The following is a 115,343-nucleotide window of genomic DNA, read 5'->3' on the forward strand; positions in this document are numbered from 1 at the left end:
GACTGATCCACTGCGGTTTCAAGCTCAACCTTGCGCTCCAGCTTTCTGGACAATGCGTCAATCAGTTTCTGTTGCTCGTCGCCAGACAGCTCGAATGCGGTATCGATTGTCAGCTTAACGGATCGCTCAAGATCTGCTCGATACAGAGCGAACAAAACAGAAACTTCTGGCAACAGGGCCAGACGCTTGTTTTCAGCAAGAATCAACAGGAAGTTTCTGAGTGCTTCAGGCAGCGGCTCTTCAAAACAGTCTGCGAAGAGTTCCGCCTTGCGTTGCTCAGACAGGCCAGGATTGGCCAGGATGTTCACTACCTCTTGGTCAGCCGCAACCTGAGCTGCGAAAGCCAGAGCCTGATCCCACTGATCAACGGCGTTCTGGTCCTGCGCGGCTTTAAAAACGGCTTTCGCGTAGGGTCGGGCTAACGTAGTTAGTTCTGCCATGATGACCCTCTATTAGAGTTCTGCGGCCAGCTTTTCCAGCATCTCGCTGTGAGCTTTGCCGTCGACAGAGGTTTCCAGAATCTTCTCGGCACCGGCAACAGCCAAAGCTGCTACTTCATTTCTCAGTGCGTCGCGAGCCTGAACACGCTCCTGTTGAATTTCTGCCCTGGCCTGTTCAATAAGCTTTTCGCCTTCTTTACGAGCGTCGTCCTTGGAGGCTTCGACGATCTGGGCGGCACGCTTGTTGGCCTGGTCAATCAGGGCTGCAGCTTCTTCTTTCGCTGTGCGCAGTTCCTTGGCCGCTTTCTCTTGAGCAAGCTCAAGATCGAGGGATGCACGGTCTGCGGCGGAAAGGCCGTCTGCAATTTTCTTCTGGCGCGCTTCCATGGCTGCCGTGATCGGCGGCCATACATACTTGACGCAGAACCAGACGAAAATAGCGAAGGCAATTGATTGCCCTATCAACGTAAGGTTTATATTCACGGCAATATACCTCTTGCTATTCGTTGCGTCCTGGTTTCCGGAAATAGGGCGCGGTGACTCACACCAACGCCCTCAATTCGCGGTCTTATTAACCAGCAACAACGAAGATCAGGTACATCGCGATACCAACACCGATCATGGGAACGGCGTCAAGCAGACCGGCCATGATGAAGGCTTTAGTTTGCAGCTGGTTAGCCATTTCTGGCTGACGAGCAGTAGACTCGAGCAGTTTGCCGCCCAGCAGACCGAAACCGATACCGGCGCCCAAAGCACCCAGACCGATGATCAACGCAGCTGCGATAAATACCATTTCCATTGAGAACTCCTCAGTTTTTTCAGATAGTTAAGGGTTTGTTTATTTAAGGGTAAATCAGTGATCTTCGTGCGCTGCACTGAGGTAAACCACAGTAAGCACAGTAAAAATAAAGGCCTGAAGCGGGATAACCAGAATGTGGAAAATAGCCCAAGGTACGTTCAGTGTCCACTGGGCCCACAACGGCAACAAAGCGATCAGGATAAATACAACTTCACCGGCGTACATGTTACCGAACAGACGCAGTGCCAGACTGATTGGCTTGATGATCAGAGCCAAAATTTCAAGCATCAGGTTGACCGGAACCATAGACCAATGGTTGAACGGATTAAAGGCCAGTTCCTTGGTGAAGCCACTCACGCCTTTGACCTTGAAGCTGTAGAACAAGATGAGCAGGAACACGCCCAGCGACAAACCAAATGTCGCGTTCGGATCGGTGGTCGGCACGATCTTGAAGAATTCCAAGCCCATGGCGTGGGCCACGTACGGAATGAAATCCACAGGAATCAGCTTCAGGACGTTCATCAGGAAGATCCAGACGAAAATCGTCAGCGCCAGCGGCGCAATCAGAGGGTTTTTGCCGTGGAAGACGTCACGCACAAGACCCTGGATAAACTCGAAGCACACCTCTACCAGGTTTTGCAGACCGCTCGGCACACCTTCGGTTACCCGAGAAGCGGCAAAACGGAACAAACCCAAAAATAGAAGGCCCATTGCGAGGGACCAACCCATGGTATCCACGTGAATCGCCATGAAACCCATGTCGGCGGCTTCCTGCGCGGTGCTTGCAAATGACCAACTGGTCTCTTGCACGACACTGCCGTCAGCCCGCTCATAGCCAGCCGGAAGCTTGCCATAGGTAAGGTTGGTTAGGTGGTGTTTTATATACTCTACTGGGGTATCAGCTGCCATACTGCTCTCGTCCAGTCATCGCTGTGGTTGCGGCCGGATGAGCCAGCGTAAAGCCGTACCCAACACAACCATCACAGCAAAAGTGAATAACAGAGCCGGTACATGTACTGGCTCCATTAAAGTGAAAACGGCCGCAAAAAAAATTGCGGTTAGGGCGAGCTTGATGCTCTCAGCCCTGAACATATTACCTACCGCCACATCAATTTGGCGGGCGCCCTGGTACCGAAAGGTCCGATGAGCAAAGTACGCGTTTGGTATGACAAAAATAAGACCGCCAGTAAACGCGGAATAACCGGCCAAACGACTTTCTGTTAACCATAACAGGCTAAGAATGATGAGTATCGCCACCTCTATGGTGAGCCACTTTGCCAGCGGCACGTACGTGATGGCTTTCCTAAAACGGGTCATATCACCTACTGTCATTCCAAGCGCGCGGAATTATATGTGTTAACCGATAGGTGTTCAACTGAGTCGAACGGAAAATCAGGGTGTTTTTTGATCAAATCGAGCCGTTCAACGTTTCAGCATCACACAAGTTGTGGTCTGCAACCTAATGTGCAACCACATCTGGTGTTTATTATCGAAACTAGGCCTTTAGGATGATTTTGCTAAATTTATTCGAGTTAGCGAATATGGCCTAAAATCCCGTCGAGCTCATCCAGCGATGTGTACTCAATCACAAGCTTGCCCTTGCCGCGCTTGCCATGAGCAATAGAGACCCGGGCACCCAACCGATCGGACAGATCGTCTTGCAAGGCTCGAATGTTCGGATCCAGTGCTTTTTTATCAGCGTCTTTCGCGGCAGGGGTTTCCTGCTGTAGCCGGCGAACCAGTGCTTCCGTTTGACGAACTGAAAGGGATTTGGCGACGACTTGCCGGGCCACCTGCATTTGCTGCTCGGGCGGAAGGGTCAGCATGGCTCGGCCATGGCCCATTTCCAGATCGCCGTGTTCCAACATGGTACGTACGTCTTCGGTTAGCCCGATTAAACGCAAAAGGTTGGTTATGGTGGTGCGGGACTTACCCACAGCTTCGGCGACTTGTGCCTGGGTAAGGCCAAACTCGTCTTGCAACCGCTGAAGGGCAAAGGCTTCTTCAATAGGGTTCAGGTTTTCACGCTGGATGTTTTCAATCAGCGCCATGGCAATGGCGGCTTCATCCGGCACTTCGCGAATTATGGCGGGGATGCTGTCCAGCTCGGCCAGCTGGGTGGCACGCCAACGGCGTTCGCCGGCAATCAGCTCATAGCGACCATCGTCAATGGCGCGCACAACAACCGGCTGCATAACACCCTGCTGGCGAATAGAGTCAGACAGCTCTTGCAACGCGGCAGGATCCATATCGCGGCGGGGTTGATACCGCCCACGCTGAATGAGATCAACAGGAATGTCCTGCATCTCGCCGTCGCGCGTTGTGCTTTCGCTGCTCTGATTGAGGTTCACTTTGGAACCCTGCAACAGGGCCCCTAAACCACGTTCGCCCAAGCCTCGCTTCTTCGCCGCCATGGTAGTTGTCATTCTTCCTAGTGAAATAATGGATGCATGGTTGCCTGACGGCAAACTATGTTACACCGCAACGGCGCTGGATGTCTTTTTTGTTCCGTGACGACGGACCATCTCACCGGCCATAGCCAGATAAGCAATGGCGCCCTTGGAAGCCTTATCGTAATTCAGCGCCGGCATGCCGTAGCTGGGCGCTTCGGCCAGGCGTACGTTACGGGGAATCACCGCTCGATACACTTTGTCGCCGAAATACTCGCGCAACTGACCGGAAACATCGAGCGTCAGACTGTTACGCGGATCGTACATGGTACGCAGGATGCCTTCCATTTCCAGCTGGGGATTCACGGTTTCCTTGATTTGCTCCACGGTGTTCATCAAGGCCGCCAAACCTTCCAAGGCATAGTACTCACACTGCATGGGGATCAATACGGAATCGGCCGCAGACAGCGAGTTCACCGTTAACAAGTTTAATGAAGGTGGGCAGTCGATCAGGATGTAATCGTAATTATCGCGAACATCGCTCAAGGCCAACCGTAACCGGTGCTCACGACCAATTTCGTTCATCAGCTCAACCTCGGCGGCCGTCAGGTCACCATTACCCGGCAACAAGTCGAAACCGGCCGGGTCGGTTTTTACCATGACTTCTTCAGCTGTCGCACGTTTGGTCAGCAAATCGTAGCCAGACAGCTCAAGTGTGTTTTTATCCACACCACTGCCCATGGTGGCATTGCCCTGCGGGTCCATATCGACCAGCAAAACCCGGCGTTTGATCGCAACCAGCGATGCAGCAAGGTTGACGCAGGTGGTGGTTTTGCCCACACCGCCTTTTTGATTGGTCACTGCAATCACGCGCGTCATGATTCGCCTCCTGCTATTGCGGGTTACCGGGATGATGGGTGTCTGGTCACGACCAACAAGTGCCGCTCACCATCGGCACCGGGGACCTTCAGAGAATGGTTGGATTCTACCTGCCAACTGCTTGGAAGGGCAGCTACTTCATCATCCGGATACTGACCTTTCATGGCAAGGAACTCGCCGTCTTCTGCCAAAAGTTGTTCACACCAGCTCACCAGATTCTCCAGCGCGGTAAACGCCCGGCTACTGATCTGACGAAATAGCTGCTCAGGCTGGCAATCTTCAGCACGTCCGTGGATAACTTCTACGTTCTGCAAGCCCAATTCCAATACGCACTGGTTAAGGAACCGGGTTTTCTTGCCGTTGCTGTCCAGAAGCGTAAAACGTTTATCTGGGAACACAATGGCCAGGGGGATGCCGGGCATGCCGCCACCGGCGCCTACGTCGAGCAGGTGATCAGTCGTTACCCAAGACATGATGCTCAGGCTGTCCAGTAACTGGCGCGACACCATGACCCGTTCATCGCGGACTGCGGTGAGGTTGTAGGCCTTGTTCCATTTGTTCAGTAGAGCGAGAAAAGCCAGCAACTGCTGTTGCTGGCCATCACTCAAGGAAACCTTCATCTCAGCCAGCCCATCTTGGAGCTGGCTCTGCCATTGTGGATAAGTCATAGGTTTGGATCAGGCGCTTTGCTTGCGGAGAAGGTCCCGCTTTTTCAGGTGAACCAGAATCTGGCTAATGGCGGCGGGGGTAACCCCTTGGATACGGGATGCCTGAGCGACCGTTTCCGGGCGCACTTCCTGCAGCTTTTGCTTAATTTCATTGGATAAACCGCCGATCACCTCATAATCCAGATCCACCGGCAGCCGGGTGTTCTCGTTTTTACGCAAGCGCTCGATCTCGTCCGCCTGACGGGAAATGTAGCCTTCGTATTTAACTTCGATTTCCACCTGCTCGGCCACGACCGGATCTTCCGCACAATCATCGCCAATGTCGGCAATGTGCTGGTAAACAATTTCCGGGCGACGCAGCAATTCTGCGAGAGACTGGTCTCGGGTCATCGGCTGCTTGAGGAAACCGTTGGCGCGTTCACCGGCCTCGGTGTTGGGGTGAATGCGGGTTTCTTCCAGACGGCGGCGCTCATTAACGATGGCTTCGCTCTTTACACAAAACTTCTGCCAGCGCTCATCATCAACCAGACCCAGCTTGCGGCCGGTTTCGGTCAAACGCAGATCGGCGTTGTCTTCACGCAGGATCAAGCGATATTCAGCACGGCTGGTGAACATCCGGTAGGGCTCACTGGTACCCATGGTGATCAAGTCATCAACCAGAACACCCAGATACGCCTCATCCCGGCGCGGATACCACTCGTCTTTGTCCTGAGCGCGCAACGCGGCATTGATACCCGCCAGCAAGCCTTGCGCACCGGCTTCTTCGTAACCGGTAGTGCCGTTGATCTGACCGGCAAAGTACAGGCCCTGGATAAACTTGGTCTCCAGCGTGTGGCGCAAATCCTGCGGGTTCAGGTAATCGTACTCGATGGCATAGCCCGGGCGCAGGATATGGGCGTTTTCAAAACCGGGAATGGATTGCACGGCTTTGAGCTGAATATCGAATGGCAGACTGGTGGAAATGCCGTTCGGGTAGAGCTCATTCGTGGTCAGGCCTTCCGGCTCAACGAAGATCTGGTGTGAATCTTTGTCCGCGAAACGATTCACCTTGTCTTCGATAGACGGACAATAGCGCGGTCCGACACCTTCGATGCTTCCGGCAAACATGGGCGAGCGGTCGAAGCCGCTGCGAATAATGTCGTGGGTTTCTTCAGTGGTCCGGGTCACGTAGCAGCAGATCTGCTCCGGGTGCTCATCGCGACTGCCAATGAACGACATCACCGGTGTCGGGGTGTCACCCCACTGCTTCTGCATCACCGAGAAATCTACGGTGCGGGCATCAATACGTGGCGGTGTACCGGTTTTCAGTCGGCCCACGTTAAAAGGCAGCTCTCGTAAACGCTTCGCCAGCGCATTGGCGGGCGCATCGCCCGCACGACCACCGGCATGGTTCTGCATGCCGATGTGGATAACTCCGCCCAGGAAGGTGCCCGTGGTGAGTACCACGGTTTTCGCATTGAAACGGATACCGGTCTGGGTGACCACGCCTACCACCTGATCGTTTTCCACAATCAAATCATCGGCGGCTTGCTGGAACAGCGTGAGGTTGGGCTGATTTTCCAAGGTGTGGCGAATCGCCGCTTTGTAAAGAATCCGGTCAGCCTGGGCGCGTGTTGCACGAACCGCTGGGCCTTTGCGGGCATTCAAAACCCGGAACTGGATACCGGATTGATCGGTGGCTCTCGCCATGGCGCCGCCCAACGCATCGATTTCCTTAACCAGATGGCTTTTACCAATACCACCAATGGCCGGGTTGCACGACATCTGCCCCAGCGTCTCAATGTTGTGGGTCAGCAGCAGAGTTGCCGAGCCCATGCGCGCAGCCGCCAAAGCGGCTTCAGTACCGGCATGGCCACCACCAATGACAATGACATCGAAACGGGTTGGAAAATCCACACTACACCTCGGGAATCGGGGGATAAAATCAGGGCGGCGAGTATACCGCTTCGTCGCAGAAATTGCAGTCAGAATGTGCAAATTTTGATCAGATTACGTGTAATCCCAAACCACCCGATCTTCACCCACCCTTAAACACAACACAAAGTCAGGTTTCTGAGCATTACGGAAAATTTGAAAACCGCTACTTTTCATAAGCTTGCGGACAGCTTCTTAAAAGTTCTTAAAGTTTTTATCCACAGAAAAACGCCTCCCAAAGACACCCCGATAATCAACTTAAACAACTGATAAACAACAACTTATTCATTTTTATCCCAAACTCTTCCCAAACTTATCAAATAAGTTATCCACAAATTCGGGTGGGCCACTGTTTATCCACTTTGGTGAGTTTCCTCAGATCGGCTTCTGACCGTCAACGGAGCCGCCCGCAAGGCGCTCCAACTCTTTTTCCACAGCATTAGAGGACTTTGCGAATCGGGCCAACAAGTTATACAGCACAGGAATGATGAACAGCGTCAGCGTGGTCGCAAAAATCAGACCTCCGAGAATCACCACACCAATCGCCGCGCGGCTTTCGGCCCCGGCCCCGGTAGCGATCACCAGAGGTACGGCACCAAATACAGTGGAGATGGTGGTCATCAGAACGGGTCTGAAGCGCAGAATCGCGCCTTCCAGAATGGCATCCCGCACTTCATACCCCTGGTCCCGAAGCTGGTTGGCGAACTCAACGATGAGAATCCCGTTCTTGGCCATCAACCCTAACAGCATGATGATGCCGATCTGACTGTAGATGTTCAGGCTGATGCCCGACCAAGCCAAGGCAACCAATGCCCCGGTAACCGCCAATGGCACAGACAACATAATAATCAGGGGGTGAATCCAGCTTTCAAACTGAGCGGCCAGCACCAAAAAGACAATGACGAAAGCCAGCGCAAAGGTGACAAAAATGGCCGATGACGATTCCTGAAATTCCCGGGACAGCCCTTTGAATGACAACCGGGCTTCCGGTGGCAAGTTATCCACAGCCAGATTGTTCAGGTCATTGAGCGCGGTGCCCAGGTCATAGCCGTCGGCCAGCGAGGCACTGATCACCACCGCCGGTAACCGGTCAATGCGCTTAAGATCCGGGTTGGCACCAATTTCATCCACAGACACCAGGGCTTTCAAGGGAATCAGCTCGCCCCCTGCCCTCGGCCGTAGAAAAATCTGCTCCAAATCGTCTGGGGTCGCACGATCGGCATCTTCGGCTTGAACAATGACATCATACTCCTGACCACGATCCATATAGGTGGTCACTTGTCGCGAAGCCAGCATGGTTTGCAGGGTCAGGCCGATGTCTTCAACGGTGATATCGAGATCGGCCGCGCGCTCCCGGTCGATCTCGACCTGTAATTCAGGTCGGGTCAGCTCAAAATCGCTATCCACGTTCAGTAGATTCGGATTTTCCTTGGCGCGCTCGACAATTTCATCGCTCCAGGCCTGAACGGATTCGTAATCCGGGCCCGCCACTACAAACTCGACAGGCTGGCTGAAACCACGCTGACCTAGCCCGGGAGGGTTAATCACTGCAATTCGGACGCCGGAGATATCCTCAATCTTTTTGCGTATTTCGCTGGTCACCTGCTGCTGCTTGACCGTGCGCTGCTCCCAGGGCACCAACCCCATGATCATAAAGGCGTTGTCTTCTTCGCCGCGAAAACCGACGATCGACAAGAATCGCTCGGCGGTGCCTTCATCCAGGTATTCAAGCAGCTCCTGCTCGGCCTGTTGTACAAAGTGATTGGTGAACTCTACGGTGGACCCTCGCGGCGCCCCGACCGGCATGATGATCACACCGCGATCTTCGGTAGGCGCCAGCTCTTGCGGCAAATTCGGGTATATCACGCCAGCGATCACTATTCCGGCCACACCAATACCCAGCAGCAAACCGGATTGATTCAAGGCAAAGCGCAGAGCTTTCTCATAACCATGGCTCAGGCCATTGAGCACTTTTTCACTGAATGCCCACAGCCGGTGGCCTTCCACTGTTTCCGGACTGTGTCTGAGCCATTTCGAACACAGCATCGGCGCTAACGTAAGTGCCACCAGGCTGGAGACAATCACGGCCGCTGCAAGGGTGAATCCAAACTCCGCAAACAGACGCCCGATGTTACCGCCCATAAACGAAATCGGCACAAACACCGCCACCAAGGTCAAAGTGGTGGCAATTACGGCAAAAGCGACCTGCTTGGCGCCCCGATAGGCTGCCAGCAAAGGGGGTTCACCTTCATCAATGCGGCGCTGAATGTTTTCCAGCATCACGATGGCATCGTCCACCACCAGCCCGATTGCCAGAATTACCGCCAACAGCGTCAGTACGTTGATGGAGAAGCCGAGCAAACCCAAGCCAATAAATGCCCCGATTACCGCCACAGGGATCGTCACTGCGGGTATCAAAGTGGCCCGCCAGGAACGCAGGAACAGGAAGATTACCAGAATAACCAGCGACACAGAGATCGCCAAAGTGATCAGAACTTCCTTGATGGAGGCCCGGATAAAGATGGATTCGTCATAGCTTTCGGCAATCGAGACCTCCGGCGGCAGGGTTTCCCGAATCACATCCAGTTCCGCTTTCACGGCATTGGAAACCGCGACGGTGTTGGCTTTCGACTGTCGAATAATGCCCATGCCAATGGCCGTGCGACCACTGGCTCTAAGCCGGCTAACATCAGATTCCACGCCCAATTGCACGTTGGCGACTTCTCCCAGGCGCAATAAGTCATTGCCATCCCGGCGGACCACCAGATTTCGGAATTCTTCGACGGAGGATAAGCGCCCTTGTGCGCGCACTGTGAAGTTCCGGGTAGACGATTCCACCGAACCGGCCGGTAACTCCACATTATTGGCGCGCAGGGCTTGCTCGACTTCTGCCACCGAGATATTCCGAGCCGCCAGTTTATCCCGATCCAGCCAGACCCGAATGGCGTAACGGCGCTCGCCTCCGATGCTCACATCAGCGACCCCATCGAGCACAGACAAGCGGTCGCTCAAGACCCGATCGGCAAAATCACTGAGTTCAGCGCTGTCCCAAACCTCACTGGTGAGGGTGACCCACATCATCGGCCGTGCGTCGGAATCGGCCTTACGGACCACGGGCGGATCGGCTTCGTCCGGCAACCGGTTCAGCACCCGGGACACTGCGTCGCGCACATCATTCGCGGCCACTTCGATATCACGGGAGGTGTTGAATTCAATGGTGGTTCTGGACTCGCCTTGCTCGGTGGAAGACTCAATCGACCGAATACCCTCAACACCACTGATACTTCCTTCGATCACCTGCGTGATCTGGCTGTCGACGACTTCTGCCGCTGCACCGGTATAGTCGGTGGAAATCGAGACCACCGGCGGATCAATGTCCGGGTATTCGCGCACCGGCAATTCAAACAAAGCCGTCAGGCCAAACACGACAATCAACAGGCTCAGAACGGTGGCAAACACCGGGCGTTTGATGGAAATATCAGAAAGCACCATAAATCAGGACTCCCGAGCAGGTTCGAACCTGTTTTCGGGAATAGAGCGGTCGGATTCAACCACGCGGATGCGTTGTCCAGAACTCAACCGGGCCTGGCCAGTGACCACCACGGAATCCTCCATGCTCACACCTTGCGTCACTTCCACCCACCCCGGCATACGATGTCCAATCTGAACCGATACCCGGCGAGCGAGACCATCTTCGGCAACGAACACATATTTCTCATCACCACGCACCATCACCGCCTGTTCTGGCAATACCAGACCTTCCCGTTCCTGCAAGGTCAGCGAGGCCGACATGAATTGCCCCGGGCGCAAAAGACCCTCGGAATTATCAATCAACGCTCGCACCGCTAGGGTACGGCTCAGTTCGCTGATTCGGGAGGCAAGCTCCACCAACTCACCCTCAAACTGCTGATCCGGAAACGCCGGTGACACGGCTGCCACAGGCTGGCCAATCTTTACCTGACCAACAAACCGTTCCGGTACGGCAAAATTCAGCTCTAACTGACCAGTGGAATCCAGTGTGGTAATACTGGTTCCGGCCTGCAGAAAGGCACCGGTACTGATGTCGGAGAGCCCAACCACTCCGGCGAACGGTGCCTCTATGTGATGGTTTTCCAGGCGGACTTTAGCCGCTTCTCGCTCGGCCACGGCAACCGCTACAGATGTTTGCAGTTCATCAACCTGGGACTGGGATACGCTGTTGTTGGCTCGCAAACTCCTGGCTCTGTCATACTGCCGTCGGGCATCAGAAAGCCGCGCCTCTAACACGGCCAAATCGGCACGAGCCTGTCGATCATCCAGGCGAAGCAGAACATCCCCTTGTTGAACCGGCTTGCCGGGTTCCAGATTTAACGCAACCACCCGACCACTGACTTCCGTCATCAACTCAACGGAGTCAACGGCTCGCAGGTTGGCGACCGAAGAGAGCTGGTCTCTGATCTCGCGCATTTCGGGTGTGGCGATGTTGACTGACGTCACCCTAGCCTGCCTGTTCTGCCCATCGGCGACCGGTTGCTGGTTCAGGTAAACCCCCGCACCCACCAATACCACTACGATTACCACCAACCCTACCAGCCACTGCTTCCACATGAATTTCGACAACCTGTCCGTTATTGGCTTTGCGGGTCAGATCCCGCCCCTTTTTTCTGGATGACCAAAACCACTTCACCCACCTCAACACCCCACTTCGTCATGCGAGTTTGGTTGATCAGGGTATCGGGTGTAATCAGGTACATCCAATCGTCCATCCGCACATCCATCGTGCCGTCACCGTAATCGACTCTGAGCAGATAGTTCATATGTATGGCGTTTCCCTGCCAGCGCATGGTGCCGGGCTCTACTACGTCGCCCGCTTCGGCATGATAGCTGTTGCTGGCCGGTGTCAGTGTCCAGACCCGAGTCTGGATCTCGCCATCGTTAAATCGAAACACTTCATCCAGAGTACCGGTGCCATCGGCCTCCCAGGTAGCCACTATATCGGCATCAAACGTACGAATCACCGCACCGGAGAAGTTCTTGACCACACCTCGGGCTGAAAGTTCGCCGTTAAAAAACTCATGAGGGATCAGCGCGGGTTCAGCGCCCTGGTAATCCTCCAGAGACGGCCCGGCACATCCCCAAAGCGCCAGCACCATGAACAGTATAAGGCCCTGCGGCCCCAATCTACGGGCCTTTCGAGAAACAAAGCGATTTTGCATAACTTTTACACTCCCATCACCAGATAACGAATTAATAACCCACAGATTTACGTGCGTAATTGTCTGTCCGATCAGATTGAACGCCTGAGCGTCATTTCAGCCAATTGTCCAAACTGACAGTAGTCACGGGGGTTTTCGTCAATGGCAGCCTCCGGTGAATGCCGTAAAACTAAAAGCATCAGGGTGTCGAGCCCTCAAATGCACACGAGAAGGATTGGTTATGCCTCAGTACAAAGCACCCCTGCGGGATATGAAGTTTTTAATGAACGACGTGTTCGACTATCCACGTCATTACGCTGGCCTGAATTCTGGCGAGAATGCCACTCCGGACATCGTTGAAGCTATCCTGAATGAGTGCGGCCGATTCTGCGAAGAAGAACTCAGCCCCTTGTATCAGGTGGGTGACGAAGAAGGTTGTAAGCTGGAAAACGGTGAAGTTTCCACACCCAAAGGTTTCAAAGAAGCCTATAACCAGTACGTCATGGGCGGCTGGCAGGGACTGTCTGCCCCCGAAGAATTCGGTGGTCAGGGGCTGCCCGCCTCCATGGGCTTGTTCAAACAGGAAATGATGGGTACCGCCAACTGGTCATTCGCCATGTACCCGGGCTTGTCTCTGGGTGCGATGAATACCATTTTCCTGCACGGCAGCGATGATCAGAAGCAAACCTATCTGGTCCCGCTCACCGAAGGTCGTTGGGGCGGCACCATGTGTTTGACCGAGCCGCAGTGCGGCACGGACCTTGGCCAGGTGAAAACCAAAGCTGAGCCTCAGAAAGACGGCACCTACAAACTAACCGGCACCAAGATCTTCATTTCTTCCGGTGACCACGACCTGACCGAAAACATAGTTCACATCGTTCTGGCTCGCTTGCCAGGCGCCCCGAAAGGCACCCGCGGCATCAGCCTGTTCATCGTTCCCAAGTTCCTGCCCTCAGATGACGGCGGCGTGGGTGAGCGTAACGGCGTGACCTGCGGCAGCCTTGAAAAGAAAATGGGCATCAAAGCATCCGCCACCTGCGTGATGAACTTTGACGATGCCACCGGTTACCTGATTGGCCCCGAAAACGAAGGCCTCGAGTGCATGTTCACCTTTATGAACACGGCCCGTATCGGTACCGCCATCCAGGGCGTTGGCCCCGCAGAACTGTCCTATCAGTGGGCGCTTGAGTACGCCAAAGACCGTCGTTCCATGCGGGCTCTGTCTGGTAAAAAAGAACCTGACCAAGTGGCCGACAGCCTGATCCACCATGCCGACGTTCGCCGCATGTTGCTGACTCAGAAGGCCATCGCTGAAGGCGGTCGTGCCATGCTGTACTACGCAGCCAAGACCGCCGACCACATGGTGGAGGCACACGTCGCCAAAGACGAGCAAGCAACCAAGAAACACGACGACAAACTCGGCTTCCTGACGCCAATTCTAAAAGGCTTCCTGACTGAGCTGGGTAACGAAGCGGCGAACCTGGGCATGCAGGTATTTGGTGGCCACGGCTACATCCGCGAACACGGTATGGAACAGATTGCCCGGGATACCCGGATCGCCACTCTGTATGAGGGCACCACCGGAATTCAGGCGCTGGATCTGCTGGGCCGTAAAGTGTTGTTGATGACCCAAGGTGGCGCGGTACGTGAATTTACCCTGAAGGTCGCGAACTTCGCTCGCAAGAACCTGACCAACAGTAAGCTACGCCCGATGGCTGTTGAGCTTCTGAAACTGACGGCTCAGTGGAACCTGCTGACGGTTCGCGTGATGCTTGCTGCTCGCAAAGACCGCGATGTAGTCAGCGCAGCGGCTTACGACTTCCTGATGTACAGCGGATACGTTTCCATGGCGTATATGTGGCTGCGCCAGGCCGCGGTCGCGTCCGAAAAACTGGAGAAGGGTGGCGAAGAGTCAGAAGCCTTCTATCAGACCAAAATCAGCACTGCCGAGTTCTACTATGAGCGCCTGCTGCCCCGTGCTCAAAGTCATGCCACCAGCATGCTGAGCCCGACGCGTAATCTGATGCAGATCGACGCCGACGATTTGGCCTTTACCGGGTAACACCCCGGTAGTTTCTATCCCGGGTAGCAGCTCTACCCGGGATTTTTTTGGGCCAAGGTTTATAGACCGTATTTGGTCTCAATGGCCTGAAACATGCCGTTGTCCTTGATGGTCTGCAGGCTTTGTTGCAGCTTCTGAATGATGTCGTCAGACGTGCCCGGGTTCATCGCGAGATACAGTTCGGTCTCGTTAAACGAATATACCGGCTCCAACCCCTCCACATCCTGCTGAGACGCAAAGTATGGCCCGGCCAGTCGGTCGGCTATCCACAAATCGACCTGCCCCAGTTCCAGACGCTTGGGATTGATGTCATCACTTTCCATCGCCGAGACTTCGTAACCGCGATCCAACAGATAGTTGGTCATCACGTCGTTGCGGTAACCCCCGTACAACATGCCTCTAGTATCTTCCAACTTGTCGATTTTCAGGTTGGTTCCACCGGCTGCAAAAATTGTCCACAGGTTTTGCGTCAACGGTCCTACCCATTTGAAGTTCGGCGCGCGCTCGTCCGTGTATGTTGTGCAAAAGATGCCGTGATTTGGTTTTTGTAAGGCTCGCTTGTAACCGTAGTCCCAGTTTCGCAACTTGATGACATAGTCCAGGCCGGAGTTCTCCAGAATCGCTTTAACCATTTCGGAACAAATGCCGTCTATTTCGTTACCGTTATGCTCAAAAGCGCGACCGGTAGCACTCATATTGTACGGAGGGAAGTTCTCGGTATAGATGTAGAGCTTGTCGGAAGCAGACACGGAGGCGGCTCCTGCGCCCAATGCCAGAACGCCCGCCAACGCTATAAATCGACCCAATTTACGCACGAATACTCTCCTTTATCATTGATAACCGTCTACCGATCTCAGAAAAATTGAACGAATATAGAAAGTTAGATTAATGAAGAGTACCGAATTGAGACCAAATTTTTAGTAATAAACTGTTAGTTTTCGTAAGGAAGCTGTTTTAAGAAAAAATGCGACCGGTACAGCGACCGGTCGTACCTTAAAGCGACAGATCCATTAACACAGTCGCGTTAGAACGTTAAGTTTGCAGATATCCACAGGCGCCGCCCTTCTTCAGAGTTTGCGTAACGGTTTCCATAACTGGCGCCGTTTTCGTATGCCTGATACTCAATGAAATCTTCATCCAGCAGGTTGTAGATAGTGGCGCTCAACCCAAGGTTCTCTGTTGCCTGAAGTTTGCCGCCCATGTGCACCAAAGTGACCGCCTTGAAGTCCCCAAGATCCGCGTAGGAAGGCGCTCCGCGAACCCGTTCTCTGGCACGATAGCGCTCACTCTCATACTGGGCTTTCAGGTAAGCAGACCAGCGCGCAGAGGGTGCCCAACGCAACTCGACATTGGCCATATGCTCCGGAGTATCGGTAAGCGGCTCGCCCTTACTCTCTCCGGATTTCTGTTCGCTGTCGGTATACGTGTAGTTAGCAGCCAAACGCCAATCCTGCGCAAAGGGCACAGAGCCGTGCAGTTCCACCCCCCGAGTAATGGCTTCATCAATATTCTTATCTTGGCCAAATACGTCCGCCAATGGCCAGTTGCCTTTATCCACACAGCCAGGCCGATTCGGGTCCTGTGCATAACTGCAATTCAACAGATCCGGACCCTCCGCAATTTTGTCCGTAAACTCGTTGTAAAAAACCGTTGCACCGAAACGGTACCCAGCTGGCTTTTCGTACATCACAGCGACTTCTGTAGAGGTCGATGTTTCAGGCTGGAGGTCAGGGCTACCAAACAACGGAATGGTTCCCTGACCGGTAAAACCAACCACACCGGGATCCAGCTGTTCCAGGCCGGGTGTTTTATACCCGCGGCTGACACCACCCTTGATGGTCAGTTCAGGCGTGGAGCTCCAAACCAGATAAGCCCGCGGGCTGAATTGGCCGCCAAATGAGTCATGGTGGTCGTAGCGCCCTCCAAGCGTCAGCGCCAGGTCATCAGCGAGGAACCACTCGTCTTCAACAAACAGCGCCTTGGTTTTTTGTTTGAACTCTTGCTCAGCCACCCCATCAGTCATGCGAGCATCAAACCATTGGCCGCCTACGGTGAGTACATGATTATCCACTGGCATCACCAGCTTGCTGTCGATCACCCGGTTCTCAGCTTTCAATTCCCGATGGGAACCCGGCGCTTTACCTGGTACCCCGTCGGGGATAACGCGCCCACCGGTTTCGGTGACGGTTCTCATGATGCTGGTTTCCAGCGTGCCGAGCGCGAACCTACCGGTATGACCAACGGCAAACTGATCGCGATCAAACTCCAACTCCGGGCCATAACCCGCAGGCCCAAGCGTGCCCAACTGGCCTTCGGAGTTGTCGTAGTCCTGCTTGCTGGTTTCGATATCCAGCCAGAACTCATTGGTCTCGCCCGGCGTTACCGTGAATCGGCCGCCCACGGTGTATTGGTCAGACTCGACAGGGCTGGGGCCACGAGTGCTGACTTCAATCGGATCGCCATTGAGATCCAAAAATTCCAGTTCAGACTCATCCCGCTCAAACCAGCGACCACGAAGTTGCAGACCAAGCAAGTTATCCACAAGGGGACCTGTGGTATACGCACTGTAGACTCGGCTATCACCAAAATCTTGGTCTTGGTTCAGCGTGGTTTCCGCGGTCAGAGATGTGCTCCACTCCGGACTGACCTTACGGGTTATGATGTTGATTACCCCACCCATCGCATCCGAGCCATAAAGCGTAGACATGGGACCTCGCACAACCTCAATGCGCTCGATGGCGGCTGGAGGGGGCAGGAAACTGGTGGCGGTTTGTCCGAAGCCGTTCGGGGTCACGTCGCCCGCGGTATTCTGCCGACGACCATCAATCAAGATCAGTGTGTATTCGGCAGGCATTCCGCGCATGCGGATGTCAAAACCACCCGTTTTACCTGCCGATCCGCTGACATCCACGCCTTCAACATCGTCGAGAATATCGGTCAGACTGAACGCTTGTTTATTGCGAATCTCTTCATGGTTAATCACGGTGATGCTGGCTGGCGCCGCCGACTGGCTCTGTTCAAAACCTGAGGCTGATACCACAATTTCATCCAGCTCGACTGGCTGCGCTGAAACCTGTAATGCGAGACCGGAAGACAACACAGCAACCGCTGTCGAGAGAATGGAAGTCCTGAACTGCATGAGCCACTCCTTGCAAAGTTGATAACAAATAACGAGCGCAAATGATAATTCTTTGCATTTGATGATTGCAATGATTTAATGCCTGGAAGTGGATTTCTGGAAGGAGATGTTTAGAAAAAAAGCCCCGCAAGCATGGCCTGCGGGGCGAAAAGTATTACCGGTTAAGGTGCTTCGCGTGGAAGCGAAGGTGCTCTTCAATATAGCTGGCGATGAAGTAATAGCTGTGGTCGTAGCCTTCATGCCGATTCAGTTCCAACGGGTAACCACTTTGCTTGGCAGCAACTTCCAGCATTTCCGGTTTCAGTTGCTCAGCCAAGAAATTATCGGCTTCGCCTTGATCCACCCTAGCCGGCACGAACTTGCTGGCCTTTTGCATCAGCAGGCTGGCGTCGTACTCGGCCCAGCTGGCGGTATCTTTGCCAAGATAAGCCGCAAATGCTTTTTTGCCCCATGGGCAGTTGACCGGATTGCTGATCGGACTAAACGCCGAGACCGACTGAAACCGCTCCGGGTTACGCATTGCTAACACCAGCGCGCCATGACCACCCATTGAGTGGCCCGATATGGAACGCTGATCACTGACCGGGAACATGCTTTCAATCAACGCCGGGAGTTCGTCCAGCACGTAATCGTACATGCGGTAATGCCGGCTCCAGGGCTCCTGGGTCGCATTCACATAGAACCCGGCGCCCTTACCCAGATCGTAGCCATCATCATCGGCGACATCGTCACCACGGGGGCTGGTATCCGGGGCAATGATGGCCACGCCCAGTTCCGCGGCCAGACGATGAGCACCGGCTTTCTGCATGAAATTTTCATCGGTGCAGGTCAGACCGGACAACCAGTACACAGCGGGTACCTTTTGGCCCTTGGAAGCCTGCGGCGGCAGGTAAATTGCAAAACGCATTGAACAGTTCAGTGTCTCGGAGTAATGACTGTACTGCTTGTGCCAACCACCAAAACTTTTATTACTGCTCAGGTTTTCAATAGACATGGGAACCTCTCAACTAAAAGGCTGCCTGCACCGGGCACAAGCAGCCTTTTCGATTACTTGTCGAAGTGAATAACGCTGCGGATGCTCTTGCCTTCGTGCATCAGATCAAACGCTTCGTTAATGGCTTCCAGGCCCATGGTGTGAGTGATGAAATCATTCAGTTTGAACTCACCCTGCATGTAACGATCAACAATGCCCGGCAGCTCGGAACGGCCCTTCACACCGCCAAACGCAGTACCTTTCCAGACCCGACCCGTCACCAGCTGGAATGGGCGGGTGGAGATTTCCTGGCCGGCACCGGCCACACCGATGATGACCGACTCGCCCCAACCTTTGTGACAACATTCCAGAGCCGAACGCATCACATCCACGTTTCCAATGCACTCGAAGGAGTAGTCGACACCGCCGTCGGTCAGTTCAACGATCACTTCCTGAATCGGTTTGTCGTAATCTTTCGGGTTGATGCAATCGGTCGCGCCCAACTGACGCGCCAGGTCAAACTTGCTCTCGTTGATGTCGATGGCAATGATTCGGCTTGCTTTTGCCATGGTGGCACCAATCACCGCTGACAAGCCGATGCCGCCCATACCGAAGATAGCTACAGTGGCGCCCTCTTCTACCTTGGCGGTGTTCATCACGGCACCCATGCCGGTGGTCACGCCGCAGCCCAGCAGACAGACTTCTTCCAGTGGCGCTTCTTTGTTGACCTTCGCCAAGGCAATCTCAGGCAAGACGGTGTACTCAGAAAACGTCGAGCAACCCATGTAATGGTAAATAGGCTCGCCGTTCAGGGAGAAACGCGTTGTGCCGTCTGGCATCAGGCCTTTGCCCTGGGTTTCACGGATTTTCTGACACAAGTTTGTTTTACCCGAGGTGCAGAATTTGCACTCGCCACACTCAGGGGTATACAGCGGAATCACGTGGTCACCCACCGCTACACTGGTTACGCCTTCGCCAATGGATTCAACAATACCGCCACCTTCATGGCCCAGGATCGTCGGAAAGATGCCTTCTGGGTCTTCACCCGACAGAGTAAACGCATCGGTGTGACAGACACCGCTGGCCATCACACGAATACGAACCTCGCCAGCCTGCGGCGGCATGACATCCACTTCCTCAATAGACAGAGGTTGCTTCGGGCCCCAGGCAATGGCTGCTTTGGATTTAATGGTTTGAGTCATGTGGCTCTCCAAGTTTAGTCGGGCTTCGGCAGAGATGTCTGCCACGTTGATGGGATCATTGTATTGTTATTCATAAAATTGATAATCCATCATTACGTCAATTCACTTTTACCACACAGTAACAATAGAGGTAACAAGGTGAACGCTGTACCTTGTATCTAAACCCACTCAAACCGTTACGCAAGGATCCATACATGTTTATCTGGGAGGGCGTAAGTGAATTTGTCGCGGTCGCCGAAGCCGAGAGCTTTACGGCGGCGGCGAAAAGGCTGGGCATATCCACCGCGCAAGTGAGTCGTCAGGTCAGCGCGTTGGAATCCCGACTTTCCACCAAGTTGCTCTACCGCACTACACGCAAGGTGTCGGTCACCGAAGCCGGGCAGACCTATTATCAATATTGCCGACAGGTACTCGATGGGTTGGAAGAGGCCGAACGCGCGATGACCAATCTGCAACTTATCCCTAAGGGCAAATTACGGCTAACCGCGCCGGTTACCTATGGTGAGAAAGTTATTGGGCCCTTGATAAACGACTTTGTGCTCCGTTATCCGGAACTGGATGTGCAACTGAATCTGACGAATCAGAAGCTGGACCTGGTGGGTGGCGGCTATGATCTCGCGATTCGTCTGGGGAAACTGGAAGACTCCACCATGATGGCCAAACGCTTGTCATCGCGGACCTTGTACGTGTGTGCCTCGCCCGATTACCTGTCCACCTACGGTGTACCGCACTCGTTATCGGAACTGGAGCGACACAACTGCCTGCAAGGGAACCTGGATTACTGGCGGTTTCAGGATCGAGGCAAATCTCACAGCGTCCGAATCAAAGGCAATATGAAGTGCGACAGCGGCTGGACATTGCTGGACGCCGCTCTGAAAGGCATAGGGATCGTGCAGCTGCCGGACTACTACGTTCAACCATCACTGGCCTGTGGAAAACTTATGAGTTTGCTGGAACATTATCAAGAAGCGGATGATGGTATCTGGGCCGTTTATCCACACAACCGACACTTATCCCCAAAAGTCCGGATGCTTCTGGATTTCCTGGACGAGTCGTTGAGTTAAAAGCAAGTGAGGCTTTCGCGCACTCACTTGCCAATACAGAACGAGCTGAAGATCTTGCCCAGCAACTCATCCGGGGTCAGATGCCCGGTAATTTCACCCAACGAATCCTGGGCGGCTTTCAGATCTTCGGCCAACAGCTCCCCTGCTCCGTAGCCTTGCAACTGGGACTGACCTTGAATCAACGAATCCCGGGCACGTTCCAGTGCATCCAGATGCCGGCGCCGAGCCAAAAATCCGCCTTCGGTGGTACTGGCAAAACCAATACAGGCTTTCAAATGGTCACGAAGAATATCCAGACCTTCGGCTTCTTTGGCAGCCAAACGCACGACGGGCGCAGCTTGCGCCGATTCGTCGCGGATACCGACTGGTTCACCGGACAAATCCACTTTGTTTCGGATCACGGTGACCGGTGCATTCTTCGGCAGTTGATCGATAAAATCCGGCCAGATTTCATGGGGCTCGGTTTTGTCCGTGGTGGTGGCATCGACCATCAGCAAGATGCGGTCGGCCTGTCGGATTTCATCCCAGGCACGGGCAATACCAATCTGCTCGACTTCGTCCGGGCTGTCGCGGAGTCCCGCGGTGTCGATGATGTGCAGCGGCATACCGTCAATGTGGATATGTTCCCTGAGAACATCCCGGGTGGTACCTTCAATTGCCGTCACAATAGCCGCTTCACGACCAGCCAAGGCATTGAGCAAACTGGATTTTCCGGCATTCGGCCTACCCGCAATTACCACCTTCATGCCATCCCGGAGAATGGTGCCTTGCTGGGCTTCCGACAAGATCTTTTCCACACGTTGTAACAGGCTGTTCAAATCGCTGGCGACTTTACCATCGGCAAGGAAATCGATTTCTTCTTCCGGGAAATCAATGGCCGCTTCAACGTAGATACGCAGGTGAGTAACGGCATCAACCAAATCATCGATCTGCCGGGAAAATACCCCCTGCATGGAACGCACGGCGCAGCGGGCGGCCTGCTCAGAGCTGCTTTCAATCAGGTCGGCAATGGCCTCGGCTTGAGTGAGATCCAGCTTGTCGTTCAAAAACGCCCGTTCGGAGAATTCGCCGGGGCGAGCCAACCGTGCGCCCAGGTTGCAGACTTCACGCAATAACAGGTCAAGAATAACCGTGCCGCCGTGGCCTTGCAGTTCAAACACATCTTCGCCGGTAAACGAATTCGGGTTCGGAAAGTACAGACCAATTCCCTCATCGATCAGCTCACCCTGAGTATCCAGAAAAGGGCCGAAATGCGCGTACCGTGGCTTGGGGTCGAAGCCTAGCATGGCCCGGGCAATGGCGGAGGCTTTCGGACCGGAGACCCGGACAATCCCTACCCCGGCTTGGCCTGGAGCGGTGGCAATAGCGGCGATAGTGTCGGTAGCTGGCTGCATAGTTTCTGTCCTGACTAGAACTAACAAAGGCTCCACAGGGGAGCCTTTGTCGGGTCAGAAATACTAAACGATCAGTATTTCTTGCCTGCGGTTTCCGCTTCAATCTTGCGGGTAATGTACCACTGCTGCGAGATCGAAAGAATGTTGTTCACCAGCCAGTACAGTACCAGACCGGCCGGGAACCATAGGAAGAACACGGTGAAGATCAGAGGCATCAGCTTCATGATCTTCGCCTGCATGGGATCAGGCGGTGTCGGGTTCAGACTCATCTGGATGAACATACTGGCGCCCATCAAGATCGGCAGGATGAAGTACGGGTCCATCTGGGACAAATCCTGAATCCACAGCATGAACGGCGCATGGCGCAACTGAACACTTTCGAACAGTACCCAGTACAGCGAGATAAACACCGGCATCTGTACCAGAATAGGCAAGCAGCCACCAAGCGGATTGATTTTCTCCCGCTTGTACAGCGCCATCATTTCCTGGGACATGCGCTGGCGATCGTCACCGTAAAGCTCTTTTAAACGAGTCAATTGCGGTCCGACAGCGCGCATTTTTGCCATTGAGCGATAACTGGTCGCGGACAAGTGGAAGAACACCGCTTTAACCAGAACCGTCAGCAGGATAATGGCTACACCCCAGTTACCCACTAGGCCATAGAACCATTCCAGAATGATAAACAGTGGCAGTGAGATAAAGAACAACCACCCGAAATCAACGGTACGGTCCAGATTCGGGGCCAGAGCTTCCAGTCGATCGATGATCTTCGGGCCAACGTAGGCGGTTGCGCCCACTTCCGTTGTTTCGCCAGCAGCAACCGTTGTTGCCGGGTAAACAAAGCCCATGACATGCAATTGACCACGTTGTGTTGTCTGGAATTGCGCTGGTGTTTCAGAATCGGGTACCCAAGCGGTAATGAAATAGTGCTGCAGGAATGCCAGCCAACCGTTGGTGACTGATTGGTTAATACGAGATTCTTTGAGATCGTCGAAGTCGTATTTTTCATACGGATCTTCTGGCGTGCTCATCACCATGCCCAAGTACGCTTTGATACCCATACTGGCTTGCGCGGTGGGGTCAGGAGCTTGGTCCCGAACAATTTTCCCCGTGAAATTACCCTGCCACGCACTGTCGGACTGGTTGTCGATCAGATAACGAACACCAATTTCGTAGCTATCGCGTTGGAACTGGTAGCGTTTGGTGATTTTAACGCCTGCATCGGTGGTGAATGCCAGGTCGAGATTCAGTTCATCACTACCTTCTGCAAGAACAAACTCGTTAGCTGAGGCCTCGAAGACTGGGGGCTGAGCGGCACTGCGGCCATCGGGTCCGTCTCGACCAATCAAACCACTTTCCAGGAAATAGGTGCGGTTATTGGTATTGGAAAGGAGCTTTAAGGGTTGCTCACTGTTTAACGATTCGTCGAATTCAAGCAGGGAGCTTTCGACGATGTTACCGCCAATGCGATCAACTTTCAGGTTATAAACATCGGTCTTCACTGAAATGTAACGGTTACCGATGTTTTTGTCGGTTGCGGTATTAACCGATGCAACACCACCCGTTTCGGGTGTGGAAAACTCTTCTTCGCCGTTACTGGAAGATCCACTCTCAGGTAACACCATACTGTCCGCAGACTGGGTGCCGTTGGAAATAGATTCTGTCTGAACCACCTGCTCGGTTTGTGGCTGGTGATAATCTTCGTTCCAGGCTAGCACCATCAGATAACTGACAATCGCGAGGCCGGCAAACAAAACGATGCGTTGAATATCCATAAACTTAGTGTCTGGTCTGAGTAGTGGATTGGAACGGTTCAGTTGGACTAGCTGTCACTTGAGGGTGTTTATCCTTGTTTGATTCAGTGCCTGGCACTGGATCATAACCGGCATCCCCCCACGGATGACATCTCAACAAACGTGCACCAGCCAAGTAACTGCCTTTGAATGCTCCGTGATGTTGAATAGCCTCGACGGCGTATTGTGAACAGGTAGGAGTGTGTCGGCAATGGTTAGCCATCATGGGACTGATAGCGTACTGGTAGAATCGTATAGGTAACAGCAGAAGTTGACGCATTACTCGTTGCCTTGAGCGCTAGCATCCGACTGGGCAATGGCAACCTGGCGATACTTTTTCTTCACCCTGCGCCAAATGTCGTTCAGTGATGAACGAACATCGGGGTTTTCAAGCTTATTTAGCCCTTGCCTGCCTAAAACAATAATATCGAGGCTGGGTAAATCTTGCTGCAGTCTGAATGTTTCTCTGACTTGGCGCTTTATTCGGTTTCTTTGAACCGCATGGCGCAAGTTTTTCTTTGAGAAAATCAGACCGACCCTGGCGTGACCGAGGTTATTCGGGGCAGCCAGGATCAGAAAATTCCTATGCGGAACCTTCAGCTGCACGTCATCAAAGACTTTGCCGTAATCAGCTGGCTTCAGAAGCCTAACGGATTTGGGAAACGTCAAAGCCTTCATGAGGCAGAAATCAGCTTACGCAGACAGACGTGCGCGGCCTTTGGCACGACGACGGGAGATCACCTTACGGCCGTTAGCAGTCGCCATACGGGCACGGAAGCCGTGAACACGCTTGCGTTTCAGGACGCTCGGTTGGAATGTTCTTTTCATGATGATGTTCTCACAAATCGTAAATTGAAATTTGTAACTGGCTGCAAAATAGACAGCTGAAACAGGAGCGGCATTCTAGTCAAATCTGAGGGGAAGATCAATCGAAGACTGTCGTGCTGATCAAGTTTTCTGTGTGGGTAGATACCGCAACGATGAATAATAAATGTATTAGGTTCTTTTAAATTTCTTTTAAAGATTAATTATTACTGTTATTACGCACCCTGTTTTCTGTGGAAAAGCCAAAAAAATCCTTTAATGACAGTTTGTTATCGCAATGATAAGGGTTGTGACATCTGTGCCTAAGCCCTGTGTGTAAGATCAAGACGGATTGTGAACAAGTGTCGTTTTGGATTTCGGACCGAGTTATGCCTCGATCGGTGCAGAGCTTTCACACAGGGCTCTACCCCGGCTGTGCACAAGGTTCTGTGCATAACTATTTTTTAAGTCAATTCTGTACACAAGCTTGTAGATATGTCTGTAAGAGCTTGAAAGCATAGTTTAATTGTTTCCACAGGGTGTTCATTACCTAGATGAGCGCTCTTTTACTGAAGGGCCGGGCGGGGTAGAATTCGTGGTCATCTTGAATAACGGGCGTAAGTTTTCCCCGTTGAGAGCATAGTCGGGTAGTTGGGAGCAGACGGTCTTGCCTAATAGTATGTGGCATCAATGTCTTGAAGTACTTCGGGATGAATTTCCCGCACAACAGTTTAATACCTGGTTACGACCTCTCCAGTCCGATCACCGTGACGGGTTGTTGATGCTGTTTGCTCCAAACCGTTTTGTGATGGATTGGGTCAACGAGAAATACCTCCGGCGTATAGAAGAAGTATTGAAAGATTTGAACGGGGGACAGGCGCCCCGGGTTCAGATGAAAGTGGGCTCGGCGCCCAAGCCGGACGATACGGTGGCTCGATCGGTTCCTGAAGTGGACGAAACGGGGCATGCCGTCACCGAAGAAGAAAAGAGTGTTGCGGCCACGGCGGTTCAACGCACCGCCGAACCCAGTGAACCTGTGAATGCTCCTGCGCCGGCGCCTGCTCCGTCGTCATCGGCTAACCAACGCCGATCGGTGCAGGTAGAAGGTGATATCAAACACCAGAGCTTCCTTAATGAAACGTTTACCTTCGATACCTTTGTTGAAGGTAAATCGAACCAGTTAGCCCGTGCCGCATCCATGCAGGTTGCCGAAAATCCGGGGGGCGCATACAACCCGCTGTTTCTTTACGGTGGCGTTGGTTTGGGTAAAACCCACCTTATGCATGCGATCGGCAATGAAATTGTGCGCCGTAATCCGAAAGCCAAGGTCGCCTATCTGCGTTCGGAACGGTTTGTGGCGGATATGGTCAAGGCGCTGCAGTTGAACGCCATTAACGAATTCAAGCGTTATTACCGTTCTGTGGATGCGTTGTTGATTGACGATATTCAGTTTTTCGCCCGCAAAGAGCGTTCGCAAGAAGAGTTTTTCCACACCTTTAACGCGTTGCTGGAAGGCGGGCAACAGGTGATCGTCACCTGTGACCGTTTCCCGAAAGAAATTGTGGATATGGAAGAGCGCCTGAAATCCCGATTCGGTTGGGGATTGACGGTCATGGTCGAGCCGCCCGAGTTGGAAACCCGGGTAGCGATTCTGATGAAAAAGGCCGATCAGGCGAACGTAAAACTGAGTAGCGAAGCCGCCTTTTTTATTGCGCAGAAAATACGTTCAAACGTCCGAGAGCTAGAAGGTGCGCTTCGTTTGGTGATAGCGAATGCTCACTTCACGGGTTCCGAGATCACTCCGCCGTTTATCAGGGAGAGTTTGAAAGATCTGCTTGCTCTGCACGAAAAGCAGGTCAGCATGGATAACATCCAAAGAACGGTTGCTGAGTATTACAAGATTAAAGTGTCTGATCTGTTGTCCAAGCGGCGTACCCGTACAGTCACCCGTCCGCGGCAAGTGGCGATGTTGCTCTCTAAAGAATTGACCAACCATAGCTTGCCCGAAATCGGGGATGCCTTCGGGGGGCGCGACCACACAACCGTTCTGCACGCGTGCAAGAAAATCCGAGAACTGCAGGAAACCGACCCGGGTATCCGGGAGGACTACCAAAACTTTATGAGATTACTGACCACCTGATGCGAAGGGTGGCAAGTTAATAACATTCACTTCCGATAACTGAAGCCGAGTGCCATGAAACTGACAATCAGCCGTGAATCCCTGCTTACTCCGCTGCAAAGCATTGCTGGCGTTGTGGAAAAGAAACAAACCATGCCGGTTCTGTCGAACGTGTTGTTGGAAGCCGAAGACAATACCTTGACGCTCACCGGTACCAACATGGAAGTCGAGCTGGTTGGCCGGGTAACGCCGGTGCACGTAGACCAGCCCGGCAGGATTACGGTTCCTGCGCGTAAGCTGTCTGACATCTGCCGTGCCTTGGGTGATGAAGCGCCGATTGAGCTGGCACAGGAAGGTGACCGGTTGCACGTTCGTGCCGGTAACTCTCATTTTACGTTGTCGACCTTGCCGGCCGAGCATTTTCCGAATGTCGAAGACGAGCCTGAAAGCTTCCGTCTGGAACTTCCTCAGAAAGAATTGGGTCGTATGCTGGACGCCACGGCGTTCGCGATGGCGCAGCAGGACGTACGTTACTACCTCAATGGTTTGTTGCTGGAAGTCGATGCCGGCCACGTACGCACCGTTGCGACCGACGGTCACCGACTGGCGCTGGCGCACTTTGATATGGACACCGGTTGTCCGGAACCGCGTCAGGTGATCGTGCCGCGTAAAGGTATTCTGGAATTGGCGCGTTTGCTGGATGACGATGAGTCTCCGGTGACCTTGGTGATTGGCGACAATCATCTGCGGGCTACCGTGGGGTCTTATACCTTCACCTCCAAATTGATCGAAGGTAAATTCCCGGACTATAACCGTGTTATCCCGCGCGGCGGCGATAAAATTGTACTGGCAGACCGGGCCACGCTGAAAAACACCTTACAGCGAGCCGGTATTCTTTCGCACGAAAACATCCGCGGTGTGCGCCTGAATCTCAAACCCGGCGAGCTGGAAGTCTTCGCCAACAACCCCGATCAGGAACAGGCCGAAGATGCACTGCCTGTTGAGTATCAGGGCGAATCCCTTCAGATCGGTTTTAATGTAGGCTACTTGATCGATGTGATGAATGCGCTCAGCGATGCTCAGGTAAAGGTGACCTTATCCAATCCAAACAGCAGCGCATTGATCGAAGCCGAAAATGATAACGGTTGCATGTACGTGGTCATGCCGATGCGTTTGTAATTGTTGCGGGAGGAGTTGATGGGACCTGTAGTGAATGGAATCAAGGGGGCGTTCAGAATTGGCCAAACCCTGAGTGTGCTTGGTCGTACTGGCCTGAATTGGGTGCGGGGGGATCGCCCCCCTACCCCGAAGCTGTTACGCCAGACCTTCGAAAATCTGGGTTCGACCTACATTAAACTCGGACAGTTCATTGCCAGTTCACCGACTTTCTTCCCAAAAGAGTATGTCGAGGAATTTCAGTTTTGCCTCGACAGCACGCCGAACCTGCCGTTCAGTGTGATCAAAAAGATTATCCGGGATGAGTTGGGGCGCCCGATCAATGAGGTTTACTCGGAAATTGATCCGGTTGCTCTGGCCTCCGCGTCCATTGCTCAGGTGCACGCCGCCAAGCTGGTCACTGGCGAAGACGTTGTGATCAAGGTTCAGAAGCCGGGTGTGGAAAACATTCTGCTAACCGACCTGAACTTCCTGTACCTCTCCGCGCGTATTCTGGAAACTTTGGCGCCCAAGTTATCTTGGACATCTTTATCTGGCATCGTTGATGAAATCCAGAAAACCATGATGGAAGAATGTGATTTCATCAAGGAAGCCGATAACTTGAAGGTGTTCCGGGAGTTTCTCGAAAGCACCGGCAATGAAGAGGCAACGGTGCCTCAGGTGTATCCACATTGCAGCAGCCGTCGTATCTTGACGATGGAGCGATTCTACGGCGTGCCGTTAACGGATCTCGACAGCATTCGAGCGTACGCAAAAGATCCGGAGCGCACGTTGATCACCGCTATGAACACCTGGTTCTCCAGTCTGACCCAGTGTGAATTTTTCCACGCGGATGTCCACGCGGGGAATCTGATGGTGTTGAAAGATGGCCGTGTCGGTTTTATCGACTTCGGAATCGTGGGGCGAATCAAACCCGATACCTGGCAGGCTGTAAGCGATTTCATCTCGGCGATTATGGTGGGTAATTTCGAGGGTATGGCTGACGCCATGATCCGTATCGGGATCACCCGTCGTGCGGTGAAAGTCCAGGATTTGGCCGCGGACCTCCAGCGTTTGTATAAACAAATGGACCGAATGGTGCCCGATGAAAGTGCGTACCAGATGGACCAGGCGGAAGACGACGTTAACCATATTTTGATGGATATGGTGAAAGTGGGTGAAAGTCACGGTCTGCACTTTCCTCGCGAGTTTGCGCTATTGCTCAAACAGTTCCTCTATTTCGACCGCTATGTGCACATCATGGCGCCTGAAATGGATGTGTTCATGGATGACCGGCTAACCATGCTGCATTAACGAGCGAAGTGGCAAAGCTTCTTGTACACTAAGGCAATGCTGATCATCAGCATTGCCTTTTGTTTTTAAGGCTCCAAGTTCTCCATCTGATATTGAGATTCCCTCCTCTATGGCGCTAGTGAAACTCCAGACTCAGTGGTTTCGTAACCTGGAGCCTGAACCGATTCGATTCTCACCTTCTTTCAATCTTTTGTACGGTGCTAATGGCAGCGGAAAATCCAGTGTGCTTGAAGCCATTGGTTACCTCGGGCTTGGCCGCTCGTTTCGTATCTCCCGTCATCAAGCTGTGGTTTCCCATGGCCAGAATAAGTTAACCGTTTTCGGCGCCTTGGATGCCGGGCTCGATGAACAGGCGGGTGGCAACGACAACACCGAATCGGTGGAGCATCGTGTCGGTATCTCTCGAGATATTACGGCGAAAGAAACCTCGTTGCGGGTGAACGGAGAGGCGGTTCGCAGCTTATCGTCGTTGGCGAAACGGTTACCAGTTTCCGTTATCGACCCTGGTGTATTTGATATTGTCGCGGGTGGCCCGGGCAAACGTCGGCAATTTCTGGATTGGTTAGTGTTCCACGTGGAACCTTCGTTTTCGTCTTTGTGGCAACAATGTCAGAGAGTGACATCACAGCGGAATCAAACGCTCAGAAATGGTAGAATCGATGAGTCGTTGATGAGGGTATGGGATAATCAGTTTGCAGCGCTTGCTGAAACTCTCAGCGACACCAGAGCCGCGGTTTTTCATCAGTTTAAACGTGCCTTCGATGAGGTGCTGAAAGAACTGGATGCCGGATGGACGGATGGCCTGAAGCTCGAGTTTTATCCGGGCTGGGACCGGACCCATTCTCTGGTTGAGGTATTGAAGAATCATAGAGAACAAGAGCGCCGAATGGGGCATACGCTTTATGGCCCCAACCGAGCTGATATACGTTTAAAGCTGGGCGGTCGTCCAGTAGCGGAGACGTTCTCGCGCGGACAGCAAAAGACCTTGGTGATCCTTATGAAGATTGCTCAAGGCAAGGTTTTAAGTGATTTGGGTAAGCAGGTCACTTTTTTACTGGATGATATTAATGCCGAGCTCGATGTCCGTCACCGGATTATGCTGGCCCGGAAACTCCAGGATTTACGTTGCCAGGTGTTTATAACGTCCATCGAACACCCGGAACCGGACGTGCTTTGGACGGATGGACAGGCACCAGAATACAGAATGTTCCACGTGGAACATGGAAAATTGACGGAAGAATAAACTGGGTAAGGTTGCAGCAGATCCTTTCAGTACTGTTGAATCTGTTACCGGGTATCACCTTCAGGAGTCTCGTTAATGAGTGAGTCGAATTACAATTCCTCCAGTATCAAAGTCCTAAAAGGACTGGATGCGGTGCGTAAACGCCCGGGCATGTACATCGGTGATACCGATGATGGCACCGGTCTGCACCACATGGTCTTTGAATTGGTGGATAACTCCATCGATGAGGCTTTGGCCGGTCACTGTTCTGAAATCGGCGTGTTGATTCATCCGGATGAGTCCATCACCGTTCAAGATAACGGTCGTGGTATACCGGTGGATATTCACCAAGAAGAAGGTGTTTCTGCCGCGGAAGTTATCATGACCGTCCTGCACGCAGGCGGTAAGTTCGATGACAACTCCTACAAGGTATCAGGCGGTCTGCACGGTGTAGGTGTTTCGGTTGTTAACGCCCTCTCCTCAAAGTTGACGCTGACCATCCGCCGTAATGGCACCGTGTATGAGCAGACTTATACACACGGTGTTCCGAACGCACCGCTTGGCGAAGTCGGTGAAACCGATGCTTCAGGCACCAAAGTACACTTTATTCCGTCACCGGAAACCTTTACCCATATTCAGTTCCACTACGACATCCTGGCGAAGCGCCTGCGGGAGCTGGCGTTCCTGAACAGTGGCGTGCGTATCCGTTTGACCGATGAGCGCAGTGGCCGTGAGGAAGTGTTCGAGTACGAAGGTGGTTTGCGTGCGTTCGTTGAACACTTGAACACCAACAAAACACCGATCAACCAGGTATTCCATTTCGACCGCGAACGCGAAGACGGCATTGCCGTGGAAGTGGCAATGCAGTGGAACGATGCGTTCCAGGAAAACCTCTACTGCTTTACCAACAACATCCCCCAGCGGGATGGTGGTACCCACTTGGCCGGCTTCCGTGCCGCCCTCACCCGCTCGTTGAACAACTACATCGAGCATGAAGGTCTGGGCAAGAAGTCCAAGGTAGCTACCTCCGGTGACGATGCTCGGGAAGGTTTGACGGCCATTGTCAGTGTGAAAGTGCCCGATCCGAAATTCTCCTCTCAGACCAAGGATAAGCTGGTCTCCTCAGAGGTGAAGACCGCTGTTGAGCAGGAGCTGTACCAAAGCTTTGCCGAATACCTGCAAGAGCATCCGAACGAAGCCAAGCTGATCGTTAACAAGATGATCGAAGCGGCTCGGGCTCGTGAAGCCGCCCGTAAAGCCCGTGATATGACTCGTCGGAAAGGTGCACTGGATATCGCTGGCCTGCCGGGCAAGTTGGCGGATTGTCAGGAAAAAGATCCCGCGCTCTCTGAACTGTTCATAGTGGAGGGTGATTCTGCGGGTGGCAGTGCCAAGCAGGGTCGTGACCGGAAGACGCAGGCCATCCTGCCTCTGAAAGGTAAAATTCTGAACGTTGAGAAGGCACGTTTCGACAAGATGCTGTCCTCTGCCGAGGTCGGTACCCTGATCACTGCGCTGGGCTGTGGCATCGGTCGGGAGGAGTTTGATCCCGACAAGCTGCGTTACCACTCCATCATTATCATGACCGACGCCGACGTGGATGGATCTCACATCCGCACACTGCTGCTCACCTTCCTGTTCCGTCAGATGCGTGAAATCATTGAGCGTGGCCATGTCTTCATTGCCATGCCACCGCTGTACAAGGTCAAACGTGGTAAGCAGGAACAGTATCTGAAGGATGAGAAAGCCAAGGTGGCTTACCTCACACAGACTGCGATAGATGGCGCTCAGCTGTTTGTGAACCCGGATGCCCCGGCGATCAAGGATTCTGCACTGGAAACCATGATCAAGGACTACCAGGCCGTCATGAACATGATCGATCGGTTGTCCCGCGCCTACCCAGCCAAAGTGCTGGAACAGATGGTTTACAACGACACTCTGGCGTTTGAACAGCTGAAAGACGAAGCAGCCGTTGCGGCTTGGGTAGGTCGATTGGGTGAAGGCCTGGAGCTGGATACTCGCACGGGTACCAAGTACACCTTCTCCGTGACACGGGACGAAGAGCGTAACCTGTTCTTGCCGAAAGTAACGGTGTTCATGCACGGTATTCCGTACGAGCACGTGTTCGGCCACGACTTCTTTGAGTCGACCTCTTACAAGGCGATTGCGGACCTGGGCGAGACCCTTGAAGGTCTGATCGAAGAAGGCGCGTATATCCAGCGTGGTGAGCGTAAACAACCGGTCTTGTCCTTCGCAGGCGCCCTGACGTGGTTGATGAAGGAAGCGCAGCGTGGTTTGAACATCCAGCGCTATAAGGGCTTGGGCGAGATGAACCCGGAGCAGCTGTGGGAGACCACTATGGATCCTGAAAGCCGCCGGATGATGAAGGTCACCATCGAGGATGCCTTTGCGGCAGACCAGATCTTCACGACCTTGATGGGGGACGATGTAGAGCCCCGCCGTGACTTTATCCAGACCAATGCACTGGAAGTCACCAACCTGGACATCTGATTTATCAGAATATCAGGCATAAAAAAACGGTGGTCTCCGAAAGGAGCCACCGTTTTTTTATGACAGGAAAAACGGAGCGAGTTACTTAGAAGATTGTGCCCTCTTCCGCTCTTTTTCCTTCTCTTTTTCAATCAGGTGCGGAGACATCACTTCTTCCAGCGTGTGGCCGGTGAGCCGGCGAATAGTCCGCCACAGGTACCAGAAGATCAGCATCATCATCACCATAGAGGGAATCGCGATCATCGGGTAACTGACTAATGTCATGCGCCCCAGTTCTTCGTTGAAGGCTTGTGTTCCGGCCGGGCTGACCACAATCCATTTGGCCAGCACGTAGTTCATGATGGATGAAAACAGGAAGGTACCGGCGAAAAAGTAGCTGGCTTTCAACAAGCGGTTTTCGAATTCATCGACACTGCCCCGCTCTTCGAGCGATTGGTGAATCTTATCCACATCCAGAACATTAGGGTTATACAGCAGCGTTCTTACCAATGGGTACTTGGTTCGGGTAGAAACCAATACTGCCAGACCAATCACTGTGGGAACGGCAGCTTCTTTGATGGCTAGCCAGCCAGCATCCAGTTCTAGCAGACCGATACCACCGGTTAACGCGACGCTGATCAGACCCAGCAGCGCGATAAAGTTCTTTTTGCGATAGCGGATCAGTTCGAACAACCCCCAGCTTAGAGGGAACGCTAAACCAATGATCAGTGCGTTCACGCTGCCCAGATGTTCATCGCCACTGAGCTTCATAAGAATAACTGAAGGGAAGACGATACTGACCAGAAGATCAACCCACGGGCGTGGCTGGTGCTCAGGAATGGTCGGGGAATTCGGGGAGGTCATGATTACCGCCTGATAAATAAGTCAACGAGAGGATAAAACACAGCTAAAGCCGTAAAGAGCTTCGGCAGTATACGATGAATTGAAAGGTCAGGGTAACCGCCTAGGGGGGAGGCCCTGTTTGGAATGTGGCAATTATAAAAACGCCGGGCATTGGCCCGGCAAGGAACGGGTTATACCGGCTCAGGCACCGGTTTCTTTCAGGCATTCCTCAACAATCGCCAGACCTTCTTCCAGTATGTCGTCCTCAATGGTGACAGGCATCAGAAAGCGCAGAGTATTGCCGAACATACCGCAGCTGAGCAGGATCAGCCCTTTCTCCTTAGCTTTTTTGGTAATCGAGGCGGCTAGATCCGGAAGCGGTTTGCGTGAGTCTTTACTTTCCACCAGTTCAAAGGCGGCCATGGGGCCGAGGTTGCGAACGTTATCCACATGAGTGAATTGCGTTTGCCATTGTTCAAAGCGCTTGCGCAAGGTTTCACCCAAGCGCTGGCTTTTACCCAGTATGTCTTCCTGCTCGATTACGTCAAACACAGCCAGAGTCGCCGCACAAGCCGTTGGACTGCCGGTGTAGGTGCCACCCAGCGAGTTAGGCCCGGAAGCATCCATCACCTTGTCGGTGCCGACTACGGCAGAGATAGGCATACCATCAGCCATGGATTTGGCCATGGTCATGATGTCCGGTTCTACGCCGCTGTGTTCGATAGCAAACAGTTTGCCGGTACGGCCAAAGCCACTCTGAACCTCATCCACGATTAACAGGATGTCGTTGTCATCGCAGAATTGCCTCAGCTTTTCGAGGAAGCTTGTCGGGGCCGCGTAGAAACCACCCTCACCCAGTACCGGTTCCAGAACAATGGCTGCGGTGTCCTGAGCGGGCGAATCAGTCTTCACGGTCATCATCAGTCCACGCCAAGCATCTTCCTCGGAGACGCCGTGGTAGGGCACTGGGTAAGGCGCTCGGTAAACCAGTCCGGGCATGGGGCCAAATGAAGTTTGATAAGGCGCAGCTTTACCGTTCATGGCCATCGTGAAGAACGTACGGCCGTGATAACCGCCGTCGAAACAAATCACGTTGGGTTTGCCGGTGGCGGCGCGGGCAATTTTCACGGCATTTTCCAGCGCCTCGGCCCCGGAGTTGGCGAGCATGACTTTTCCGTGGCCGCGAACCGGAGTCACATGGCTCAGTTTCTCGGCAACCTTTACGTAACCCTCGTAGGGCATCACGGTCTGACAGGTGTGCATCAGTTTATCGAGTTGTGCTTTTACGGCCTCCACCACTTTCGGATGGCGATGGCCGATGTTGAGGACGCCAATACCCCCGGCGAAATCAATCATTCGCCGGCCGTCGGCGTCCCACAATTCGGCGTTCAGGGCATGGTCGGCGAATTGTTCATTGGGGCTGGCGGCCCCTGCGGCCACATAACGCTCTTTGAGTGCTTGCAGTTCTTGGTTGCTCACTGGTCAATCTCCCTGAGTCAGAGTGAAGAATGTCTGCTTTCAGTGTAGGAAGTACGGCGGCAGGACACAAACCGACCACCGAGAGCGGCAGGCAGACTCCGGAGTTCTGAAGTACACTCAGGCCGGTAGCTGGATAACTTTATCCACAGCTTGATAACTGATTCCGCTCTGAACTTGAGGATTCCCTGTGCGCGCTTACGCCGACAACGATTACCCAGCCGACCACAAACCCGATTGGAAACTGGTTGCCGGGCTCTGGCCTTATCTGGCCGAATTTCGGGGACGGGTTGCGCTGGCGCTGTGTTTGTTGGTGCTGGCGAAGCTGGCCACGGTCGCCACACCGGTGGCATTGAAATACATTGTGGATTATCTGGATCAGACTCGGGCGGCGGATATGTTGCTCTGGATACCGGTGCTATTGGTGTTGTCGTACGGCGGTCTGCGCTTTGGCAGCACGCTGTTCAGCGAATTACGGGACGCGGTATTTGCCCGGGTCGCCGAGCGGGCCATGCGACGGGTGTCGCTGCGGGTATTCGAGCATCTTCACCAGCGCGAATTGGGTTTTCATCTCGACCGCAAGACCGGTGGACTGGCGCGGGACATTGAACGCGGTACCAACGGCATCAGTTTTTTGCTGCGCTTTACCTTGTTCAACATCGTACCCACGTTGCTGGAAATCCTGATGGTGGCAGGCATTCTGTTGGTGGTGTTTAACGTCAGTTACGTGCTGGCCATTATGGTGGCGGTGGTGGTGTACGTGGTGTATTCCATCCAAATTACCGAATGGCGTACACAATTCGTGCGGGAAGCCAACGCGCGGGACAACGAGTCCAATTCAAGGGCGGTCGACAGTCTGCTGAACTACGAGACCGTCAAATACTTCAACAACGAGCGTTACGAGGCCCAGCTCTACGATCAGGATCTGGATAACTGGGAGCAGGCGCGGCTCAAGAACCGATTGTCTCTGGCGGCTTTGAACATCGGACAGGCGCTGATCATCGGTGTCGCGCTGATTGTCATCATGACCATGGCCGTTCGTGAAGTAGCCAGCGGCGAGATTACATTGGGCGACTTCACCATGGTGAACGCCTATTTGTTGCAGCTGTTCATCCCGCTGAACGCGCTGGGATTCGTTTACCGGGAAATCCGTCAGGCCTTGGTGAATGTAGAGCGTTTGTTCAAACTGCTTGGGGATAAACCGGCAATTCAGGATGCGCCAGACGCTAGCGAGTTGGCTGTGGATAACTCGGAAGTCCGGTTTGAGGGGCTTCACTTTGCCTACCGGGCGGATCGCCCCATTCTTCAGGACGTTAATTTCGCCATTCCGGCGGGCCATACCGTGGCCGTGGTCGGCGCCAGTGGCGCGGGCAAGTCTACCCTCGCCCGTTTGTTGTTCCGCTTTTACGATGTGGATAAAGGCCGTATTTGCATCGATGGACAGGATATTCGGCAAGTGACTCAGGACAGCCTGCGTTCTGCCATTGGCGTGGTCCCTCAGGACACCGTGTTGTTCAACGACACGCTCTACCGAAATCTGGCGTATGGTCGCCCGGATGCGACCGAGGAAGAGGTGCATCAGGCCGCTCGCATGGCCCATCTGGAAAACTTTATCCACAGCCTGCCGGAAGGATACAACACCAAGGTGGGTGAACGGGGCTTGAAGCTTTCCGGCGGAGAAAAACAACGGGTTGCGATTGCCCGAGTGATCTTGAAAAACCCGCCCATACTGATTCTCGATGAAGCGACTTCATCACTGGATTCGTTGTCCGAACAAGCCATCTTGAGCGCGTTGAAGGAAGTGAGCCAGCAGCGCACCACGCTGGTGATTGCCCACCGGCTTTCCACCATTCGGGATGCCAATACCATTCTGGTGATGGAGGGTGGCGATATTGTTGAAAGCGGCAGCCACATCAACTTGCTGGCTCGGGGCGGACATTATGCGCATCTCTGGCAGCAGCAACATCAAGCGGCCGAGGGCTGACCCTCAGTCTGCGGCATTATGTCCCATTCCCTGCTGAGTGTTGTTCACTCAACATAACCTCCTGATAAGAATGCTAATTGGAGGAGGTTATAGTGAAAAATATAGGGATGGCAGGTGCGGTGTCCTGTGTTTTTTTTCTCTCTGCGTGCGGTGGCTCGTCTTCATCAACGGATGTCGGGCAAGATGATCCGTCTTCATTACCCGATGCTGAACAGGGCACGGATAACTCCATCGACCTGGTCATTCCTTTTGCAGCCGTTGTGGGTTCTGATCCATGGACATGCGGTACCACTTATTCCGGACTGGGTGCGGCAGGGTCTGATGTGGCGGTTAAAGATCTACGATTGTTTATTCACGATTTGGCGCTGGTGACGGAGCAAGGTGATGTTTTATCGGTGACACTTGATCCTGAAGCTTTAGCTCAAAACGACCGGGTCGCATTGCTCGATTTCCGGGACACGGCTGAGGTTAATGTCGCCGGCGATCTGGTTGAAGTGTGTGCCGATGGCAATAGCGGTGCAAATCCCACTTTCAAAGATCGTGTTCAGGGCACTGTTGAGCTTGAGACCGCTGTCAGTATCGCAGCGATCAGGTTCACTTTGGGTGTACCTTTTGATCTGAACCACGAGAGCCAAACAGACGCAGACGAGCCTTTACGGAATCCTGGTATGGCCGCCGGCATGTCCTGGAACTGGCAAAACGGCTACAAATTTCTTGCAGCGGATGTCTTGCCGAACGGTGGCGTTGTTCGGCCTGAAGACGCTCAATGGTCTAGCTCCTCCTGGAACATCCACCTTGGCAGTACCGGTTGTGAAGTCTCGGCCTCGGAACTTGGTCAGGGCGTTGCTCCGGAAGCCTGCCCGAATGAGAACCGCATAGAATTAACCTTGCCACTGAACGGTGTGAGCCTGAACGAAGCCGAGGTTCAGTTTGATTACGAGGCGTTGGTCTCAGGCTCTAACCTGGGTCGGGATGACGGTGGTGCACCGGGTTGTATGTCTGGTCAAACCGATCCTGAGTGCGCAGCGATTTTCGAGCGTTTGGCGCTACCTTGGGGTGAGTTCTCTAACTCAACCGGCAATCCCAATACGGTCGTCTTTTCTGTTGTTCAGCAGAAATAAGACCATGGGAAAACATCGCAGGTATATCGCAGGCCCCGTTGGGCCTGCGTTAATGTTGTCCGTTTCGCTTGGTTTGTCGGGTTGTCTGGAAACCAGCTCGACCACGCTAGATGATCAGGGCGCCAGCATGTCTTCCTTCGATTGGGGATTACCCGACTCTATTCCCCTGCCCCGGGTTCCTGTGGATAACCTGATGTCAGAAGAAAAGTTCGAGCTGGGCCGGCATCTGTTTTATGACCAACGGCTATCGGTTAATGGGGAGTTAAGTTGTGCTAGTTGTCATCATCAGGACAAAGCCTTCAGTGATGGATTGACGACCCCCTTCGGAGCAACGGGGGAGCGCCATCCCCGTAATAGTCAATCACTGGTCAATGTGGCCTGGGCAAGCACTTTAACCTGGGGTAACCCTAGTCTGGGCACCATTGAACAGCAGATTATGATTCCCCTGTTTGGTGATGATCCCATCGAACATGGCTTGAACGCCGCTAACTCCGAGCAGGTTGTGCGTAATATTCAGGCGGAGCCTGTTTACGCGCCCTTGTTCCAGCAAGCTTTTCCGGATCAGGATGCCCCGCTATATGGTGAGTTGGCATGGGACAACATCGTCAAAGCGCTGGCGTCGTTTGTTCGCGGCCTTGTGTCTTTTGAGAGTGCGTTGGATCGTGGTGAGTTGTCAGACGCGGCTCTTCGTGGCGAAAAACTGTTTAACAGCGAACGTCTGGAGTGTTTCCACTGCCACGCAGGGTATAACTTTTCCGATGCAACGGTTGACCGTCAAACCAGCTTCAATCAGTTGGTTTTCCATAACACCGGGCTATACAACATTGATGGCATGGGAGGCTATCCAGAACCTAACACCGGTCGTCATGAAGTAACCGGAAACCCGGATCATATGGGGCAATTTCGTGCACCCACGCTCCGGAACATCGCGCTTACGGCGCCGTACAACCATGATGGATCGGTAGGAACGTTGGAAGATGTTGTGCGCAACTATGCGGCTGGTGGCCGGCTTAGAACAACGGCACCCAACGCCGGTGACGGACGCATGAACCCCAACAAAGACGGGTTTATCACATCGTTCCAGATTACTGACGCCGAGATTAAGGATGTCGTCGCGTTCCTTGAATCCCTCACCGATGAATCCTTTGTTACCAACCCCCGCTTCGCTAACCCCTGGGCCAAGAACAGCATTCAGGAAACTCCATGATACGACCAGCATTTTTATTTGTTACCGGTTTGAGCCTGTCTCTACCAACCCAAGCCCACTACATTCCCGGCGAGGAGCCCATTGAGGTGAATGCTAGCTTGGTAACCACCTGGCGATCCGATGATTTGGTGGGCCAAAATGAATACTGGCAGATACCGGGTACATTGATGGGAGGTCATGCCTGGTCCATGGAAAAAGGCCTGGCGGTGGATGAGGCCTCATTGGCGTTGGGCGTGCGGATTAATGAACGCACCTTTGCGGTTCTAGAAGTGGGTTCACACGGCGGCGGTGACCATGAGGACGGTATTGAGTTACAGCATGCTTACCTTGGGTATGCCTGTTGTGACAGCCGTGGGCCGTGGGTTATCGAAGTTGGCCGGATGGGGCCTGCCTTTTCCCCGTCGTTAGCTGGCCACGCGGTAGACCGCCTCGCCAGTGAGTCTCCTTTGGTAGAGGATGTCTTTTATGGCCGGGATTTCCACGATGAGGGGGTGAGACTGTGGTGGCATGAGACCGCAGGTTGGTCTGCAGGCTTGGAAATCTGGCGCGGTTCAGCCTACCCGGCAAATTCAGAGGGTGATGGAGCGTGGGATGTTTTTGCCCGGCATAAATGGCAAAACGGAGGTTTTCAGGCATCCTTTGGTGGTTGGTACTATCAAGGGTCATCCAGCGCACGAGAGGATCATCGATATGGTGGCGGTCATTCTCATCCCCCGGTTGCTCCGCCGGGCCAATCCGCTGAAGCGTTTCCTGATACCCGCTACACCGGCGATGTCGATATTGTTGGGTTTCATGGGGATCTTGGCTATCGGCTTACCACGGATTGGTACTTGGGTTTGAAAGGTGAGTTCATGCAAATGGATATCGACGGCGTTGTCCATGATGAGGTTGGCAGACAAGCAGAACTCGAGGCTGATCAGGCCGGGGTTTGGGTGCAGCCGTATCTTACCTGGAGAAAACATACGCTGGGGGTACGGGCCGAAATTCTCTCAACGGATAATTCGCTGACGGGGCCTGCCGCTCCGGTACTTGCGACCAATACCGGACTGCAGAATGCTGACGAACATGACCCGAAGCGCTATACCGCCGTATGGCGCTATCAGTGGCGCGATGACATTGCCATTCGGGCAGAGCTTATTCAGGACGACACGTTGGCGGACCGCGACCTGCGCTGGGCCGTGGGCTTGGTCTGGGCCGGGCGTCTCTGGCCGTCATCTGGCCTGACTGCCCCCGCCCACAGGCACTGACGACTATCCGTTTGTTTTAAACAAGCCGCGTCTCAGCCCTGAGGCGCGGGTCACTTGCTGGCTGACACTGTCTTGCAGTACCTGAGTGTTTCCGGTGATCAAGCTGAACCAGTTCCTAGCCCGGGTAATCCCGGTGTACACCAGTTCCTTGGTGAGTACCGGGCTGATTCGGTCTGGCAAGACTAGGCAGGTGTGATTGAACTCTGAACCCTGGGATTTGTGCACCGTCATGGCATACACGGTTTCCAGTTGCTGCAGGCGGCTCGGGGAAATCCAGCGGATGCCCTGCGTGCCGTCACCGCTTGGGAAGGCCACGAGTCTGCTCTCGATGGGAGTACCGTTATCGTCTTTATCCCAGACCACTTTGAACGTGATCCCGATATCGCCGTTCATCAGGCCGAGATTGTAGTCGTTGCCGGTGATCAATACCGGCCGGCCGTGGTACCAGGGATGTTGTTCCTTGATCAGATGTTGCGCACGCAGATGCTCTTCCACTCGTTGGTTCAAACCTTCTACTCCCCAAGGCCCTCGGCGCAAGGCAGTGAGAATCTGGAAGTCGTTGAAGGCTGCCAGGACATCACTTGCCAGCGCATCCCAGGCTGCCCGGGGACTGCTTACCGTCAGCCCATGATCGTCCATCATTTGGAGGTAGTGGCGATAGCCGACCGGTGGCGGCAGTTCTTTATTCTTCACCACCCTGCCCTGACCGGCGTTACGAAAAGCCCCCGGTGTACCAGTAATGGCGTGTTGGCAGATTTGCTCCAGCGTGGTTTCAAGATCGGGCTTTCGGGTACGGCCATTGAGCCAGATGACGTCGTCGAATTCGGCCTCACGCATCTGCCGGCGCACGATGTTATCCACAGCGCTACCATTGACCGCTTCGGCTAAAGCTCGAATGCCGCTGTCTTCATCGAAACGGTAACTCTTGCGCAGCATGGCGACCGCCTGATCCAAAGCCTGGCCGCTGGCATCGATCAGGCTCTCCGGTATCCGAGTGCCGGTGATTGCGGCGAGCCACGCTGCGGTCTCCGGCGTGTAATGGCCTTCGTTGGCGCGCTGGCACAGCTCGCCCAGCACGGCACCGGCATCCACCGAGGCCAGCTGGTCTTTGTCCCCTAACAGGATGAGTTGAGCATGGTCTGGCAGGGCATCGAACACCGAGGCCATCAGATCGACATCCACCATGGATGCTTCATCGATCACCAGAATATCCACCATCAGAGGGTTATCCTGGTGATGGCGAAACTTGCGGGAATCCGGCCGGCTGCCGAGCAGGCGATGTAAGGTGGTGACTTTGGTGGGGATATCCTCTTGCTCAAGGTTGCCGGGTAACTCCGGCAGGGGCAACCGGCTGACCGCGCCGGCAATGGATTCGTTCAGGCGGGCCGCCGCTTTACCGGTCGGTGCCGCCAGCCGAATGCGGTATTTTCGTCCTGCCCGTTCTGCTGATTCGCCCGCGACCGCTTGCAGCGCCGCCAGCAGGTTCACCACGGTGGTGGTTTTGCCTGTGCCCGGGCCTCCGGTGATGACCGAGAAACGGCTGCGGGCGGCCAGGGCACAGGCCAGTTTCTGATAATCGATGACTTCGCCCGATGGGAACAGGGTGCTCAAAGCCTGCGACAGCGTACCCGCCGCGGGTGAATCGGGTTCAGCCACCAGCGAAGGTAACGCCAGACGTTGCAGAATGCCCTTGGCAATGCCCTGCTCGTAACGCCATAGGCGACGCAGGTAAAGCCGGCCTTCGGTCAGAATCAGAGGCGAGATGCGGGTGCCGTCGCTGACCGCGAAGGATTCTGACAGCGCCGACAAGCAGTCCGTCAGGGTCATTCGTGCCAGCAGGTCCGCCGGTTTCAGATGACTCAGATCCATCGGTTCGGCTTGGCTTGGGCTGCCCCGACGAGACGGCATATTGGCTGACGGTTCCTCCGGCGGCAGCGACAAGGTGGTGTCGGCGTCGGCCAGCAGCGTGGCCAGATCGATACACACGTGACCTCGGCCCACTTGGTGGGACATCAGCGCGGCCAACAGGAATACCAAGGGGTGCAGTGGTTCACCCTGCTCTTCGGACAAATCCCGAATCAGCCGGGCAAAGCCCAGGTCGAGCGGCCGAATCCACTCGGCCTGCTGCCATTGTTGCAGCAGCGCATCGGTGTTATCCACAGAGGCCAACAAGCGGGAGTTATCCACAGCCGGTTTGGTCGACTCGACCGCAGGCGCATCGCCTAAGTCCATGGTTATCTGCTGGTCGTTGTTCCGCGTACGGCTCATGCGGCCACCTCCGCTGAGACAGAGTCGCCATCAAACAAGGCGTCCAGTTGCTCGATCAACGTTTTTGGGGGTTTGTCGGTGAAGGCACCGCCGCCGGCGGAATTCACGCCCCGCAGGAACAGGTACACGGCACCGCCGATGTGTTGATCGTAGTCGTAGCCCTGTATCCGGTCTTTCAACAAGCGGTGCAGCGCCAAGAGATAGATTACGTATTGCAGGTCGTAGCGTTTATCCAGAATGGCTTCCCCCATGGCCTGATCGGTGTAGGCACTGTCTTCTTCACCCAAGGCATTGGATTTGTAGTCCAGCACGTAATACTGCCCGTTGTGTTCGAACACCAAATCAATAAAGCCCTTGATCATGCCATTGAACGTGTTTGCTTGGGCTTGAGGCCGGTCGGCGCCGTTGAGCGTGTGCGATTTCACCAACTGATCAAGTTTGCGCACATTGACGTTGCGGCTTTCGAACCAGAACTCCAGCTCCGGGCGCAAGCTGGTCAACTGGGCCAGGGTTACCTGTTCGTCGCCTGAGCGTTGCAGGGGGATAGGTCGGGTAATCAGTGCCGATACCCAGTGTTGCAAGGGTTCTACCCAATCGCTCCAGCCACGGGTGCTGCAGCGTCGGGTCAGTTGTTCCTGCAGTTGATCTGGGTTATCCACAACCCACTGGAAACCATGATGGGTACACCACTCCAGCAGTTCGTGCAGGAAAGTGCCGGGGCCGGCGCCTTTCGGGAAATGATGATGATTACGCTGATCGTTCATCTCGGGCGTTTCTTCGTCGGTATTCTGGGCGCTTTCTTCCAGCAGGTTTTGGGTCTCGGCGTCTTCGACCTCACCGGTGAACACAATGCCGGTGCCCGCCATGCCGGTATATTCAATCGACGAATAGCTGGCAATCCACCAATCTTCTTTGGCTTCCCGGCTGGAAATCAGAGCGGGGCCCAAGGCTTCCGGTGCCTGTTCGGTGTAGAGCGTGTCTTCCGGTTCCGGCAGCGGAGTGACCGTGATCTCCTGCCTGCCCTCACCCAGTATGTTCAGGCATTGGCTGATGTTGTCTGCGCCGCTGCCAGATATCAGGTAACCCAGGCCGCTTTGCTGCCAGTTGTCGAGGGCTGCGGCGCCCACCCAAGTGGCGAACCGGGCTCGGGTCAGCGCCACGTAGATTTTACGGATGTCTTCGCCCAGACGTTCCTGGTCGGCTTTGGCGACGTCGTCGGCACTCGGGTCGAACACGGTCACCAGCTTGTTGTCACTGTTGTGATAGCTGACAAAAGATTGTTTTTCACTCTGGGCGCGGTAGGCGGTGCCAAAGGGCAGGAACACCAACGGGTATTCCAGGCCCTTGGACTTATGCACAGTAATCACTTTCACCAAGGCGGCATCGCTTTCCAGACGCAGGGTTCGGTGTTCGTCCTCGTCATCGGCGGCGCGAAGGATCTGGGTAAAGTGGTGCACCAGTGCGTGTTCACCGTCCAGTTGCAGGCTGTCTTGTTGCAGCAATTCGGCAATGTGCAGAATGTCGGTCAGCCGGCGCTCTCCATCGGGCCGTTGCAGCAAGCGCCCCGGCACGTCGAAATCCATCAGGAAACTGCGCAGCGTGGGCAGCACGCCTTGGCTATGCCACTGCTGTTGATAACTGATAAAGCGCTCAATTTCGCGCTCCAGCGCCAGTTCATCACTGAGCAATTGGTTCATCGCCTGCCAGGACTGGCCCAGTGTGGGGGTCGCCAGCGCGGCCCGAATGTAGGCCAATTGCCGGGGTTCGGCAAAGGCTCGCAGCCAGGACAGCACTTCTTTGGCTTCCGGTGACGTCAGCACCGAGCCCCGGTCGGACAGGTACACACTCTTGATGCGCCGGCGGCCCAAGGCCTCGCGCACGGCATGGGCTTCGCCCCGGTTGTTGACCAGTACGGCAATGTCTTGCGGGCTGACCGGTTCCAGATCGCTCGGGTCGTCTTGCAATACAAAACCGGCTTTTCCGCCCTGCCCCAGCGTCAGCAGGCGGGCAATTTCACTGGCGCAGGTCTCGGCGATATCGGCGGTGGCGGCGCCTTTTGCGATCGCTTTGGGGCTGCCGTCTTTATGGGCTTCACTGGATTCCTGGGTCCAGAACAGCAAGCTCGGTTGCGGCTCTCCAGCCACCGACCACAGGCGTTTGGTGCCGTTGGCTGCGACACCCTGAAACGGCAGCGGTGAGCTATCGCCCTGACCGAACAGGAAAGCCCCGTCGCGGCTGTGTTGATCGCTGTACTCGAACACCCGGTTGACGGCGGAAACCATGGTTTCCGCCGAGCGGAAGTTTTTACCCAGGGTGTAGGTGCGGTCTTGCACCCCTTGGCGAGCCTGTAGATAGGTGTAGATATCCGCACCCCGGAAACCGTAGATGGCCTGTTTCGGGTCACCAATCATCAGCAGGCAGGTATCCGGTTTGTTTGCTTCAACCTGATAGATACGGTCGAAAATCCGGTACTGAACCGGGTCGGTATCCTGAAATTCATCAATCAACGCCACCGGAAACTGGCGGCGAATGGTGGCGGCCAGTTGATCGCCCCGTGGGCCGTGCAGGGCATCGTCGAGCCGGGTCAGCAGGTCGTCGAAGCCCATTTCCGAGCGTTTCTGTTTTTCGTCCTCCAGCCGTTGGGCAATCCAGTGACTGGCGTGGCGCAGGATATCGGATTTCGCGCTGGGCTGGTTCTGGCCAAATGCCATCAGCTCGTCGATGGCGTCGAACGCCGGGTGGTGCGGTGCCGGATCATCGCCCTTCAGAATGTTATCCAGCCCTTCAGGAGTCTGGTTTTTGAAGCCCGCGGCGGAGTCCAGTTTTTCCGGTAACAACTCGTTGGAGCTGGCCCAGGCCACCAAAGTGTCCCAGACTTTCAGCATGGCGTTCTTGCTGCCACCGTGTAGCCGTTTGCTCTTGTTGAGATCGTTCAGCAGGTCAGTGACTTCGCTCTGCCATTTGGCCCAGTCGTAGTGTTTCAGCGCGTTTGATTGGTTGTCTCTTTCGGAGACCACCTGTTCGATGGCGTTGTGCACATCCATGGGAGGTGTGCCCAGGCTGTCCGGATCGCCAATCAAATTGCGGACCGCGGCGCGCAGGTCGGTAGGGGTTTTCCAGTGACTCAGGGTTTCATCCATCAGCGCCGGTGGCAGCGGGTAAACAAAGGTGCGCCAGTAATCCCGGGCGACTTCATCCAGCAGCTCGCTCTGGTCGGTTTCCAGGGTGAGCTTGAACAGGCTGCCGCTGTCGAAGGCGTGCTCGCTTAACATGCGGTTGCAGAAGCCGTGGATGGTGGATACCGCGGCTTCATCCATCCATTCAGCGGCAAGCAGCAGTTTTTTGCGGCAGTCGGGCCAGCTGGCCGGGTCCGGGTAGCTGTCATCCCGTAGCTTGTGGATAAGTTCGGTTTCCGGTGATGGCTCAAGGCTGGCGGCGTGTTCGGAAAAGACCTCGGCGGCTTGAGTTAGCCGGGTTCGGATTCGATCCCGAAGTTCTTTGGTGGCGGCTTCGGTAAAGGTCACCACCAGCAAGTTCGGTGGCAACAGGTCCTGCAACGGGCTCTGTGCCGTTTGGCCGTGGCCTAGCACCAAACGCACATACAGTATGGCGATGGTGAAGGTTTTGCCGGTACCCGCGCTGGCTTCAATCAGGGCGCTGCCGTTCAGGGGCAGAGCCAACGGGTCGAGATTGGGGTTTCGGTTGCGCGTTTGTTCAGTCATGCCATCGTCTCAATCTGTTCAGCCGCTGACTTGCCCTGCTCTGCTTCCCACAGGGGTACATACAAGTCGTGCAAGAGCGCTTCAAATTCACCACTGGCCATGAATGCGTCCGGGGTTTCGAAGGCTCCGCGCAGATAGCCGGTGTCCCTCTCCAGCGCCGTGTTGTAGGCCTTTTCTGCTTCATCAATGGCGCGTTCATGATCGCCTATGTGTTTCTTGCCACCATAGAAATTGGTGACCCAGGCAAAGCCGGCGTCGCAATGAATGGGCAAGGCCCGAGTGGTGGCTTCCATCCAGCGTTTCAGCACGGCGTCAAAGTGCTGTTTGGCGGTCGCGGTCGCCATCGGGGCAAATGTGAACTTGCGGTCTTCCTCCTTGCCCAGGATCAGGGTTTCAAACGGTTGGCCGCTGAGTTGCCCGGCCAGATGAATCAACCAGTCCCGCAGCAGATTGGCGTAGCGTACTTTTCTGCTGGAACCGGAGCCGGTCAGCAAACCGGAGCTGGCCACTACCAGTCGGCACAGGTCACCGCTGGTATTGCGGCGAAGGCCATCGATCAGGTCGGCCACTTCTACGGAACCGGTGGTATGTTCAAGCGCGTAGTTAAAGGCCAAAGGTTCAGCCACCGCTTCTGGCCATTCGGCCAGCGCGCTTTGGTAACGCCCGAACAGGTTCGGCAAGCGCCCGGACAATTCGCTGCGCAGGCGGTGTTCGGTGACGCCCATGCCCAGATCGCCCCGCCGCGCCATTCGATCTAAGGTGGTTTCCAGGCGCTCATGCAGTTCTTCTTCGGTACCGGCTTTGAGCAGGCTTTGCTGAATCAACTCGTTGTCCAGACGCCAGCGGTCCAGCCCGTTCAGATCAAAGTTTTCGTTGTCGGTGTCTTCGTCTTCCACCTCTTCAAAGCGAACCTGCAGGCGGCGTTGGTAGAAGGTATCGATAGGCTTTTTCAGGAAGCTGGCCAAATCGTTCAGGCTTATCGGTTCTTCCGGTGCCTGATACGGCAATGCGGCCTGCGTTTGTTGGTTCGTTTTCACACCATGGGCGCTGCGCCATTCCCGTTCATAGGTGAACAGGCTGCGGCTTTGCAGTACCTCAGCGAGAGGCTTTGGGGAATCGTCTGCGCCGTTATCCCCGGCATTGCTCTTGGGGAAATAATCGCGGCTGAACGGCTGCAACGGGTGTCGGGTGGTCAGCGCTCGAGTCACCTTTGTGTCCGGCTGCCCGGCAATGATCCACAGGCTGTCGAGGTGGTCCTGCAGCTGACCCACCAGCACAGACGGTGGGCGCTCGGAGTCGTCCTTGATGCTGCGCCCTACCCAGCTGATGTAGAGCTGCTCGCGGGCCGACAGCAAGGCTTCCAGGAACAGGTAGCGGTCATCTTCCCGGCGGGAGCGATCTCCGGGCCGGTAATCCTGTGCCATCAAATCGAAATCCACGGGTGGTCGGGAGCGGGGATAATCGCCGTCGTTCATGCCCAGCAAGCACACTTTGCGGAAGGGAATCGCCCGCATCGGCATCAGGGTGGCGAAGTTGACCTTGCCGGCCAGGAAACGCTGGTTCAGGCCGCCTTCGTCCAAGCCGGACAGCAGCACGTCTTTGACGATGTTCAACGGCAGTGGCTGATCATTCAGTCCGGCGGCCAGTGCGTTGTCCAGCCATTGTTCCAGATGTCGCCGGAAGCGGTTAAGCAGCAGTAGATCGCTGCCTTCGACCTTGTGGAAAAACTGCTCCAGCATGCCCGAGAACAGCGTTTCCCACTGCTCGGGTGTGCGCTGGGTTTGCAGTGCCTGCCACAAGCTTTCCAGTTGATGCACGAAGTCGCTCAGCCGACCGGCCAGATCCGCTTGCAGGCCGCCGATTTCGCCATAAGGCTCTACGCCAGCCCACGGGTCGTCTTCTCCCATACCGTAACCCAACAGCATCGACCTCAGCCCGGACTGCCAGGTGTTGCGATTTAATTCACCCGGTAAGTCGAGACTTTCCCGGTGCTGACCGTGCAGGCCCCAACGGATGTTAGCGCCTTCCACCCAGCGCCGGGCCAGCGGAATGTCGTCTTCATTGATGCCAAAGCGGTCACGGATGCCGGGGACTTCCAGCAGGCTGATGATTTCACTCACCCCGAAGCGGCTGCGAGGCAAAGACATCAGGGTTTCCAGCGCGATCAACACCGGTTCGTGGTGGCGTTGGCCCTGGTCGGAAATAGTGAATGGAATATGGCGCTTGCGACCGGCTTGGTAACGGCCAAACACCGCCTGAATATGAGGGGCGTACACGTTGATGTCCGGCACCATCACGATGACATCCCGGGGTCGCAGGTTCGGGTCAGCATTAAAGGCGGCCAGGAGCTGGTCATGCAGTACTTCAACCTCACGCTGGGGGCCGTGGGCTTCGTGAAACGCGATGGAATAATCGCGGGTCAGGTCCAGCGCTCGGGCTTGCTCACGGATTTCCTGCAGCGGCGTCAGGTTATAGATGTCATTCTGCAGTTGGTTCAACAGCCGGGGAGTCTCGCCGGTGCCGTGCTCCGAGAAAATGTCGATCTTCTGGTCCGGGGTCTGGAAACTGCTGCGGTATTCCTCCGGGTTGTCGAATTCGTCCAGCAGACGGATGTAGTCCCGGCCTTGCTTGCCCCAGGCCGCCAGTAGCGGGTTGGCGTGTTGGTGCAGCTGGTCCTTGTCATCAATCTGCGAAAGCACCGGATGGGCCAGACCGCGCTTGCGGTTGGCCCTCAACAATTCCCGATCGCTGATGATATCGGCCCAGTAGAACTGGCTGGGGTTGTGCACGCACAGCACCACTTGGCTGAAGCGGCTGAGCACGTACAGTGCTTCCAATGCCTGTCGTGGTAACGAGGACACGCCAAACACTACAATCCGCTTGGGCAACCGGCTGGGGTCGGCCGGGGTTGTGATGCGCTGGCCCTGTTCCATAAAACGGGTGTGGATGTGTGATCGGCTGGTCCCTGCGGCTTCGCCCACATCTTCGACCAGTTTGCGCCACAACAGCGGTTGCCACAGGGTTTCCGGAGTCAGTGCCTTTTCTTCGCCTCTGGGCGTGATGAGAACATCCCTGCCCTGCTCCCAAGCAGCCAGCCAGTCGGCGCGGAACACTTGATACTGATCGAACAGATCCGCCACTTTTTCCGCTAATTGGAAGTTACGCAGGTCGGTATCGCTGCCGTCCAGAAATCGAGCCAACGGAGTGAAGGCGTCATTCTGCCCAACCAATTCGGGTAAAAGCCGGTATAACCGCCACACCAATCGGCTTTTATCAAACGGAGACTGCTCGGGTACTTCGCCTTCCGGTAACACGGCTCGGTAGGCTTGCCAGATAAAACGGGCTGGAAACAGAAAATCCATGCCGGCAGCAATGCCCAGTCCACCTTCCATGCCATCGTCGGTGCGCTTTTCCGCCAGTGCCAGCTTCAACCACTGGGCGATACCGTTGCTCTGCACCAGAAAGGTTTCGCTCTCCAGCGGCGGCAGCGAGTTTTGGCGGCAGATGTACACCACCGCCCGGCGAAGGTCTTCCAGGTGGTTGGCGTGAATGGCGTGAAAGCCGGGTTCAATACTGTTGGTCTCAGGCATACCAGTGTTATCTTGATTCCGGAAAATGGGTCTGGGTGACAGGTTACCCCAAACCCGAGTTTGTTTCGTCAGGCAGGGTATCTCTTTCATGCGACAAATGCGGTCGTATCCGAAAACGGCGGATCTCGAGAATCCGTTGTACTACCTGGAAAACATGAACACCTTGGTTGACTGGGTAGCTGCACATCACGGCGATCTTCTGACCGGGTTCGAACGCGCGCGGCTGGACAGTTTCCGCCGGCTGCCGGTGGCGGCGCGAGCGCTGTTGACCCGAATGATAATGCGCAGCGGTGAAGTGTTCCGTGTGGATAAGCTGAATTACCCGGAATTGCCGCAGCCGGAAACCGAAGCGGTGGCCGAGCTGATCGCTCAGCAATGGTTGGAGCCTGCCCCGTTGCTGGGCTTAGAGGATGTGTTTCGGTTGCATACCCTGGCTGAGTTGCGGCCGTTGTTTGCGGACTGGCTGGCGCACAACGGTTTCGCCAAAAACCTGCCTAAGGCGCGACTGTGTGAGGCGCTTGCCGACACAAAGCCTGAGTCCAAACCGGCTCACCTTTGGTTCGATCAACCGGTGGCGCAGGTGGTGAAAGTTCAGGACATGGCTTTGTTCGATCGCATCCGCCTGATGTTCTTCGGCAATCTGCGCCAAAGCTGGACCGACTTCGTACTGGTGGAGCTGGGTGTACAGCAATTCGAAGCCGTCCCTTTTAGCCCTGAGTCTCGGGCGTTCCAACAGCGGGCCGAGGTCGACAGCTATCTGCAGATGCACCGGTGCCGGGAGCGTCTGGATGAGGGCGACGCGGCTGATGAGGTCTGGGCAAGTATTCCTGACCCTGTGGATAACTCATGGCTAACCAGCCGCCGAAACCGACTTTTGTTGGAACTGGGCCGGCAGGCCGAGCGGCAGGGTAATCCGGAACTGGCATTGCAGGCGTGGGCCGCCAGCGGGCACCGGGAAGCGAGGCTCAAGCAATTGCGATTGTTGGAGCGTCTGAAACGGTTCGAGGAGGCCTGGGCCATCGCCGAGCAGTGGCGAATCGGTGAGCTGAGCGATGCCGAAGCCCAAGGGCTGGAGCGAATTCTGAAACGGCTGGCGCCGAAAGTGGGTGAACCAAAACCGCAGGAGCCGGCCAAACCGTTGATCCGGGAACGAACCATTAGTCTGCCCAAACCGGATACCGGCACGGTCGAGCTGGCGGCTTTGGAGCATCTCAGCACCGACCGTGCGCCGGTGTTTTATGTGGAAAACACGCTGATCAATGCTCTGTTCGGCCTACTGTGCTGGCCGGTGATCTTCAAACCCATCGCCGGTGCGTTCTTCCACCCATTCCATGTCGGCCCGGTGGACCTGACCCGCGAAGACTTTGTCGCCCGTCGACAGGCGGATTTTGATCAATGCTTCTCGCTGTTGAAAACGGGTACCTATCGGGAAAAGATTCTGGGCACCTTTCGAGCGAAGCAGGGTATTGCTAACCCCTTTGTAGCATGGCCGGTGGTGACCGAAGCCTTGCTGGAGCGAGCTCTGGATTGTATTCCGGCTGAGCAGTTAAGTGCACTGTTCTATCGCTTGCTGACCAACGTGAAAGAAAACCGAAGCGGCTTCCCGGATTTGATCCGGTTTATCCCCGACGCCGAATCTCCCGAACACCGTTATGAAATGATTGAAGTGAAAGGGCCCGGTGACCGATTGCAAGATCACCAACGTCGTTGGCTCGCCTTTTTCAAACAGCACGGCATACCCGCCAGTGTGTGTTATGTGCGTTGGCAGGATGCCGGGGCCCGTTCATGAAGGTGGCCGTTCGTACCCTGTGCGAGTTTGCGGCCCGCTACGGTGATCTGGACTTCCGATACACCCCGGCCCCGAGCGCAGAAGAAGGTATTGCGGGCCACCAAGCGATTCAGGACAACCGCGGTTACGGCTATAAAAGCGAGTATTCACTTACCGGTGAGTGCATGGGGTTAAGTTTATCCGGAAGGGCCGATGGTTATAATCCGCACAACGGGCGGCTGGAGGAGATCAAAACCCATCGGGGTGATGTGTCCCGGATTTGCGCGCATCAACGGGCGCTGCACCGAGCCCAGTTACGGGTCTATGGCGCGCTGCTATGCCGCCAGGAAAAGCGTAAGAAGCTGGAGCTGGCGTTGGTTTATTTCGACATCGGCAAGAGCAAAGAGACCTCGATGCTGGAAACCGCCAGTGCTGACGAGCTGTGGCAAGAACTCGAAGCCCTGTGCACCATTTATAAAGCTTGGGCGGAACAGGAAGAGCATCATCGGGAACAGCGTAATGCCCTGCTGACGGAGCTGATTTTCCCGTTCCCGGACTTTCGCCCGCGCCAGCGGCAACTGGCCGAAACGGTGTATAAAAATGCCGTAAAAGGCGAAACCTTGCTGCTGGAGGCGCCCACCGGCCTGGGCAAAACTCTGGGCACCCTGTTCCCGGCCTTAATGGCCATGCCCGCGGCGGGACAGGACCGACTGTGCTACCTCACCTGCCGGAACACCGCCCGACAGTTGGCGCTGGATGCTGTGGATAAGTTGCATTCAGCCCAGGACCCGTTGCAGCCATGGCCGTTACGCACGTTGGAGTTGGTGTCTAAAGACGATGCCTGCGAACACCCGGACAAAGCGTGTCACGGCGATTCCTGCCCGCTCGCGAAAGGCTTTTTCGACCGATTGCCCGATGCTCGGGCTGAAGCCGTTCAAAGCAGAAGTACACTTACTCAAGACGTTTTACAGAAAATCGCTGCAGGTCATGACATTTGCCCCTATTTCCTGGCTCAGGAAATGGCTCGCTGGAGCGATCTGGTGATTGGCGATGTGAACCGGATGTTTGACCAATCTGCCCTGCTCCACGGGTTGATTCGCCAAAACAACTGGAAGGCCAGTGTGCTGGTGGACGAAGCTCATAATCTGGTGGATCGTGGCCGCGGCATGTACTCGGTGCGGCTGGATCAGCAGCGTTTGCTGAAGGTAAAGAAAACCGCGCCCAAACCGCTGAAGTCCGCCTTGGAGCGAGCCGCCCGGGCTTGGCAAAGTCTGATCCGCGATCACGGAGAGCAAAGCCAACCGGTGTTTTTGGCCACCCTGCCCTCACAGTTGTTGGGGGCCTTGCAGGCGATGGTGTCCACCATCACCGATTACCTCGCCGATAACCCACCAGACCTGCCCTTACAGGAAGTACTGTTTGAAAGTGTGGCGTTTATGAAGCTGGCAGACAGCTTCGGGGATCACTCGCTGTGTGAATTCCAGCGCAACGGCCGCGGGCGGGCGAGCTTAACCCTGCAGAACCTCATCCCGGCAGATTTTCTGAGAGACCGTTTTGCCGTCGCCAACTCGGTGCTTTTGTTCTCCGCCACCCTGAGCCCCGGCGTTTATTACCGGGATCTGCTGGGCCTGCCGGAATATAGCCGCTTTACCTCCCTGCCGAGCCCGTTCAGTGCGGACCAGTTGCAGGTGAACTTCACGCCCGGCATCAGTACCCGACAGGTACACCGGGAAGCATCGCTGCACCCCATCGCGGAGGTGATTGCCAACCAGTACCGGCAGCGTCCCGGTCATTATCTGGCGTTCTTCAGCAGTTTCAAATATGCCAACGAGGCCAGCGGGGCATTGGCGGAATTCGCCCCAGATATTCCGCAACGCAGTCAGCAACCGGGCATGAGCCCGGAGCAGCGGCGCGAATTCCTGGCCGGATTCCAGAAGCCGAATGGCAGTGTTGCGTTCGCGGTATTGGGTGGGGTGTTCAGTGAAGGCATTGATCTGCCCGGTGATCAGCTCATCGGTGCGTTCGTCACCACCCTGGGTCTGCCGCCCTTTGATGCCTGGCACGAAATCCTGAAGGTGCGGCTTCAGCAGCGGTTTGGCAACGGCTATGACTACACCTACCTGATTCCCGGCCTACAAAAGGTGGCCCAGGCGGCAGGCCGGGTTATCCGAACGCCAGAGGACCAAGGGGTGATCTGGCTGATTGATGATCGTTTCATGACGCCTGCGGTGAATCGATTGTTACCGGGCTGGTGGTTTCCCGACCGCCCGTAAGCGTGTGCCCGCCGTATCGATACTTGGATCGACGCTGGTTCGTCGCGACTTATTTCCTATTGAAAATCTAGGTCGCAAGCTTACAATTCGCCAGCTCCTCGCGTTTTCTCCACTTATTCCCAAGGCAGACACTGCAGATGAATAACACGGATCTTGTTTTCCAGAGCTATGGTCGCTGTTGTCGCACAGAAGAATTCTTTGTCGATTTCTACGATTTCTTCATGGCGAGTTCCGAAGCCATTCGTCGGCGTTTTGCCAACACCGATCTGCCAGCCCAGCGCCATCTGCTTCGCAATGGGGTTATGCAGATCATTCTGGTGGCCCGAGGCATGCCGGACCGGAAGCTCAGGGATTTGGGGGAAAGCCACAATCGTCACAATTATGATATTCAGCCGGAATGGTATGGCTTGTGGGAAGAAGCGTTGTTGAAAACCGTGCGGCTCCATGATCCGGAATATACGCCTGGTCTGCGTCAAGCCTGGAAAGAGGTGTTAAAGCCGGGGATTGATCTGATTCGCGGGGCTTACTAAGGCGAAGGCCTTAGTGTGTGTTCTGAATGTGTAAAAGGCCCTGCAGTGGTTAACTGCGGGGCCTTTTTATGATTAACCGAACTGGAAGAAGGCCAGTTTGTTGCCGTCTGGATCACGTACGTAGGCACCGTAGAACTGGTTCGGGATACGCTGCCCCGGCTCGCCGTCACAGGTGGCACCCAATTCAAGGGCTTTCTTGTGGAGGCTGTCGACGGCTTCTTTTGAGCCTGGCTGAATCGCCAGCATGTTGCCATTGCCCGGTTGGTTCGGTTCACCGTTGAACGGTGTGCACACGGCCACCATCGGCGAGCTCATATCCTTGCCAATGAAGGCAATGCGGCCCATATCCAGCAGCAATTTGCCACCAAGGTCTGCCAGCAGGTCGCTGTAGAACTGCTTGGCTCTGTCCATATCGCTGACGCCTAGGGTTACATATCCGATCATGAAGATTCTCCGTTAGTCGTTGAGGTTGGGTATACGCAAAAAATCGGGAGTCAGAGCAGTTCACAATGATAGCGGAGTTCTTCGCTTTGTAATGCTATCGTCTCGGAAGCATTCTCAGACTAAGGACACCCCATGAAGCGCTATGCTCTGTTGAGCACCATACTACTGTTACTGCAGGGTTGCACCGGCTTACCTAAAGACATCGTCCCGGTCACCGGTTTTGAGAAGGAGCGTTTTCTCGGCACCTGGTACGAAATCGCCCGCCTCGACCACTCTTTCGAAGCGGGCCTGAGTCAGGTCACTGCAGAGTACACCGCCAACAAAGACGGCAGCATTCACGTTCTGAACCGTGGCTACAACAAGGCCAAAGATGAATGGAAAGAAGCCGAGGGCCGGGCAGTGTTTGTGGGTGACAGCAATGTGGGTTACTTGAAGGTGTCGTTCTTCGGGCCTTTCTATGGCTCGTACGTGGTGTTTGACCTCGAAAAAGAAAACTACTCGCGCGCTTATTTAACCAGCTACAACCGGGATTTCCTGTGGTTTCTGTCCCGAACGCCGGAGGTGAGCGAGGACGAACTGGAAGCGTTTAAAGCCAGAGCGGTGGCGGAAGGTTTTGAATTGGGGGAATTGATTGTGGTGGAGCAGTAAAAAAACAGAAAAGCGGGAAAATGGTCGGCGTGGCAGGATTCGAACCTGCGACCCCTTCGTCCCGAACGAAGTGCGCTACCAAGCTGCGCCACACGCCGAACAACGGCCGGTATTATACGGATTACCGGCCATTTTGCTAGCCCCTTCCTTGGGGAAATAGCTACTTAAAACTGCGCGTTAGCCCGCTTACCCGGCTGTGGGTAGCAGGGAAATATCGGCAACGCGCAGGAACAGGTTGCGAAGACGGTTGAGTAGCGCCAAGCGGTTGTTTTTAACAGCGTCGTCGTCGGCCATGACCATGACTTCGTCGAAGAAGTTATCCACAGGCTCGCGCAGGCTTGCCAGCGAGGTCAATGCGGTGGCGTAGTCGCCCTGCTCGAACAACGGCAGCACTTTTGCCGCCTGCTCTTCGATCTTCTGCGCCAGAATCTTCTCGGGCTCATCCTGCAACAAGGCGTTGTCGACGGTTTCACCGATGCGGTCGCCACCCTGTTTGGTCAGGATGTTCGATACTCGCTTGTTGGCGCCGGCCAAGGCCAAAGCTTCTGGCAGCTGACGGAAGGCTTCAACAGCTTTCACGCGGCGATTGAAATCCAGTGGGCTGGTCGGACGACGGGCGTGCACGGCCAGATAGACTTCGGCACTGATGCCCTGCTCGTCGTAGAAGGCCCGGAAGCGTTCGAGCATGTAGTTGACCACGGTGCTGGCGGTGTTCTCTTCGGTCAGCACCGTGAAGTTCTCTTCAGCCCATTCACACAGTGTCTGCAAGTCCAGCGGTAGTTCACGCTCGATGATGATACGCAGCACACCGAGGGAGGCACGGCGCAGGGCGAACGGGTCACGGGTACCGGAAGGTGGCTGGTTGATGCCAAACAGCCCGACCAGTGAATCGATGCGATCCGCGATGGCGATGGCGCAACCGGTCAGCGTCGTGGGCAGATCGTCGCCGGCAAAGCGCGGCATGTACTGCTCGTTCAGCGCCTTGGCAACATCGGCGTGTTCGCCATCGGCGGCGGCATAGTAGCTGCCCATAATGCCCTGCAGATCAGTGAACTCCAGCACCATTTCGGTGACCAGATCGGTCTTGGCCAGCATGGCGGCGCGTTCGGCCAGCACCGGATCACTGTCGATGGCGTCGGCGATTTTCTTGGCCAGTGCGGCTACGCGCACCGACTTGTCGTAAATGCTGCCGAGCTTGTCCTGGAATACGATAGGCTTGAGCGCATCGATACGATCTTCGAGTTTGTTTTTGCCGTCGGTCTCGAAGAAAAAAGCGGCATCTGACAAGCGTGGGCGGATCACCTTCTCGTTACCGGCAACAACCTGAGCCGGATCTTTACTCTCCAGGTTGGCGACGGTAATAAACAACGGCAGCATCTGATCGTTGTCGTCGACCACGTGGAAGTATTTCTGGTGCTCCTTCATGGAGGAGATCAGGGCTTCCGCGGGCACTTTCAGGAAGCGCTCGTCGAAGCGGCCCATCAGCGGCACCGGCCATTCGTTCAGAGCCGTTACTTCGTCGAGAAGGTCTTCATCGATGACGGCAACACCACCGGCTTCGTTCTTGGCCAGTGCGTTCACGCCGACACGGATCTGCTCACGACGCTCGGCGAAGTCGGCCAGCACGTAGCCTTCTTGCTTGAGCACGGTCTCGTAGTCAGCCGGGGTCGGGATGATCAGTTCTTTCGGGCAGTGGAAGCGGTGACCACGGGTTTTGTTGCCGGGCTTCAGGTTCATGATCGGCGTTTCGATCACGTTGTTGCCATACAGCATGATCAGCCAATGGACCGGACGCACGAATTCTGTGCGGTGGGCACCCCAGCGCATGCGCTTGGGAATCGGCAACGCCGACAAAGACTGGTTGATCAGTTCGGGCAGCAGCTCCACGGTGGGCTTGCCCTTTTCAACGGTGCGGAACACCAGCCAGGCGCCTTTATCGGTTTCCAGCGTGTCCAGTTGATCGGGGGTGATACCCAATGACGTGGCAAAGCCGGTCAGAGCGCGGGTCGGATTGCCGGCGTCATCAAAGGCGGCTTTGACGGCGGGGCCGCGTTTTTCCACAGACTTGTCGGGCTGGGCATCGGCCAGATCCCGGATGCGCACGGCCAAGCGGCGCGGGGCGGCGAAAGCTTCTACTTTACCGAAGTTAACGCCGGCGTCTTCCAAGCCTTTGGTAATGCCTTGGGTGAAGGCGTCAGACAGGCCTTTGAGGGCTTTCGGAGGCAGCTCTTCAGTACCCAGTTCGACTAGAAAATCCTGTGTAGCCATTATGCTTTCCCCTGTTCCTGCTGAGCCTTTTTCGCTTTTCCGGACTTCTTGCCTTTGCTTTTGGCTTTGGCGTCAGCCGCATCGGCAGCTGCCAGCACCTCTTTGCGGAGCTGTTCGGGCGCTAACGGGAAGCCTTGCTTGCGACGGCTTTCAAAGTAAGCCTGAGCAACGGAGCGAGCCAGGGTGCGTACACGCAGGATGAAACGTTGGCGCTCGGTCACAGAGATGGCGTGTCGAGCATCCAACAAGTTGAAGGTGTGGGAGGCCTTGAGTACCTGCTCGTAGGCCGGCAGCGGCAGGCCGGCTTCGATCAGGCGGGCACTTTCCCGCTCGTAAACGTCGAAGCTGTGGAACAGGAACTCGGTGTCGGCGTGTTCGAAGTTGTAGGTGGACTGTTCCACTTCGTTCTGGTGGAACACGTCGCCGTAAGTTACTACGCCATCCGGGCCGTTGGTCCAGACCAGATCGTAGACACTGTCCACGCCCTGCAGGTACATGGCGATGCGCTCAAGACCGTAGGTCAGCTCGCCAGTGACCGGGTAGCATTCAAGGCCGCCAACTTGTTGGAAGTAGGTGAACTGGGTGACTTCCATACCGTTCAGCCAAATTTCCCAGCCCAGGCCCCAAGCGCCCAGAGTCGGAGATTCCCAGTTATCTTCAACGAAGCGAATGTCGTGTACCAGCGGGTCCAGACCCAAGGCGCGCAACGAGTCCAGATACAGCTCCTGAATGTTATCCGGAGACGGCTTGAGAACAACCTGGAACTGGTAGTAATGCTGCAAGCGGTTCGGGTTTTCACCGTAGCGACCGTCGGTTGGACGGCGGCTGGGCTGCACGTAGGCGGCGTTCCAGGTCTCGGGCCCGATGGAGCGCAGGAACGTGGCCGGGTGGAATGTGCCGGCACCGACTTCCATATCGAGAGGCTGTAGTACCACGCAGCCATGCTGCGCCCAGAAATTCTGCAATGCCAAGATCAGACCTTGAAAGGTCTTGATGTCTGGCGCGGAGTTATTGGTTGCCTTGTCTGTCACGACGTTTGCCTGCTGGTCAGTCTGTGTGTGGCGCTCCGGTTTTACGGAGCACTCCGAAATTTGAAAACGCGCATTATACGCTGGCTGGCGCCGGTTTTCTAAGTGCCAATCTGCGCATTGCTGTGTATGGGCTGAATCAGAAGAATGTGAGCCCTACGTGGAACAGCTTCTCGACGTCCCGGATCCGGGATTTGTCGACCAAAAACAGAATCACGTGGTCGTTTGGTTGCACTCGCAAATGATCGTGTGCAATCAGGACTTCGCCATGGCGCACAATGGCTCCGATGGTGGTGCCCGGTGGCAGCTGAATTTCATCCAGCCGTCTGCCAACCACTTTGGATGAGCGGTGGTCACCGTGGGCGATGGCCTCGATGGCTTCGGCTGCACCCCGGCGCAGAGCGTGTACGTTAACCACGTCACCGCGGCGCACGTGTGTCAGCAAGCTGCCGATGGTGGTTTGCTGTGGCGAGATGGCAACGTCTATGACACCGCCCTGAATCAAATCGACGTAATCGGGGTTGTTGATCAACGTGAGCACTTTGCGGGCACCCAGACGTTTGGCCAGCAGCGAAGCGATGATGTTGGTTTCGTCGTCGTTAGTGACGGCGCAAAAGACATCGGTATTCTCGATGTTTTCTTCCACCAGAATGTCTTTGTTGGCGGCGCTGCCTTCGAGCACGACAGTCCTGCGCAGCTTTTCCGATAACATCACGCAGCGGTCGTGGTCTCGCTCCAGGATTTTCACTTGATAACGGCTATCAAGCGCCCGCGCCAACCGGTAACCAATGTTGCCTCCGCCACAAATGAAGATGCGCTTATAGGGCTTCGACAGTGGCTGCAGCTCACTCATGACGGAGCGTATGTGATCCGTGGCGGCAATGAAAAACACTTCATCGCCGTCCTCGATCACGGTATCGCCTTTAGGAATGATGGCGCGGTCTTTTCGGAAAATGGCGGCAACCCGTGTGTCGATTTTCGGCATATGGGTGCGTAGATAGGACAGCTCTCGGCCGACCAGAGGGCCACCTTCGATGGCTCTGATCGCGACCAGTCGAGTTAGGCCTTTGGAAAACTCCAGTACCTGAAGTGTGCCAGGGTATTCGATCAGCCGGGTGATGTGTTTGGTGACCAGCTGTTCCGGGCTGATCAATACATCGATGGGGAAGCCCCGAAGTTTATCCAGATCTTTCTCTGTATCTTTGTTGTAGAACAGAGCGGGATTGGCCAGATAGGATCCGGCGCGCACCCGGCAGATGGTGGTCGGCGTTTTGTGCAGCAGCTTGGCGACCTGACAGGCCACCATGTTGGTTTCATCACTGTTGGTGACAGCGATCACCATGTCGGCGTCTTGGGCGTTGGCCTCGTTCAGTACCGCAGGATAAGAGGCTTTGCCGTGTACCGTGCGAATGTCGAGGCGATCTTGCAATTCCCGGAGACGAACGCTGTCGCTGTCGATCACGGTGATATCGTTGGCTTCATTGGCGAGGTGTTCGGCCAGAGTACCTCCGACCTGGCCAGCACCGAGAATCAGGATATTCATGCGTCAGGTTTCTCCAGCACGGCGTAGAAAAAGCCGTCATGGCTGTTTGGGTCCGGCAGCAAATTGCGACCGGCATCCGTATCCAGGCCCCAGCTCGCTTCGATTGGCACTAGCTGAGCGTGTTCTTGCTGTTTCAGGAAGCGCTGAATGATCCGGTGGTTTTCTTGTGGAAACACCGAACACGTGGCGTATACCAAACGGCCTCCGGGTTTCAGAATAGACCACATGGCGTTGAGCAAGCCAAGCTGAATGCCCGCAAGCGGCACGATGTCTGATTCACGGCGCAGCAGTTTGATGTCCGGGTGCCGGCGAATAACGCCGGTGGCACTGCAAGGCACGTCCAGCAAGATGCGGTCGAAGGCTTGGCCGTCCCACCATTGCTCTGTGTCAGCGGCATCCGCTTGCAACAGGCTGGCGGACAGATCGAGCCGATCCAGGTTTTCCTGAACTCTTGGCAGGCGTGCTTCCGATTCGTCGATGGCAATGACTTCGGAAAGTTCGGCACAGCTTTCCAGAATGGCGCAGGTCTTTCCACCGGGCGCCGCGCAGGCATCCAGCACCCGCTGGCCGGGCTGCAGATCCATCAAGGTAGTACACAATTGGGCGGCTTCATCCTGAACGCTGACGGCACCGTCTTCGAACCAGGGCAAATAGTCGACCGGAACGGGGCGTTCCAACTGAATGCCAAACGGTGCGAAGCGGGTTGCCTTCGCGCCGATACCTGCGTCGGTCAGGAGCTTCAGGTACTCGTCGCGGCTGAAACGCAGGGCGTTGACGCGCAGGGTCATCGGCGCCTGGGTGTTGTTGGCATCGAGAATGGCTTGCCATTGGTCGGGCCAGTTGTGGCGTAGTTTCTCTACCATCCAGACAGGGTGGCTGTAGCGGCTGCTGTCGTCGCTCGGCTCCGGAGCGCCTTCCCGTTCGGCGGCTCTTAGCACGCCGTTGACCAGCCCGGTCAGGTGCGGTCTGTCGAGCGAGCGGCAGGCTTCTACGGTTTCATTGAGCACGGCGTAAGTGGCCTGTTCGCTGAAGCGAAGCTGAAACAGGGCGACCAGCATCAAGTGATGAATAACCCGGTCGGGCTTGCGCAGGGGTTTCTTCAAGCGTTGGTTCAGCTCGCCGTCCAGGCGGTGAAACCAGCGGCACGTGCCGTAGCAAATGGCTTGCAACTGGGGCCGTTGCTCGGGTGGCAGTTGGCTCAGTGCGTAAGGCAGACATTGTGAGAGCGATTGGCCTTGCTCGACGGAAAGCAGTACGTCGGCTGCGACTGCACGAAACGGCAGGGAGTCATAGAACATGATCAGTTCAGCTCCTGTTCGGGCATCAGCACGGGTTTGCCGCCGTTAATCAGATCGCTCACGCTCAGGGCGCGGGTACCGGGCAGTTGTACTTTGGTGATTCTCAGGCTGCCGGTGCCACAGGCAATGTCGATGCCTTCCCGTTCGCGGTGAAGCACGGTGCCGGGGGCTTTGTCGCTGCCCTGCTCTAAGGCTTGAGCCTGATGCAGGCGGATGCGTTGGTCGCCCAGATCGGTGAAGGTGCCGGGCCAGGGATTGAAGGCCCGGATCAGCCGCTCGATGTCGGTGGCGCTGCGGCTCCAGTCAATGTGACCTTCCTGTTTGGACAGCTTATGGGCGTAGCAGGCTGCATCGTCGTTCTGGGCCTCGCCAGTCAGTGCGTCTTGGCGCAGTTTTGCCAAAGTGTCGACAATCGCTTCGCCACCCATATCGGCCAATCGATCATGCAGGCTGCCGCCGGTGTCGTCCGGGTTAATCGGGGTCGCCGTTTTCAACAGCATATCGCCGGTATCCAGGCCGACATCCATCTGCATGATGGTGATGCCGGTTTCGGCGTCACCGGCGGCAATGGCACGCTGGATCGGGGCGGCACCGCGCCAGCGAGGCAATAAGGATGCGTGGATGTTCAGGCAACCGTGGCTCGGTATCTCCAGAACCGCTTTCGGGAGAATCAGACCGTAGGCGGCGACAATCATCACGTCCGGTTTCAGGCCGGCCAGCTCCTGTTGTGCTTCTTCGGGCTTCAGGCTTTGGGGCTGGAACACAGGGATGTCGGCATCCAGTGCCACTTGTTTAACCGGGCTTGGCATCAGTTTGCGGCCCCGGCCGGCGGGCCGGTCAGGCTGACTGTAAACGCCTACAACAGTGTGCCCGGCCGCAAGAATGGCTTTCAGGGCAATGGCAGCGAAATCCGGGGTTCCGGCAAAAACAATGCGCACGGTGGTGTTATCTCTGTGTCGTTGAATACGAAAAAACCGGGTCGTAACCCGGTCCTGAATTCGGTTTGGAGCTGAGCTGCATTATCCGGCTCGGACTCAGGCGCTCTGTTTGTGGAGTTTTTCCAGCTTCTTGCGAATGCGGTTGCGCTTGAGAGAGCTGAGATAATCCACAAATAACTTGCCGTTCAGGTGATCCATCTCGTGTTGGATGCAGACTGCAAGAAGGCCGGTGGCTTCCAGCACGAACTCTTCACCATTACGGTCTTTTGCCGTAATCCGGCAGTGTTCGATGCGCTTTACGTCTTCGTAAAAACCGGGCACCGAGAGGCAGCCTTCCTGCATGGCTTCCAGATCGCCATCCAGCACTTCAATTTTCGGGTTGATGAACACCCGAGGCTCGCTCTTGTCTTCGGACAAATCCATGACGACGATCTGCTTGTGCACGTTCACCTGTGTCGCCGCCAGGCCAATGCCGGGCGCATCGTACATGGTCTCGAACATGTCGTCGATCAGCGTGCGGATCTCGTCGGTTACCTCGTCTACCGGCTTGGCAATGGTGCGAAGGCGCGGATCCGGGTACTCAAGAATATCTAAAATCATAATGCTCTGGCTTCTCTGAAATGCGACGGCGTACTGCGCAAATTTTCTTCACAAATCTATTATGAAGCATGTGTGATGGGGGTATTATCCGATAAATTACCGATTGAGTACAAACTGATCAGTTAATAGTAGGATTCTATCGAGTATTCCGCAGAATTTACTGGAAGAACAAAAGATAACATCACAAATCCCCATACATCTTCTATAGTAACGGGAATAACCGCGTAACACGCTGCGGGTGAACTGTGGCGATGTTACCGAACGCTAAGATTCAAGGCACGCGATCAAGGATACAGACAATGAGGAAATTGTTGTACGCTCTGGCAGCTACTACGCTGCTATTTACCTCCTGGGCCCAGGCACAACCCGAGTTCAAGGCTGACCATCCTGAGCGTTACACTGTCGTCAAAGGGGACACCCTTTGGGACATTTCAGGGCGTTTTCTGAACAACCCCTGGTACTGGCCGGAAATCTGGCACGTGAACCCGCAGGTTGCTAACCCTCACCTGATCTATCCGGGCGACCGTTTGGCGTTGGTATACATCGATGGCAAACCGCGCCTTACCAAGGTAGCTTCCGGTGATGTGAAACTGTCTCCACAGATCCGTTCCGAAGCCATTGATACCCCGATTCCCGCGATCCCGCTGGATGCCATTGCCAGCTTTTTGACCGACACCCGCATAGTCAGCCCCGAAGAAATCAACGGTGCTCCTTATGTGCTGGAAGGTGAAGATGGCCGCATCATCACCGGAGCCGGAGACAAGATTTACGCCCGTGGCGAAAAGCCTGCGGATCGTGTCGGCGTGTTCCGCCGCAGTCAGGAGTTTGTTGACCCGGATACCGGTGAGTTCCTGGGTCTGGAAGCGCGCAGCATCGCTCGTGGTAACGTGGCAGCAGAGAACGGTGACGTATTGACGGTTAATCTGACCCGCTCAAGCGAAGAAGTTCGCATTGGTGACCGCTTGTTGGTGAGCGAAGATCGTCGTTTGACCACTAACTTTATGCCGAGTTCACCCGATGAGCAGATCGAAGGCAAGATGATCTCTGTCGACGGCGGCGTCAACCAGATTGGCCAATACAATGTCGTTGCCATTAACCGCGGTGCCCGTGAAGGCCTGAAGGCCGGTAATGTGCTGGCGGTGATGAAGGCTGGCAACCGTGTTCGTGATCCAATCACCAATGAAACCATTGAACTGCCTTCCGAGCGCGCTGGCTTGCTGATGGTATTCCAGGTCTATGAAAAGCTGAGCTACGGGTTGGTTCTGAAAGCAACTCGTGCGCTGTCAGTGGGTGACAAGGTCGTTAACCCCTGACGCCTCCCTGCCCGCGTAGCCAGCAATAGCTGCGCGTGGCGGATAGCAGTACCATTGAATGGCTGGGCCGGAGCGCCCGGCCATTGTTGTTTTCAAGGATGAAAAATGTCGGAACAGGAATTTTTGCAGTCTGAAACTGGCCGCTGGCTGGTGCTTTCTCTTCTTCCCCGCTTTGGAGTGCGAGTTCGTGAACGCGTGCAAGCCAATACTCCCAGGCTGATTGATGCCCTCGATCTGAATGCCGCTACCCTCAAAGCGCTGGGTATGGGTACCGATGCCATTGAACTGGTGCAAGCCTGGCAAACGGTTGGTACCAGTCACTCAAAGATCCAGCAGGCACTCCGAGTGCATCAGGCTTGCTTGCAGCATGGCATTGCTGTGATCGGCCAGAGTCATCCCGATTATCCGGAAGCGCTGCGGCAAATACATAATGCGCCGCTCGTGCTCTACCTTCTGGGTGATAGTCGTTTTTTATTGCAAGACCAGATCGGCGTTGTCGGGAGTCGCAACGCAACCCGGCAGGGCTTGGATCATGCCCGTCAATTTGCCGCGGAACTGAGCAAACGCGGCCTGTTGATCACCAGTGGGCTGGCGCTGGGGATTGATGGTGCAGCCCATGCCGGGGCGCTGGATGCGGGACACCCCACCATTGCGGTGGTGGGGTGTGGTTTGGATCGGCTTTACCCGGCGCAGCATCGCAAACTGGCGCACCGCATTATCGATAACGGACTGATTGTGTCTGAATACCCACCGGGCACACAGGCACGGGCCGCCTACTTTCCGCAACGGAACCGCATCATCAGCGGCTTGAGTCGAGGTGTACTGGTGGTGGAGGCGAGCCTGAAAAGCGGTTCGTTAATTACCGCAAGAACCGCGCTTGAGCAGGGTCGCGAGGTGTTTGCCATTCCCGGCTCGATCCACAGTTCGGTTGCCAAAGGCTGTCATCAGCTTATCAAACAGGGTGCTCGACTGGTGGAAACGGCTGATGACGTGCTGGAAGAATTAGGCACCTGGTGGTCGATGCAAGACAAGCCGGCGCCAGTGGCTGTCAGTACGATGGCGAAGCCCGACCTGGACAGTCGGGAAATCGCGGTATTCGAGGCTTTGGGGTATGATCCACAGTCTACCGATGCACTGAGTCTTGCCACTGGATTACCGGCCGATCAGCTGATGCAATCACTTTTGCTGCTGGAGTTGGAAGGTTTGGCGTGTTCTGCCCCGGGTGGGTACTTGCGGCGAGGCTGATCCGTGCATTTTCTTTGTTTGAGCAAGCAGGTTGTACGATTTCTCTATGTCGCCAACGTCGTCCATGAATGCCTGGCAACAGCACTGTGCCCGTCGCACTGTGTTGGCCGGCGGAGTAATTGCTTACCCCACCGAAGCGGTATGGGGCTTGGGGTGTGACCCTTGGAATCATCAGGCTGTTGAACGCATCTTGGAGATGAAACAGCGGCCGATGGAAAAGGGCATGATTCTGGTCGCGTCGTCCATCGATCAGGTACGATTTCTGCTGGACCCATTGCCCCGTGTACTGCAATGGGAAGCGGAGCAGCACTGGCCGGGGCCGATCACGTGTCTGATCCCGGACGTCCTTGAGCAAATCCCGGAATGGGTGCGGGGCCAACACAGCACCATCGCGGTTCGCGTCTCTGACCACCCCTTGGTGCAGGACCTGTGTAACGCGACCGGGATGCCGCTGGTCTCAACCTCGTGCAACCCCGCAGGCCGTCCGCCTGCGCGCAACATCTGGCAAGTGCGATGTTATTTCGGAAAGGAACTCGACCGCGTGATACCGGGCGCACTCGGGGGCAACCGTAATCCCAGCCGTATTATCGATATCCTCACCGGAAAACAGTTTCGTTAGGAGCAAGCATGTCACAGCAGCCGGACTCTCTGGTCGTTAAAGAGTACTTACTGGGCCTTCAGGATCGCCTTTGCCAGCGATTGGCAGCGTTGGATGGTCAGACTTCCTTCATCGAGGACAGCTGGGAACGGCCAGAAGGCGGCGGCGGGATCAGCCGGGTGATCGCTGACGGCAAGGTGTTCGAAAAAGGGGGCGTGAATTTTTCTCACGTAATGGGTGCCACCATGCCGCCATCAGCAACGGCGCACCGCCCTCATCTGGCGGGCGCACCCTGGCAAGCCATGGGGGTGTCTTTGGTTATGCATCCTGAAAACCCCTATGTGCCAACTTCTCACGCCAACGTCCGCTTTTTCATTGCCACCCCCGAAAAAGGTGAGCCGGTGTACTGGTTTGGCGGTGGCTACGACCTGACCCCCTACTATGGCTTCGACGAAGACTGCGTGCATTGGCATCGTACCGCGCGCAACGCCTGTGAGCCCTTCGGAGACGATGTTTACTCGAGGTTAAAGCATTGGTGCGACGAGTACTTTTACCTGAAGCACCGGCAGGAACCTCGAGGTGTGGGCGGTCTGTTCTTTGATGATCACAATACCGGTGATTTCGAACGCGACTTTGCCTTCATGCAATCCGTGGGCGACAGTTACGTTGAGGCTTACGAGCCTATTGTGCAGCGCCGGGCCGATCATGCGTGGGGCGAGCGGGAGCGCGATTTCCAGCTCTATCGCCGGGGACGTTATGTGGAATTCAACCTGGTGTATGACCGTGGCACGTTGTTTGGTTTGCAATCGGGTGGCCGGACCGAATCCATTCTGATGTCGATGCCACCGATGGTGCGCTGGGATTACAGCCGCCAGCCGGAGCCTGGCAGTGAAGAGGCTCGGCTGACCGAATACTTCCTCACGGACCGAAATTGGCTGGAGGGTATTGATGAAAAATGAACTCTACGCGGTGGTCGGAAATCCGATTAACCACAGTAAATCGCCCCGTATTCACAGCTTGTTTGCCCAACAAACCGGTGAGCCGGTGGAGTACACCGCCATTCAGGCCCCCTTGGACGATCTTTCCGGGACGGTTCAGCAGTTCTTTGAAGGCGGAGGCAAAGGCCTGAACGTGACCGTGCCGTTTAAAGAGCAAGCCTGGGTGCTTGCGGAGCACAGAACGCCCAGAGCGGAGAAAGCCGGAGCGGCCAATACGCTATATCTTGATCAAGAGAATGATCTTGTGGCCGATAACACAGATGGAGTTGGCATTGTTCGTGATTTGCGCGAAAACCAGAAGGTGTTGCTCCGAGGCGCACGGATTCTCGTGTTGGGAGCTGGCGGAGCCGTGCGAGGCGTGTTGGGCCCGATACTGGCGGAACAGCCGGCGGCATTAACCCTTGCCAATCGCACCGTTGCCAAAGCCGAGGCGTTGGTCCGGTTGTTCACCGAAGAGGCGGCAGAGGTTGAGTTTTCAGCCTGTGGTTTTGAGCAGCCGGCACAGCCGTTCGATGTCATTATCAACGGCACCAGCGCCAGTTTGCAGGGTGATCTGCCGCCGATCTCCGGGAATGTGATCGGGCCGGATACCGTGGTGTACGACATGATGTACTCTTTGCAAACCACCACGTTCAACCAGTGGGCGATGGATAACGGCGCCCGACGCGTATACGACGGGCTGGGTATGTTGATCGAGCAAGCGGCAGAGGCGTTTTACGTGTGGCGGGGTGTCCGCCCGGAAACCGCTCCGGTTGTGGACGAACTTAGGAACGACTGAGCCGGGGTTGATACCGTCGGCCATAAGGGAAGGTCATGGATATTCTGACGCTTGTAGGGCTGCTCGCTGGAGTTGTGATTGTGCTGCTTGCCATGTTGGCAAACGCGTCGATTATGACCTTCCTGAATCTGCCGGGTTTGGCCATTGTTCTTGGCGGCACCTTCGCGGTTACTCTGATCAAATTTCGTTTGGCCACCGTGGCCAGTGCGTTTCGCCTTGCCGCTAAAACGGTGTTCACCGACCGCCTTCCCCGCCCTTCCGCGTTAATTTTAGAAGTCGGTGAACTGGGCCGTATGGTCCGAAAAGAAGGCATTTTGGGCCTCGAGGAGCATGAAGCTAGCGATGAGTTTCTGAAGAAAGCCATAACTCTGTGTGTCGATGGCCACCCACCGGAGTTGGTTGAAGAAGCGCTGCTGCAAGAAAGTCAGCAAATCGCCGAACGTTACGAAGTCGCTGAGCGGGTATTTCGGGGTATTGGCGAATCGGCGCCGGCCATCGGTATGCTCGGTACCTTGATTGGGTTGGTCCAGATGCTGAATACGCTCGACGACCCGTCAACCATCGGCCCGGCCATGGCCATCGCCTTGTTGACGACCTTGTACGGCGCGTTTATTGCCCAGTTGATTGCCCTGCCCCTGGCGGAAAAACTGCAGTTGAAGGCGGAAGACGATGCCCGGAATCAAATGCTGATCATCACCTCGATCAAGAGCATCATGCGGGGCGAAAACCCCAGAGTGATGACAGAGTTTCTGTCATCCTACGTTTCCCCCGAGCATCGAACCGATCTTGCGCCTGAAAAGGAGGCATAAGGTTTGTTGCTGCCCCGCCCTCGAAAGCGCCAGAAAGCCCAAAAGGGCGCGCCAGACTGGATCGTGACCTTTGCTGATCTGGCGACCTTGCTGCTGACGTTTTTTATTCTGTTGTTGTCGTTTGCTGAAATGGATGTGCAAAAGTACCGGGCCATGGCGAATTCCATGTCGTTAGCCTTTGGTTCCCAAAACGTCTTTGGCGAAGGTATAGGTGGTTCGCCGATTACTCTGGTGGAGTCTGATACCGTGTCACTGCCCGAGCCTTCGGACTCGTTGCAGGAGCAGCCCGAATTTATTGATGAACGAGCGGATCAGTCGGAAATTCGTCAGATCCCAGGTGGTGTTCTGGATCTGACTTCCAGACTGGTTCAAGAGCTGGAGCCGGAAGCAGCGGCTGGTACGTTACAAGTCAATTATGACGAAGATCAGGTAGTTATCCGGTTTTCTGAAGAAGCCACCTTCCGATCCGGGGATGCAGCCATCAAGCCCAACATGATCCCGATTATTGAACGGGTCGTAACCGTTTTGGCCGGCTGCGAGGGTGATGTGGTGGTGTCCGGGCACTCGGACGATCGTCCGATTTCCAGCAGTCAGTATCGCTCCAACTGGGACCTTTCGGCCGCAAGGGCGGTCTCTGTGGTGCATGAGCTGGTGATGAACCGGCAAATTCCAGCCGAGCGTGTGATGGCGGCCGGCCGGGCTGAAACGCGACCATTGGCGGCAAACGATACCCCGGAAAACCGCGCTTTGAACCGCCGTGTGGAGATTTCCATCCGGAACCCTGAGTGCCAGACAGAGGAAGCGGCTGATCAGCTTCCCATCGATATTCTGCCATGATCTGCAAAGCCTTATGCTTGCAGTGCAGATCCTCATAGTACTTTCATATAACTGACACAGATTCAAAGCCTTATACTGTGCGGCCTTAACACCTAGAATCCATTGGGAGTGAAATCAATGAGCGGACCGGATAAGCCGAAAGTCCTTGACGAAGAGTGGAGCGACGAGCGGGTAAAAAGCTTCCTGGACCTGGAGCCATATGACAAGACGATTCAGGCGGATCACTTCGTGCTGTTACGTGCCTATGAAGCCATGCGTGCTGAGGATTTCGAGCGTTTTGTCGGATTTTTTGTCGCGGCGGGACGCAATCTGAATGCCGCGGACGAGCACGGTGAAACGATGTTGGACCGTATTTCCAAGCATGGCCGCAGTGGCGATTACGCCCGCGCGCTGGAAGACGCAGGCGCCAAGGCGGCCGCCGGAAACTGAGTTCCGGCTGGGATTATTTTGAAGCTTCGAGGTATTCGTTCTTCAGCTTCACGTAGTTGGCAGCGGTGTACTTGAAGAAGGTTCTTTCTTTGTCGCTCAACGCTCTGGCTTGTTTGCAGGGTGAGCCGACATAGAGATAACCGGATTCAAGCCGCTTGCCCGGCGGGACCAGTGCCCCTGCCCCGATGATCACCTCGTCTTCAACGATGGCCCCGTCCATCACGGTGCAGCCCATGCCCACCAGCACCCGACTGCCAATGGTGCAACCGTGGAGCAGCGCCTTGTGGCCGACGGTGACGTCATCGCCCAGAATCAGTGGCCAGCCACTTGGATTGAAATCACTGGCGTGAGTGATGTGCAAAACGGATCCGTCCTGAATGCTGCAGCGGTCGCCAATGCGGATTTTGTGCATGTCACCACGGATGACGGTCATTGGCCAGACTGAGCAATCGTCGCCCATTTCCACGTCGCCGATCACCACGGCACTCTCGTCTACCCAGGTACTTTTACCAAATTTTGGTGTGCTACCCTTGTGAGTTCGTACATTCGTCATTACATATACCTTTTACAGGCCTCGAATTGAGGGGAAAGAGTCTTTGGGAGGAGAGCTTTCCAAAAAACGCTCCTGCGGCACATCCACGTGGCGCTTCTGCTTCGCCATCCATGGTTCCGCACATTTTTGGAAAGCTCTCCTCCCAAAGACTCCCCCAAGCATTGGAGTTGCCTGAAAGTACCTTAAACTGAAATAGCTGAGAAGGGGACTTATGAATAACCCGCTACTGACTGACGATCTGCTGCCGAAGTTCGAGCACATTCGCACCGAGCACATGGAAACGGCGATTGACCAGATTCTCAGCAAGAACCGGATGAAGATCCAAGCGCTGGCCGAACAGGAAGATCCTACCTGGGATACGTTGGTGCAGCCCATGCAGGCGATGGAGAACGACCTCAGCAACGCCTGGTCCGTGGTTTCGCATCTGAACGGTGTCATGAACAACGACGACCTGCGCAAGGTGTACAAGAATTGTCTGGAAAAGCTGACCGAGTACAGCACCGAAATCAGCCAGAACGAAGCCCTGTGCAATGCCTATAAGAAACTGGCCGCCCGGGACGATTACCAGAACCTCAGTGAAGCTCAGCGCAAGTCCATCGAAAACACCCTGCGTGATTTCCATCTGGGCGGTGTCGACCTGCCGGAGGACAAGAAGAAGCGTTACGCGGACTTGTCCCGTGAATTGGCAGAGCTGTCCAACAAGTTCAGTGACAACGTGTTGGATGCTACCCAGAACTGGTTCAAGCAGATTACCGATGTCAGCGAATTATCCGGTGTGCCGGAAAGCGCCATCGACGGTGCCCAACAGGCCGCTCGCCAAAAAGAGTTGGACGGGTATGTCATCACTCTGGATTTCCCCAGCTTTTATCCGGTGATGACCTACTGTGATAACCGTGAACTGCGCCGGGAAGTATACGAAGCCTTCGTCACCCGCGCGTCCGACCAAGGCCCGGATGCCGGGACCTGGGACAATACCCCGGTGATGGCCGAGATTCTCAAGCGCCGCCATGCGTTGGCGCAGCTACTGGGCTTTAGCAGCTACGCCGAGCGTTCACTGGCCACCAAGATGGCCCGAGGCGTGGATGAGGTGCTGGAATTCCTGAATCAGCTGGCGGAAAAATCCAAGCCACAAGCCGAGAAAGAGTTTGCCGAGCTGAAGGCGTTTGCCACAGATGAACACGGCGTGGACGATCTGCAAGCATGGGACGTGGGTTATTACAGCGAGAAGCTTCGTCAGAAACGCTACGACATTTCACCGGAAACGCTGCGCCCCTGGTTCCCTGTGGATAAAGTGGTGCCGGGTCTGTTTCGGGTGGCTGAGAAGCTGTTTGGGGTCCAGATCGAAGAAAAGCCCGAGGTCGAAACCTGGCACGAAGAGGCTACGGCTTATTGCATCAGCCGCAACGGCGAGCCCATTGCCTGGTTCTATCTGGACCTGTTTGCCCGCCAAGGCAAGCGAGGCGGAGCCTGGATGGCTGATTGCCGGGTACGCTGGCGCAATATGCGCGGCCAGCTGCAGCTGCCGGTAGCGTTCCTGACCTGTAACTTCACGCCGCCGGTGGATGGTAAACCGTCGTTGCTCACCCACGACGAAGTGACCACCCTCTTCCACGAGTTCGGTCACGGCCTGCACCACATGCTGACGCAGGTTGAGGTAATGGATGTCTCCGGCATCAACGGTGTGGCTTGGGATGCGGTTGAGCTGCCGTCCCAGTTCCTGGAAAACTGGTGCTGGAACCCGGAATCCCTGGCGCTGATTGCCAGCCATCACGAAACCGGAGAGCCACTGCCCGAAGATCTGTTGCAGAAGCTGTTGGCGGCGAAGAACTTCCAGTCCGGCATGGGCATGGTGCGCCAGTTGGAGTTTTCGTTGTTTGATTTCCGCCTGCATGCGGAATTCACCGATGAAGCCCCCACTAACCCGCTCGATATGCACCGCAAGGTACGTGAAGACATTGCCGTGGTTCAGGCGCCGGAGTTCAACCGTTTCCCGAACGGTTTCTCTCACATCTTCGCGGGTGGCTACGCCGCGGGCTACTACAGCTACAAATGGGCCGAGGTGTTGGCGGCGGATGCCTTCTCATTGTTCGAGGAAAAAGGCATCTTCGATCCGGAAACCGGCAAGGCATTCTTGCAGAATATTCTGGAAAAAGGCGGTTCGCAGGAGCCCATGGAGTTGTTCAAAGCCTTCCGTGGCCGTGAGCCACAGGTGGATGCGTTGTTGGAACAATCCGGCATCACTGGCGAAGTAGCCTGATACAATGAAAGCTGGCCGTACTATTGCGGCCAGCTGGTTAATCTGGAGTTGAGTTATGCCGAGTCCAAAGCGTTTTATCGCCGGTGCGGTTTGTCCGCGTTGTGCGGAGATGGACAAGATCACGATGTTCACGGATGACAAAGGCGATCAGGTGCGTGAGTGCGTGGCTTGTGGTTATACCGATGCGTTGTCTGAGGTTGAGCAGCCAGCGGCTCCGGAAATTGAAACCCGGGTGAACACGCGGGGCAATGATGACGACCATACGGTTAAGCAGGTGGTGTTTTTTAAGGCTGGCTCTGAGGACTGACTTTTCTTGGAGTATGGCTGTGTAGCCTGTTGGGGTGGGAGATGGTCGGGGTTCGGGAGAGGGAGCCTAAACGGAAAACGTGGTTTTCCTGATAGTTTTGGCCCCCTCTCCCGAGCCACCTCCCCCCAAAAAAGAGAAGGCTAAAAAGGGCAGGTTACTTACAAAGTTAAAGAACCATAGCCGCCAACCACCCAAAGCCAAGCAGCGGCAAGTTGTAGTGCAGGAAGGTCGGAACAACCGTATCCCAAATATGGTTGTGCTGGCCGTCAACGTTCAAACCGGCGGTAGGCCCAAGGGTGGAGTCAGAAGCTGGTGAGCCAGCATCACCCAGAGCACCGGCGGTGCCGACTAACGCTACGATAGCCAGCGGGCTGAAACCCATTTGCAGGGCCAGTGGTACGTACAAAGCCGCGATGATGGGAATGGTGGAGAACGACGAGCCAATACCCATGGTAATCAGCAGGCCGACGACCAGCATCAGCAATGCGGCCAGAGGCTTGTTCTCACCGATGGCTGCCACCGAACCTTCTACCAGACTGGCGATCTCGCCGGTTTCCCGCATCACTTCCGCAAAACCATTGGCGGCGATCATGATGAAGCCGATCATCGCCAGCATTTTCATGCCTTCGGTGAACAGGTCATCCGCTTCTTTCCACTTCACCACGCCGGAAATATTGAACAGCACAAAACCCGCCAGTGCACCCAGAATCATCGAGCCCAGCCAGAGCTGGACCACGAACGCTACGACGATGGCGATCAGTGCCATGATCAGAGTTTTCGGGCTGTATTTGATATCCACCCGTTCGGTTTGGCTGATCAGTTTGAGGTCGTAGCTACGGCCACCGCGGTAGCTGAAAAATACAGCGATCAGCAGGCCCACCAGCATGCCGAGGGCCGGCAAGGCCATCGCTGACATGACATTCAGCTCACTGGCATCGACACCGTTATCTGCAACGTTAGCTAGCAGGATTTCGTTCAGGTAAATGCCGCCGAAACCTACCGGCAGGAACATGTACGGGGTGATCAAACCGAAGGTCAGTGCACAGGCCACCAAGCGGCGATCCATTTGGAGCTTGGCCATCACGTACAGCAGCGGCGGGACGACCAGCGGGATAAAGGCGATGTGAATGGGCAGGATGTTCTGGGACGACATCGCAACCGCGACCAGCAGGCCGATAATGATGAAACGAATGCCGGTCGCAGCGCCGCCTTCGTCTTGCTTACCCACCAAAGCCAGGGCTTTGTCGGCCAACGCGTGGGCGAGGCCGGATTTGCCGATAGCAACAGCGAAGGCACCCAAGGTAGCGTAGGATAAAGCTACCGTGGCGCCGCCACCCAAACCGGCGTTGAAGGCATCGATGGTAGCCTCGAGAGACATTCCTGCGACAAGGCCACCAGATATGGCGCCGATAATCAGGGCAACAACAACGTGGATGCGGCACAAGCTCAGTACGAGCATGATCAGTACCGCGGCAACAACGGCATTCATGGCAAACTCCGGCTGGAAACTGAAAGTTAGCTGGCACCTTCAGGGCGCCAGCGGCACGAAAAGTGGGCTAATGTGCAGGAAATGGCCGTGTCAGTCAAAGCGGTTGTGTAACTAACCGTTGATGTCGACCCGGGCAAACCGGGGGACTTCTTCTCCAGACACCTGGACGGTTTCGCGAAACATGCTGAGAGGGCGCACCCACAAGCTGTGATCGCCATATAAACAACGGTAGACCACAAGCGATTCTTCAGTTTCGCTGTGCCGTGCTACGCCGATGACTTCGTAATCGCGGCCTTTATAGTGGCGATAGCGGCCCGGTGAGATTGTTTGTGTGGGTCGGCTCATGAAGGTTGCCCTGTGGGTTGTGAGTTATGCTCTTAGTGAAGCAGATAATTCAGCCGGTGGAACCATAGTGGCCACATCGGCTGATGTCCGTGTTGCACAGTGCTAGAAACGGCGGCCGAAATCGGGTGGCGGTCTGGCGTGATTGCCTGCCAGCCTCCATCATCTGATCATCAGTTCTTGAGCTTGTACCTGCCCGGCCCGAGAAAAATAAGCGCCAACGCGGTAAACAAGAAGAAGCCTTGAAGTTCCAGCGACCAACCGCCGTTGCTGCTGAGCGACAAAAGCTGGTGACTGTGCACCAGTGCGATGGCGACGATCATGTTGAAGACCACGATCAGTGCGCCGATGCGGGTTTGATAACCCAAAATGATCATCAGCGGCGCGATAATCTCTCCGATGTAAACGCCATAGGCCAAGATGGCCGGCAAGTTGTGGCTGGCCAATTGGCCTTCAATAAACCCGACTCCATTGAGTAACTTGGACACTCCGTGGAACAGCAATAGGCCACCAAGGGTGAGTCGAATAATCAGTTTTCCCAAGTCTGCATTGTCCATCACGAGTGTTTTTCTCCTTAATGATTTCAATAAGTAAGGTGCATTTCGGCGCTCAGTTTAGCGGGTTGCCCGGTAGCCGGAAAGGCGCGGTGTAAAGTTGAGGCGGTGGGAAAGCTTGCTGGAAGGCTAAAGTATGCTGGGCCTGAGCGAAAATTGAATATGGTTGCGATCCAGAAGGTGTTCCCAGAACTGCCGCATCCAGTCCCATGCCCGGTTGTTAACCTGATTAACGAAGGGTTCAAGGTCAAGACTGTAGTAATCAGGCGTACCGGCGATCTGGAGCACGGTGATGGTAATCGCATCATCCAGCTCATTGGCAAATGGTTCGCCAATCAGCTCGTGAACCAGCAGGTTTGCCCTGGTGGCTTCGAGATCGAAGAGTTCACTGGCACGAATGGAGCGGTTATTGTCGTGCATCTCTTCCATCAGGCGATGGCACAAGTAAGCGCGGATCAGTAGTCCATCCAGACCATCGTACTGGACCAGTAACACGGAAGGCTGAGTGAAGTATTGGGTCGCGCCGTCAATAAACGGTTTGAACAGTTCTCTGATGCCTGCTTCTTGAGCGCATGCGTCCACGCATTCGATCAGGCGCGGGGCCATTTCGATGTATTCGATGGCGAACTGGAACAGGCTGGTGGCGGGATTCGAGCCTCCCACGAGGATTGATGGGGGGAGCTGATTTACCTTTCCTTTCATCTGGCGCAGAAATGTGCCGGAGCGAGCCTCCTTACGCCGAGCCTGATCAATAATCTCGAGAACTGCTTGTGGTGTCATTGCAGGAGATGCCGTTGTGTGTACGAGTTGAGGTCGCAAGGCCCCTCCTTGGTTTAACTAAGCGCAACCGAAAGCAGGACTGAGGTGGCTGGCCACCACGATCTGCCCGCCATTTCTGGTTATTGTAGCTAAATTTCCCGAGAGTGCTGCGGCCGAGTATTAAATAAAGTTTCGGTTCGTAGTCGATGATTTCGGACTAATGAGGCTGAAACCAGAGGTCCTGACGAGTGTAACGCCAACACAGCCAACCCATACTGGCGGCCCGGGCGAGCATCAGACTGACCAGTGATAACCACAGGCCATGGTTGCCCCAACCGGTGGTTAGCCACCATATAGGAAGAAACACGACGAGGGCTGAAAACAGCATGGTGTTTTGCATCTCTCGGGTGCGGGTTGCGCCAATGAACACGCCATCCAACAAAAATCCCCACACTGCCGCGAAGGGCAATAACCAAAGCCAAGGCAAATACTGCCAAGCCGTCATTTGAACCGCGTCGATGTCAGTCAGCAGACTGATCAACCAACGACCGCCCAGCACGAAGGCAATGGTCAGCAGCAGTGCGCCCCAGATTGACCAGCGCAGAGCACTGCTGAACACGGTTTTGAACTGGTCTTTGTTGCCTTTTCCAATGGCTTCACCGATTAGTGCCTCGGCGGCATTGGCAAAACCGTCCAGAGCGTTGGAGATTACCAGCAGGAAGGTGATCAAGACTGCGTTGGCGGCAAGAATAATGTCACCCTGCCGCGCCCCCTGAGCGGTGAAAAAGGCGAGCACCAACAATAAAGCGATGGTGCGCACCATGATGAAACGGTTTACCTGAAGAATGCGCAGATAATCCGCGATCTGACCGAACAGTTCCCGGGTCAGTCTTTGCCCCTCGGGCATACGCTGGAGCACGATGATAAAACCGATCGCGGTGGCGCTGTATTCGGCCATAACAGTGGCCATGGCAACGCCACGGCTGTTCCAGCCCAACACGGACACGAAGAAGATATCCAGCACAATGTTGATGCCGTTGGCGATGATCAACATCACCATTGGGCCCCTGGGATATTGCGTGCCAATCAGCCAGCCCACGAGTGTGTATTGGCACAGCACCGCGGGTGCGCTCCAGATACGAATCGAGGCGTACTCAGCCGCCAGTTCAGCCACCGATGGGCTGGGGTTCATTAACTGCAAGCCGAGCGTGATTAAGGGGTGGTGGAACAGGATCAGTAACACACCAATGCCCACCGCCAGCATCAGCGAGCGCAGCAACAACGCGACCTGAGCAAAGGAATCCTGTTGGCCCCAGGCTTGAGCGGCAAGCCCGGTGGTACCCATGCGCATAAAGCCGAAGGTCCAGTACAAAATGCTGAACAGGTTGGCCCCAACGGCGACCGCACCTAGATATTCGGGGTTCTCCAGATGACCAAGAACGGCGGTATCCACCAAGCCCAGCAGCGGCACTGTGAGGTTCGTCAGCATCAGCGGCCAGGCAAGCAGCCAAAGGCGCTGGTCCGTAAGGCTGAAGATCTTCTTATGCAATTTTATCATTAAGCCGGGCCGTTTATCTCATTTAGGTTTAACGGGATTTTTAGTGTTTTGCTTATCAGTGTCTACACTGACCAGTGATGTATCCATAAGCAGGCTTTCACTCTCGGATGTTTTGGTGTTGCGAGCGCCGGAATCATTCGTAGAGGGATGACGCAAAATCCGACAAGAATAACACTCTGTGGAGACACAGTATGCGCGTGCATGCCAAGCGGGCAATTGCCCTAGTCACTGGTCTGTTGTTTCCGGCTGTGGTCATGGCGGACTGGACCATGAACATGACGCCGGGTGTAACCGGTACCAGTAATCAGATATTCAGCCTTCACATGACCATTCTATGGATCTGCGTAGCCATCGGCGTGGTGGTTTTCGGGGTCATGTTCTGGTCTATCTTTGCTCACCGTAAGTCGCAGGGCCACAAAGCTGCCAATTTCCATGAAAACACGGTAGTGGAAGTGCTCTGGACGGCCATTCCGTTTGCGATTCTGGTCGCCATGGCGGTGCCAGCCACGGCAACCCTCATCGAGATGTACGACACCACCGAATCCGACGTCGACATCAAGGTTACCGGGTACCAGTGGCGTTGGCAGTACGAGTATATCAATGACGACTTCGGTTATTTCTCCAGCTTGTCGACCCCTCGAGACCAGATTGAGAACCGTCAGGCAAAAGGCGAGAACTATCTGTTGGAGGTAGATAAGCCATTGGTCATTCCGGTCGGCAAGAAAGTCCGCTTCCTATTGACGGCCAACGACGTTATCCACTCGTGGTGGGTGCCGGATTTTGGCGTCAAGAAAGACGCCATTCCGGGCTTTATCAATGAAACCTGGACTCGCGTTGACGAGCCTGGCATTTACCGTGGCCAATGCACCGAGCTGTGTGGCAAGGACCATGGCTTTATGCCGGTGGTCGTCGAGGCGGTGCCCGAGGAGGAATACCTGGCTTGGGTAGCAGACCAGAAAGCCGCCGCTGAAGCAGAACGGCAGCTGACCGAGAAAGACTGGACTCTGGAAGAGCTGATGGCTCGTGGCGAGAAAGCCTATGCTAGTGCCTGTGCCGCTTGCCACCAGCCAAATGGCGCCGGCATGCCGCCGGCCTTCCCGGCATTGAAGGGCAGCCCCATTGTGACCGGCGACATGGAGGCCCATATCGACATCGTGGTGAACGGGGTCTCCGGCACGGCCATGCAGGCTTTTGGCGGACAGCTGAGCGAGGTCGACCTGGCGGCGGTGATAACCTACGAGCGTAATGCCTGGGGTAATAACACCGGTGAAATGGTCACACCGAAAGAGATCTTTGATTACAAGAACAAAGAGTAGTCGACGCCAGATAACAACAATCACCAGCCATAATAAACGGCGGTAACGGGGGTTTTCATGAGTGCGGTTGCAGATACCCACAACCAGGAACATCACCACGGCCCGGCCAAAGGCATCAGCCGATGGCTGTTGACCACTAACCACAAAGATATCGGGTCTATGTACCTGATCTTCAGCTTCGCTATGTTCCTGCTGGGCGGCAGCATGGCGATGGTAATCCGGGCAGAGTTGTTCCAGCCAGGTTTGCAGATTGTTCAGCCGGAATTTTTCAACCAGATGACCACCATGCATGGTCTGATCATGGTGTTCGGTGCGGTTATGCCAGCCTTTGTCGGGCTGGCCAACTGGATGTTGCCGCTGATGATTGGCGCGCCCGACATGGCCTTGCCGCGGATGAACAACTGGAGCTTCTGGCTGCTGCCGTGTGCGTTCCTGATTCTGGTTTCCACGCTGTTTATGGAAGGCGGTGCACCTAACTTCGGTTGGACTTTCTACGCGCCTCTGTCCACCACCTACGGGCCACCGAGCACCACCTTCTTCATTTTTGCCATCCACATCATGGGTGTGTCATCGATCATGGGGGCGATCAACGTTATCGCCACCATCCTGAACCTGCGGGCTCCGGGCATGACCTTGATGAAAATGCCGTTGTTCGTCTGGACCTGGCTGATCACCGCGTTTCTGTTGATTGCGGTGATGCCGGTCCTGGCCGGTGCGGTCACGATGATGCTGATGGACATCAACTTCGGTACCAGTTTCTTCGATGCCTCGGGCGGTGGCGATCCGGTGTTGTTCCAGCATGTATTCTGGTTCTTCGGGCACCCGGAGGTGTACATCATGATCTTGCCGGCGTTCGGCGCTGTGTCTCATATTGTGCCGGCGTTTTCTCGTAAACCGTTGTTTGGTTACGCCTCGATGGTTTATGCCGTGGGCGCCATTGCCGTGCTCTCCTTCCTGGTTTGGGCCCACCACATGTTTACGGTGGGCATTCCGCTGGCCGGACAGTTGTTCTTTATGTACGCCACGCTGTTAATCGCGGTGCCTACCGGCGTGAAGGTGTTCAATTGGGTGACCACCATGTTCCGGGGCTCGTTAAGTTTTGAGGCGCCCATGCTGTTTGCGGTGGCCTTTATCATTTTGTTTACCATTGGCGGCTTTTCCGGCCTGATGCTGGCCATCGCCCCGGCAGACTTCCAGTATCACGACACCTACTTTGTGGTTGCTCACTTCCACTACGTGCTGGTGCCGGGCGCCATCTTCGGTATCTTTGCTTCGGCCTACTTCTGGTTGCCCAAATGGACCGGCAACATGTACGACGAAACTCTGGCCAAAACCCATTTCTGGTTGTCGTTTGTCGGCATGAATTTGGCGTTCTTTCCCATGCACTTCCTGGGCTTGGCGGGCATGCCCAGGCGGATTCCGGATTATGCGCTGCAGTTCGCGGACTTCAACATGGTGTCCAGCGTTGGTGCCTTTATGTTTGGCGTGACTCAGCTGCTATTCCTGTTCATCGTGGTCAAATGTGCCCGGGGCGGTGAGAAAGCACCGGCAAAACCCTGGGATGGTGCGGAAGGTCTGGAATGGACTGTACCCTCGCCTGCGCCTTATCACACCTTCGCAACGCCACCTGAAGTGAAGTAATCAGGAGTTTTGTCATGGCTGATCCGCAGCAAGGCAAGCGTAGTAACAGTCGGGTTATATCCTGGTGCATGGCCGGGGTCGTGGGCATGTTTGCGTTTGGTTTTGCCCTGGTACCCCTGTACGACGTGTTCTGTGACATCACCGGGATAAATGGCAAAACCAGTGGTCGTTATGAGGCTGGCACAAGAAGCGGTCAAGTGGTTGAGAACCGAACGGTCACGGTGCAGTTCTTGGCCAGTAATGGGCCCGGTATGAACTGGGAATTCCGGCCTGTGGTGCGCAGCGTGAAGGTGCACCCTGGCGAACCGATGACCGTCAATTTCTTTGCCTCCAATCCGACCGAGAGTGACATGGTCGGCCAGGCAGTACCCAGCCTGTCGCCATCGGAAGGCACCTTGTATTTCCACAAAACTGAATGCTTCTGCTTCAACCAGCAGCCGCTGAGTGCCGGGGAAAGTGTGGAAATGCCACTGATTTTCATCGTGGATCCTGAGTTGCCCGAACACATCACCAAACTGACGTTGTCCTACACATTGTACGATCAGGGCAAGCCAGTGGAAGTTTCTGGCCCGGCAACGGCAGACACAATAACCAACAATAACGGCTAAGCCATCGGAGAGAACTATGGCGGATCACCAGACCTACTACGTTCCCGAACAGAGTAAGTGGCCCATCATCGCCACCGTTGGCCTCGGGGTGACCCTCTATGCTGCCGCGTCCATCATGGTCAATGGCAATCAGGGGGAGAGCACGACCGGCTCATGGGTCATGTTCTGGATCGGTGCCATGATCATGGCTTACATGCTGTTTGGCTGGTTCGGCAGCGTGATCCGTGAAAGCCGGTCGGGGCTGTACAGCGACCAAATGGACCGTTCGTTCCGCTGGGGTATGAGCTGGTTCATCTTCTCCGAGGTGATGTTTTTCGCAGCTTTCTTCGGAGCACTGTTCTACGTCCGGGTGTTTGTGGTGCCCTGGTTGGGTGGTGAGGGAGATAAAGGCAGTACCAACATGCTTTGGGAAGGCTTTCAGGCCAGTTGGCCTCTGGTTAATAACCCCGATCCACAGGTTTATCAAGGCCCCAAGGAAGTGGTCGGCCCATGGGGGCTGCCATTACTCAACACCATACTGCTGGTGACATCTTCCTTTACCGTCACCATTGCCCATCATGCCTTGAAAGCTGGTGATCGTGCCAAGGTGAAGTTGTGGCTGGGCTTGACGCTCGTGCTGGCCGTGGTGTTTCTGTTTGTTCAGGGTTACGAGTATGCCCATGCATACAACGATCTGGATCTGACGCTGCAGTCCGGTATCTACGGCAGTACCTTCTTCATGCTGACCGGGTTTCACGGGGCCCACGTCCTGTTGGGTACCATCATGCTCACGATCATGCTGATCCGGATTGCAAAAGGACATTTTACCGCAGACAACCATTTTGGTTTTGAGGCTGCGGCTTGGTATTGGCACTTTGTGGATGTGGTTTGGCTGGGGTTGTTCGTGTTTGTTTACGTACTTTGAACCCTGGCGATCGCTACGGTGTTGGGTTGAGCGTAATAGATCCGGACCAGAGTGCGATTAACAGCAGGACGAGCAACAACACACTCAAGGCAACCCGGATGGCCAGAGAGTTCACCACTCGCCGGGTTTTGCCACCGTCGTGGATCAAGAAAAACAAACCGCTGAACAGGCTCGCAATGACAGCTATCAGCAGGACGACAATGGCAATTTTGAGCATGATGTATCCCGTTGTTGTCGGTTGTTTTGGGGTGAACCGCGTGGATTCAGGCCCGCACCTTGTATTCACTATAGCAAAGCATGGGTAGGCCGTTTTGATGGATCGCCGATGGCATTTTGATTGGCGTTTACTTTTGTTTAGCGGGTTGTTCCTGCCACTCCTACTGAACTTGGGCTTCTGGCAATTGGACCGGGCAGAGGAAAAGGAAACTCTGCTGCAGGCTTGGCAGCAACGAGCGAATGACATTCCCTGGGCCGAGCGGGTTGCAGGGGATTTACAACCCGGCCTGCCGGTTTTTCTGACCGGTTTTTACGACAAACACATTTGGTTACTTGATAACCGCACTCGAGATGGCGTGCCCGGTTATGAGGTGCTGACCCTGTTTCGGCCGCTTGAGGGCCCGGCGGTGGTGGTTAATCGGGGCTGGGTGCGAGGCGCGCGCACGAGAGATACCTTGCCTGCCATTGAAACACCGGGTGAACTCCTGACGTTAGAAGGGCGTTTGGCGGAGTATCCGGACCCGCCCGTTTTGGCCAATGAAGACTCGATAGCGGTTGATTGGCCCAGACGAGTACAGGCTTTGCCGAAAACGGAAGTTGCCGAGTTTGTGAACGAACCCGCCCCGGTGACCGTGATGCTCTCTGACCCACAACAACCCGGAGCTTACCGCGCCGACCGGGTTCCGGATGTTATGGCGCCCCAAACTCATTATGGATATGCGGTGCAATGGTTTGCGCTTGCCGCAGTGCTGACTATATTGACTGTAGTAGCGAGTTATAGGCGTAGCGAGACATAAAACAACAAAGAACGACTGAAAGGCAGGAGCCGATAATGACAACGACAACGGCTGACTCCATGAGTGGGCGCGGAACCGCGAGCCCGGAACAGATTCGGCGTGGCCGACGCACCGCGTTGCTTCTGTTTGCTGTGGGCTTTGGGCCTATGGTGCTGGCGACCATCATGTTTTATACCGGTTGGTTGAACCCGGCGGGTCACACCAATAATGGTGAGTTGCTGCAACCGGTGGTGCCGGTGCAGACATTAAATCTTGAGACCCATCAGGGTGAACCGCTGGCTGACCGCTTTGGTGCGGACAAGGTCGATCCCCAGTGGTTGATGCTGGTCGCCGCGGGCCATTGCACCGAAGATTGCGAGCAGTTGCTGTATTTGGCTCGGCAAGTAAATATTGCCCTTGGTAAAGAGGCCCCACGAGTCAGCCGGGCAGCCTGGCTGGGAGCGACACCGGCATCACTGGATGCGCGTTGGAATCAGGAATATCAGCGCATGGAGCGGCTGACATCGATGCCCGGCACCACACCAGCTTGGCCTGACGGCGTAAACCCTGCCACAACACCTCGAATTCTGCTCGTCGACCCCTTTGGCAATGTCATGATGCATTACGGAACAGAGAACACCGGCAAGCAAATGCTCAAAGACATAAAACAGCTGCTGAAGTTATCGCAGATTGGCTAATCGGGAGGGCTATGCGGTGAACCAGACCTCAACAGACGCTCTCGCCCGAAAGCTGGCTGCATGGTCCACATTGGCCTGTGTGCTGGCAGTGGTTGTGATCATGCTGGGTGCATGGACACGCCTTGTGCATGCGGGCCTTGGTTGCCCTGACTGGCCCGGCTGTTATGGCTTTCTAACCGTACCTCAGGGCGAAACCAACATCGCCATAGCGAATACTCGCTTTCCCGAGACCCCAGTGGATGTTGCCAAAGGCTGGCCCGAAATGATCCATCGATACGCTGCAGGTACGCTGGGGCTGGTGGTCTTCGGGTTGGCCATTGCCTCCTGTCGACACCGCCGTGAACAACTGCCTTTGCGATTACCGTTGTTCATCGCGGGTTTCATTGTGCTGCAAGGCGCTTTTGGTATGTGGACGGTCACGCTGAAACTTTGGCCGCAAGTGGTTGCGCTGCACCTATTGGGTGGATTTACCACACTAAGCCTGCTTCTCCTCTTAACGCTAAGATTGCGCAAACGTGCAGGCGTTCAGGGCTTGTCGGCCGGCAGGGTGTCGAGCAGTCTCACCAAGATTCGCCCGTGGCTCTATGGCGGCTTGTTACTGGTTGCATTTCAGATTGCGCTCGGTGCCTGGACGGCCGCTAATTACGCGGCGGTCGCCTGCACGGATTTACCAACGTGCCAAGGCCAGTGGTGGCCGGAAGGCATGGATTTTCAGCACGGTTTCGATATTGCACAGCAGGTAGGCCCGAACTACTTGGGCGGGCAGCTGACGGCGGATGGCCGGGTCGCGATACATGTCACTCATCGGCTGGGGGCCGTGATTGTATTACTTTATCTCGGTTTCCTGCTGGTTCAACTTTGGCGCCAGCGCGGCAGCAGTGGTCTTGATGGCAGCATCGGTGTGGTGGCCGGCGTGCTGGCGCTTCAGTTCAGTTTGGGGCTGGCCAACGTTTGGCTGCATATTCCGCTCGGCATAGCCGTGGCGCATAACGCCATGGGAGCCGGGCTCCTGCTGTCGATGATCAACCTGATTTGGCAGCATGCTCAATTACCGCACTCGAAAACAGTAACGGCATCCCACACAACAACCATAACTCGGGAGATAAGGGCATGAGCGAGCACGTGAAAACGCTGTCGGTGCAGGAATCGACAGGCTCAGCAACACACATTTCGTGGCGCGATTATCTGGAACTGACCAAGCCGCGCGTTGTGGCTTTGATGATCCTGACCTCACTGATTGGTATGTTGCTAGCAGCCCCGGGCGTGCCGGGCTGGGGCGTGCTGTTGTTCGGCAACCTGGGCATTGCCTTGTTGGCCGGCGCCGCAGCTGTGGTCAATCACGTGGTGGATCAGAAAATCGATACCGTCATGGCTCGCACCCGCAAACGCCCGGTGGCGACCGGCCGGATTGCACCTTTTGATGCTATTTTGTTTGCTGTGGTGTTGGCTGCGGCCGGAATGATTGTGCTGATGTGGCAAGTGAACGAGCTAACGGCTTGGCTCACGCTGGCCTCTCTGGTGGGTTACGCTGGTATTTACACCTTGTTCCTGAAACGCGCTACGCCGCAGAACATTACCATCGGTGGTCTTGCGGGTGCGATGCCGCCATTGCTGGGTTGGACTGCGGTCACCGGACAGGTCGAAGGCCATGCCTTGTTACTGGTCCTGATCATCTTCGCCTGGACCCCTCCGCACTTTTGGGCCCTTGCTATTCACCGTAAAGATGAATACGCCAAAGCGGGCATTCCGATGTTGCCGGTTACCCATGGCAACAAATACACCGAATTGCACATCGTGCTGTATACCTTGATGTTGCTGGCAGTCAGTCTGCTGCCTTTTGTCACAGGTATGTCGGGCGGCATTTACCTGGTGGGTGCTCTGGCCTTAGGAGTGCGGTTCCTGCAATATGCCATTCGCTTGCTGAAAGGCGATGACCGCCGGGTCGCTATGGACACCTTTAAATATTCCATCGTTTATCTGATGGCGCTGTTCGTGGTGTTACTGGTGGATCACTTCGTCTTTTTCTGAACAGTGGGCATGACATCCAATTGACGGGGAGGCCCTATGGGGCATGCGTTGCGCATTACGCTGATAGTATTGTTTTTGGTCGTTGCATTGATTTTTGGCCTGACTGTCGGACGGCAGGTGTTTCAGGCAAGCGGTGAGCCGACACCGGCGCCAGACCTGAGCGAATACAATACCTACGTTTACGATCAGCCTCGTGAACTGACGGCATTCACCCTGACCAATGAACAGGGTGAAACGGTAACCCGGGAAGGCCTGAAAGGCCGGTGGACCTTTGTGTTTGTGGGATACACCAACTGTCCGGATATCTGCCCTGCGGCCATGGCGAACCTGCGCCAAACGGACAAATTGCTGTCTGCCGAATTGCCACAACCGGATTATTTGCTGGTGACTGCAGATCCGGAACACGACACTCCGGAAACACTGAAAGCCTACACGGGCTTCTTTGGTGAACATTTCCACGGCCTGACCGGTGAACTGGACACACTCAGAGAACTGGCTAAAAGCCTGAGCGCTGTCTTTGTTCATCGTGAAGTGGATGGTCAGCTGCTGGTAGACCATAGCGGCCACTTCGCGTTGTTAAACCCTGATGGCAAACTGCAGGCCTTGATCCAGCCCCCTCACAACCCCGAGGAGTTGGCTGAAGCTTTCGGTCGTATCTACAACTGGGCCAAGGAAAATCACCCTCGAGCATCGGGTGCCTGATCGCGTTTGCCCAACGTCTCACTGACAAATACCCGCGTCTGCCATACACTGCCCGGCTATAACCTTATTCTTGCATAGTCGGGCAGTAACCATGACTTCATCACCCAGCGTCTCCCCTAAGCAGCTATTCACCGTTCTGTTGGCTGGCGGTATCGTGTTGTTGGTGGTGCACACCCTTGGCCGGTTTATATACACGCCTTTGCTGCCTTATCTGGTGGCGGACAATCAGGTAAGCGCCTCCCAAGGCGCGGCGGTAGCCACCTGGAACTACCTGGGTTATCTGATGGGAGCCATGATCGCCATTCGCTGGCATCGGATCGATCAGATCCGTTTCCTGTTGCCGCTATTCATGGTGGTGCATGTCTTCACGACGCTGATCATGACTCAAACTGACCACCTCACGGTGATGTCCGTGGTTCGTTGGCTTAATGGTGTGGCAAACGGCGTGATCTTCGTGCAGGCGCCTGCTCTGATTCTGGAATGGCTGGTGTTGCGGAATCGAGCGTCTTTGAGTGGTTTGGTGTATATCGGTGTGGGCACAGGTTTGTTGGTGTCCAGTGGTTTGGTGGCAGGCCCCGCCGACGTCCTGGAGGGCGCTCAGCGCTGGTGGCCAGCCCTTTTGCTCTCGATCCCGCTGGGCTGGTGGGGCGTGGTGCAACTGAGAAAACTCGACGTTCCCGTCCGTGAGCAAGATGATTCGGGCCGAGCCATCACCACGACACCTCTGCTGGACCGAGCCAGCGTGCCTTTGTTTTTAAGTTACGCCGGTGCGGGCTTGGGGTACATCCTGCCCATGACCTTTTTGCCGCTGCTGGCCAACCTTGAGTTGCCCGCCGATCATTTCCTGCAGGATGGGACCTGGATGATTGTGGCGATTGTGACCATCCCGTCTCCGTGGCTCTGGAACAAGCTCGGCGCTGTCATCGGCGATCTACGAGCCTTAAGACTGAACTTCATCGTTCAGCTGGCAGGTGTGCTGGCGGCGGTTCTTTGGCCTGGAGCCGTTGGCCTCGTGTTATGTGCGGTACTGGTGGGTAGCACCTTTGTCGGTACGGTTTTGCTCACCCAAAGAACGGGGCGGGCCTTGCAGCCCCACCAAGGCCCAAGGCTGTCGGCGGCAATGGTCGCGCTGTATGGTTTTACCCAAATGGTTGGTCCCTGGTTGACCAAACAGTGGCTGGACGCCGGCGGCACCCTGTTGTCTGCATTCGGCATTGGTGTGGCGGCGTTGGCGTTCGGATTGGTGTTTGCGTTCTTTGTGCCTCGTCCTGAGGTTTGGCATTCTAGACCGAAACCAAACCCATGCTCCCAATAGAAGCCATACTCCCTGAGCTAATCCACACCCTGAACCAAAGCACCACGGCTTTGCTGCAAGCCCCCCCGGGAGCCGGTAAAACCACAAGAGTACCCTTGGCGTTGTTGAAGGCTGAATGGCGGGATAACCGGAAAATCCTGATGCTGGAACCTAGGCGGCTGGCGGCAAGATCAGCGGCGCGGTTTATGGCGAAACAGTTGGGCGAAGCGCCGGGGCAAACGGTCGGCTACCGGACCCGGTTGGATACCACAGTTTCCGCTAACACCAGAATTGAAGTGGTCACCGAAGGCATTCTGACGCGCATGATTCAGAACGATCCCATGCTGGAAGATTATGCCGCCGTGCTCTTCGATGAATTCCACGAGCGCTCGCTGCAAGCCGATCTGGGTTTGGCACTGGTACGGGAAACTCAGCAGGCATTGCGGGAGGATCTGAGGATATTGGTGATGTCGGCGACACTGGATACCGCGCCGATTGCCCGTGTGCTGGGCGATGTTCCGGTCCTTAGCAGTGAAGGGCGGGCGTTTCCGGTGGAGGTGATGTACCGTCCGATGCCCCGTAATGGCCGGGTGGCCGATCAGGTCGTATCAGTGGTGCAGGAAGCGCTGGCCGATCAGCCCGGTTCGGTGCTGGTGTTTTTACCGGGTGCCCGGGAAATTCGGCGGGTCGCCCAGCAATTGCAGGGACAATTGCCAAACAGCGTCATACTCGCTCCACTTTATGGAAATCTGAAATCCGAGGAGCAGGACCGCGCCATATCACCTGCTCCTGAGGGAGTTCGCAAGATTGTATTGGCGACTGCCATCGCTGAAACCAGTCTGACCATTGAGGGCGTGCGCGTGGTGATTGATGCCGGCCAGCAGCGCCGGGCGGTATTCAATCCGAACAGTGGCATGACCCGCCTGGTGACCAGCCGTGTGTCCAAAGCTTCTGCGGAACAACGTAAAGGCCGGGCTGGCCGTGTTGAACCGGGTGTGTGCTACCGGCTTTGGAGCGAGTCCGAACAGTTTGGTCTGGCCGATTTTACCCCACCTGAGATTCAAGAAGCGGATCTGGCACCCTTGGTGTTGGAGTTGGCTCAATGGGGCGCTCGTTCTCCTGAACAGGTGGCGTGGATTGATGCTCCGCCGCTCGCTCATTGGCAGCAGGGGGGGGACTTGTTGCAGTGGCTGGACTTACTGGATGCCGATGGAGCCATCACCGATCACGGCAAGGCCGCTCGGGATCTGGGCATGCATCCGCGCTTGGCGCATATGGTGATTAAAGGCCGCGCTCTCGGCTTGGGACAACTAGCGGCGGAACTGGCCGCGTTGTTGGAAGAGCGTGACTTGCTTGGCCCCGGTTCAGGGGCCGATCTACATGAACGCATTCGGGTGCTGCGTGGCGAACGTGGCCATCGAGGGTTAGATGTGGCCCGGTTGAAAGCGGTGAAACAGGCCGCCAAGCGTTTGTGCCGAGACCAAACCTCAGCCGAGTTGCCAACTGAAACTGACGTTGGTCGGGTATTGGCCCAAGCCTACCCCGACCGCATTGCTCGCCGTCGACCGGGCAGCACGCCCCGTTACCAACTGAGTAATGGCAAGGGCGCAGTGTTACGGGAAAACGATGCATTGACCCGGCAGGAGTGGTTGGTCGCGGCGGACCTGGACGGCAAGGCCCGGGAAGCGACCATGTATCTGGCCGCACCGGTGGATCTGGCCGATCTGGAGCTGGACCTTGCGGCCCACATCGAAGATCGGGAGGAAGCCCTTTGGGATGACAAGCGGGGCACCGTTGTGGCCCGAAAGGTCCGCAAGCTGGGGGCATTGGTGCTGGCCGAGAAAGCGTTGGCCCAGGTGGCGCCGGAGTTACTTCAGCAGGGCTTGCTGGACGCTGCGCGGCGCAAGGGGCTGGACAGTTTGCCGTGGACACCTGCCGCGCGACAGTGGCGCGCACGCGTGCGGTTACTGGCGAGTCAGTTTCCCGGCGAGTGGCCCGAGGTCAATGACAGTGCTTTGCTGGACACGTTGGAGGTCTGGTTGGCGCCCTATTTGCCGGGCATGAAACGTTGGGCCGATCTGGCCGGCCTCAATCTGCTTCAGGCCCTGAATACCCTGCTCGATTATCCACAACAGCAAAGGTTGGATGAGCTTGCCCCGCGTACACTCACTATCCCCACCGGCCAGAATGTCACTCTCGATTACAGTGCTGAGAACGGGCCGGTTCTGGCGGCTAAATTGCAGGCTTTGTTTGGCTGGACGGAAACCCCCAACGTTGCTGGTGGTCGGGTGCCGGTGGTTATTCACCTGTTATCGCCGGCCCAGAGACCTTTAGCTGTCACCGCGGATTTGGCCAGTTTCTGGAAGAACGCTTATCCAGAGGTGCGCAAGGATACCCGGGGGCGATACCCCAAGCATCCCTGGCCGGAAGATCCACTGACTGCGCAAGCGCAACAAGGCACCAAAAAGCGTCCCGCCAAGTAATGCGACAGGGAGCATTGAGGTATAAACGAAGCTTTCGAGACGTTGCTTCGGGCGGACGGAGTTATCGGTATATCTGCTCATTTGTGGCGATTCGATAAAAGCCCGATGATCGCGAAATCAAGGGGGGTGCTGCAGCCATGCTGCGGTGCCTTTTTTTATGCCTGCTTTCCCTATGGAGGGATGCACCACTGATGATCGATGCAGCCAACTTGACTATTGCTGATTACTACGACGCCGACACGTTTACGCGTATCAAGGCATTTTCTGAAACCAAAGAAACGCCGTTTGTAGTGATTGATACCGCCACCATTAACCGTCAGTACGACGAATTGGCGGAAGGATTCCCTTATGCGAAGGTTTATTACGCGGTAAAGGCTAACCCGGCTCCTCAGATTTTGACCATGCTGAAGGACAAAGGTGCCAACTTTGATATCGCATCAGTGTATGAGCTGGAAAAAGTCATGGCGTTGGGTGTCTCGGGCGAGCGTATCAGCTACGGCAACACCATCAAGAAGGTGAAAGACGTTCGTACCTTTTATGAAAAAGGTGTGCGTATGTTTGCCACCGATTCCGAGGCGGATCTGCGCAACATTGCCAAAGCGGCTCCGGGCTCCAAGGTCTATGTGCGCATTCTGACGGAAGGCACTCTGACCGCAGACTGGCCCCTGTCTCGCAAGTTTGGCTGCCAAACCGATATGGCCATGGACCTGTTGATCCTGGCTCGCGATCTGGGCTTGGTGCCTTACGGTGTGTCATTCCACGTGGGTTCTCAGCAGCGTGAAATCGGTGCCTGGGATGCGTCGTTGAGCAAGGTTAAGGTTATCTTCGAGCGTCTGAAAGAAGAAGACGGCATTGAATTGAAGATGATCAATATGGGTGGGGGCTTCCCCGCCAATTACATCAGCCGAACCAACGAGCTTAGTGTTTATGCTCGTGAAATTGCTCGTTTTCTTGAAGAAGACTTCGGAGCTGAGCTGCCGGAAATCATCATTGAGCCTGGCCGATCGCTGATTTCCAATGCCGGTGTGCTGGTCAGCGAAGTGGTGCTGATTTCCCGCAAATCACGCACAGCGTTGCATCGATGGGTGTTTACCGATGTGGGTAAGTTTTCGGGTTTGATCGAAACGCTGGACGAGGCGATCAAGTTTCCAATCTGGACAGAAAAGGAAGGTGTTGGCGAGGACTGCGTGATTGCCGGGCCAACCTGTGACAGTGCCGACATCATGTACGAGCACCACAAGTACCCTTTGCCGTTAAATCTGGCGATTGGTGACAGGATGTATTGGTTCTCTACAGGCGCCTATACCACCACCTACAGTGCGGTCGAGTTCAACGGTTTCCCTCCGCTGCAGGACTACTACATCTAAATCGGGAAGTCTGGTCGGGGTTGGCTGCCAAAGCCGCCCCGGCAATCGCTGTAGCCCGGACGGTCAGCTCCGGCTCAGTTTGAGCCGGAACGCGATGGGCAGAACCAGTAGGCTATAGGCGAGAATGGCCCAGACCGCATGACGGATATCGCCCGTCCAGTCTGCCAGAACCCCGCCCAGCATCGGCACGGAAAACGCCAGCGTGTAGCCGACCAGAAAAGTACCAGCGGAGAGCCGTCCGGTTTCTTCCGACGGCACCAACAGTGGCGGCAAGGCCACGAGAAGAATCAGCAATATACCCGCACAAAAGCTCATGAACGTGGCGCTGATTATCGACGGCCAGCCGGTTAGTAGAAGTGCACCGAGAGTCCCGCTAATGCTCAGAATGGCCATGATGACGATCAAACTGCGGAGTCCTACCCACCGCCGTGCCATTTTTAGCATGACCAGAGAGGCGAAGACTTGCGCAAAGTTGTACCAGAACAACGCGTCCGGGAGCATGTCGAAGTTCCCTTGTTGTTCCAGCAGGTTGCCCATGTAAGCGTTGAGCCCAAAGAAGGATGAGCCGGACAGCCCCAGCAGCAAGCCCAGGCGAAGGGTCAGCGGGTTCTTCCAGTCCGGTAGCCAAGCGGTTTTCCGTAGCGGCCGAGCCAAATCCCGCTTGGGAAGAAACAGCGCCGCAGCGACTAACAGTGCCGGCAGCGACCAGGCCAGTAGTGTGGCGCGCCAACTGTTTTCCAGTAAAGGCATCAGCACCGGTAAGGTAATTCCGGCCCCGATAAACTCGCCCATCAGCATGCCATTCATATAAATGGCCGACCCGATGGCCAGATGATGCGGCTCAAGCCAACGTGGTAACAGTGCGGGTAAGGCCGGTTGCATCATGGCAACACCAAACCCCATGATCGCGCTGGCGATCATCAGCGTCAGGGTGTCAGGAACCAGGCCGCGGCTGGCAGAGCCCACCACCATGATTAGCATGGCCAGTGCCAGCGTGTTGCGAGGGCCTATACGAGATATGGCCAACGACCCCGGCATGGCGCCAATGGCGAGCATAAGAATAGGGAGAGTGGTCAGGGCACCGGTGAACGCTTGGGTGAGACCAAGCTCGTCACTGATGAAGGGTGCCAGTGGCGGCGCCACCAGCACGGGAATTCTCAGATATGCACCGGCCAACCAAAGCAACACCGCCACCGGCAGCAGCTTGGCTGGCGATGGCGGTGTGTTCGCGGCGACATGGTTTGCCACGGTGTGCGAATCAGTCTTCGCTGGTGTCGGGCAAGTATGCACCGTCTTCGTCGTGAACTTCCTGACCGGTCACCGGCGGGTTGAAGGAGCAGATCAAACGCATGTCTTCAGTGCCACCGCGCAGGGTGTGTTGGTCGTGCTGGTCGAGTGCGTACAAAGTCCCGTCGGTGATTTCATGGGTTTCACCGGTGGCTTTGTCCGTAATGCTGCCATTACCGGCTACGCAGTAAACCGCTTCCAGGTGATGCTTGTACCACAGGTTCAATTCGGCACCGGCCGGGATGATGGTTTCGTGGAAAGAGAAACCCATGCCGTCTTTTTTCAGAAGCATACGGCGGCTGGTCCAGCCTGGGCCCGTTACTTCGCGTTCGGTACCAATAATGTCTTGCACTCGTACGATTTTCATTCACATTCCTCATTGTGTGATGGAATAGCCTTACAGTATAAACATGCCCGTCAGCCGCGATTCAACCGCCAGTTGTCGTAGGCCGCCATGGCTTGAGCAATAGACAGGGCCAGAATTTGCCTCTGGGAATGGTTTAACGGGCGTTGTTTCCTGCATCGGTCGAGGGTTCGTTGAATCTCTCGTCGGCTGGTTTTGTCGAGCTGCTCCAGCCAGTGCTGATCGGCGGGTTCTAGCGCCAGCAGGCCGCGCCCTGCGTGGTTTCGGTGGCTGATGTGCCACCAGTGATCGACCGCTCGTCCGAGAATGACATACCCAAACTGACTGTCCTGCACGGGGCCGAAGCTGGCGGACTGAAGCCCGTTTTGCAGGGGCCCGATATTCAGCGCTGGCAGCAGCAGGCGATCACCGTAGAAATAGCTGCCGGCCGCGCCGATCAGTCCGCCAACGAGCGCACCCGTGCCCAGCGATGATCCAAAGGTGAGTGCGTCAACACCGGCGCCGCCCATGGCTCCGGCCCCAAAGCCCGCCGTGGCCAGATATTTCTTGCTGACCGCCCAGTGCTGGCGGGTGTCTTCAGAAAACAGGTCATGCTGGTTGGCCCATTCCAGTTCGGCTTCCTGGCGCGTGATGCGCTGGTGCTGGTAAAGATGCTCGATGTCGATCCGCAAGGACTGTTCGCGTCGGCGTTGTCGTTTGTACCAACGGTCTCGCAGAATGTCGGCGAGTGTGGCTTCGCTGGTGCTGGCGACCTGATCCAGAGTCAGAGTGCGCTTCTCCTGGTAGCTCATCAGGTCTTCCAGAGCTCGGGCGATCATGCTGGCGGCCTGACGCTGGCGCTGATTCCGTTGCTCGGACAGGAGCAAGGTGGCTTCGTCCAGAGGTTGTTCCCAATGCGGCTCGAGTTGGCCGAATGTGCGTAAAAGGCTTAGATGTTGATCGAAAGGTGCGCGAACAGCGTCGAACTTACGGACAACTTGAAAAAACTGACCGAGTGCTGCCTGCCATACATCGCTGTAGTCATCGGGGCCGATGCTGTTGATTAACGCCAGGCTTGGGCGACCGGTCCAGCGCAGGATCGTCATTTCAGCTTCGTGTTCGGCACTGTAGGGGACTGAGCCATCCACCACGTAAATAATGCCGGCGCCTTCGATGATCGGGCTGAGTAACTCGCATTCATCGATGTAGCGCTCGTCACCCTTATGTTGAAGTACAAAGGCACGGACGGTGTCGGGGTGGTCAGACGCTGACAAGCTGTGTGCTTCCAGCCACTGCAACACCCGCCTCGGACGCTGAAAGCCGGGGGTGTCCGTCAGTGTGTAAAGTTGCCTGCCATCGACCGTTAAGGGGTAGCGCTGGCTGGCTCGGGTGGTGCCGGGTTCCAGAGCGATGGCGATGGCGTCGTTCTGCGACAGGGTAGCGACGACGCTGGATTTGCCTTTGTTCGGATGGCCGACAACCGCGAATACCGGTGGTTGAGTCATGACGTTGAGGCTCCAGCGCTCTGGTAGGGGGCGCCCGGCGAGAGGGGTAACAGAGCGACGGTTGCGAAACCCTCTGGAAGCCTTTCAGTAAAGCGTAACCAAGGCTGAACGAGATGGTTCTTTGGGGACTGATTGGCGTCGTTCGCGAGCGGTAAAATCATGACTCGAGAGCCTGCGGGCCATAGCTCCATGGCCTGATCCAGAAAATCACATAACTCGCCCGTAGGAGGCTCCCAGCTGCGGGTAACCAGAATGACGGCGGGTGATGTTTCTTTAGCGAGGTCCGTGGCCAAGGTTGCTAGCACGTGATCGTCTTCGATTAGGGAGGCCCGTCCACCGGCTTTCAATATCTGGCTATTGTGCGTGGTCAGTTGCCGGGGCAACTCCGGTTCACCGGCGCCGGCCCAGCAAATCAGGTGACGGGTGTTGCACAGTTCACTGATTTTGGCTTGTGTGCGGACATCAGGCAGGTCAGCGGCATCGTTATGTTGGTTGCCGGTGTCGAGTGTCGGCGTCTCCATCCGGTACAGCAGGGCTTGCATCCCCGGGTGGCTGTGCAGCAGTTGCCGGGCTTTTCGCCCTGTCAGCCAATGGCTCAGCGCCAGTAGTATCATTCTCGGAACTAAAACCCAGGTCACCCAGAGCATGACCACAAATGGCCACCACTGACCCCATCGTTCAGGTGTTGTTCCGGCGCTCGTGGGTGCTGCCCGAAAGAAACGGGTTGCCTCAATAAGCTCTTGGGAAGGCGCGGCGGCAGGCCACACGAAAGCCCACGGTGCGGCGATGGTTTGAAGCAAGCGGTGGTAGCCCTGAGCGGCGGTATCGAGCGTGGTGCTCCAGCCAAAAGCCAAATCCTGAATAACTAGTAAAATCAGTAATGTGAGCAGACTCGTGAACGCAAAGGCAACGCCTCCGGTATGCCCTGCACGAGCCATCAGCGCCGGCTGTAGTGGTGCCAGCGCGGACCCCGGCGGCGGTATACTGAGCCGCTTGGACAGCCAGCGCCAGGGCTGCCAGCCCATGATGGATTGGGCCGTCGTGGCCAGAGCCAGCAGTAACTGTAAGAGCACGAACGCTAGCAGCACGGTGATGTTGATGCGTTGGCCGCCGTCGTAGAACAGTAATCCGGCCATGGTGAGAACGCCGAACAGAGCTCCGGCGGCGGCAAACCCGCTGTTGATGCGTCGCCATTGACGCAGCGCCGTGCGCCCGGCTTGATCTGCGCTGCCCGGACCACTGAGCCGTTGCATGTGATCTAGCCAGTGCGCCGGAGTCGGACTGATCCCTTGCTGCTCACAGTCCAGAGCAAAGCGGCGATCCCGGCGATGAAGAAACGCAGGGGTTTGGTCCCTGTCCCGCTGGAAGCGGTTGTCAACGTCCAGCAACAGACGGAGGGGATTCTGGCTCATGCAGCTTCCTGATAAATTCGATCGGATTTGCTTTCCTGCTAGGATATAGCCAACAACGCTAACGAAGCCAGCCGGGAAACTGTATGCCCCACCACTTGATGAATCTTCGCAACGTACCGGATGACGAAGCCGACGAGATCCGTGCCTTGTTTGAAGAACATAATGTTCGTTACTACGAAACACCACCGAGTCGGTGGGGGATCAGTATGGGCGGCTTTTGGGTGCACGATGACGATGAAGCAGCCCGGGCGAGAGCCCTGCTGGATGATTATCAGGCCCAGCGTCTTGCCCATCAGCGGCAGGAATACGACGCTCGTTGTGAGCGGGGTGAAACCGGATTCTGGCACCAGTTTCGTTCCCGTCCGGTGACTTTTCTTGCCGCAATCATCGCGATTGCAGCTATCTTGAGTTTAACGTTGCTACCCTACATCCGTCTGTAGCGACGATGGCGAGCCCGACATGAAACAGATCTTTCCCGATAAAAATAAAACCGGGTTGACCCGTGAGTTGATTGACGCGCTGGCACCAATGTTTGAGCAAGCCAGTGCCGGTGCCATAGCCATTGATGTGGACAATCGCATTACCTGGATCAACAAATGTTATTCCGATTTGTTGCAGTTACCGGACCCCTCCTCCGTGATTGGCAAAGAAGTTTGGCGGGTGATCCCCCACACCCGTATGCCGGAAGTCGTTGCGACCGGCAAGCCGATGCTGCTCGATATCATGGAGCACAATAACCAGCAGCTGGTGGTTTCCCGTTTGCCGTTTTATGACGACAACGGCGCAGTCATCGGCGCGGTGGCATTTGTGCTTTACGACGATGTCCAACCGCTGACGCCGCTGGTATCCAAGTTTCGACGTTTGCATCAGGACTTGGCCGCGGCCAGAAAAGCGTTGGCGAAAAAGACCCGGGGCACCCGCTACAGCCTGACCGATTTTGTCGGTGCCAGCCCTCAGGCTCTGGAAGTAAAGCGCCGCGCCCGACTGGCGTCCGGACGAGACGTGCCGGTGTTGCTGCTGGGTGAAACCGGCACCGGTAAAGAGGTGTTGGCACAGGCTATCCATTCAGCCTCGGAACGCGCCGCTAAACCGTTTGTTGGGGTCAACCTGGCTGCGGTGCCGGAGAACCTTCTCGAGGCCGAATTTTTCGGGGTTGCACCCGGGGCCTATACCGGCGCGGATAAGCGCACCCGAGATGGAAAGTTTCAGCTCGCCAACGGCGGCACCCTGTTTTTAGACGAAGTCGGTGACATGCCTCTGCCGCTGCAGGCGAAGTTGTTGCGGGTATTGCAGGAAGGCGAAATCGAGCCTCTGGGCTCGAACAAACTCAGCCCGGTGGATGTTCGGGTGATAGCGGCCACCAGCCGGAATCTCGATGAGATGATGGCTGAAGGCAGCTTCCGTTCCGACCTATACTACCGATTGAACGTGCTTGAGATCTGGATACCACCCTTGCGGGAACGTCTGGTGGATTTAGGCATTCTTTGTGAGGTTTTATTGGGTGAAATTTGCGAAGGACAGGGATTGCGAGGTGAGATCACCGACGCCGGTATTGCTGCGCTGAGCGCCTATCATTGGCCCGGTAATATTCGGGAGTTGCGTAACGTGCTGGAACGGGCCCTGACCATGAGTGAAGAAGGAGAGCTGCTGGACGCTGATGCTGTGCTGAAAATATTGCCCGGTGGCGATTCGGAGTCAGCACCCAAAACGCCTTTCCGCCCGGTGCGGCCACTGGCGCGCGTGATTGCCGTCGCAGAAGCTCAGGCGATTGAAGAAGCATTGGCGGCTTGTCGCGGCAATCGGACCCGGGCAGCCAAGTTACTGGGCATCTCCCGTTCCGTGCTTTATGAGAAGCTATCAAAACTGTCCGGAAAATAGGACGGTTGTTTGGTTTTCCGGACGGTTGATTAAGACTTTGGGTTATTTTTGTCCGGATTGCCGGACGAAATGTCTGAGTGTCTCATGAGTGAATTTTGAAAGTTCCAATAAGATCAGTTGGTTAGTGTGTTTGGCATAAGCGTTGCTATTTTCTGGGTGTAATACGTCAGAACAACGCTCGAATAAAAACTGACGCAACATTGTTGGACCACATTACCGCGCCAGTTGGATTTCGAGCGTTGTCTGATTCTATAAAAAGCCCCGGCTTAAAGACCGGATGGCGGATGACAACAACAAGAAGGATCCAATTCATGTCGATCAAGCAAAAGCTCTCGCGCCTTACTTACGGAATTACCGCCGCGGCAGTGATCAGTGGTGGTCTTGCCAGCAATGACGTACTCGCAGCCGAGAAAGTGCGCTGGCAAGTACCTCTGGCTTTCCCCTCGCATCTGATTGGCCTGACCACGCCGGTTAAGCATCTGAGTGAGAACCTCAAAGCTATTTCCGGTGGCGACATTCAGCTGCGCTACTATGAGCCTGGCGAACTGGTTCCACCGTTTGAAATCATGGACGCTGTCGGCAGTGGCAAGTACCCGGCTGGCTACACTTGGGTTGGCTATGACCAAGGCACCATCCCCTCCTTGCCGCTCTACTCCGGCGCGCCCTTCAATATGGAACCACCGGCCTATCTGGCCTGGTATTACGAAGGTGATGGCCGGGAACTGCTGGAAGAAATCTACGCCGCGCGCAACATTCACCCCATGCTGTGCTCCATCATCGGCCCTGAAGGGGCGGGTTGGTTCGCGGAGCCGATCAAAGGTGTGGAAGATTACGACGGCCTGAAAATCCGCTTTGCCGGCATCGGCGGCAAAGTACTGGAAAAACTCGGTGCCTCGGTGACCATGGTTCCTGGCGGCGAAATCTATCAGGCGCTGGAACGCAAGACCATTGATGCCACCGAGTTCTCTCAGCCCGCTATCGATAAGATGTTGGGTCTTGATCAGATCATCAAGAACTACATCATGCCGGGTTGGCATCAGACGCTGACCACCTCTCACCTGCTGGTGAACAAAGACGCTTGGGAAGACCTGGAACCCCAGTCCCGCGCCTTGATCGAGATGGGCTGTGAAGCGGCTACGCTGAAAGGCTTTGCGCAAAGTGAGTGGGCACAGCCGACTGCCTTGCGTGACTATGAAAAGGAAGGCGTAACGGCGCAAACCTTGCCTGAGCCAGTGCTGCGTGAGTTGCAAAAGGTCACCACCGAAGTGCTGGACGAAATCGCGGCCAAAGATCCGATGTTCAAGCGGGTTCTGACCAGCCAGCGCGACTTCATGGAACACCATTCCATCTGGCATTCCAAGGGCTACCTGCCCCGGGATTTCTACCAGTACGACTGATCACTGGATGATGATCATGACAGGCAGCGAATTAGCGCTGCCTGTTGCTCTCTCCTGCATCCGCAAGAATCGAGGTAAACGTGACGGACTCCAATACACCGGTGGGTGATCCAACCCTGCCCCACGATAAAGAGGGCTTGCCCTCGAATGCACTTTCAACGCGACTGGATTGCCTCGTGGTCGCTGTCGGCCGACTGAGTTCCTGGCTATGGATAGGTGTGCTTTTGGTGGTGCTGACCAATGTGTTCTCGCGCTACGTGCTTGAGCAAGGATCGATCGCTCTGGAAGAGCTGTCGTGGCATCTGTTCGGGATCGCCACCATGCTGACGCTGGGTTATGCCGTTGTACGGGATGATCATGTCCGGGTGGATGTGTTGAAAGAAAAGTTCCCGTTGAAGGCGCAAGCCTGGATTGAACTGTTCGGGATCGTCTTTCTGGCGCTGCCCATTATTTATCTGATGATTGATGCACTGGTGCCTTATGCCTGGAAAGCCTGGATCTACCAGGAACGCTCGCAGGCGCCCAGTGGTCTGCCTTACCGGTTTATCTTCAAGAGTATGCTGCCCCTCGGCCTTGCCCTGGTCATGCTGGCTTTGTTCTCCAGAGTGACCCGGTGCACCACCTTGCTGTTTGGTTTTCCGAGAGCCATAGCGCCCGCCAACGATGATCGCCGCTCCAGCGGCCATCCCAATCCTTGAGAACGAGATAGACGCTATGGGTGTAGAAGCAATTCTAGTTATCGCCATGTTCGCCAGCTTCATGTTTTTGCTGTTGCTGGGCTTCCCGGTGGCCTGGTCACTGGCCGGTATTGGTTTGGTGTTCGGCATCGTCGGACACGTGATGGTGGAGTATTTCGACTCCCCAATCTGGTATACCTGGCAAGGCACCATCGGTGTACTCGATGCCAGAATCTACGGCATTGTCGCCAATGAGTTAATGGTGGCGCTGCCAATGTTTATTTTCATGGGCATTATGCTGGACCGCTCCGGCATTGCCGAGAAATTGATGCACAGTCTGGTGCGGGTCTTGGGCCCTTTGCGCGGCGGCTATGCCGTGACCGTCGTCATTGTCGGGGTGTTGCTGGCGGCCTCTACCGGCATTGTCGGTGCCTCCGTGGTGCTCTTGGGTATGTTGTCGCTGGGGCCGATGATGCAGGCCAAGTACAACAAGTCGCTGGCGGTGGGTACCGCGTGTTCGGTGGGTACTCTGGGCATTCTGGTGCCGCCCAGCATCATGTTGGTGCTGATGGCCGACCGGCTGGGTACGTCTGATGCGTCTGTAGGCAAGTTGTTTATGGGCGCGCTGATCCCCGGGGTAATGCTCGGTGCCATGTACATCCTGTACATCCTGATTGCCTCCTTCATCAAAAAAGATCTGGCGCCGGCGCCGGAGAATCGTGACCCGCTCGATGCCAAAGCAATCCTTGGTGTGGTTCAGGCGGTGTTGCCGCCGATGGTGCTAATCATCGCGGTGTTGGGGTCCATTTTCTTTGGTATCGCCACCACCACCGAAGCTTCTGCCGTGGGTGCCGGGGGCGCGTTGCTGATGGCTTTTGTCAGCAAACGCTTGAGCATGGAAACACTGAAAGAATCTTTGTATCAGACCAGCCGCACGTCAGCGTTTATCTTCGGCATCTTCATTGGCGCCACGGTGTTTGCGTCGGTGTTGCGCGGGTTGGGCGGTGATGAGGTCATCGAAGGCGCCATTACCGGCCTGCCCTTTGGCACGACCGGCGTGTTGCTGACGGTGCTGTTGATCACGTTCCTGCTGGGCTTCTTTCTCGATTGGGTTGAGATCACCTTGATCGTGCTGCCGCTGGTGGCGCCGGTGCTGTTCAAGATGGGCGTGGAGCCCGTGTGGTTTGCGATCATGTTTGCCATTTGCCTGCAGACGTCGTTCCTGACCCCTCCGGTCGGCTTTTCACTGTTCTACATCAAAGGCGTGTGCCCGCCGGAAATCACCACTCGAGACATTTACCTGGGCGTATTGCCCTTCATTGCATTGCAAATACTGGCGCTGGCGTTGGTGTTCTGGTTTGAGCCGCTGGCGACCTGGCTGCCGAACGAAGTCTATGGCGGCTCTTGAGCCTACTTGCAGTGTTAACGACAGATCATAACGAAACAACAATAAGGGGACTGTGATGAAGCGTCTTCAACAGCAAACTGCGTTAGTAACAGGGGCTGGGCGAGGTATTGGCCGGGCTATTGCGGAACACTTCGCCCGCGAGGGCGCGGCGGTGGCCGTGGCCGACCTCTCTCTGGATAGTGTCGCTGAAACCGTTGCCGCCATTGAGCAAGCGGGTGGCACTGCCATGGCTTTGGCCATGGACGTTACCGATGAACAGGCAGTAGACCGGGGCGTTGCGGCCATTGTGGAACAGTGGGGCCGCCTGGACATTGCGCTGGCCAATGCGGGGGTGCAGCACATTGATCCGGTGCATAAACTGGCTTATTCCGATTGGAGCAAAGTGATGAATGTGCATCTGGACGGGGCATTCCTGGTAACCCGGGCCGCGCTCAAGCAGATGTACGCCCAAAACAGTGGCACTATGCTATACATGGGTTCGGTCCATTCTTTGGAAGCGTCACCGCTAAAAGCGCCTTATGTGGCGGCCAAGCACGGGATGCTGGGTTTATGCCGCGCCGTGGCGAAAGAGGGGGCGGAACACGGGGTGCGCAGCAACATCATTTGTCCCGGTTTTGTTCGCACACCGCTGGTGGATAAGCAGATCCCGGAACAGGCCAAAGAGCTGGGGATCTCGGAACAAGAAGTCATCAGCAAGGTCATGTTGAAGAACACCGTGGATGGCGAATTTACCACTGTAGACGACGTGTCGGAATTGGCCGTTCATTTAGCCGCCTTCCCATCCAATGCCCTGACCGGGCAATCTATGGTGGTCAGTCACGGCTGGCATATGCAGTAATTCATTGGAGAGACGGATGAGCACGACAGAACAATCAACGGTGGTATGGGCTCCGACAGAAACCACCTTGGCCCAGTCCCGAATGGGGCAGTTCAAAAGCTGGCTTGAGCTACAGGGCTTTGGCTCCTTCGAGGATTACCACGCCCTGCATCAGTGGTCGATCAGCGAACTCGAGACATTCTGGCAAAAAGTCTGGGAATACTGCGGACTGGTTTGCGAAACCCCGGCGGATCGGGTTTTAGGTTCCCGGGCGATGCCCGGCGCCGAGTGGTTCCCCGGAATGAAACTGAACTTCGCCGCCAACCTGCTGCGCTGGGCGGAGAATGGCCACGCCGATAAGGAAGCGGTAGTCGCCTACTGCGAAACCCGCCCGGTGCTGCGCAAAAGCTACCGTGAATTGAAAGCTGATGCCGGTGCACTGGAAGCCTTCTTGCGAAGCAAAGGTGTTCAGAAAGGTGACCGGGTTGCCGGTGTGGTCACCAACGGCTACGAGGCTTTGGTGGGCATGCTGGCCACCACCAGCATGGGCGCCATCTGGAGTTCGGCGTCACCGGATTTCGGGACCGGGGCCATCAACGACCGTTTTGGCCAGATCGAGCCCGCGGCGCTGATTGTGGTGAACGGTTATGGCTATGGTGGAAAAACCTTTGCCCGCCAGCAAGACTTCGCCGACCTGATCGCTGGCCTGTCTTCTCTGAAAGCCGTGGTCAGCGTTCAGCAATTGCCCGAAGAAGCGCCCATTGCCGGTGATCGGGTCACCACTTGGGAGCAGGCGCTCGAAGTCGGTGCCGGGCACGCGCCGTCGTACACCCCGGTTGATCCGGACCACCCTGTTTACATCCTTTACTCCTCCGGCACCACCGGCAAGCCCAAGTGCATCGTCCACGGCACCGCCGGTCTGTTGATTAACCATGCCAAAGAGCTGATGTTGCACGGCGATGTGGGCCCGGAGGACCGCTTCCTCTACTTCACCACCTGTGGCTGGATGATGTGGAACTGGCAAGCCTCGGCCCTGATGACCGGTGCCGCCGTGATCACCGTGGACGGTTCACCCGGCTACCCCAGCCTCGACTTCCTATGGGACACCGTGGCGAAAGAAAACGTGACCCATTTCGGCACCAGTGCCCGCTTTATCGCCGGTTGTCGTAAAGCTGAGCTCAAACCCGCCAAAACCCACGACCAGACTGCCTTGCGTGTGGTCTTCTCCACAGGTTCACCGCTGTTGCCGGAAGACTACGACTGGATCTACACCGATGGTGCCCCCAATGTGTTGCTGGGTTCCATCGCCGGTGGCACCGACATCTGCGGCTGCTTCGTCGGCGCCACCCCGCTGCTGCCCGTTCGCCGGGGCGAAATCCAGTGCCGCTTCCTTGGCGTCGATGCCGTCGCCTACGACGACGAAGGCCAACTGGTCAGCGACGGCCGCGGCGAACTCGTCTGCCGTCAGCCACTGCCATCCATGCCCGTCAGCTTCTGGCAGGACCCGAACAACGAACGCTACCAAGACGCTTACTTCAACACCTTCCCCGGTGTCTGGGCGCACGGTGATTTCATAGAATTCACCGAACACGGCGGCGCCATCATCTACGGCCGTTCCGACGCCACCCTGAACCCCGGCGGCGTAAGAATCGGCACCGCCGAAATCTACCGTCAGGTCGAAACCGTGGCGGAAGTGAAAGACAGCCTCGTGGTTGGTCGCCAAATCGAAGGCGACGTAGAAGTGGTTCTGTTCGTCGTACCCGCCGAAGGCCAGAGTGTCACCGACGAGCTGATGAAAACCCTGAAAGCCAAAATTCGGGAAGGCGCCAGCCCAAGACACGTGCCCAAGCACATCGTCGAAGTTCCTGACATTCCCTACACCCGCAGCGGTAAGAAAGTGGAGCTCGCGGTGGCCCGCCTGATTAACGGTTCAAAAAAAACTGATAACCGGGATGCGCTGGGTAACCCTGAAGCGTTGGACAAAATACGGGAACGGCTGGTGGAATCAGGCCTGCTGCCCGAATGATCTCAAGTCCAAGGACGGCGGAGCCCAAGCGTCACAAGGATGTGCCGAAGGAGCGTGTTTTGGTAACCCCCATCCAGTAACGCGTCAGCACGAAGCATGGAAATGTTAGAAAGTTTCGTAAATTCCCGTCGTTTCATCAGGTTGTAGTGAATGATCTGGCATTGTTCGTACGTTCTTATACTAAGATCGTAATCCATAAGCCGCAAAAAATGCTATCTTATTAGGTCTATCAAAAGTTCCGAATCAGTCATTGCCCCGGCCAGACGTTCACAAGACGACCGGCCTAGCCATGACCGTCCTGAACCCACCCTTTAGCCTGAGGACGAAAATGACCACATCCAAATCCAAGATCATTTACACCCTGACCGACGAAGCCCCCGCACTAGCCACCCGGTCACTGCTCCCCATTCTGGAATCCTTCGCCAAGCCGGCAGGCATCGAATTCGAAACAAGCGATATCTCTCTTGCAGCTCGTATTCTGGCAGGTTTCCCGGATTTGCTCGAAGAACACCAGCGAGTCACCGATGACTTGGCCGCATTGGGCGAATACACCAAAGACCCTGATGCCAACATCATCAAGCTGCCGAACATCTCTGCCTCTATTCCGCAGCTGCGCGCAGCCATCAAAGAGCTGAACGAGCACGGTTACAACCTCCCTGAGTACAAAGAGCACCCAGAGACCGACGAAGAAAAAGACATCCATGCCCGCTACTCTAAAGTGCTGGGCAGTGCGGTAAACCCGGTTCTTCGTGAAGGTAACTCCGACCGCCGTGCTCCGGCTGCGGTTAAAGCTTTCGCTCGCAAATACCCGCACACCATGGGCGAATGGAGCCCGGCGTCGCGCACTCACGTTGCTCACATGAGTGACGGTGATTTCTACTCCAGCGAGCAGTCCGTTACTCTGGATAAGGCCACCAACGCACGCATCGTGTTCGAGAACACAAAGGGTGAACAGACCGTACTGAAAGCCGACCTTCCTCTGCAGGAAGGTGAAGTCGTCGACGGCATGTTCATGAGCAAGAAAGCGCTCTGCAAATTCTTCGAACAAGCGATCGAAGATTGTGAAAAGACCGGCGTGATGTTCTCCCTGCACGTGAAAGCCACCATGATGAAAATCTCTCACCCGATCGTATTCGGTCACGCGGTGAAGATTTACTACAAAGAATTGTTCGACCAGTACGGCGACCTGTTTGAAGAAATCGGAGTGAACCCGAATAACGGTCTGTCCTCCGTACTCGAGAAGATCAAGCAGTTGCCGGAGTCCAAGCAAGAAGAAATCCAGGAAGCGCTGCACAAGACCTATGAGCACCGTCCTGAAATTGCGATGGTTGACTCCGTGAAAGGTATTACCAACCTGCATGTGCCGAGTGACGTGATCGTCGATGCGTCGATGCCTGCGATGATCCGTAACTCCGGTAAAATGTGGGCCCGTGATGGCAAGCTGAAGGACACCAAGGCGGTAATGCCTGAGTCCACCTATGCCACCATTTATCAGGAAACCATCAACTTCTGTAAGACCCACGGTGCGTTTGACCCCACCACTATGGGTACCGTTCCGAATGTTGGCCTGATGGCGCAGAAAGCCGAAGAGTACGGCTCGCACGACAAGACCTTTGAAATTCAGGAAGACGGTATTGTTCGCATTGTTGCTGAGGACGGTACCGTACTGACCGAACACAACGTGGAAGAAGGCGATATCTGGCGTGCTTGCCAGACCAAAGACCTGCCCATCCGCGATTGGGTCAAACTGGCGGTCAACCGTGCCCGCGCGACCGGTATGCCGGCTGTCTTCTGGCTGGACGACGAGCGTGCTCACGACGCGGAACTGATCAAGAAGGTCAACACCTACCTGAAAGATCACGACACCGAAGGTTTGCACATTCGTATCGAGTCGCCGGTGCGCGCCATTCGCTGGACCATGGAACGCCTGATTCGCGGTCTGGATACTATCTCCGTCACAGGCAACGTGCTGCGTGACTACCTGACTGACCTGTTCCCGATCCTGGAACTGGGCACTAGTGCCAAGATGTTGTCGATCGTGCCTCTGCTCAACGGCGGTGGTTTGTACGAGACCGGTGCCGGCGGTTCTGCACCCAAGCACGTGCAGCAGTTGGTTCAGGAAAACCATCTGCGTTGGGATTCTCTGGGTGAGTTCCTGGCGACGGCAGTGTCACTGGACGAGCTGGGCGAGAAGCATGACAACGCCCGTGCCCGTATGCTGGGTCAGACCATGGACAAAGCGACTGAGCGCTTGCTGGAGAACAACCAGTCTCCATCCCGCGTAACCGGCGAGCTGGATAACCGTGGTTCCCACTTCCATCTGGCCCGTTACTGGGCAGAGGAACTGTCCAAGCAGGACAGCGATAAAGAGCTGAAGGAATTCTTCACCAAGTTGTCTGAGCAGTTGGAAGCCAACAAGGACAAGATTCTGGAAGAGATGACGGTGGTTCAGGGTAACCCGGCGGACATCGGCGGATACTACTACGCACCGGCTGAGAGGGTCTCTGAAGTGATGCGCCCAAGCGCTACCTTCAACAAGATCCTTGAGGATGCGGCTGCAGCCGTGAAGTAAGGTTCGACTCAGGCCGGGGATAAAACCCCGGCCTGTTTTCTTAGTCTTGCTGCAAAGGTGTGAAACCTGCACAGGTCAGTTGTGCGAGATCTGCCGGGGCGAGTTCGATTTCCAGTCCCCGTTTACCCGCACTGACGAAAATGGTGTCGTACTGCCCCGCAGTGGCATCGATGAATGTCTTCAAACGTTTTTTCTGGCCTAACGGGCTAACCCCTCCAAGTACATAGCCTGTGCTGCGCTGCACATCCTGCTTGTCGGCCATGCCGGCTTTCTTCGCACCTGCCGCTTTTGCGATCAGCTTTAAACTGAGCATGCTGGTCACCGGTACCAGGCCCACCGCCAGTTCCTTGCCATCTACGGCCACGACCAGTGTTTTAAAAACCCGGTTCGGGTCAACGCCAATCTTGTCGGCGGCTTCATTGCCGTAGCTTTCGGCTGATGGGTCGTGTTCGTATTCGTGCACGGTGTAGCTGATCTTCGCTTTTTTAGCGGCGAGAATTCCGGGAGTCATGGGTAATCCTGTTGCCTGAACGATGTGCCGGAATTAAAGCACGGACGGTAGCGGAGTTCACCCCCGATCAAACACTGGCCACAGCTCTGAGATTTCGCCCTTTGTTGCGTCGAAAACAGCCAAGTCTCCGAACTCGAGTAAGACCGCCTCGCTTTGGTGGGGGCGCAGGAATACCCGGTCACCGACCTTGAGCGGAACGCCTTCCGCGAGATTCAGCATTTCCTGATTGGTGGAACGGCCGTAAAGGTTGTTGTTCACCAAACCGGGCGGTGACACCGGGTTGGCCTTCCAGTAGCCGCCATAGATAAACGCAGTGCGAGCGTGATTGGGATTCCACAGCGATTGCAGCCTGCCCAGCCCCGGTGCTCCGGAGATGCGAGTGTTGTCGAGAAGCTTGAGTACCGGCGTGGCAATGAACGCGGCGCGTTGGTGGTTGGCCAGTGTTGGCACATCGAAGTCCGTTGGTAGCACCAGCCCTGATCCCGCTGCCAGCTCATTGGCAGGAATGCGTCCTGCCATGCCTTGATACAACTGATACGTGCTGGAGCCTCCGGTGTTCAGGGTCAGGTCTGAAATGCTGCGGCCCAGGGTATGCTCTGCCGTGTCCACACACTGCTGATAACGTGCCATGGCTTTGTCGCGCAGCCACCCAGTGGGGCCCGGTGCTTTGAGAATGTGAGGCTCGTAACCCATAAAGCCACTGAACGTCAGCCAAGGGGACTGCTCGATGGTGGTCAGCGCACGAGCAAGCGTTTGCTGACCGGTAAAGCCGCCCCGGTGCAGGCCGATATCGATTTCCAAATTCACCCGCATCGGTTGTTTGAGCCGGGTCGCCAGTTGTTGGTATTCAGCCAGTCGCGCTTCCGAATCCACCAGCCACTGGAGTTGACGTTCTGGCTTGAACCCGCTCGTAGACGCATCGAAGTGGGCATAGAAACGAGCTGCACTGGTCACCGGGAGCGGTTTGCCCAGCAGCAGATCAGATTCAGGCAGAGCGCGAACGACCTGATTGAGGTTCGGCTGATGGAACAGCATGAGTTTCTGCGTGCCGGTGCCGGCCATCACGTGTTTGAGTAAAGGCAAAGATGGCAGAGACTTGGCGACGATCCGGTAGTGAAATTCACCCGCAATGTGGCGTTTAAGCACCGCGATGTTGTGGTCAAGGCGCTCGCGATCGATCACCAAAGTGGGCGTCGCCCGCCCCTTTTCTTGCAGGGCTTTTTGTAGCGATAGAAAGTAACGGGAGTGCCCGGCGTTCTGGGCTTCGGGTTTCAGGAAGCCGGCCGCGCCCAAACTGCCAACCGCGACACCGGCAAGCAGCAGCTTGCGCCTTTGTTGTCGGAACGCCTCGCTGTGAGCCATGATCTGCCTATCCCGTGATCGTTTTCTTGGTGAACAGCCGGGCAAGGTACGGGTTCAGGAAACGGCCGTTCGGGTCGAGTGCTTCCCGCACCTCACTGAAGGCTTGCCACTGCGGATAGAGCGTCTGGAAATCGGTTCCGGTGAGCGTATTCAGTTTGCCCCAGTGTGGCCGACCACCGTATCGTCTGAAAATCGGCTCTACCGCTTCAAACAAGGGGGTGTGATCTTCTTCGAAGAACCGATGTACCGCGATGGAGACCGAATCCCTCTGGTAGAAAGGGCTGAGCCACGCATCGTCTGCTTTTACGAACCTTACCTCGATGGGAAAGAACACCTCGGGAAACTGGCCTTCGATGACGCCGATCACTTCCCGAAGCGCCGCCTGCCAGTTTTCTCTCGGCAGGTGGTATTCCATCTCGTTGAAGCGGACGTTCCGGGCGCTGGTGTAATTCTGCCAGGACGACGCCACTTTCACTTCGGTGCTGAGGGTGCGCATGTAACCACCGAGAATCAGCCGGCGCAGGCGGGGCGACCATGACAGGTAATCGCGGGCCTGCTGGAGGTCTCTGGCGCCGTCGTTCTGGTCGATTGCTTCGGTTTCAGACTCCGGTTCATCGGTGATGTCGTGGGTGCTGGTAAAGCCCATGCCCGAGAACGGTATATAAAAGAACTCGTAGTTTCGGTGTTCGCTCGCCCGTGTGTCGGCATTTTCGAGAATGTCCTCGAGCGGTAGCCATTCGGTGGTTTTTTTCAGCCGATAAGGACGTCGATTCTGCAATGTCACGTCTGTGACGAAGCCCAGACTACCCAGCCCGACTCGCGCGGCCTGAAAAATCTCCGGGTTCTGGTTCCGGTTGCATTCCAGTACGTCCCCCTGCGCGGTCACCAGCGTCAAACCTTCGATATAGCCGGACAGGCTCATAAGCTCTGCACCGGTGCCGTGGGTGGCCGTTGCCAGCATGCCGCCCAACGATTGCTGGTCAATATCCGGCATGTTGAACAGCGCTTGGTTGATCGCTTCCAGCGGTTGGCCAAGTTGGCCCAGAAGCGTGCCGGTGGCAATTCGAGCACGGCATAGATGATCGTCGTGATCGAGAATGCCGGTTAATCGAGCCAGCGAAACCAAAACGTCGTTCGTCGGTACGAGCGGTGAGAACGAGTGGCCCGATCCAACCGGCCGAATTTTAGCCTCTTGATGGGCGCGATCGCTCAGAATATCCAGCAGTTCGTTTTGTGAGCGAGGTGCCAGCCTGTGGCTGGGGTTGGCACTTTGCGAGCCAGACCAGTTGCGCCAGGTCATCGGCCCCGTGGTCGTCTGCTTTGCGGAGGTGGTTTGAGCGTGGCTGATGGCAGGCCAACCGACATGGCTGGCAATGGCGCTGCCTACCAGCAGATTCAAAAAATGCCGTCGCTGCATCACGAACTCCTAAGGCTGGGCCGGGGTTGCCATGAAGGTGATCAAAGTCTGAAATTCGGCGGCGTTGCAATCCATGCACAGGCCATAGGGGGGCATGCCACCCATACCGGAAACGACGTTGTCCAGAAGCGTGTCCATGCCCTTTTCCATTCGGGGCTGCCACGCGGTGTGGTCGCCAGTCAACGGGGCGTCGGACGTGCCGCTACCATGGCAAGCCATACAGGAACGTTGATAGATCTCAGCCGTTTCAGGGTTTTTGGGAGTGGCTGACCGGGCGTATTCGACAATGTCTTCTGAAGGCGCTGAGCTACCGGAACATGCGGTAGACAGGGCTGCGACCACCAACGTTAATACTGCACACGGAACAGATTTTAGAGAGAAGTTGAGTTGTATCATTTCACTTAAAACGTAATTGAGTGTCACGTTTATTTTTGACTAAGTCGACATTAAAAGCAAGCCAGACTCGACTCCGCCTCGGACACTGACTACCTTTGAAAGAAGGACGTTGGTGTTAAACAAGGTATTTCCATGAAGCAGTATCCACCGGGGAGAGGCGGTTCAAATCCGTTACGGGCAGACCGTGGTCCCATGCGTCGAGCGCTATGGGCTGCTTGTGTGTATCTGCTGGTTGGTTTGGTCTGGATCGAATTTTCGGATCAGTTGGCGGAGGCCTGGTTTAAAGATGCCCGTGCCCTGTCCGAGGTTCAAACCTGGAAGGGGTTTTTGTTCGTCGGCGTGACCGGTTTCACCTTGTTCATCGTGATGTTGCGACAACTCAGCAAAGACCGCCTGCTTTTATTACTGCAAACGCGTCAGCGAAAGCTAATGCGCGAGCATGAGAGGCAGTTGACGGTGCTGTTGAACAACCTGCCCGGCATGGCCTTTCGCTTTGAAAATGATTTTCTAGGCACCTTTTTATTTGTATCCGACGGCTGTGAAGAACTCACAGGCTACAGTGCGGAAGAGCTGATGGAGCCGGGATCGCTCAGCCGATTGGGGCTGATTGATGAGGTTCACCGTCTTGAGATAGCGCGAGAAGTGGCGGACGCGATTCGACAGGACGAGCGCTTTTCTGTCGAGTTCCCGATCGCCTGTAAAGATGGTCGGGAAATTTGGGTTTGGGCCAGAGGTTGTGGTCTGAAGGATGACGATGGCTCCCGCTTGCTTGAAGGTATTGTTCTGGATGTTTCGGACCGGAAGGCGTTGGAGCAGGAGTTGGAGGAGCTGGCGACGAAAGATTCCCTCACCGGGTTGTTAAATCGTCGGGAGCTGACTCGGGTTTTGAAAGAAGAATTAGAGCGTGCGCAGCGTTATCACCGGTCTTTGGCGGTGTTGTGGATCGATTTTGATCACTTCAAGAAGATTAACGACAGTCATGGCCATGCGGCCGGTGATCTTGTGTTGTCCGCAGCCAGCCGGGTGCTCGAGAACAGCGTTCGTGGCGTCGATTCGGTAGGGCGGTTCGGAGGGGAAGAGTTTGTGGTTGTTTTGCCTGAGATGGGGCAAGCCGAAGCTCTTGATACTGCTGAGAGATTGCGACGAGAAGTGCACCACAACCCGGTTATTTTGGAATCTGGTGACTGCGTGTCGGTCACGATCAGTGTCGGGGTTGCTGTGTATCCTGCGCACGGAACCAGTGTCGAAAGGTTGTCTGCAGAGGCCGATAAGGCGATGTATCAGGCCAAAATGCAGGGTCGCGACTGTGTGGCCATAGCGCAGCCGATACGGTCGATACATAATGAAGCGACGTAAGATCGTACTTCAGGGGTAAGCAGCTCCCGGAGGCGGCGAATAACCCGCAAACCAGATAATAAAGGCGCTTGTTATGCATTCACTCGCCCGCCGAGCCTTGCACACCTGTAAGGTTCCCCGAGACCTTTCCTCGATTACTTTTCGCGACAGTGCCAGTGAGCACCCTGAGCGCGTGAATCTATCTCAAGGGGCGGTGGAGTCGATCTGGCAGAGTGTGGAGTCCCTGTATCGTACCGGTGTTCATCCGGGTATGCAGCTGTCGTTAAGGTATCGCGGCGAACAGGTGTTGCACCGGTCGATAGGCCATGTCCATGGCAATGGTCCGTGTGATGATTCGACCACGCCGAAACAACTGATGAGTACCGAAACCCCGATCTGCTATTTTTCGGCTTCCAAGGCGGTGACCGCGTTGCTCATGCACATGCTGGCCGAGCAAGGGCTGGTGAATCTCATGGATCCGGTGTCCTACTATTGCCCTGAGTTTGCTAAAAACGGAAAGCGCACGATCACCGTTCACCAGATCTTGTCTCACCGGGGCGGTATTCCGGCTATTGCCAAAGAGACCCCCATTGATGTGCTCTGGGACCAAGACGAAATATGGCGCCTGCTCTGCGAAGCCAAGCCGGTGGAAGTTGATGGTGCCAAGGTTGCCTATCACGCGATTACCGGCGGGTTTGTGCTTCAGCGGGTGCTGGAGAAAGTGACCGGCGACACGATCGAAAACTACCTGGACAAGTATTTGCGCAAACCCATGGGGATGAAATGGTTTACCTATGGCGTGGCACAGGAACATCTGCATGAACTGGCATCGAACTACGCTACGGGCCCGACGCCACGCTTCCCGGTGTCCTGGGTCGTGAATCGGGCCCTGGGCGGCGATATTAAAACGGTCGAACGGGTCACTAATGACCTGCGCTTCCAAGAAGCCGTCATCCCGGCTGGCAATTTGTGTGGCACCGCAGAAGAAATGAACCGTTTTTTCCAGATGATGCTGAACGGTGGCATGTGGCAAGGCAAGCGTATTTGTAGCGAACTGACCATTCGTCGAGCCATCCAGCAGTTTGGGTCCATGCAGCTGGATCGTACGATGTGGGTACCCATGCGCTTCAGTGCAGGCATGATGTTGGGCAGTAATCCGGTTGGCCTGTGGGGCCCGCAAAGCCGGCATGCGTTTGGTCATATCGGACTGATCAACAAAATGTGCTGGGCCGATTCAGCAAGGGATATTTCGGTCAGTCTTCTCAACACTGGGTTCCCGATAGTGGGTCATCACATCCCGTCGCTCGCGCGTTTTGTCTATACGGTGACCAAGCAGTTCCCGATATTACCTGAGCACGAAAGAAGGCTGATTCCGGCATAAAATGAAGCCGCTGTCATTTTATTGTTCTTTGTCTGACAGTCTGGCAAAATGGCGTTGTGAATTAGGATGTTCAACGATCTCAATGGATGAGGTGCCGCTGTATGAACCGATCAAATATACCGATTCCCGATGTCTCCCGCGTCGAGCTGGGGCAGTACGACAGTGTCCGCACCCACGTGCGGCAGCGCGTGTGTGATGAAGTCCGGAAATTGGAACGTCGTATAGAAATCTTGAAGCTGACTCAGGCTCCGCATGCAGAGATCATGATCTCTGCCTATGAGCGGATGATCGAGCGCAAGCGCGGTTTCTTGCGAAACTGGGATATGTAGCGGCTACTGGCGGTGAGCCGTCGGCACCGTGCTCCAACTGATTTTTGCCTGGTCTTCACTCTGGTTGACGCAGTATTCCGGATTGGGGACTGTCGGCACCTCTTCTGAACTTTCATAATCATCCGGGTTTGCGTTCGGGTTCTGTATTCTGGATGGCTCTTCATTCGAGGTGTAGATCTGCACCTTGCTCATGGCGTAGTTCAGATCTACCCGTTGGCAGTCGGGGTTGGTGTCGTCAAGCGCGACTCCGTGGCGGTTGTAATCGATGATGGGTTGCTCGCTGTTTTTAATAAACAGTGTGTCTTTCTGGGCGTCGCCGATGAACTCCTGACGCAACTCTATACCGCCGTGATTGCGACTAACAAAGTCAGCCGTGGCCAGTTCCGGCGGGTTGTAACCTGTGGGGCTGAATTGCGGTGCGCTGAAGCGTGCCCCGGCGAGCAGGCTCATCAATTCGGGTTGCTGGTCCTGTTCGGCAGCATCCACGCTGCCAGCCACGTATTGAATGCTTCGGTAGACCTTTTCATCCAGGCTGCTTTCATCAGCCGTTTTGGGGACGTAGCGCCAGTCGAGTGTCTGGTAACGCCACTCCCGGTGGTTGAGCGCTTGCTGAGCATTCGTTGCCGCCTGGTCCGTGAAG

At 55.6% G+C, this 115,343-nt stretch carries 97 protein-coding genes and 1 tRNA gene (1 of these 98 running past the window's edge); 48 read left to right on the forward strand and 50 right to left on the reverse strand.

Annotation, left to right across the window (positions count from 1 at the left end):
* The 12 genes from VOI14_RS00005 to VOI14_RS00060 all read right to left on the reverse strand — a co-directional run.
* A partial coding sequence (locus tag VOI14_RS00005) for a F0F1 ATP synthase subunit delta (RefSeq protein WP_323749968.1) occupies positions 1–440 on the reverse strand: 440 nt, incomplete at its 3' end.
* A gap of 12 nt (positions 441–452) precedes the next feature.
* Positions 453–923 carry a F0F1 ATP synthase subunit B gene (locus VOI14_RS00010; protein WP_199005563.1) on the reverse strand — a complete coding sequence of 157 codons (471 nt, stop codon included), beginning with the start codon at positions 921–923 and terminating at the stop codon, positions 453–455.
* An 88-nt stretch (positions 924–1,011) separates the two neighbouring features.
* A complete protein-coding gene (gene atpE / locus VOI14_RS00015; RefSeq protein ID WP_014423137.1) occupies positions 1,012–1,239 on the reverse strand; it encodes a F0F1 ATP synthase subunit C in 228 nt (75 codons plus the stop codon).
* Between the two features lie 54 nt (positions 1,240–1,293).
* Complete coding sequence (atpB, locus tag VOI14_RS00020; RefSeq protein ID WP_323749969.1) at positions 1,294–2,148, reverse strand: F0F1 ATP synthase subunit A; 855 nt, start codon at positions 2,146–2,148, stop codon at positions 1,294–1,296.
* A gap of 15 nt (positions 2,149–2,163) precedes the next feature.
* On the reverse strand, positions 2,164–2,571 hold the full coding sequence (locus VOI14_RS00025) for an ATP synthase subunit I (RefSeq protein WP_323749970.1): 408 nt from the start codon (positions 2,569–2,571) through the stop codon (positions 2,164–2,166).
* A 200-nt stretch (positions 2,572–2,771) separates the two neighbouring features.
* Entirely contained in the window at positions 2,772–3,653 is an 882-nt protein-coding gene (locus VOI14_RS00030) for a ParB/RepB/Spo0J family partition protein (protein ID WP_323749971.1), read from the reverse strand.
* Between the two features lie 60 nt (positions 3,654–3,713).
* Positions 3,714–4,508, reverse strand: a complete 795-nt coding sequence (locus VOI14_RS00035; protein ID WP_323749972.1) for an AAA family ATPase — start codon at positions 4,506–4,508, stop codon at positions 3,714–3,716.
* Between the two features lie 23 nt (positions 4,509–4,531).
* On the reverse strand, positions 4,532–5,176 hold the full coding sequence (gene rsmG / locus VOI14_RS00040) for a 16S rRNA (guanine(527)-N(7))-methyltransferase RsmG (RefSeq protein WP_323749973.1): 645 nt from the start codon (positions 5,174–5,176) through the stop codon (positions 4,532–4,534).
* A gap of 9 nt (positions 5,177–5,185) precedes the next feature.
* Positions 5,186–7,072: a tRNA uridine-5-carboxymethylaminomethyl(34) synthesis enzyme MnmG gene (gene mnmG / locus VOI14_RS00045; protein ID WP_323749974.1), complete on the reverse strand. Its 1,887-nt coding sequence runs from the start codon at positions 7,070–7,072 to the stop codon at positions 5,186–5,188.
* 393 nt (positions 7,073–7,465) lie between these two features.
* Positions 7,466–10,582 (reverse strand): efflux RND transporter permease subunit, encoded by a 3,117-nt coding sequence (locus VOI14_RS00050; RefSeq protein ID WP_323749975.1) that lies wholly within the window; start codon positions 10,580–10,582, stop codon positions 7,466–7,468.
* Between the two features lie 3 nt (positions 10,583–10,585).
* A complete protein-coding gene (locus VOI14_RS00055) occupies positions 10,586–11,677 on the reverse strand; it encodes an efflux RND transporter periplasmic adaptor subunit (RefSeq protein WP_323749976.1) in 1,092 nt (363 codons plus the stop codon).
* A gap of 20 nt (positions 11,678–11,697) precedes the next feature.
* Positions 11,698–12,222 (reverse strand): DUF3833 domain-containing protein, encoded by a 525-nt coding sequence (locus VOI14_RS00060; RefSeq protein WP_323750354.1) that lies wholly within the window; start codon positions 12,220–12,222, stop codon positions 11,698–11,700.
* Between the two features lie 283 nt (positions 12,223–12,505).
* Here VOI14_RS00060 and VOI14_RS00065 point away from each other — a divergent pair, with 283 nt between their 5' ends.
* Positions 12,506–14,326 carry an acyl-CoA dehydrogenase C-terminal domain-containing protein gene (locus VOI14_RS00065; RefSeq protein WP_323749977.1) on the forward strand — a complete coding sequence of 607 codons (1,821 nt, stop codon included), beginning with the start codon at positions 12,506–12,508 and terminating at the stop codon, positions 14,324–14,326.
* Positions 14,327–14,385: 59 nt separating this feature from the next.
* On the opposite strand, the gene VOI14_RS00070 is transcribed toward VOI14_RS00065, so the two are convergent.
* The 4 genes from VOI14_RS00070 to VOI14_RS00085 form a co-directional block, all read right to left on the reverse strand.
* Entirely contained in the window at positions 14,386–15,141 is a 756-nt protein-coding gene (locus VOI14_RS00070) for an ABC transporter substrate-binding protein (protein WP_323749978.1), read from the reverse strand.
* A gap of 209 nt (positions 15,142–15,350) precedes the next feature.
* Positions 15,351–17,465: a TonB-dependent receptor domain-containing protein gene (locus VOI14_RS00075; RefSeq protein WP_323749979.1), complete on the reverse strand. Its 2,115-nt coding sequence runs from the start codon at positions 17,463–17,465 to the stop codon at positions 15,351–15,353.
* A gap of 154 nt (positions 17,466–17,619) precedes the next feature.
* Positions 17,620–18,459 carry an S-formylglutathione hydrolase gene (gene fghA / locus VOI14_RS00080; RefSeq protein WP_323749980.1) on the reverse strand — a complete coding sequence of 280 codons (840 nt, stop codon included), beginning with the start codon at positions 18,457–18,459 and terminating at the stop codon, positions 17,620–17,622.
* 53 nt (positions 18,460–18,512) lie between these two features.
* The gene (locus VOI14_RS00085; RefSeq protein WP_323749981.1) at positions 18,513–19,640 is read right to left on the reverse strand and encodes an S-(hydroxymethyl)glutathione dehydrogenase/class III alcohol dehydrogenase; all 1,128 of its coding nucleotides are present in this window, start codon (positions 19,638–19,640) and stop codon (positions 18,513–18,515) included.
* A 194-nt stretch (positions 19,641–19,834) separates the two neighbouring features.
* Between VOI14_RS00085 and VOI14_RS00090 the strand changes: the two genes are divergently transcribed.
* The gene (locus tag VOI14_RS00090) at positions 19,835–20,704 is read left to right on the forward strand and encodes a LysR substrate-binding domain-containing protein (protein ID WP_323749982.1); all 870 of its coding nucleotides are present in this window, start codon (positions 19,835–19,837) and stop codon (positions 20,702–20,704) included.
* Positions 20,705–20,727: 23 nt separating this feature from the next.
* On the opposite strand, the gene mnmE is transcribed toward VOI14_RS00090, so the two are convergent.
* The 5 genes from mnmE to rpmH form a co-directional block, all read right to left on the reverse strand.
* Positions 20,728–22,098, reverse strand: a complete 1,371-nt coding sequence (gene mnmE, locus VOI14_RS00095; protein WP_323749983.1) for a tRNA uridine-5-carboxymethylaminomethyl(34) synthesis GTPase MnmE — start codon at positions 22,096–22,098, stop codon at positions 20,728–20,730.
* Positions 22,099–22,169: 71 nt separating this feature from the next.
* Positions 22,170–23,873 (reverse strand): membrane protein insertase YidC, encoded by a 1,704-nt coding sequence (gene yidC / locus VOI14_RS00100; RefSeq protein WP_323749984.1) that lies wholly within the window; start codon positions 23,871–23,873, stop codon positions 22,170–22,172.
* A gap of 4 nt (positions 23,874–23,877) precedes the next feature.
* On the reverse strand, positions 23,878–24,171 hold the full coding sequence (gene yidD / locus VOI14_RS00105; protein WP_323749985.1) for a membrane protein insertion efficiency factor YidD: 294 nt from the start codon (positions 24,169–24,171) through the stop codon (positions 23,878–23,880).
* The gene (gene rnpA, locus VOI14_RS00110; RefSeq protein WP_223134608.1) at positions 24,171–24,569 is read right to left on the reverse strand and encodes a ribonuclease P protein component; all 399 of its coding nucleotides are present in this window, start codon (positions 24,567–24,569) and stop codon (positions 24,171–24,173) included. Before rnpA ends, yidD begins: the two co-directional genes overlap by 1 nt.
* 15 nt (positions 24,570–24,584) lie before the next feature.
* Positions 24,585–24,719 (reverse strand): 50S ribosomal protein L34, encoded by a 135-nt coding sequence (gene rpmH / locus VOI14_RS00115; protein ID WP_008172542.1) that lies wholly within the window; start codon positions 24,717–24,719, stop codon positions 24,585–24,587.
* A gap of 655 nt (positions 24,720–25,374) precedes the next feature.
* Between rpmH and dnaA the strand changes: the two genes are divergently transcribed.
* The 5 genes from dnaA (at position 25,375) to gyrB (ending at position 33,016) form a co-directional block, all read left to right on the forward strand.
* On the forward strand, positions 25,375–26,835 hold the full coding sequence (dnaA, locus tag VOI14_RS00120; RefSeq protein ID WP_416361315.1) for a chromosomal replication initiator protein DnaA: 1,461 nt from the start codon (positions 25,375–25,377) through the stop codon (positions 26,833–26,835).
* Positions 26,836–26,889: 54 nt separating this feature from the next.
* A complete protein-coding gene (gene dnaN, locus VOI14_RS00125; protein WP_323749987.1) occupies positions 26,890–27,993 on the forward strand; it encodes a DNA polymerase III subunit beta in 1,104 nt (367 codons plus the stop codon).
* An 18-nt stretch (positions 27,994–28,011) separates the two neighbouring features.
* On the forward strand, positions 28,012–29,283 hold the full coding sequence (locus VOI14_RS00130) for an AarF/ABC1/UbiB kinase family protein (protein ID WP_323749988.1): 1,272 nt from the start codon (positions 28,012–28,014) through the stop codon (positions 29,281–29,283).
* Positions 29,284–29,392: 109 nt separating this feature from the next.
* Complete coding sequence (recF, locus tag VOI14_RS00135; RefSeq protein WP_323749989.1) at positions 29,393–30,526, forward strand: DNA replication/repair protein RecF; 1,134 nt, start codon at positions 29,393–29,395, stop codon at positions 30,524–30,526.
* 75 nt (positions 30,527–30,601) lie between these two features.
* Entirely contained in the window at positions 30,602–33,016 is a 2,415-nt protein-coding gene (gene gyrB / locus VOI14_RS00140; RefSeq protein WP_323749990.1) for a DNA topoisomerase (ATP-hydrolyzing) subunit B, read from the forward strand.
* A gap of 81 nt (positions 33,017–33,097) precedes the next feature.
* Here the strand turns inward: gyrB and VOI14_RS00145 are convergent, their stop codons facing one another.
* Positions 33,098–33,859, reverse strand: a complete 762-nt coding sequence (locus VOI14_RS00145) for a VC0807 family protein (protein ID WP_323749991.1) — start codon at positions 33,857–33,859, stop codon at positions 33,098–33,100.
* A 180-nt stretch (positions 33,860–34,039) separates the two neighbouring features.
* Positions 34,040–35,317, reverse strand: coding sequence for a 4-aminobutyrate--2-oxoglutarate transaminase (gene gabT / locus VOI14_RS00150; protein WP_323749992.1), 1,278 nt, complete (start codon positions 35,315–35,317; stop codon positions 34,040–34,042).
* 187 nt (positions 35,318–35,504) lie between these two features.
* Here gabT and VOI14_RS00155 point away from each other — a divergent pair, with 187 nt between their 5' ends.
* The 4 genes from VOI14_RS00155 (at position 35,505) to VOI14_RS00170 (ending at position 40,873) form a co-directional block, all read left to right on the forward strand.
* On the forward strand, positions 35,505–37,298 hold the full coding sequence (locus VOI14_RS00155) for an ABC transporter ATP-binding protein/permease (RefSeq protein ID WP_323749993.1): 1,794 nt from the start codon (positions 35,505–35,507) through the stop codon (positions 37,296–37,298).
* A 92-nt stretch (positions 37,299–37,390) separates the two neighbouring features.
* Positions 37,391–38,419, forward strand: a complete 1,029-nt coding sequence (locus VOI14_RS00160; RefSeq protein WP_323749994.1) for an MbnP family copper-binding protein — start codon at positions 37,391–37,393, stop codon at positions 38,417–38,419.
* 4 nt (positions 38,420–38,423) lie between these two features.
* Complete coding sequence (locus tag VOI14_RS00165; RefSeq protein ID WP_323749995.1) at positions 38,424–39,626, forward strand: MbnH family di-heme enzyme; 1,203 nt, start codon at positions 38,424–38,426, stop codon at positions 39,624–39,626.
* Positions 39,623–40,873 (forward strand): hypothetical protein, encoded by a 1,251-nt coding sequence (locus VOI14_RS00170; RefSeq protein ID WP_323749996.1) that lies wholly within the window; start codon positions 39,623–39,625, stop codon positions 40,871–40,873. The genes VOI14_RS00165 and VOI14_RS00170 overlap by 4 nt, the downstream gene beginning before the upstream one ends.
* Before the next feature lie 3 nt (positions 40,874–40,876).
* On the opposite strand, the gene recD is transcribed toward VOI14_RS00170, so the two are convergent.
* Genes recD through recC form a run of 3 tightly spaced genes read right to left on the reverse strand, consistent with a single transcriptional unit; the run spans position 40,877 to position 50,453 of the window.
* On the reverse strand, positions 40,877–43,141 hold the full coding sequence (gene recD / locus VOI14_RS00175) for an exodeoxyribonuclease V subunit alpha (protein ID WP_323749997.1): 2,265 nt from the start codon (positions 43,139–43,141) through the stop codon (positions 40,877–40,879).
* Positions 43,138–46,863: an exodeoxyribonuclease V subunit beta gene (recB, locus tag VOI14_RS00180; protein WP_323749998.1), complete on the reverse strand. Its 3,726-nt coding sequence runs from the start codon at positions 46,861–46,863 to the stop codon at positions 43,138–43,140. Before recB ends, recD begins: the two co-directional genes overlap by 4 nt.
* On the reverse strand, positions 46,860–50,453 hold the full coding sequence (gene recC / locus VOI14_RS00185) for an exodeoxyribonuclease V subunit gamma (protein WP_323749999.1): 3,594 nt from the start codon (positions 50,451–50,453) through the stop codon (positions 46,860–46,862). Before recC ends, recB begins: the two co-directional genes overlap by 4 nt.
* 88 nt (positions 50,454–50,541) lie before the next feature.
* Here recC and VOI14_RS00190 point away from each other — a divergent pair, with 88 nt between their 5' ends.
* The 3 genes from VOI14_RS00190 to VOI14_RS00200 all read left to right on the forward strand — a co-directional run bounded on the left by VOI14_RS00190 (position 50,542) and on the right by VOI14_RS00200 (position 55,024).
* Complete coding sequence (locus VOI14_RS00190; protein ID WP_323750000.1) at positions 50,542–52,242, forward strand: VRR-NUC domain-containing protein; 1,701 nt, start codon at positions 50,542–50,544, stop codon at positions 52,240–52,242.
* The gene (locus VOI14_RS00195) at positions 52,239–54,494 is read left to right on the forward strand and encodes an ATP-dependent DNA helicase (RefSeq protein WP_323750001.1); all 2,256 of its coding nucleotides are present in this window, start codon (positions 52,239–52,241) and stop codon (positions 54,492–54,494) included. Before VOI14_RS00190 ends, VOI14_RS00195 begins: the two co-directional genes overlap by 4 nt.
* Before the next feature lie 137 nt (positions 54,495–54,631).
* Positions 54,632–55,024 (forward strand): globin, encoded by a 393-nt coding sequence (locus VOI14_RS00200; RefSeq protein WP_323750002.1) that lies wholly within the window; start codon positions 54,632–54,634, stop codon positions 55,022–55,024.
* A 72-nt stretch (positions 55,025–55,096) separates the two neighbouring features.
* On the opposite strand, the gene VOI14_RS00205 is transcribed toward VOI14_RS00200, so the two are convergent.
* The gene (locus VOI14_RS00205) at positions 55,097–55,468 is read right to left on the reverse strand and encodes a VOC family protein (protein WP_323750003.1); all 372 of its coding nucleotides are present in this window, start codon (positions 55,466–55,468) and stop codon (positions 55,097–55,099) included.
* Positions 55,469–55,600: 132 nt separating this feature from the next.
* Here VOI14_RS00205 and VOI14_RS00210 point away from each other — a divergent pair, with 132 nt between their 5' ends.
* On the forward strand, positions 55,601–56,116 hold the full coding sequence (locus tag VOI14_RS00210) for a lipocalin family protein (RefSeq protein WP_323750004.1): 516 nt from the start codon (positions 55,601–55,603) through the stop codon (positions 56,114–56,116).
* A 21-nt stretch (positions 56,117–56,137) separates the two neighbouring features.
* Here the strand turns inward: VOI14_RS00210 and VOI14_RS00215 are convergent.
* The 7 genes from VOI14_RS00215 to def all read right to left on the reverse strand — a co-directional run bounded on the left by VOI14_RS00215 (position 56,138) and on the right by def (position 63,794).
* Positions 56,138–56,214, reverse strand: a tRNA-Pro gene (locus VOI14_RS00215).
* An 88-nt stretch (positions 56,215–56,302) separates the two neighbouring features.
* Entirely contained in the window at positions 56,303–58,384 is a 2,082-nt protein-coding gene (glyS, locus tag VOI14_RS00220; protein WP_323750005.1) for a glycine--tRNA ligase subunit beta, read from the reverse strand.
* A complete protein-coding gene (gene glyQ / locus VOI14_RS00225; protein ID WP_416361373.1) occupies positions 58,384–59,415 on the reverse strand; it encodes a glycine--tRNA ligase subunit alpha in 1,032 nt (343 codons plus the stop codon). Before glyQ ends, glyS begins: the two co-directional genes overlap by 1 nt.
* A gap of 136 nt (positions 59,416–59,551) precedes the next feature.
* Positions 59,552–60,955 (reverse strand): Trk system potassium transporter TrkA, encoded by a 1,404-nt coding sequence (gene trkA, locus VOI14_RS00230; RefSeq protein ID WP_323750006.1) that lies wholly within the window; start codon positions 60,953–60,955, stop codon positions 59,552–59,554.
* The gene (rsmB, locus tag VOI14_RS00235; RefSeq protein ID WP_323750007.1) at positions 60,952–62,253 is read right to left on the reverse strand and encodes a 16S rRNA (cytosine(967)-C(5))-methyltransferase RsmB; all 1,302 of its coding nucleotides are present in this window, start codon (positions 62,251–62,253) and stop codon (positions 60,952–60,954) included. Before rsmB ends, trkA begins: the two co-directional genes overlap by 4 nt.
* Positions 62,254–62,255: 2 nt before the next feature.
* Positions 62,256–63,191 (reverse strand): methionyl-tRNA formyltransferase, encoded by a 936-nt coding sequence (gene fmt / locus VOI14_RS00240; protein ID WP_323750008.1) that lies wholly within the window; start codon positions 63,189–63,191, stop codon positions 62,256–62,258.
* 96 nt (positions 63,192–63,287) lie between these two features.
* Entirely contained in the window at positions 63,288–63,794 is a 507-nt protein-coding gene (gene def, locus VOI14_RS00245; protein ID WP_323750356.1) for a peptide deformylase, read from the reverse strand.
* A gap of 296 nt (positions 63,795–64,090) precedes the next feature.
* On the opposite strand from def, the gene VOI14_RS00250 reads away from it, so the two are divergent.
* The 8 genes from VOI14_RS00250 (at position 64,091) to VOI14_RS00285 (ending at position 70,798) form a co-directional block, all read left to right on the forward strand.
* Positions 64,091–65,104: a LysM peptidoglycan-binding domain-containing protein gene (locus VOI14_RS00250; protein ID WP_323750009.1), complete on the forward strand. Its 1,014-nt coding sequence runs from the start codon at positions 64,091–64,093 to the stop codon at positions 65,102–65,104.
* A 105-nt stretch (positions 65,105–65,209) separates the two neighbouring features.
* On the forward strand, positions 65,210–66,349 hold the full coding sequence (dprA, locus tag VOI14_RS00255) for a DNA-processing protein DprA (protein WP_323750010.1): 1,140 nt from the start codon (positions 65,210–65,212) through the stop codon (positions 66,347–66,349).
* Between the two features lie 46 nt (positions 66,350–66,395).
* On the forward strand, positions 66,396–66,968 hold the full coding sequence (locus VOI14_RS00260) for an L-threonylcarbamoyladenylate synthase (RefSeq protein ID WP_323750011.1): 573 nt from the start codon (positions 66,396–66,398) through the stop codon (positions 66,966–66,968).
* An 8-nt stretch (positions 66,969–66,976) separates the two neighbouring features.
* On the forward strand, positions 66,977–67,906 hold the full coding sequence (gene hemF / locus VOI14_RS00265; RefSeq protein ID WP_323750012.1) for an oxygen-dependent coproporphyrinogen oxidase: 930 nt from the start codon (positions 66,977–66,979) through the stop codon (positions 67,904–67,906).
* Complete coding sequence (gene aroE, locus VOI14_RS00270) at positions 67,896–68,723, forward strand: shikimate dehydrogenase (RefSeq protein WP_323750013.1); 828 nt, start codon at positions 67,896–67,898, stop codon at positions 68,721–68,723. The genes hemF and aroE overlap by 11 nt, the downstream gene beginning before the upstream one ends.
* A 35-nt stretch (positions 68,724–68,758) precedes the next feature.
* Positions 68,759–69,532, forward strand: a complete 774-nt coding sequence (locus tag VOI14_RS00275; protein WP_323750014.1) for a motility protein A — start codon at positions 68,759–68,761, stop codon at positions 69,530–69,532.
* Positions 69,533–69,535: 3 nt separating this feature from the next.
* On the forward strand, positions 69,536–70,369 hold the full coding sequence (locus VOI14_RS00280; RefSeq protein WP_323750015.1) for a flagellar motor protein MotB: 834 nt from the start codon (positions 69,536–69,538) through the stop codon (positions 70,367–70,369).
* A 117-nt stretch (positions 70,370–70,486) separates the two neighbouring features.
* Positions 70,487–70,798 (forward strand): PA4642 family protein, encoded by a 312-nt coding sequence (locus VOI14_RS00285; RefSeq protein ID WP_323750016.1) that lies wholly within the window; start codon positions 70,487–70,489, stop codon positions 70,796–70,798.
* Between the two features lie 13 nt (positions 70,799–70,811).
* Here the strand turns inward: VOI14_RS00285 and VOI14_RS00290 are convergent, their stop codons facing one another.
* Positions 70,812–71,351 (reverse strand): gamma carbonic anhydrase family protein, encoded by a 540-nt coding sequence (locus tag VOI14_RS00290; RefSeq protein WP_323750017.1) that lies wholly within the window; start codon positions 71,349–71,351, stop codon positions 70,812–70,814.
* A gap of 211 nt (positions 71,352–71,562) precedes the next feature.
* Between VOI14_RS00290 and prlC the strand changes: the two genes are divergently transcribed.
* Positions 71,563–73,608, forward strand: coding sequence for an oligopeptidase A (gene prlC, locus VOI14_RS00295; RefSeq protein WP_323750018.1), 2,046 nt, complete (start codon positions 71,563–71,565; stop codon positions 73,606–73,608).
* A 55-nt stretch (positions 73,609–73,663) separates the two neighbouring features.
* Positions 73,664–73,915: a YheV family putative zinc ribbon protein gene (locus VOI14_RS00300; RefSeq protein ID WP_323750019.1), complete on the forward strand. Its 252-nt coding sequence runs from the start codon at positions 73,664–73,666 to the stop codon at positions 73,913–73,915.
* 166 nt (positions 73,916–74,081) lie between these two features.
* Here the strand turns inward: VOI14_RS00300 and VOI14_RS00305 are convergent, their stop codons facing one another.
* The 5 genes from VOI14_RS00305 to VOI14_RS00325 form a co-directional block, all read right to left on the reverse strand.
* Positions 74,082–75,404, reverse strand: coding sequence for a Na+/H+ antiporter family protein (locus VOI14_RS00305; protein WP_323750020.1), 1,323 nt, complete (start codon positions 75,402–75,404; stop codon positions 74,082–74,084).
* 111 nt (positions 75,405–75,515) lie between these two features.
* Positions 75,516–75,749 (reverse strand): DUF1653 domain-containing protein, encoded by a 234-nt coding sequence (locus tag VOI14_RS00310; RefSeq protein ID WP_323750021.1) that lies wholly within the window; start codon positions 75,747–75,749, stop codon positions 75,516–75,518.
* Between the two features lie 170 nt (positions 75,750–75,919).
* Entirely contained in the window at positions 75,920–76,306 is a 387-nt protein-coding gene (locus VOI14_RS00315; protein ID WP_323750022.1) for a DoxX family protein, read from the reverse strand.
* Between the two features lie 123 nt (positions 76,307–76,429).
* The gene (locus VOI14_RS00320; RefSeq protein WP_323750023.1) at positions 76,430–77,080 is read right to left on the reverse strand and encodes a hypothetical protein; all 651 of its coding nucleotides are present in this window, start codon (positions 77,078–77,080) and stop codon (positions 76,430–76,432) included.
* A gap of 196 nt (positions 77,081–77,276) precedes the next feature.
* Positions 77,277–78,617: an MATE family efflux transporter gene (locus VOI14_RS00325; RefSeq protein ID WP_323750024.1), complete on the reverse strand. Its 1,341-nt coding sequence runs from the start codon at positions 78,615–78,617 to the stop codon at positions 77,277–77,279.
* Between the two features lie 191 nt (positions 78,618–78,808).
* On the opposite strand from VOI14_RS00325, the gene coxB reads away from it, so the two are divergent.
* The 4 genes from coxB to VOI14_RS00345 are packed head-to-tail and all read left to right on the forward strand — an operon-like array spanning position 78,809 to position 83,086.
* Positions 78,809–79,933, forward strand: coding sequence for a cytochrome c oxidase subunit II (coxB, locus tag VOI14_RS00330; protein ID WP_323750025.1), 1,125 nt, complete (start codon positions 78,809–78,811; stop codon positions 79,931–79,933).
* A 57-nt stretch (positions 79,934–79,990) separates the two neighbouring features.
* Positions 79,991–81,574, forward strand: coding sequence for a cytochrome c oxidase subunit I (gene ctaD, locus VOI14_RS00335; RefSeq protein ID WP_323750026.1), 1,584 nt, complete (start codon positions 79,991–79,993; stop codon positions 81,572–81,574).
* 14 nt (positions 81,575–81,588) lie between these two features.
* On the forward strand, positions 81,589–82,182 hold the full coding sequence (locus tag VOI14_RS00340) for a cytochrome c oxidase assembly protein (RefSeq protein WP_323750027.1): 594 nt from the start codon (positions 81,589–81,591) through the stop codon (positions 82,180–82,182).
* Between the two features lie 16 nt (positions 82,183–82,198).
* Positions 82,199–83,086, forward strand: coding sequence for a cytochrome c oxidase subunit 3 (locus VOI14_RS00345; protein WP_323750028.1), 888 nt, complete (start codon positions 82,199–82,201; stop codon positions 83,084–83,086).
* Positions 83,087–83,099: 13 nt separating this feature from the next.
* Here the strand turns inward: VOI14_RS00345 and VOI14_RS00350 are convergent, their stop codons facing one another.
* The gene (locus VOI14_RS00350) at positions 83,100–83,303 is read right to left on the reverse strand and encodes a twin transmembrane helix small protein (RefSeq protein ID WP_323750029.1); all 204 of its coding nucleotides are present in this window, start codon (positions 83,301–83,303) and stop codon (positions 83,100–83,102) included.
* A gap of 97 nt (positions 83,304–83,400) precedes the next feature.
* On the opposite strand from VOI14_RS00350, the gene VOI14_RS00355 reads away from it, so the two are divergent.
* From VOI14_RS00355 to VOI14_RS00390, 8 genes are all read left to right on the forward strand, one after another.
* On the forward strand, positions 83,401–84,099 hold the full coding sequence (locus tag VOI14_RS00355; RefSeq protein ID WP_323750030.1) for an SURF1 family protein: 699 nt from the start codon (positions 83,401–83,403) through the stop codon (positions 84,097–84,099).
* Positions 84,100–84,134: 35 nt separating this feature from the next.
* Positions 84,135–84,776, forward strand: coding sequence for a hypothetical protein (locus tag VOI14_RS00360; protein WP_323750031.1), 642 nt, complete (start codon positions 84,135–84,137; stop codon positions 84,774–84,776).
* 16 nt (positions 84,777–84,792) lie between these two features.
* Entirely contained in the window at positions 84,793–85,890 is a 1,098-nt protein-coding gene (locus VOI14_RS00365; protein WP_416361374.1) for a COX15/CtaA family protein, read from the forward strand.
* Entirely contained in the window at positions 85,887–86,804 is a 918-nt protein-coding gene (cyoE, locus tag VOI14_RS00370) for a heme o synthase (RefSeq protein ID WP_323750032.1), read from the forward strand. The genes VOI14_RS00365 and cyoE overlap by 4 nt, the downstream gene beginning before the upstream one ends.
* Positions 86,805–86,840: 36 nt before the next feature.
* Entirely contained in the window at positions 86,841–87,506 is a 666-nt protein-coding gene (locus VOI14_RS00375) for an SCO family protein (RefSeq protein WP_323750033.1), read from the forward strand.
* A gap of 91 nt (positions 87,507–87,597) precedes the next feature.
* The gene (locus tag VOI14_RS00380; RefSeq protein WP_323750034.1) at positions 87,598–88,821 is read left to right on the forward strand and encodes a YbfB/YjiJ family MFS transporter; all 1,224 of its coding nucleotides are present in this window, start codon (positions 87,598–87,600) and stop codon (positions 88,819–88,821) included.
* Positions 88,809–91,283 (forward strand): ATP-dependent helicase HrpB, encoded by a 2,475-nt coding sequence (gene hrpB / locus VOI14_RS00385; protein ID WP_323750035.1) that lies wholly within the window; start codon positions 88,809–88,811, stop codon positions 91,281–91,283. The genes VOI14_RS00380 and hrpB overlap by 13 nt, the downstream gene beginning before the upstream one ends.
* A gap of 191 nt (positions 91,284–91,474) precedes the next feature.
* Positions 91,475–92,650, forward strand: a complete 1,176-nt coding sequence (locus VOI14_RS00390; protein WP_323750036.1) for a type III PLP-dependent enzyme — start codon at positions 91,475–91,477, stop codon at positions 92,648–92,650.
* Positions 92,651–92,713: 63 nt separating this feature from the next.
* Here VOI14_RS00390 and VOI14_RS00395 read toward each other — a convergent pair whose 3' ends face one another.
* Genes VOI14_RS00395 through VOI14_RS00410 form a run of 4 tightly spaced genes read right to left on the reverse strand, consistent with a single transcriptional unit; the run spans position 92,714 to position 97,197 of the window.
* A complete protein-coding gene (locus VOI14_RS00395) occupies positions 92,714–93,898 on the reverse strand; it encodes a CynX/NimT family MFS transporter (RefSeq protein ID WP_323750037.1) in 1,185 nt (394 codons plus the stop codon).
* Between the two features lie 10 nt (positions 93,899–93,908).
* Positions 93,909–94,304 carry an ectoine synthase gene (locus VOI14_RS00400; protein WP_323750038.1) on the reverse strand — a complete coding sequence of 132 codons (396 nt, stop codon included), beginning with the start codon at positions 94,302–94,304 and terminating at the stop codon, positions 93,909–93,911.
* A gap of 50 nt (positions 94,305–94,354) precedes the next feature.
* A complete protein-coding gene (locus VOI14_RS00405; protein ID WP_323750039.1) occupies positions 94,355–95,785 on the reverse strand; it encodes a GTPase/DUF3482 domain-containing protein in 1,431 nt (476 codons plus the stop codon).
* On the reverse strand, positions 95,782–97,197 hold the full coding sequence (locus VOI14_RS00410; protein ID WP_323750040.1) for a DUF2868 domain-containing protein: 1,416 nt from the start codon (positions 97,195–97,197) through the stop codon (positions 95,782–95,784). Before VOI14_RS00410 ends, VOI14_RS00405 begins: the two co-directional genes overlap by 4 nt.
* An 83-nt stretch (positions 97,198–97,280) precedes the next feature.
* On the opposite strand from VOI14_RS00410, the gene VOI14_RS00415 reads away from it, so the two are divergent.
* The 8 genes from VOI14_RS00415 to VOI14_RS00450 all read left to right on the forward strand — a co-directional run bounded on the left by VOI14_RS00415 (position 97,281) and on the right by VOI14_RS00450 (position 107,972).
* The gene (locus VOI14_RS00415; RefSeq protein WP_323750041.1) at positions 97,281–97,637 is read left to right on the forward strand and encodes a DUF6164 family protein; all 357 of its coding nucleotides are present in this window, start codon (positions 97,281–97,283) and stop codon (positions 97,635–97,637) included.
* 19 nt (positions 97,638–97,656) lie between these two features.
* Entirely contained in the window at positions 97,657–99,075 is a 1,419-nt protein-coding gene (locus VOI14_RS00420) for a sigma-54 interaction domain-containing protein (protein ID WP_323750042.1), read from the forward strand.
* Between the two features lie 311 nt (positions 99,076–99,386).
* Positions 99,387–100,472 carry a TRAP transporter substrate-binding protein gene (locus VOI14_RS00425; protein ID WP_323750043.1) on the forward strand — a complete coding sequence of 362 codons (1,086 nt, stop codon included), beginning with the start codon at positions 99,387–99,389 and terminating at the stop codon, positions 100,470–100,472.
* Positions 100,473–100,552: 80 nt separating this feature from the next.
* Positions 100,553–101,170: a TRAP transporter small permease subunit gene (locus VOI14_RS00430; protein WP_323750044.1), complete on the forward strand. Its 618-nt coding sequence runs from the start codon at positions 100,553–100,555 to the stop codon at positions 101,168–101,170.
* 16 nt (positions 101,171–101,186) lie between these two features.
* On the forward strand, positions 101,187–102,557 hold the full coding sequence (locus VOI14_RS00435) for a TRAP transporter large permease subunit (RefSeq protein WP_323750045.1): 1,371 nt from the start codon (positions 101,187–101,189) through the stop codon (positions 102,555–102,557).
* A 55-nt stretch (positions 102,558–102,612) separates the two neighbouring features.
* Positions 102,613–103,395 (forward strand): 3-hydroxybutyrate dehydrogenase, encoded by a 783-nt coding sequence (locus VOI14_RS00440; RefSeq protein ID WP_323750046.1) that lies wholly within the window; start codon positions 102,613–102,615, stop codon positions 103,393–103,395.
* Positions 103,396–103,411: 16 nt separating this feature from the next.
* Positions 103,412–105,400 (forward strand): acetoacetate--CoA ligase, encoded by a 1,989-nt coding sequence (locus VOI14_RS00445; RefSeq protein ID WP_323750047.1) that lies wholly within the window; start codon positions 103,412–103,414, stop codon positions 105,398–105,400.
* A 328-nt stretch (positions 105,401–105,728) separates the two neighbouring features.
* Positions 105,729–107,972, forward strand: coding sequence for an NADP-dependent isocitrate dehydrogenase (locus VOI14_RS00450; RefSeq protein WP_323750048.1), 2,244 nt, complete (start codon positions 105,729–105,731; stop codon positions 107,970–107,972).
* 40 nt (positions 107,973–108,012) lie between these two features.
* Here VOI14_RS00450 and ybaK read toward each other — a convergent pair whose 3' ends face one another.
* The 4 genes from ybaK to VOI14_RS00470 are packed head-to-tail and all read right to left on the reverse strand — an operon-like array spanning position 108,013 to position 111,658.
* On the reverse strand, positions 108,013–108,483 hold the full coding sequence (gene ybaK / locus VOI14_RS00455; protein WP_323750049.1) for a Cys-tRNA(Pro) deacylase: 471 nt from the start codon (positions 108,481–108,483) through the stop codon (positions 108,013–108,015).
* A 57-nt stretch (positions 108,484–108,540) separates the two neighbouring features.
* Positions 108,541–109,845: a DSD1 family PLP-dependent enzyme gene (locus tag VOI14_RS00460; RefSeq protein WP_323750050.1), complete on the reverse strand. Its 1,305-nt coding sequence runs from the start codon at positions 109,843–109,845 to the stop codon at positions 108,541–108,543.
* Between the two features lie 7 nt (positions 109,846–109,852).
* The gene (locus tag VOI14_RS00465; protein ID WP_323750051.1) at positions 109,853–111,262 is read right to left on the reverse strand and encodes a D-arabinono-1,4-lactone oxidase; all 1,410 of its coding nucleotides are present in this window, start codon (positions 111,260–111,262) and stop codon (positions 109,853–109,855) included.
* 9 nt (positions 111,263–111,271) lie between these two features.
* Positions 111,272–111,658: a c-type cytochrome gene (locus tag VOI14_RS00470; RefSeq protein WP_323750052.1), complete on the reverse strand. Its 387-nt coding sequence runs from the start codon at positions 111,656–111,658 to the stop codon at positions 111,272–111,274.
* Positions 111,659–111,790: 132 nt separating this feature from the next.
* Here VOI14_RS00470 and VOI14_RS00475 point away from each other — a divergent pair, with 132 nt between their 5' ends.
* From VOI14_RS00475 to VOI14_RS00485, 3 genes are all read left to right on the forward strand, one after another.
* Positions 111,791–113,014 (forward strand): sensor domain-containing diguanylate cyclase, encoded by a 1,224-nt coding sequence (locus VOI14_RS00475; RefSeq protein ID WP_323750053.1) that lies wholly within the window; start codon positions 111,791–111,793, stop codon positions 113,012–113,014.
* 73 nt (positions 113,015–113,087) lie between these two features.
* A complete protein-coding gene (locus tag VOI14_RS00480) occupies positions 113,088–114,374 on the forward strand; it encodes a serine hydrolase domain-containing protein (RefSeq protein ID WP_323750054.1) in 1,287 nt (428 codons plus the stop codon).
* A gap of 101 nt (positions 114,375–114,475) precedes the next feature.
* On the forward strand, positions 114,476–114,703 hold the full coding sequence (locus VOI14_RS00485) for a hypothetical protein (protein ID WP_323750055.1): 228 nt from the start codon (positions 114,476–114,478) through the stop codon (positions 114,701–114,703).
* A gap of 3 nt (positions 114,704–114,706) precedes the next feature.
* Here the strand turns inward: VOI14_RS00485 and VOI14_RS00490 are convergent, their stop codons facing one another.
* On the reverse strand, positions 114,707–115,343 hold the 3' portion of the coding sequence (locus tag VOI14_RS00490; RefSeq protein ID WP_323750056.1) for a hypothetical protein. Its footprint extends 464 nt past the window's final position; the window shows 637 of its 1,101 coding nt (coding positions 465–1,101); its start codon lies off the right edge, out of view; it ends in the stop codon at positions 114,707–114,709.

This window comes from Marinobacter sp. (assembly GCF_034669625.1).
GTDB lineage: Bacteria > Pseudomonadota > Gammaproteobacteria > Pseudomonadales > Oleiphilaceae > Marinobacter.

Bases quoted from the DNA above. Each gene is read 5' to 3' on its own strand.
- VOI14_RS00480 (WP_323750054.1), top strand. From the start codon at position 113,088: ATGCATTCACTCGCCCGCCGAGCCTTGCACACCTGTAAGGTTCCCCGA.
- VOI14_RS00200 (WP_323750002.1), top strand. From the start codon at position 54,632: ATGAATAACACGGATCTTGTTTTCCAGAGCTATGGTCGCTGTTGTCGC.
- VOI14_RS00405 (WP_323750039.1), bottom strand. From the start codon at position 95,785: ATGACTCAACCACCGGTATTCGCGGTTGTCGGCCATCCGAACAAAGGC.
- VOI14_RS00195 (WP_323750001.1), top strand. From the start codon at position 52,239: ATGAAGGTGGCCGTTCGTACCCTGTGCGAGTTTGCGGCCCGCTACGGT.
- VOI14_RS00285 (WP_323750016.1), top strand. From the start codon at position 70,487: ATGAGCGGACCGGATAAGCCGAAAGTCCTTGACGAAGAGTGGAGCGAC.
- VOI14_RS00025 (WP_323749970.1), bottom strand. From the start codon at position 2,571: ATGACAGTAGGTGATATGACCCGTTTTAGGAAAGCCATCACGTACGTG.
- trkA (WP_323750006.1), bottom strand. From the start codon at position 60,955: ATGAATATCCTGATTCTCGGTGCTGGCCAGGTCGGAGGTACTCTGGCC.
- coxB (WP_323750025.1), top strand. From the start codon at position 78,809: ATGCGCGTGCATGCCAAGCGGGCAATTGCCCTAGTCACTGGTCTGTTG.
- dnaA (WP_416361315.1), top strand. From the start codon at position 25,375: ATGTGGCATCAATGTCTTGAAGTACTTCGGGATGAATTTCCCGCACAA.
- VOI14_RS00290 (WP_323750017.1), bottom strand. From the start codon at position 71,351: ATGACGAATGTACGAACTCACAAGGGTAGCACACCAAAATTTGGTAAA.
- VOI14_RS00275 (WP_323750014.1), top strand. From the start codon at position 68,759: ATGGATATTCTGACGCTTGTAGGGCTGCTCGCTGGAGTTGTGATTGTG.
- VOI14_RS00145 (WP_323749991.1), bottom strand. From the start codon at position 33,859: ATGACCTCCCCGAATTCCCCGACCATTCCTGAGCACCAGCCACGCCCG.
- VOI14_RS00475 (WP_323750053.1), top strand. From the start codon at position 111,791: ATGAAGCAGTATCCACCGGGGAGAGGCGGTTCAAATCCGTTACGGGCA.
- VOI14_RS00340 (WP_323750027.1), top strand. From the start codon at position 81,589: ATGGCTGATCCGCAGCAAGGCAAGCGTAGTAACAGTCGGGTTATATCC.
- glyS (WP_323750005.1), bottom strand. From the start codon at position 58,384: ATGGCTACACAGGATTTTCTAGTCGAACTGGGTACTGAAGAGCTGCCT.
- mnmE (WP_323749983.1), bottom strand. From the start codon at position 22,098: ATGCAGCCAGCTACCGACACTATCGCCGCTATTGCCACCGCTCCAGGC.
- fghA (WP_323749980.1), bottom strand. From the start codon at position 18,459: ATGTCTATTGAAAACCTGAGCAGTAATAAAAGTTTTGGTGGTTGGCAC.
- recD (WP_323749997.1), bottom strand. From the start codon at position 43,141: ATGAGCCGTACGCGGAACAACGACCAGCAGATAACCATGGACTTAGGC.
- VOI14_RS00300 (WP_323750019.1), top strand. From the start codon at position 73,664: ATGCCGAGTCCAAAGCGTTTTATCGCCGGTGCGGTTTGTCCGCGTTGT.
- VOI14_RS00060 (WP_323750354.1), bottom strand. From the start codon at position 12,222: ATGGTGCTGGCGCTTTGGGGATGTGCCGGGCCGTCTCTGGAGGATTAC.
- VOI14_RS00325 (WP_323750024.1), bottom strand. From the start codon at position 78,617: ATGATAAAATTGCATAAGAAGATCTTCAGCCTTACGGACCAGCGCCTT.
- VOI14_RS00360 (WP_323750031.1), top strand. From the start codon at position 84,135: ATGACAACGACAACGGCTGACTCCATGAGTGGGCGCGGAACCGCGAGC.
- hrpB (WP_323750035.1), top strand. From the start codon at position 88,809: ATGCTCCCAATAGAAGCCATACTCCCTGAGCTAATCCACACCCTGAAC.
- VOI14_RS00355 (WP_323750030.1), top strand. From the start codon at position 83,401: ATGGATCGCCGATGGCATTTTGATTGGCGTTTACTTTTGTTTAGCGGG.
- VOI14_RS00460 (WP_323750050.1), bottom strand. From the start codon at position 109,845: ATGGCTCACAGCGAGGCGTTCCGACAACAAAGGCGCAAGCTGCTGCTT.
- VOI14_RS00435 (WP_323750045.1), top strand. From the start codon at position 101,187: ATGGGTGTAGAAGCAATTCTAGTTATCGCCATGTTCGCCAGCTTCATG.
- aroE (WP_323750013.1), top strand. From the start codon at position 67,896: ATGAAAAATGAACTCTACGCGGTGGTCGGAAATCCGATTAACCACAGT.
- VOI14_RS00375 (WP_323750033.1), top strand. From the start codon at position 86,841: ATGGGGCATGCGTTGCGCATTACGCTGATAGTATTGTTTTTGGTCGTT.
- VOI14_RS00440 (WP_323750046.1), top strand. From the start codon at position 102,613: ATGAAGCGTCTTCAACAGCAAACTGCGTTAGTAACAGGGGCTGGGCGA.
- VOI14_RS00165 (WP_323749995.1), top strand. From the start codon at position 38,424: ATGGGAAAACATCGCAGGTATATCGCAGGCCCCGTTGGGCCTGCGTTA.
- cyoE (WP_323750032.1), top strand. From the start codon at position 85,887: ATGAGCGAGCACGTGAAAACGCTGTCGGTGCAGGAATCGACAGGCTCA.
- rnpA (WP_223134608.1), bottom strand. From the start codon at position 24,569: ATGAAGGCTTTGACGTTTCCCAAATCCGTTAGGCTTCTGAAGCCAGCT.
- VOI14_RS00065 (WP_323749977.1), top strand. From the start codon at position 12,506: ATGCCTCAGTACAAAGCACCCCTGCGGGATATGAAGTTTTTAATGAAC.
- VOI14_RS00310 (WP_323750021.1), bottom strand. From the start codon at position 75,749: ATGAGCCGACCCACACAAACAATCTCACCGGGCCGCTATCGCCACTAT.
- VOI14_RS00190 (WP_323750000.1), top strand. From the start codon at position 50,542: ATGCGACAAATGCGGTCGTATCCGAAAACGGCGGATCTCGAGAATCCG.
- VOI14_RS00465 (WP_323750051.1), bottom strand. From the start codon at position 111,262: ATGCAGCGACGGCATTTTTTGAATCTGCTGGTAGGCAGCGCCATTGCC.
- recF (WP_323749989.1), top strand. From the start codon at position 29,393: ATGGCGCTAGTGAAACTCCAGACTCAGTGGTTTCGTAACCTGGAGCCT.
- recC (WP_323749999.1), bottom strand. From the start codon at position 50,453: ATGCCTGAGACCAACAGTATTGAACCCGGCTTTCACGCCATTCACGCC.
- hemF (WP_323750012.1), top strand. From the start codon at position 66,977: ATGTCACAGCAGCCGGACTCTCTGGTCGTTAAAGAGTACTTACTGGGC.
- VOI14_RS00030 (WP_323749971.1), bottom strand. From the start codon at position 3,653: ATGGCGGCGAAGAAGCGAGGCTTGGGCGAACGTGGTTTAGGGGCCCTG.
- VOI14_RS00075 (WP_323749979.1), bottom strand. From the start codon at position 17,465: ATGCAGTTCAGGACTTCCATTCTCTCGACAGCGGTTGCTGTGTTGTCT.
- VOI14_RS00380 (WP_323750034.1), top strand. From the start codon at position 87,598: ATGACTTCATCACCCAGCGTCTCCCCTAAGCAGCTATTCACCGTTCTG.
- VOI14_RS00305 (WP_323750020.1), bottom strand. From the start codon at position 75,404: ATGAATGCCGTTGTTGCCGCGGTACTGATCATGCTCGTACTGAGCTTG.
- atpE (WP_014423137.1), bottom strand. From the start codon at position 1,239: ATGGAAATGGTATTTATCGCAGCTGCGTTGATCATCGGTCTGGGTGCT.
- VOI14_RS00130 (WP_323749988.1), top strand. From the start codon at position 28,012: ATGGGACCTGTAGTGAATGGAATCAAGGGGGCGTTCAGAATTGGCCAA.
- VOI14_RS00420 (WP_323750042.1), top strand. From the start codon at position 97,657: ATGAAACAGATCTTTCCCGATAAAAATAAAACCGGGTTGACCCGTGAG.
- VOI14_RS00035 (WP_323749972.1), bottom strand. From the start codon at position 4,508: ATGACGCGCGTGATTGCAGTGACCAATCAAAAAGGCGGTGTGGGCAAA.
- VOI14_RS00205 (WP_323750003.1), bottom strand. From the start codon at position 55,468: ATGATCGGATATGTAACCCTAGGCGTCAGCGATATGGACAGAGCCAAG.
- VOI14_RS00170 (WP_323749996.1), top strand. From the start codon at position 39,623: ATGATACGACCAGCATTTTTATTTGTTACCGGTTTGAGCCTGTCTCTA.
- dprA (WP_323750010.1), top strand. From the start codon at position 65,210: ATGTCGGAACAGGAATTTTTGCAGTCTGAAACTGGCCGCTGGCTGGTG.
- VOI14_RS00210 (WP_323750004.1), top strand. From the start codon at position 55,601: ATGAAGCGCTATGCTCTGTTGAGCACCATACTACTGTTACTGCAGGGT.
- VOI14_RS00410 (WP_323750040.1), bottom strand. From the start codon at position 97,197: ATGAGCCAGAATCCCCTCCGTCTGTTGCTGGACGTTGACAACCGCTTC.
- rsmG (WP_323749973.1), bottom strand. From the start codon at position 5,176: ATGACTTATCCACAATGGCAGAGCCAGCTCCAAGATGGGCTGGCTGAG.
- atpB (WP_323749969.1), bottom strand. From the start codon at position 2,148: ATGGCAGCTGATACCCCAGTAGAGTATATAAAACACCACCTAACCAAC.
- VOI14_RS00345 (WP_323750028.1), top strand. From the start codon at position 82,199: ATGGCGGATCACCAGACCTACTACGTTCCCGAACAGAGTAAGTGGCCC.
- VOI14_RS00320 (WP_323750023.1), bottom strand. From the start codon at position 77,080: ATGACACCACAAGCAGTTCTCGAGATTATTGATCAGGCTCGGCGTAAG.
- recB (WP_323749998.1), bottom strand. From the start codon at position 46,863: ATGACTGAACAAACGCGCAACCGAAACCCCAATCTCGACCCGTTGGCT.
- gyrB (WP_323749990.1), top strand. From the start codon at position 30,602: ATGAGTGAGTCGAATTACAATTCCTCCAGTATCAAAGTCCTAAAAGGA.
- VOI14_RS00260 (WP_323750011.1), top strand. From the start codon at position 66,396: ATGTCGCCAACGTCGTCCATGAATGCCTGGCAACAGCACTGTGCCCGT.
- VOI14_RS00450 (WP_323750048.1), top strand. From the start codon at position 105,729: ATGACCACATCCAAATCCAAGATCATTTACACCCTGACCGACGAAGCC.
- rpmH (WP_008172542.1), bottom strand. From the start codon at position 24,719: ATGAAAAGAACATTCCAACCGAGCGTCCTGAAACGCAAGCGTGTTCAC.
- VOI14_RS00390 (WP_323750036.1), top strand. From the start codon at position 91,475: ATGATCGATGCAGCCAACTTGACTATTGCTGATTACTACGACGCCGAC.
- yidC (WP_323749984.1), bottom strand. From the start codon at position 23,873: ATGGATATTCAACGCATCGTTTTGTTTGCCGGCCTCGCGATTGTCAGT.
- VOI14_RS00250 (WP_323750009.1), top strand. From the start codon at position 64,091: ATGAGGAAATTGTTGTACGCTCTGGCAGCTACTACGCTGCTATTTACC.
- VOI14_RS00090 (WP_323749982.1), top strand. From the start codon at position 19,835: ATGTTTATCTGGGAGGGCGTAAGTGAATTTGTCGCGGTCGCCGAAGCC.
- VOI14_RS00050 (WP_323749975.1), bottom strand. From the start codon at position 10,582: ATGGTGCTTTCTGATATTTCCATCAAACGCCCGGTGTTTGCCACCGTT.
- ybaK (WP_323750049.1), bottom strand. From the start codon at position 108,483: ATGACTCCCGGAATTCTCGCCGCTAAAAAAGCGAAGATCAGCTACACC.
- rsmB (WP_323750007.1), bottom strand. From the start codon at position 62,253: ATGTTCTATGACTCCCTGCCGTTTCGTGCAGTCGCAGCCGACGTACTG.
- VOI14_RS00415 (WP_323750041.1), top strand. From the start codon at position 97,281: ATGCCCCACCACTTGATGAATCTTCGCAACGTACCGGATGACGAAGCC.
- yidD (WP_323749985.1), bottom strand. From the start codon at position 24,171: ATGCGTCAACTTCTGCTGTTACCTATACGATTCTACCAGTACGCTATC.
- VOI14_RS00085 (WP_323749981.1), bottom strand. From the start codon at position 19,640: ATGACTCAAACCATTAAATCCAAAGCAGCCATTGCCTGGGGCCCGAAG.
- ctaD (WP_323750026.1), top strand. From the start codon at position 79,991: ATGAGTGCGGTTGCAGATACCCACAACCAGGAACATCACCACGGCCCG.
- VOI14_RS00445 (WP_323750047.1), top strand. From the start codon at position 103,412: ATGAGCACGACAGAACAATCAACGGTGGTATGGGCTCCGACAGAAACC.
- VOI14_RS00055 (WP_323749976.1), bottom strand. From the start codon at position 11,677: ATGTGGAAGCAGTGGCTGGTAGGGTTGGTGGTAATCGTAGTGGTATTG.
- VOI14_RS00470 (WP_323750052.1), bottom strand. From the start codon at position 111,658: ATGATACAACTCAACTTCTCTCTAAAATCTGTTCCGTGTGCAGTATTA.
- VOI14_RS00425 (WP_323750043.1), top strand. From the start codon at position 99,387: ATGTCGATCAAGCAAAAGCTCTCGCGCCTTACTTACGGAATTACCGCC.
- VOI14_RS00350 (WP_323750029.1), bottom strand. From the start codon at position 83,303: ATGCTCAAAATTGCCATTGTCGTCCTGCTGATAGCTGTCATTGCGAGC.
- VOI14_RS00400 (WP_323750038.1), bottom strand. From the start codon at position 94,304: ATGAAAATCGTACGAGTGCAAGACATTATTGGTACCGAACGCGAAGTA.
- VOI14_RS00485 (WP_323750055.1), top strand. From the start codon at position 114,476: ATGAACCGATCAAATATACCGATTCCCGATGTCTCCCGCGTCGAGCTG.
- dnaN (WP_323749987.1), top strand. From the start codon at position 26,890: ATGAAACTGACAATCAGCCGTGAATCCCTGCTTACTCCGCTGCAAAGC.
- prlC (WP_323750018.1), top strand. From the start codon at position 71,563: ATGAATAACCCGCTACTGACTGACGATCTGCTGCCGAAGTTCGAGCAC.